This is a genomic window from Kribbella sp. NPDC056861 (assembly GCF_040687575.1).
Lineage (GTDB): Bacteria > Actinomycetota > Actinomycetes > Propionibacteriales > Kribbellaceae > Kribbella.
In genome coordinates this window covers 112,907-228,249 of record NZ_JBFBNQ010000005.1, presented here as the reverse complement: position 1 = coordinate 228,249, position 115,343 = coordinate 112,907, and the positions used below count along the sequence as shown (strand labels likewise).

The 115,343-nt window shown below is 69.1% G+C and carries 96 protein-coding genes (2 of these 96 running past the window's edge); 49 read left to right on the top strand and 47 right to left on the bottom strand.

The window, feature by feature from the left end; genetic code table 11:
• Positions 1-2,224: the 3' portion of a phosphoketolase family protein gene (locus tag AB0P21_RS25420; protein WP_363699675.1), read on the top strand. Its footprint begins 152 nt before the window's first position; the window shows 2,224 of its 2,376 coding nt (coding positions 153-2,376); its start codon lies beyond the left edge, outside the window; the stop codon is at positions 2,222-2,224.
• Positions 2,225-2,233: 9 nt separating this feature from the next.
• Here the strand turns inward: AB0P21_RS25420 and AB0P21_RS25415 are convergent, their stop codons facing one another.
• Positions 2,234-3,214 (bottom strand): iron-containing redox enzyme family protein, encoded by a 981-nt coding sequence (locus AB0P21_RS25415; RefSeq protein WP_363699674.1) that lies wholly within the window; start codon positions 3,212-3,214, stop codon positions 2,234-2,236.
• 81 nt (positions 3,215-3,295) lie between these two features.
• Between AB0P21_RS25415 and AB0P21_RS25410 the strand changes: the two genes are divergently transcribed.
• Positions 3,296-3,502, top strand: a complete 207-nt coding sequence (locus AB0P21_RS25410) for a CDGSH iron-sulfur domain-containing protein (protein ID WP_363699673.1) — start codon at positions 3,296-3,298, stop codon at positions 3,500-3,502.
• Here the strand turns inward: AB0P21_RS25410 and AB0P21_RS25405 are convergent, their stop codons facing one another.
• Positions 3,503-4,468 (bottom strand): TIGR03557 family F420-dependent LLM class oxidoreductase, encoded by a 966-nt coding sequence (locus AB0P21_RS25405; protein ID WP_363699672.1) that lies wholly within the window; start codon positions 4,466-4,468, stop codon positions 3,503-3,505.
• 112 nt (positions 4,469-4,580) lie between these two features.
• Between AB0P21_RS25405 and AB0P21_RS25400 the strand changes: the two genes are divergently transcribed.
• Complete coding sequence (locus tag AB0P21_RS25400) at positions 4,581-4,766, top strand: hypothetical protein (RefSeq protein ID WP_363699671.1); 186 nt, start codon at positions 4,581-4,583, stop codon at positions 4,764-4,766.
• Between the two features lie 158 nt (positions 4,767-4,924).
• The gene (locus tag AB0P21_RS25395; protein WP_363699670.1) at positions 4,925-5,800 is read left to right on the top strand and encodes a serine/threonine-protein kinase; all 876 of its coding nucleotides are present in this window, start codon (positions 4,925-4,927) and stop codon (positions 5,798-5,800) included.
• On the opposite strand, the gene AB0P21_RS25390 is transcribed toward AB0P21_RS25395, so the two are convergent.
• Together AB0P21_RS25390 and AB0P21_RS25385 are read right to left on the bottom strand one after the other, a co-directional pair.
• Positions 5,797-6,369, bottom strand: coding sequence for a GNAT family N-acetyltransferase (locus tag AB0P21_RS25390; protein WP_363699669.1), 573 nt, complete (start codon positions 6,367-6,369; stop codon positions 5,797-5,799). The two genes, AB0P21_RS25395 and AB0P21_RS25390, sit on opposite strands and share 4 nt — an antisense overlap.
• A gap of 18 nt (positions 6,370-6,387) precedes the next feature.
• Complete coding sequence (locus AB0P21_RS25385) at positions 6,388-7,146, bottom strand: alpha/beta hydrolase (RefSeq protein ID WP_363699668.1); 759 nt, start codon at positions 7,144-7,146, stop codon at positions 6,388-6,390.
• A gap of 81 nt (positions 7,147-7,227) precedes the next feature.
• On the opposite strand from AB0P21_RS25385, the gene AB0P21_RS25380 reads away from it, so the two are divergent.
• Positions 7,228-10,458 (top strand): family 78 glycoside hydrolase catalytic domain, encoded by a 3,231-nt coding sequence (locus AB0P21_RS25380; protein ID WP_363699667.1) that lies wholly within the window; start codon positions 7,228-7,230, stop codon positions 10,456-10,458.
• Here the strand turns inward: AB0P21_RS25380 and AB0P21_RS25375 are convergent.
• Positions 10,448-10,852, bottom strand: a complete 405-nt coding sequence (locus tag AB0P21_RS25375) for a VOC family protein (protein WP_363699666.1) — start codon at positions 10,850-10,852, stop codon at positions 10,448-10,450. The two genes, AB0P21_RS25380 and AB0P21_RS25375, sit on opposite strands and share 11 nt — an antisense overlap.
• A gap of 13 nt (positions 10,853-10,865) precedes the next feature.
• Positions 10,866-11,609, bottom strand: coding sequence for an SDR family oxidoreductase (locus AB0P21_RS25370; protein WP_363699665.1), 744 nt, complete (start codon positions 11,607-11,609; stop codon positions 10,866-10,868).
• 82 nt (positions 11,610-11,691) lie between these two features.
• On the opposite strand from AB0P21_RS25370, the gene AB0P21_RS25365 reads away from it, so the two are divergent.
• Complete coding sequence (locus AB0P21_RS25365) at positions 11,692-12,360, top strand: transglycosylase SLT domain-containing protein (RefSeq protein ID WP_363699664.1); 669 nt, start codon at positions 11,692-11,694, stop codon at positions 12,358-12,360.
• A 6-nt stretch (positions 12,361-12,366) separates the two neighbouring features.
• On the opposite strand, the gene AB0P21_RS25360 is transcribed toward AB0P21_RS25365, so the two are convergent.
• Entirely contained in the window at positions 12,367-13,362 is a 996-nt protein-coding gene (locus tag AB0P21_RS25360; protein WP_363699663.1) for a hypothetical protein, read from the bottom strand.
• A 91-nt stretch (positions 13,363-13,453) separates the two neighbouring features.
• Here AB0P21_RS25360 and AB0P21_RS25355 point away from each other — a divergent pair, with 91 nt between their 5' ends.
• Positions 13,454-14,191: a lipoate--protein ligase gene (locus AB0P21_RS25355; protein WP_363699662.1), complete on the top strand. Its 738-nt coding sequence runs from the start codon at positions 13,454-13,456 to the stop codon at positions 14,189-14,191.
• A 4-nt stretch (positions 14,192-14,195) separates the two neighbouring features.
• On the opposite strand, the gene AB0P21_RS25350 is transcribed toward AB0P21_RS25355, so the two are convergent.
• From AB0P21_RS25350 to AB0P21_RS25335, 4 genes are read right to left on the bottom strand one after another with little or no spacing between them, the layout of a single operon-like run.
• A complete protein-coding gene (locus AB0P21_RS25350) occupies positions 14,196-14,531 on the bottom strand; it encodes an STAS domain-containing protein (RefSeq protein WP_363699661.1) in 336 nt (111 codons plus the stop codon).
• Positions 14,524-15,282: a GAF and ANTAR domain-containing protein gene (locus tag AB0P21_RS25345; protein WP_363699660.1), complete on the bottom strand. Its 759-nt coding sequence runs from the start codon at positions 15,280-15,282 to the stop codon at positions 14,524-14,526. The genes AB0P21_RS25350 and AB0P21_RS25345 overlap by 8 nt, the downstream gene beginning before the upstream one ends.
• Positions 15,283-15,337: 55 nt before the next feature.
• Positions 15,338-16,534: a SpoIIE family protein phosphatase gene (locus AB0P21_RS25340; RefSeq protein WP_363699659.1), complete on the bottom strand. Its 1,197-nt coding sequence runs from the start codon at positions 16,532-16,534 to the stop codon at positions 15,338-15,340.
• Positions 16,534-17,334: an alpha/beta hydrolase gene (locus AB0P21_RS25335; RefSeq protein WP_363699658.1), complete on the bottom strand. Its 801-nt coding sequence runs from the start codon at positions 17,332-17,334 to the stop codon at positions 16,534-16,536. The genes AB0P21_RS25340 and AB0P21_RS25335 overlap by 1 nt, the downstream gene beginning before the upstream one ends.
• A gap of 120 nt (positions 17,335-17,454) precedes the next feature.
• On the opposite strand from AB0P21_RS25335, the gene AB0P21_RS25330 reads away from it, so the two are divergent.
• The 3 genes from AB0P21_RS25330 to AB0P21_RS25320 all read left to right on the top strand — a co-directional run bounded on the left by AB0P21_RS25330 (position 17,455) and on the right by AB0P21_RS25320 (position 21,516).
• Positions 17,455-17,805, top strand: a complete 351-nt coding sequence (locus AB0P21_RS25330; protein ID WP_363699657.1) for a hypothetical protein — start codon at positions 17,455-17,457, stop codon at positions 17,803-17,805.
• Positions 17,806-17,848: 43 nt separating this feature from the next.
• Positions 17,849-18,817 (top strand): iron-siderophore ABC transporter substrate-binding protein, encoded by a 969-nt coding sequence (locus AB0P21_RS25325; RefSeq protein WP_363699656.1) that lies wholly within the window; start codon positions 17,849-17,851, stop codon positions 18,815-18,817.
• Between the two features lie 143 nt (positions 18,818-18,960).
• Positions 18,961-21,516, top strand: a complete 2,556-nt coding sequence (locus AB0P21_RS25320) for a X2-like carbohydrate binding domain-containing protein (protein WP_363699655.1) — start codon at positions 18,961-18,963, stop codon at positions 21,514-21,516.
• A 60-nt stretch (positions 21,517-21,576) separates the two neighbouring features.
• Here AB0P21_RS25320 and groL read toward each other — a convergent pair whose 3' ends face one another.
• From groL to AB0P21_RS25275, 9 genes are all read right to left on the bottom strand, one after another.
• A complete protein-coding gene (gene groL, locus AB0P21_RS25315; RefSeq protein ID WP_363699654.1) occupies positions 21,577-23,268 on the bottom strand; it encodes a chaperonin GroEL in 1,692 nt (563 codons plus the stop codon).
• A 53-nt stretch (positions 23,269-23,321) separates the two neighbouring features.
• Positions 23,322-24,347: an NAD(P)-dependent alcohol dehydrogenase gene (locus tag AB0P21_RS25310; protein WP_363699653.1), complete on the bottom strand. Its 1,026-nt coding sequence runs from the start codon at positions 24,345-24,347 to the stop codon at positions 23,322-23,324.
• On the bottom strand, positions 24,344-25,027 hold the full coding sequence (locus tag AB0P21_RS25305; RefSeq protein WP_363699652.1) for an iron-sulfur cluster assembly protein: 684 nt from the start codon (positions 25,025-25,027) through the stop codon (positions 24,344-24,346). The genes AB0P21_RS25310 and AB0P21_RS25305 overlap by 4 nt, the downstream gene beginning before the upstream one ends.
• A gap of 26 nt (positions 25,028-25,053) precedes the next feature.
• Entirely contained in the window at positions 25,054-26,097 is a 1,044-nt protein-coding gene (locus tag AB0P21_RS25300) for an amidohydrolase family protein (protein WP_363699651.1), read from the bottom strand.
• An 18-nt stretch (positions 26,098-26,115) separates the two neighbouring features.
• Complete coding sequence (gene mimD / locus AB0P21_RS25295) at positions 26,116-26,487, bottom strand: propane 2-monooxygenase effector subunit MimD (RefSeq protein ID WP_363699650.1); 372 nt, start codon at positions 26,485-26,487, stop codon at positions 26,116-26,118.
• The gene (locus AB0P21_RS25290) at positions 26,484-27,674 is read right to left on the bottom strand and encodes an aromatic/alkene monooxygenase hydroxylase subunit beta (protein ID WP_363699649.1); all 1,191 of its coding nucleotides are present in this window, start codon (positions 27,672-27,674) and stop codon (positions 26,484-26,486) included. Before AB0P21_RS25290 ends, mimD begins: the two co-directional genes overlap by 4 nt.
• On the bottom strand, positions 27,671-28,735 hold the full coding sequence (locus AB0P21_RS25285; protein ID WP_363699648.1) for a 2Fe-2S iron-sulfur cluster binding domain-containing protein: 1,065 nt from the start codon (positions 28,733-28,735) through the stop codon (positions 27,671-27,673). Before AB0P21_RS25285 ends, AB0P21_RS25290 begins: the two co-directional genes overlap by 4 nt.
• 15 nt (positions 28,736-28,750) lie before the next feature.
• Entirely contained in the window at positions 28,751-30,403 is a 1,653-nt protein-coding gene (locus AB0P21_RS25280) for a hypothetical protein (RefSeq protein WP_363699647.1), read from the bottom strand.
• 187 nt (positions 30,404-30,590) lie between these two features.
• Positions 30,591-30,836, bottom strand: coding sequence for a hypothetical protein (locus tag AB0P21_RS25275; RefSeq protein ID WP_363699646.1), 246 nt, complete (start codon positions 30,834-30,836; stop codon positions 30,591-30,593).
• Between the two features lie 131 nt (positions 30,837-30,967).
• Here AB0P21_RS25275 and AB0P21_RS25270 point away from each other — a divergent pair, with 131 nt between their 5' ends.
• The 3 genes from AB0P21_RS25270 to AB0P21_RS25260 all read left to right on the top strand — a co-directional run bounded on the left by AB0P21_RS25270 (position 30,968) and on the right by AB0P21_RS25260 (position 34,371).
• Entirely contained in the window at positions 30,968-32,758 is a 1,791-nt protein-coding gene (locus tag AB0P21_RS25270) for a GAF domain-containing protein (protein WP_363699645.1), read from the top strand.
• Between the two features lie 63 nt (positions 32,759-32,821).
• Complete coding sequence (locus AB0P21_RS25265; protein WP_363699644.1) at positions 32,822-33,835, top strand: aldo/keto reductase; 1,014 nt, start codon at positions 32,822-32,824, stop codon at positions 33,833-33,835.
• Positions 33,835-34,371 (top strand): hypothetical protein, encoded by a 537-nt coding sequence (locus AB0P21_RS25260; RefSeq protein WP_363699643.1) that lies wholly within the window; start codon positions 33,835-33,837, stop codon positions 34,369-34,371. Before AB0P21_RS25265 ends, AB0P21_RS25260 begins: the two co-directional genes overlap by 1 nt.
• Here the strand turns inward: AB0P21_RS25260 and AB0P21_RS25255 are convergent, their stop codons facing one another.
• Entirely contained in the window at positions 34,372-34,893 is a 522-nt protein-coding gene (locus AB0P21_RS25255) for a TspO/MBR family protein (RefSeq protein ID WP_363699642.1), read from the bottom strand. It abuts the gene before it with no gap.
• Between the two features lie 189 nt (positions 34,894-35,082).
• Here AB0P21_RS25255 and AB0P21_RS25250 point away from each other — a divergent pair, with 189 nt between their 5' ends.
• Genes AB0P21_RS25250 through AB0P21_RS25240 form a run of 3 tightly spaced genes read left to right on the top strand, consistent with a single transcriptional unit; the run spans position 35,083 to position 39,141 of the window.
• The gene (locus tag AB0P21_RS25250) at positions 35,083-35,847 is read left to right on the top strand and encodes a hypothetical protein (RefSeq protein ID WP_363699641.1); all 765 of its coding nucleotides are present in this window, start codon (positions 35,083-35,085) and stop codon (positions 35,845-35,847) included.
• 16 nt (positions 35,848-35,863) lie between these two features.
• A complete protein-coding gene (gene pta, locus AB0P21_RS25245) occupies positions 35,864-37,954 on the top strand; it encodes a phosphate acetyltransferase (RefSeq protein ID WP_363699640.1) in 2,091 nt (696 codons plus the stop codon).
• A complete protein-coding gene (locus AB0P21_RS25240) occupies positions 37,951-39,141 on the top strand; it encodes an acetate kinase (RefSeq protein ID WP_363699639.1) in 1,191 nt (396 codons plus the stop codon). Before pta ends, AB0P21_RS25240 begins: the two co-directional genes overlap by 4 nt.
• Here AB0P21_RS25240 and AB0P21_RS25235 read toward each other — a convergent pair.
• Genes AB0P21_RS25235 through AB0P21_RS25215 form a run of 5 tightly spaced genes read right to left on the bottom strand, consistent with a single transcriptional unit; the run spans position 39,138 to position 44,189 of the window.
• Positions 39,138-39,536 carry a PPOX class F420-dependent oxidoreductase gene (locus AB0P21_RS25235; RefSeq protein WP_363699638.1) on the bottom strand — a complete coding sequence of 133 codons (399 nt, stop codon included), beginning with the start codon at positions 39,534-39,536 and terminating at the stop codon, positions 39,138-39,140. The two genes, AB0P21_RS25240 and AB0P21_RS25235, sit on opposite strands and share 4 nt — an antisense overlap.
• A complete protein-coding gene (locus AB0P21_RS25230; RefSeq protein WP_363699637.1) occupies positions 39,511-41,889 on the bottom strand; it encodes a family 78 glycoside hydrolase catalytic domain in 2,379 nt (792 codons plus the stop codon). Before AB0P21_RS25230 ends, AB0P21_RS25235 begins: the two co-directional genes overlap by 26 nt.
• A complete protein-coding gene (locus AB0P21_RS25225; protein WP_363699636.1) occupies positions 41,889-42,734 on the bottom strand; it encodes a fumarylacetoacetate hydrolase family protein in 846 nt (281 codons plus the stop codon). Before AB0P21_RS25225 ends, AB0P21_RS25230 begins: the two co-directional genes overlap by 1 nt.
• 4 nt (positions 42,735-42,738) lie before the next feature.
• The gene (locus tag AB0P21_RS25220) at positions 42,739-43,611 is read right to left on the bottom strand and encodes a fumarylacetoacetate hydrolase family protein (protein WP_363699635.1); all 873 of its coding nucleotides are present in this window, start codon (positions 43,609-43,611) and stop codon (positions 42,739-42,741) included.
• Positions 43,608-44,189: a carboxymuconolactone decarboxylase family protein gene (locus AB0P21_RS25215; RefSeq protein ID WP_363699634.1), complete on the bottom strand. Its 582-nt coding sequence runs from the start codon at positions 44,187-44,189 to the stop codon at positions 43,608-43,610. Before AB0P21_RS25215 ends, AB0P21_RS25220 begins: the two co-directional genes overlap by 4 nt.
• Before the next feature lie 178 nt (positions 44,190-44,367).
• Here AB0P21_RS25215 and AB0P21_RS25210 point away from each other — a divergent pair, with 178 nt between their 5' ends.
• From AB0P21_RS25210 to AB0P21_RS25195, 4 genes are read left to right on the top strand one after another with little or no spacing between them, the layout of a single operon-like run.
• Positions 44,368-45,123, top strand: a complete 756-nt coding sequence (locus tag AB0P21_RS25210; protein ID WP_363699633.1) for an SDR family oxidoreductase — start codon at positions 44,368-44,370, stop codon at positions 45,121-45,123.
• A gap of 9 nt (positions 45,124-45,132) precedes the next feature.
• Positions 45,133-45,909, top strand: coding sequence for an SDR family oxidoreductase (locus AB0P21_RS25205; protein ID WP_363699632.1), 777 nt, complete (start codon positions 45,133-45,135; stop codon positions 45,907-45,909).
• 45 nt (positions 45,910-45,954) lie between these two features.
• On the top strand, positions 45,955-47,241 hold the full coding sequence (locus AB0P21_RS25200; protein ID WP_363699631.1) for an amidohydrolase family protein: 1,287 nt from the start codon (positions 45,955-45,957) through the stop codon (positions 47,239-47,241).
• Positions 47,238-48,029 (top strand): alpha/beta hydrolase, encoded by a 792-nt coding sequence (locus tag AB0P21_RS25195; protein ID WP_363699630.1) that lies wholly within the window; start codon positions 47,238-47,240, stop codon positions 48,027-48,029. The genes AB0P21_RS25200 and AB0P21_RS25195 overlap by 4 nt, the downstream gene beginning before the upstream one ends.
• Here the strand turns inward: AB0P21_RS25195 and AB0P21_RS25190 are convergent.
• From AB0P21_RS25190 to AB0P21_RS25180, 3 genes are all read right to left on the bottom strand, one after another.
• Entirely contained in the window at positions 48,007-48,954 is a 948-nt protein-coding gene (locus AB0P21_RS25190; protein ID WP_363699629.1) for an alpha/beta hydrolase, read from the bottom strand. The two genes, AB0P21_RS25195 and AB0P21_RS25190, sit on opposite strands and share 23 nt — an antisense overlap.
• Positions 48,938-50,740 (bottom strand): glycoside hydrolase family 3 N-terminal domain-containing protein, encoded by a 1,803-nt coding sequence (locus AB0P21_RS25185; protein ID WP_363699628.1) that lies wholly within the window; start codon positions 50,738-50,740, stop codon positions 48,938-48,940. The genes AB0P21_RS25190 and AB0P21_RS25185 overlap by 17 nt, the downstream gene beginning before the upstream one ends.
• A 70-nt stretch (positions 50,741-50,810) precedes the next feature.
• A complete protein-coding gene (locus tag AB0P21_RS25180; RefSeq protein ID WP_363699627.1) occupies positions 50,811-51,602 on the bottom strand; it encodes an IclR family transcriptional regulator in 792 nt (263 codons plus the stop codon).
• An 87-nt stretch (positions 51,603-51,689) separates the two neighbouring features.
• On the opposite strand from AB0P21_RS25180, the gene AB0P21_RS25175 reads away from it, so the two are divergent.
• The gene (locus tag AB0P21_RS25175; RefSeq protein ID WP_363699626.1) at positions 51,690-53,006 is read left to right on the top strand and encodes an MFS transporter; all 1,317 of its coding nucleotides are present in this window, start codon (positions 51,690-51,692) and stop codon (positions 53,004-53,006) included.
• Positions 53,007-53,195: 189 nt separating this feature from the next.
• Here the strand turns inward: AB0P21_RS25175 and AB0P21_RS25170 are convergent, their stop codons facing one another.
• A complete protein-coding gene (locus tag AB0P21_RS25170) occupies positions 53,196-54,464 on the bottom strand; it encodes a S8 family serine peptidase (protein WP_363699625.1) in 1,269 nt (422 codons plus the stop codon).
• Positions 54,465-54,553: 89 nt separating this feature from the next.
• Between AB0P21_RS25170 and AB0P21_RS25165 the strand changes: the two genes are divergently transcribed.
• The 11 genes from AB0P21_RS25165 to AB0P21_RS25115 all read left to right on the top strand — a co-directional run bounded on the left by AB0P21_RS25165 (position 54,554) and on the right by AB0P21_RS25115 (position 68,647).
• Positions 54,554-57,136, top strand: coding sequence for a CHAT domain-containing protein (locus tag AB0P21_RS25165; RefSeq protein WP_363700223.1), 2,583 nt, complete (start codon positions 54,554-54,556; stop codon positions 57,134-57,136).
• 76 nt (positions 57,137-57,212) lie between these two features.
• Positions 57,213-57,842 carry a sigma-70 family RNA polymerase sigma factor gene (locus AB0P21_RS25160; protein WP_363699624.1) on the top strand — a complete coding sequence of 210 codons (630 nt, stop codon included), beginning with the start codon at positions 57,213-57,215 and terminating at the stop codon, positions 57,840-57,842.
• Positions 57,817-58,272 carry a hypothetical protein gene (locus AB0P21_RS25155; protein WP_363699623.1) on the top strand — a complete coding sequence of 152 codons (456 nt, stop codon included), beginning with the start codon at positions 57,817-57,819 and terminating at the stop codon, positions 58,270-58,272. The genes AB0P21_RS25160 and AB0P21_RS25155 overlap by 26 nt, the downstream gene beginning before the upstream one ends.
• Before the next feature lie 72 nt (positions 58,273-58,344).
• Positions 58,345-59,493 (top strand): hypothetical protein, encoded by a 1,149-nt coding sequence (locus tag AB0P21_RS25150; protein ID WP_363699622.1) that lies wholly within the window; start codon positions 58,345-58,347, stop codon positions 59,491-59,493.
• A 57-nt stretch (positions 59,494-59,550) separates the two neighbouring features.
• Positions 59,551-59,937: a hypothetical protein gene (locus AB0P21_RS25145; protein WP_363699621.1), complete on the top strand. Its 387-nt coding sequence runs from the start codon at positions 59,551-59,553 to the stop codon at positions 59,935-59,937.
• Complete coding sequence (locus AB0P21_RS25140) at positions 59,838-60,488, top strand: hypothetical protein (protein WP_363699620.1); 651 nt, start codon at positions 59,838-59,840, stop codon at positions 60,486-60,488. The genes AB0P21_RS25145 and AB0P21_RS25140 overlap by 100 nt, the downstream gene beginning before the upstream one ends.
• A gap of 100 nt (positions 60,489-60,588) precedes the next feature.
• Positions 60,589-63,138, top strand: coding sequence for a class III lanthionine synthetase LanKC (gene lanKC, locus AB0P21_RS25135; RefSeq protein ID WP_363699619.1), 2,550 nt, complete (start codon positions 60,589-60,591; stop codon positions 63,136-63,138).
• Positions 63,139-63,142: 4 nt separating this feature from the next.
• Positions 63,143-63,277, top strand: a complete 135-nt coding sequence (locus tag AB0P21_RS25130; RefSeq protein WP_363699618.1) for a SapB/AmfS family lanthipeptide — start codon at positions 63,143-63,145, stop codon at positions 63,275-63,277.
• Between the two features lie 62 nt (positions 63,278-63,339).
• Positions 63,340-65,259 (top strand): prolyl oligopeptidase family serine peptidase, encoded by a 1,920-nt coding sequence (locus AB0P21_RS25125; protein ID WP_363699617.1) that lies wholly within the window; start codon positions 63,340-63,342, stop codon positions 65,257-65,259.
• Positions 65,256-66,902, top strand: coding sequence for an ABC transporter ATP-binding protein (locus AB0P21_RS25120; protein ID WP_363699616.1), 1,647 nt, complete (start codon positions 65,256-65,258; stop codon positions 66,900-66,902). Before AB0P21_RS25125 ends, AB0P21_RS25120 begins: the two co-directional genes overlap by 4 nt.
• Complete coding sequence (locus tag AB0P21_RS25115; protein WP_363699615.1) at positions 66,899-68,647, top strand: ABC transporter ATP-binding protein; 1,749 nt, start codon at positions 66,899-66,901, stop codon at positions 68,645-68,647. The genes AB0P21_RS25120 and AB0P21_RS25115 overlap by 4 nt, the downstream gene beginning before the upstream one ends.
• Here AB0P21_RS25115 and AB0P21_RS25110 read toward each other — a convergent pair.
• Entirely contained in the window at positions 68,626-69,234 is a 609-nt protein-coding gene (locus tag AB0P21_RS25110) for a response regulator transcription factor (protein WP_363699614.1), read from the bottom strand. The two genes, AB0P21_RS25115 and AB0P21_RS25110, sit on opposite strands and share 22 nt — an antisense overlap.
• Positions 69,235-69,648: 414 nt before the next feature.
• Between AB0P21_RS25110 and AB0P21_RS25105 the strand changes: the two genes are divergently transcribed.
• From AB0P21_RS25105 to AB0P21_RS25095, 3 genes are all read left to right on the top strand, one after another.
• Entirely contained in the window at positions 69,649-69,876 is a 228-nt protein-coding gene (locus AB0P21_RS25105; RefSeq protein WP_363699613.1) for a hypothetical protein, read from the top strand.
• 209 nt (positions 69,877-70,085) lie between these two features.
• Positions 70,086-71,375, top strand: coding sequence for an MFS transporter (locus tag AB0P21_RS25100; protein WP_363699612.1), 1,290 nt, complete (start codon positions 70,086-70,088; stop codon positions 71,373-71,375).
• Positions 71,376-71,418: 43 nt separating this feature from the next.
• Positions 71,419-73,134 (top strand): sodium:proton antiporter, encoded by a 1,716-nt coding sequence (locus AB0P21_RS25095; protein ID WP_363699611.1) that lies wholly within the window; start codon positions 71,419-71,421, stop codon positions 73,132-73,134.
• Positions 73,135-73,151: 17 nt separating this feature from the next.
• Here AB0P21_RS25095 and AB0P21_RS25090 read toward each other — a convergent pair whose 3' ends face one another.
• Positions 73,152-73,931 (bottom strand): SDR family oxidoreductase, encoded by a 780-nt coding sequence (locus tag AB0P21_RS25090; RefSeq protein WP_363699610.1) that lies wholly within the window; start codon positions 73,929-73,931, stop codon positions 73,152-73,154.
• 86 nt (positions 73,932-74,017) lie between these two features.
• Here AB0P21_RS25090 and AB0P21_RS25085 point away from each other — a divergent pair, with 86 nt between their 5' ends.
• Positions 74,018-74,860, top strand: coding sequence for a helix-turn-helix transcriptional regulator (locus tag AB0P21_RS25085; RefSeq protein ID WP_363699609.1), 843 nt, complete (start codon positions 74,018-74,020; stop codon positions 74,858-74,860).
• Positions 74,861-74,896: 36 nt separating this feature from the next.
• Here AB0P21_RS25085 and AB0P21_RS25080 read toward each other — a convergent pair whose 3' ends face one another.
• Positions 74,897-75,496, bottom strand: a complete 600-nt coding sequence (locus AB0P21_RS25080) for a GNAT family N-acetyltransferase (protein WP_363699607.1) — start codon at positions 75,494-75,496, stop codon at positions 74,897-74,899.
• Positions 75,497-75,566: 70 nt separating this feature from the next.
• On the opposite strand from AB0P21_RS25080, the gene ligA reads away from it, so the two are divergent.
• On the top strand, positions 75,567-77,564 hold the full coding sequence (gene ligA, locus AB0P21_RS25075; protein WP_363699606.1) for an NAD-dependent DNA ligase LigA: 1,998 nt from the start codon (positions 75,567-75,569) through the stop codon (positions 77,562-77,564).
• 363 nt (positions 77,565-77,927) lie between these two features.
• Here ligA and AB0P21_RS25070 read toward each other — a convergent pair whose 3' ends face one another.
• Positions 77,928-80,249 (bottom strand): family 20 glycosylhydrolase, encoded by a 2,322-nt coding sequence (locus AB0P21_RS25070; protein ID WP_363699605.1) that lies wholly within the window; start codon positions 80,247-80,249, stop codon positions 77,928-77,930.
• A 132-nt stretch (positions 80,250-80,381) separates the two neighbouring features.
• Between AB0P21_RS25070 and AB0P21_RS25065 the strand changes: the two genes are divergently transcribed.
• Entirely contained in the window at positions 80,382-81,518 is a 1,137-nt protein-coding gene (locus tag AB0P21_RS25065; protein WP_363699604.1) for an ROK family transcriptional regulator, read from the top strand.
• Positions 81,519-81,550: 32 nt separating this feature from the next.
• Here the strand turns inward: AB0P21_RS25065 and recD are convergent, their stop codons facing one another.
• Genes recD through recC form a run of 3 tightly spaced genes read right to left on the bottom strand, consistent with a single transcriptional unit; the run spans position 81,551 to position 89,918 of the window.
• Positions 81,551-83,317 carry an exodeoxyribonuclease V subunit alpha gene (recD, locus tag AB0P21_RS25060; protein ID WP_363699603.1) on the bottom strand — a complete coding sequence of 589 codons (1,767 nt, stop codon included), beginning with the start codon at positions 83,315-83,317 and terminating at the stop codon, positions 81,551-81,553.
• A complete protein-coding gene (locus tag AB0P21_RS25055; protein ID WP_363699602.1) occupies positions 83,314-86,610 on the bottom strand; it encodes a UvrD-helicase domain-containing protein in 3,297 nt (1,098 codons plus the stop codon). Before AB0P21_RS25055 ends, recD begins: the two co-directional genes overlap by 4 nt.
• A complete protein-coding gene (recC, locus tag AB0P21_RS25050; protein ID WP_363699601.1) occupies positions 86,610-89,918 on the bottom strand; it encodes an exodeoxyribonuclease V subunit gamma in 3,309 nt (1,102 codons plus the stop codon). Before recC ends, AB0P21_RS25055 begins: the two co-directional genes overlap by 1 nt.
• Before the next feature lie 145 nt (positions 89,919-90,063).
• On the opposite strand from recC, the gene AB0P21_RS25045 reads away from it, so the two are divergent.
• Positions 90,064-91,146 (top strand): acyltransferase, encoded by a 1,083-nt coding sequence (locus AB0P21_RS25045; protein WP_363699600.1) that lies wholly within the window; start codon positions 90,064-90,066, stop codon positions 91,144-91,146.
• Here the strand turns inward: AB0P21_RS25045 and AB0P21_RS25040 are convergent.
• On the bottom strand, positions 91,079-92,485 hold the full coding sequence (locus AB0P21_RS25040) for a discoidin domain-containing protein (protein WP_363699599.1): 1,407 nt from the start codon (positions 92,483-92,485) through the stop codon (positions 91,079-91,081). The two genes, AB0P21_RS25045 and AB0P21_RS25040, sit on opposite strands and share 68 nt — an antisense overlap.
• A 90-nt stretch (positions 92,486-92,575) precedes the next feature.
• Positions 92,576-93,148 carry an RNA polymerase sigma factor gene (locus tag AB0P21_RS25035; RefSeq protein WP_363699598.1) on the bottom strand — a complete coding sequence of 191 codons (573 nt, stop codon included), beginning with the start codon at positions 93,146-93,148 and terminating at the stop codon, positions 92,576-92,578.
• A 32-nt stretch (positions 93,149-93,180) separates the two neighbouring features.
• Between AB0P21_RS25035 and AB0P21_RS25030 the strand changes: the two genes are divergently transcribed.
• Complete coding sequence (locus AB0P21_RS25030) at positions 93,181-94,548, top strand: serine/threonine-protein kinase (RefSeq protein WP_363699597.1); 1,368 nt, start codon at positions 93,181-93,183, stop codon at positions 94,546-94,548.
• Positions 94,549-94,596: 48 nt separating this feature from the next.
• Here AB0P21_RS25030 and AB0P21_RS25025 read toward each other — a convergent pair whose 3' ends face one another.
• From AB0P21_RS25025 to AB0P21_RS25010, 4 genes are all read right to left on the bottom strand, one after another.
• Positions 94,597-95,793, bottom strand: a complete 1,197-nt coding sequence (locus AB0P21_RS25025; protein ID WP_363699596.1) for a hypothetical protein — start codon at positions 95,791-95,793, stop codon at positions 94,597-94,599.
• Between the two features lie 145 nt (positions 95,794-95,938).
• Positions 95,939-96,550: a hypothetical protein gene (locus AB0P21_RS25020; protein WP_363699595.1), complete on the bottom strand. Its 612-nt coding sequence runs from the start codon at positions 96,548-96,550 to the stop codon at positions 95,939-95,941.
• A 45-nt stretch (positions 96,551-96,595) separates the two neighbouring features.
• Positions 96,596-97,612, bottom strand: coding sequence for a YihY/virulence factor BrkB family protein (locus AB0P21_RS25015; protein WP_363699594.1), 1,017 nt, complete (start codon positions 97,610-97,612; stop codon positions 96,596-96,598).
• Between the two features lie 95 nt (positions 97,613-97,707).
• On the bottom strand, positions 97,708-98,202 hold the full coding sequence (locus AB0P21_RS25010; RefSeq protein WP_363699593.1) for a pyridoxamine 5'-phosphate oxidase family protein: 495 nt from the start codon (positions 98,200-98,202) through the stop codon (positions 97,708-97,710).
• 160 nt (positions 98,203-98,362) lie between these two features.
• Between AB0P21_RS25010 and AB0P21_RS25005 the strand changes: the two genes are divergently transcribed.
• The 7 genes from AB0P21_RS25005 (at position 98,363) to AB0P21_RS24975 (ending at position 105,687) form a co-directional block, all read left to right on the top strand.
• Complete coding sequence (locus tag AB0P21_RS25005) at positions 98,363-99,013, top strand: GAF and ANTAR domain-containing protein (RefSeq protein ID WP_363699592.1); 651 nt, start codon at positions 98,363-98,365, stop codon at positions 99,011-99,013.
• Positions 99,014-99,137: 124 nt separating this feature from the next.
• Positions 99,138-99,473 (top strand): hypothetical protein, encoded by a 336-nt coding sequence (locus tag AB0P21_RS25000; protein ID WP_363699591.1) that lies wholly within the window; start codon positions 99,138-99,140, stop codon positions 99,471-99,473.
• A 28-nt stretch (positions 99,474-99,501) separates the two neighbouring features.
• Positions 99,502-100,836, top strand: coding sequence for a glycosyltransferase (locus AB0P21_RS24995; RefSeq protein ID WP_363699590.1), 1,335 nt, complete (start codon positions 99,502-99,504; stop codon positions 100,834-100,836).
• On the top strand, positions 100,836-102,251 hold the full coding sequence (locus AB0P21_RS24990; protein WP_363699589.1) for a hypothetical protein: 1,416 nt from the start codon (positions 100,836-100,838) through the stop codon (positions 102,249-102,251). The genes AB0P21_RS24995 and AB0P21_RS24990 overlap by 1 nt, the downstream gene beginning before the upstream one ends.
• Entirely contained in the window at positions 102,248-102,958 is a 711-nt protein-coding gene (locus tag AB0P21_RS24985; protein WP_363699588.1) for a hypothetical protein, read from the top strand. The genes AB0P21_RS24990 and AB0P21_RS24985 overlap by 4 nt, the downstream gene beginning before the upstream one ends.
• Before the next feature lie 3 nt (positions 102,959-102,961).
• The gene (locus tag AB0P21_RS24980; RefSeq protein ID WP_363699587.1) at positions 102,962-104,272 is read left to right on the top strand and encodes a hypothetical protein; all 1,311 of its coding nucleotides are present in this window, start codon (positions 102,962-102,964) and stop codon (positions 104,270-104,272) included.
• Positions 104,273-104,343: 71 nt separating this feature from the next.
• Positions 104,344-105,687, top strand: coding sequence for a TIGR01777 family oxidoreductase (locus AB0P21_RS24975; protein WP_363699586.1), 1,344 nt, complete (start codon positions 104,344-104,346; stop codon positions 105,685-105,687).
• Here AB0P21_RS24975 and AB0P21_RS24970 read toward each other — a convergent pair.
• Both AB0P21_RS24970 and AB0P21_RS24965 read right to left on the bottom strand, forming a co-directional pair.
• Entirely contained in the window at positions 105,678-106,337 is a 660-nt protein-coding gene (locus AB0P21_RS24970) for a response regulator transcription factor (protein WP_363699585.1), read from the bottom strand. The two genes, AB0P21_RS24975 and AB0P21_RS24970, sit on opposite strands and share 10 nt — an antisense overlap.
• Positions 106,334-107,479, bottom strand: coding sequence for a histidine kinase (locus AB0P21_RS24965; protein WP_363699584.1), 1,146 nt, complete (start codon positions 107,477-107,479; stop codon positions 106,334-106,336). Before AB0P21_RS24965 ends, AB0P21_RS24970 begins: the two co-directional genes overlap by 4 nt.
• An 85-nt stretch (positions 107,480-107,564) precedes the next feature.
• Between AB0P21_RS24965 and AB0P21_RS24960 the strand changes: the two genes are divergently transcribed.
• On the top strand, positions 107,565-108,095 hold the full coding sequence (locus AB0P21_RS24960; RefSeq protein ID WP_363699583.1) for a DUF308 domain-containing protein: 531 nt from the start codon (positions 107,565-107,567) through the stop codon (positions 108,093-108,095).
• A gap of 9 nt (positions 108,096-108,104) precedes the next feature.
• Positions 108,105-109,412, top strand: a complete 1,308-nt coding sequence (locus AB0P21_RS24955; RefSeq protein WP_363699582.1) for an aldehyde dehydrogenase family protein — start codon at positions 108,105-108,107, stop codon at positions 109,410-109,412.
• A gap of 2 nt (positions 109,413-109,414) precedes the next feature.
• On the opposite strand, the gene AB0P21_RS24950 is transcribed toward AB0P21_RS24955, so the two are convergent.
• Both AB0P21_RS24950 and AB0P21_RS24945 read right to left on the bottom strand, forming a co-directional pair.
• Positions 109,415-111,646, bottom strand: a complete 2,232-nt coding sequence (locus tag AB0P21_RS24950; RefSeq protein ID WP_363699581.1) for a hypothetical protein — start codon at positions 111,644-111,646, stop codon at positions 109,415-109,417.
• On the bottom strand, positions 111,646-115,343 hold the 3' portion of the coding sequence (locus AB0P21_RS24945; protein ID WP_363699580.1) for a hypothetical protein. Its footprint extends 1,132 nt past the window's final position; 3,698 of the gene's 4,830 nt are visible here — the last part of the coding sequence; its start codon lies off the right edge, out of view — the gene reads right to left on this strand; it ends in the stop codon at positions 111,646-111,648. The genes AB0P21_RS24950 and AB0P21_RS24945 overlap by 1 nt, the downstream gene beginning before the upstream one ends.

Sequence of the window (115,343 nt, the reverse complement as noted above, 5' to 3'; positions counted from 1 at the left end):
GCGGCTGCTCGGGCACTGGGGGACGACCCCAGGGCTGAACCTGCTCTACACCCACCTCAACCGGGTGATCCGGCAGCGTGAGCGCGAGATGATGTACGTGATCGGGCCGGGGCACGGCGGCCCGGCGATCGTGGCGAACAGCTGGCTCGAGGGCAGTTGGTCGGCGACGTACCCGAGCACCGGGCAGGATCTGGCCGGGATGACGAAACTGTTCAAGCAGTTCTCGTTCCCCGGTGGCATCCCGAGTCACGTGGCGCCCGAAGTACCGGGGTCGATCCACGAGGGTGGCGAGCTGGGGTACTCGCTCAGCCACGCGTACGGCGCCGCCTTCGACAACCCGGATCTCGTGGTCGCCTGTGTGGTCGGCGACGGCGAGGCGGAAACGGGGCCGTTGGCAACGTCCTGGCACTCGAACAAGTTCGTCGACCCGCGCCGCGACGGGGCGGTGCTGCCGATCCTGCACCTGAACGGGTACAAGATCGCCAATCCGGCGATCCTGGCCCGGATCGGCGACGAGGAGCTGACCGCGCTGCTGCAGGGCTACGGTCACGACCCCTATCTGGTCGAGGGCTCCGATCCTGCGTCGGTGCATCAGGCCCTGGCTGCCACGATGGACCGCTGCCTGGACCGGATCGACGAGATCCAACTGGAAGCCCGTACTGCGACCGACGGCGTGCCGCCGCGATCGGCGTGGCCGATGATCGTGTTGCGGACGCCGAAGGGCTGGACCGGGCCGCACACGGTGGACGGCGTACCGGTCGAGGACACGTGGCGGGCGCATCAGGTGCCGCTGTCCGGCGTACGGACGAATGAGGAGCACCTTCGGCAGCTGGAGGACTGGCTGCGGAGTTACCGGCCGGACGAGTTGTTCGAGGCCGGCGGTCGGCCGGTGGCCGGAGTGCTGGAGTTGGCGCCGTCGGCGAAGCTGCGGATGGGGTCGAGTCCGCACGCCAACGGTGGGTCGATCACGCGCGAGCTGGAGTTGCCGGCGATCGCGGAGTACGCGGTACCGGTGAAGGCGCCGGGGGCCGAGGACGGTGAGCCGACCAAGGTGCTGGGGGCGTTCCTGCGGGACGTCTTCACCGCCAACGCGGAGCACCGGAACTTCCGGATGGTCGGGCCGGACGAGACCGAGTCGAACCGGTTGTCGGCGGTCTACGACGTCACTGGCAAGGCCTGGAACGCGGGCCGGCGGGACACCGACGAGCATCTCGCGGTCGACGGGCGGGTGCTGGAGATGCTCAGCGAGCACACCTGCCAGGGCTGGCTGGAGGGCTATCTGCTGACCGGGCGGCACGGGCTGTTCTCGTCGTACGAGGCGTTCGTGCACATCGTCGACTCGATGGTGAACCAGCACGCGAAGTGGCTGAAGACGGTGAACCGGCTGGACTGGCGCCGGCCGATCCCGTCGCTGAACTACCTGCTCACCTCGCACGTCTGGCGCCAGGACCACAACGGCTTCTCGCACCAGGATCCCGGCTTCATCGATCACGTGGTGAACAAGAAGGCGGAGGTGGTGCGGGTCTATCTGCCGCCGGACACCAACACCCTGCTCTCCACGATGGACCATTGCCTGCGGACCCGTAACTACGTCAATGTCGTTGTCGCAGGCAAGCAACCGCAGCCGAGCTGGCTGGACTGGGACACGGCGGCGCTGCACTGCGCCCGCGGGATCGGCGTCTGGGACTTCGCCAGCAACGACGACGGCGAGCCGGACGTGGTGATGGCCTGCGCCGGTGACGTGCCGACGCTGGAGACGCTCGCCGCGGTCGACCTGCTGCGCGAACACCTGCCGGAGCTGAAGATCCGGGTGGTGAACGTGGTCGACCTGATGCGGCTGCAGGACGCGACCGAGCACCCGCACGGGCTGACCGATCGGGACTTCGACGCGCTGTTCCCGCCGGAGACGCCGGTGATCTTCGCGTACCACGGGTATCCGTGGCTGATCCACCGGTTGACCTACCGGCGGCACAACCACGCGAACCTGCACGTTCGCGGTTATATCGAGGAGGGGACCACGACCACGCCGTTCGACATGGTCGTGCTCAACAACCTCGACCGGTTCCACCTGGCGATGGACGTGATCGACCGGGTGCCTTCGCTGGGCAGTCACGCGGTGTCGGAGCGGCAGTGGTTCGCCGACCAGCGGACCCGGCACCGCGCCCACGTCACGACGTACGGCGAAGATCTGTCGGAGGTTCGCGACTGGCGCTGGAGCCGGTAGAGCTGGCGGTCAGCTGGCCGTGCGGCTCAACGCCGTGCGGTCGGCTTCCCAGCGGCCCAGGAGTTGCTGGGCGAACAGGTTGTCCAGGCCGAGGGAGCAGGCCGCGCCGAAGAGGATGTCGGCCACTGCTTCGGGGTGGTCGTTCGCGTAGCTGTCGCACAGGTCATGAGCCGCGATCTGCTCGTGCACGGCGTCGGCCTCGACGTGCTCGGTGAAGTAGCGAGCAGCCGCCGGGGTGGCGCCGAGTCGCTCCGCGCCACCGGCGTACCGGCGGTTGGGGAGGGTGGAGGTCATTTCGAGCGCGGCGAGGTGGCCGATCAGGGCGCCGACCCAGCGGCGGTGCAGGGCGAACAGCGACATCGCGTTCGAGATCGCCAGGGTGACGGCCGGGACATCCGGCACGTAGCGGCCGTAGGTGAGGTCCAGGCCGAGCCAGCTCATCGTCGAACGGAAGAGCTCCGCGTGCATCCGCTCGGGCCGGCCGCCGCCGTACTCGTCGGACTGGATCTCGACCAGTGCGGTCTTGGCCGCGCCGTCCAGGCGCGGGATGCCGAAGCTGTGCGGATCGGCTTCCTTGAGCTGGTAGACCGACCGGTTGAGGATGAACTCGCGGAACTCCGCGGTGTCGGCATGGCGCTGCAGGTACGCCGCCAGCGACGGGCCGTCATCGCTGTCGATCAGCTCCTTGAGCAGCTGCGAAGGCTTGCCATCGGCAACAGTCGGGTGGAACTCGCCGGTCAGCCACTCGACCCAGGGCTTCTCCAGCTCGGCGCGGAAGGCCAGCACCTCGAGGTCCCACTCGGCTGCGTCGTCGATGCCGTCGAATCCGCGGTAGTGCAGCTCGTAGCAGCACCACAACGCCAGCTGCAGATCGTCGTCGGCCCACGGCTCGCCGCTGGTGACGACGGGAGGCGGTGAGCCGGCCGAGCGACCGGTGAGGTGGCCGAACAGCCACTGGGTGAGGGGCCCGCGCGATGGGGGTAATTGCATGGTGTCTCTCCTTCGGACCAGGCACCGGTACCCGGCGAATTGATGCCCTAAGCACTTTTCGCCGGTGGGTACCGGTACTCCATGACTGACGCACCAGAACCCGGCGCTGCCACCATTCGCGCCTATCCGGACGGTCCGCTGATCGTCCGTGGCGACTTCGAGCTACGCGACGAACACGGAACGCTGATCACGCCGGCCCGCTCCACCATCGCGCTGTGCCGCTGCGGTCACTCGGCCCTCAAACCGCTGTGTGACGGCACTCACTCCGTTCTCAAGAAGCGTCGCTGACTAGCTGCCCGAGCGGCGCAGCTCGGGCAGCACCTCGTCGCGGTAGAGCTTCATCATGTCGATCGAGTGGGGTCCCATGTTGGCGACGTAGATCTCGTCGAAACCGGCGTCGACGTACGGCTTGAAGGCTTCGAGGTGATCCTCGGCCTTGGGGCCGGCGGCAAGCGATCCGGCGGTCTGCTCCCGGGTGACGAGCTCGCTGGCCTGCTCGAAGTGGCGGGGGGAGGGGAGGACCTGGGCCAGCTCGCCGGGCAGGCCGGCGTTGCGCCAGATCCGGTGCGCCTGGTCGACGCCTTCGTCGGCGGTGGGCGCGTAGCTGACCTTGAAGCCCGCCTGGGTCGGCTTGTCGGAGCCGCCGTTCTTGCGGAAGCGTTCGAGCAGCTCGTGGTCCGGCGTGGTGGTGATGAAGCCGTCGGCGATCCGGGCCGCGACATCGGTCGCCTGCGGGCCGAAGCCGGACATGTAGATCGGCAGCGGGGCGTCCGGGCGGGTGTAGATCCGGGCGGTGTCGACCGTGTAGTGCTTGCCGCGGTGGGACACGAAACCGTCCTCGGTCCACAGCCTGCGCATGATCTCGACGGACTCCTCGAGCATCTCCAGCCGGACGTCGACCGTCGGCCACGCATCGCCGAGGATGTGTTCGTTGAGCGCCTCACCACTGCCGATCCCGAGCCGGAACCGCCCGTTCAGCAGTACCGCGCTGGTCGCCGCCGCCTGCGCGATGACGACCGGGTGGATCCGCACGGTCGGGCAGGTGACCGCGGTCGTCACCGGCAGCTCGCACACCTGCGAGATCGCCCCGATCGTCGACCACACGAACGCGCTCTGGCCCTGCTCGTCGTTCCAGGGGTGGAAGTGGTCGCTGATCCACAACCCGTCGAAGCCGGATTCCTCGGCCAGCCGGGCCTGCTCGATCAGTTGCGCCGGGGAGTACTCCTCGCTGGACAGGAAATAGCCGATCTTCACTGCGCCTCCAAAGCTCGTGTTTGCGGCCCGGTGCCCTGCCGACCCCGGTACTACGCATGACGTCCGGAAGCCGGGGTACTGGATCCGCGTCCATCTACCAGGAGGTACTGCGATGACCACCATTCCCCCGATCGTCCCGACCGGGCCCGGCAGTGACCCGAACGAGAACCCGGATCTGGTCGACCCGGGCCTGGGAAACCCGGACATCGGTGACCGGCCGGGCGACGACAGCCCGCTGTCGATCCCGGAGCCCAGCCCGGACGACGAGGACCCCAACGAGCAGCTCCCGCGCGACTGACTCGGCGAACCCGCACCACGTCGAGTCGCGAGCGCTCAGCCGGATCAGTTGCCGACAGCATGTTGATTTGGTTGCAGCCTCGTCTCGACGCGGGAAGTTTCGTTGCTTGATCGCGCTATCGGGTACCTGGCGACTCACTGAGTCGTCAGGAGGTGGCGATGCGCATCGCGGACCGGTACGAACTCGAGACCGTCATCGGGCACGGCGGGATGGGCGAGGTCTGGCGCGCCACCGACGAGGTGCTGACCCGGCCGGTGGCGGTCAAGCTGCTCAAGCAGGGCACGACGGACGACGAGTCGGCCGAGCGGTTCCACCGCGAGGCGCAGGCTGCGGCGGTGGTGAACAACCCGCACGTGGTCGGCGTCCACGACTTCGGCCCGTACGACGAGAGTTTCTACCTCGTGATGGAGCTGGTGGTCGGGAAGACGCTCGCGGTCGCGCTGCGGCAGGGCGGTCCGTTCAGCCCGCCGCTGGCCGCCAGGATCATCGCTCAGGCGGCGGAAGGGCTGGCGGCCGCGCATCAGCAGGGCGTGGTGCACCGCGACATCAAGCCGAGCAACCTGTTGATGACCGCCGACGGGACGATCAAGGTCGCCGACTTCGGGATCGCCTGCTTCCTCAGCGACGGGCCCGAGGAGCCGGCCAAGAACGGCGGAATCCTCGGCACCAGCTACTACGTCGCGCCGGAGCGGGCGGCTGCTGGTCCGGTCGGCCCAGCAGCCGACATCTACTCGCTCGGCTGCGTGCTCTACCAACTGCTCACCGGTGACCCGCCTTTCGTCGCCGATACCCCCACCGGCGTACTACGGCAGCATCTGGTCGGCGTCCCGGTCCGTCCTGCCCGGCTGGAGCGAGGCTTCCGGCACTACCTGATGCGCATGCTCGCGAAGAGTCCGGCCGACCGGCCCGATGCCGAGGACGTGGCCGCCTGGTGCTGGCAGACCTACCTGGAGGCGCCCACGGACTCCATGCCCCAGCAGCTCCCACCTCATCACGCAGCCGCTCCTGCCCTCACCGAAACCATCGCCGGCTAGCTCAGGTCGAGGCGCATCAGGATCCTGGGATGCCCGGCCAGGACCGACGTGGTGTCGGCGGCCTTGCTGAACCCGGCCCGTTCGAAGTTCTTGCGCAGACCGGCGTAGGCCATCGTCAGGTCGACCTTGGCGTCGCCGTTGTCGAGCGGATAGGCCTCCACCATCGGGGCGCCGTTCTCGCGGGCGAACTCGACCGCGCCGGTGATCAGGCTGTGCGAGATGCCTTGTTTGCGGTGCCCGGGCCGGACCCGGACGCACCACAGCGACCAGACCGGCAGGTCGTCGACGTGCGGGATCTTGCGGTTGGTCGCGAACGACGTGTCCGCCCGCGGCGCGACCGCTGCCCAGCCGACCGGAGTGTCGCCGTCGTAGGCGAGCACCCCCGGTGCCGGATCGGCCTTGCACAGCTCGGCGACGTACTCGCCGCGCTCGGGACCGCGCAGTTCGTTGTTGAGCTTGGACGGAATCCGGTAGCTCAGGCACCAGCAGACATTGGACTTCGGGGCCTTCGGACCCAGGACCGCCCGCACGTCCTCGAAATCCGCCGCCGGTCGCACCTCGATGCTCATCCGCCTACGGTAATGGGATCAACGGACAGTTTCGAAGAACTCCCGGACGACGGCAGGGTCATCGATCCCGTGCGGGTGATGATCGCCGCCCGGCCGGACGACGGCGCGCGCCGGACCGCCGAGTTCGGCGTACCGGGTCAGCAGTACCTCGGAGTTTTCGTGAGCCGGCACTGATCGATCGGCATCTCCGTAGCCGACCAGCAGTGGGATCCCGGCCGTGGCGAGCGGCGCGAGCTTGCTGATCGGGCTCGCGGCAACCACGGCATCCAGGTCATCCGGGGCGAATCCATAGACGCTCAACAGGCGCTGCCACTCGGCCGGAGCACCTGGCGCGTCGCCGAGCCCACCCGGCCAGCTGCGCAGGTCGCAGACCGCGTTGTCGAGATAGATCCCGCTCACGCACTCAGGATGCTGGGCGGCCCAGGAAACCGCATACAGCCCGCCGCGGCTCAGCGCGATCACGCCTGGCCGCGGATCGAAGCCCAACTCGTCGATCACCAGCCGGTACGCCGCCCACCACGCCGCCATTGCCACCGGGTCGCCGAACCGATCCGGTACGCCGACGTAGACCAGATGCCACCCGGCATCCAGCATCGCCCGGTCCGCGTCGTCGAAGGCGCCCAGGAACTCCGCGCGCCAGATCCACGGCACTCCCGCTGCCGCCTCGACTCCGGTGGGCGGAGCGATCACCTGGACCAGGTGGTCGCCGACCTCGCGCGTGTAGCGGGGGTAGCGCTCCTGGTAGGTCCCGTCAGGTGTCAGCGACTCAAGCAGCATGAGGTCACCCTACGAGGCAGCGCTGGCCGCATTCGGTCAAAGGCTTTGGCGGGGTGCGGGCGGCGGTGTGAGGTGGTGGGCATGCCGCTGAAGCCCCGCTCCCTGCCCCGCCTGTTCGGAGGTCTCGTCGTGGCGATCGTGACGAGTGGCCTGCTGTCGACCGCCGTTCCCTCGCCGCAATCTGCCGCTGCGGCGACGGCTGCCGCGCGGCCGAGCGTGCGATACGGCTCGTTGGACGTGGCCGGCTGGGACGACGGGTTGGTCGGTGAGGCGCGGCCACGGTTCTCCTGGGTGATGGAGAACTCCGGCCGCGGCGAGTTCCAGACGGCGTACCGGATCGAGGTGCAGGACGCGCGGAGCGAGGTGGTCTGGGACTCGGGCGAGGTCGCCAGTCGCGAGACCACCCTTCGTCCGTACGGCGGAACCGCCCTGGCCGCCGGCACGGACTACACCTGGCGCGTGCGGGTGCGGAACAAGGACGGCAACCGATCGGGCTGGTCGGAGCCGTCCAAGCTGAGCACCGGGTTGTTCGACCTCAGCGACTGGCACGCGTCGTGGCTGGCGGTGCCTGACCGGCAGCGGGCTCGCACCGAGTTCCCGCTGGCCGGCCCAGTACGGAAGGCGGTCCTCTACCTGGCGGCACAGGGCAGCGTCGTTGCGCGGATCAACGGCAAGCCGGTCTCCGACGAGGTGCTCGGCAGCACCTGGACCGATTGGGGCCAACGCACCCTGTACCGCGGGGTCGACGTCACCAAGCTGGTCAAGACCGGCGCCAACGCTCTCGGCCTGACCGTTACCGCGGGCCACACTCAGGAGGGTGCGCCGACGATCAACGCGATGGCGCAGCTCGACGTGGTCGACAACCGCGGCGTACGACGCACGCTGGTCAGCACCGGCGCAGGTTGGCGTACTGCGCCGAGCCCGCTCACCAGGGTCGATCCGTACCGCGGTGAGAGTGTCGACGCCCGCCTGGAAACCAAGGGCTGGGACAAGCCGGGCTTCAACGATGCCAGCTGGACGGCCGCCAAGGTGACCGCTCCCGTGGTCGGCGCTCCACTGCTGTCGACCGCCTCCAGAGTGGTTGCCAGCGCCAAGGACGACGTCGCCTGCTGCGGCTGGTCGGCCAGCGCGCTGAACGACGGAGTCCTCAGCTCGCAGACCGCCCGGGATCACCCGCAGGGCTACCACTCGACCCTGAGCAGCACGCCGGACGAGCAGAAGTGGGCTCAGCTGGATCTCGGCGCGGAGCACCGGATCGGCTCGGTCGAGCTGTACCCGGCCAGCCCTACCAACGACCCCGAAGGCAGCTTCCCTGGCGCAGGCTTCCCGGTGCGCTATCGGGTCGAGGGCAGCAACGACCCGACCTTCGCGACCTCCGAAGTACTCGTGGACCGGACGGCCGAGGACCAGCCCAACCCCGGTACGTCGCCAGTGGTCCTGCCGGTTCAGGCAACGGCTCGCCACCGCTACGTGCGGGTGATCGCGACCAAGCTCCGCCAGACCAAGAGCAGCTTCGACTTCCGCCTGGCCGAGCTGCTGGTCCGCGGCCGCGCCGACGAACCAGGCTGGGCGCTGACGAAGCTCGAAGCCGACCCCACCCCGCCGATGCGAGTGGTGCAGACGGTGAGCCCGGTGAGCAGCAAGACAGTTGCCCCCGGCGTACAACTCTTCGACTTCGGCCAGAACTACGCCGGTTGGGTGCAGCTCACCGCGTCCGCGCCGACCGGGACCCAGGCCCGCGTGTACGCCGGTGAGGTGCTCGACGCCGCCGGCCGGGTGACGACGGCCAACCTCGACTTCGCGCCGGGGGAGGAACCGCGCCAGGACTACCGGTACACATTCAGCGGAACCGGGACGGAGACCTGGGAACCGCAGTTCGTCTACGCCGGTTTCCGGTACGCCGAGGTCTCCGGCCTGCCTGCGGGTACCGAGCTGACGGTTCGGGCGCGGGTGGTGCACACCGATCTGCAGGGCAAGGCGGAGCTGGACCTCGGCGATCCGGTGCTGCAACGAATCAGCGCCGCGATCCAGCGCACCCAGCTCAACGCGATGCACGGACTGCCCGAGGACACCCCGACGCGGGAGAAGAAGGGCTGGACCGGGGACGCGCTCTCCGGGGTCAGCTCGATCATGACGACTTTTGACGCGGACACCCTGTACCGCAAGTACCTGGGGGACATCCAGACCAGTCTGTCGCCGGCCGGCGGGGTGTCGTCGGTGGTGCCGAGCCGGGGATTCGGGGCGACGTACAAGGTCGATCCGGCCTGGGGTTCGGCTTATCCGGTGATCGTGTGGACGCACTATCTGCAGCAGGGTGATCCGGCCGTGCTGAGGCAGCACTACGACGACCTCGCGCGCTGGGTCGGGTACCTGGCGACCGTTGCCGACGGCGACCACATCGTCGTTCGGCCGGAGACGAGCTGGGGCAACGACTGGCTGTCCATCCAGTCGACGCCGCCGGAGCTGTTCCACACCGGCTACTACCTGCGCAGCGTGCGGATCCTGGCCGACATCTCACGGGCGCTTGATCGAACTGCCGACGCGGCGCGGTACGACGTACTGGCTGCGGCGATCGGGGACGGGTTGAATCGGCGGTTCCTGTCGCGGGACACCGCGTCGTACGCCAACGGGAGTCAGTTCGCGAACGCGTTCCCGTTGCTGCTGGGCGTGGTACCTGCCGAGCTGAAGGACCGGGTGCTGCAGAACCTGATCGGGGATATCCGTGCCAAGGGCAACCACTTGACGTCCGGGTTCGTCGGCACCCAGCCGATCATCCAGACCCTGCACGCCTATGGTCGCGACGACGTCGTCCTCGACCTGGCCGAGCGCGAGGACTACCCGAGCCTCGGCTACATGGTTGCCAACGGCCCGGGCACTATCTGGGAGCGCTGGGACAAGACCCAGGCACCCGAGGGCACCTCGTCGAAGGACCATCCCGCCCTGGGCGGCGGAATGGAGGAGTGGTTCTACCAAGGCCTCGCGGGCATCCAGCCGCTCGAGCCCGGCTACCGCAAGGTCTCCCTCGCGGTGCCGGACCTGCCGGACCACGACCACGCCGCCGCCTCGGTGGAGACCCCACTGGGCACCGTGACCTCCGACTGGACCCGAACCGAATCCAGCCTCACCCACCGCGTCGAGATCCCGGTCGGCGCCACCGCCGAAGTCCGGCTCCCCACCACGAACCCCGCCGCGATCTCGGAGCGCGGACACCCCTTGGACCGGACCGACGGAGTCCAGCAAGTGGTCACCAAGGACGGCCACGTGGTCGTGACGGTCGGCTCGGGAACCTACGACTTCACCGTCACCCGATGACGTGCTGCCAACTCTTGTAGACGAACTCCAGGCTGTAGCCGTCCGGGTCGAGGACGTTGGCGGCGTAGTACCGAGGGTCGTAGTGGAGGCGGGCGCCGGGCGGCCCGTTGTCGATGGCACCCGCGGCGAGCGCCGCGGCGTAGGCGGCTTGCACAGCCGCTTCGCTGTCGGCGACGAAGCCGACATGCGTCGCGCGACTGTCCGCCTCGCCGGGACGCAGCCAGAAGAAGATCTTGCCGTTGGCACCGAAACCCTTGAGGTCCGGGTGACCGGGCGGGCCGTCGGCTCCGTCGTAGTCGACCCGGGTGGTGATACCGAGTGGGGTGAGTGCCGCTGTGTAGAAGGCGATCGAGCGGTCCAGGTCGGGGACCGAGATGAAGACGTGGTCGAGCATGGGGTGCCTTCCGTCAGATGTTGAAGCCGCCGGAGATCTCGATGTTCTGGGCGTTGACCCATTGGGTCTCGAGGGAGAGCAGGGTGGCGATCACCGTAGCGACCTCCTCTGGTTCGCCGACTCGGCCGAGGGCTGTCTGGCCGGCCAGCAGGGTCTCGAACTCGTCGTTGAGTCCGCCGCCCAGCTCGGTGCGAATGGCGCCGGGGGCCACTGAGTTGACCCTGATCCGGCGTTCGCCGAACTCCTGGGCCATGTAGCGGGTGAGGACCTCGAGACCGCCCTTGAAGCTGGCGTACGGAGCGACGCCGAGGGTCGCCACCCGGGTGGTGGCGCTGGTCAGGTTGACGATCTGGCCGCCGTCCGCGAGCAGTGGCAGCAGCGCCTGGGTGAGGAAGAACGGTCCCTTGAGGTGCACGGCGAAGAGGCCGTCGAACTCGGCCTCGGTGACGGTGGCGATCGACTTGAAGAGGCCGTAGCCGGCGTTGTTGACCAACTGGTCGAAGTCGTCGCGGCCCCAGGTCTCGCGCAACGTCGTCCGGACGGTGTCGGCGAAGGCGGGGAAGGTGGAGCTGTCCGCGACGTCCAGCTTCAGCGCGACCGCCTGGCCGCCGTCCGCGGTGATGGTCTTGACGATCGCCTCGGCCGCGGCCGGGTTGTTGTTGTAGGTGAGGATGACGCCGGTACCGCGCTGGGCGCAGGCGAGTGCGGTGGCCGCGCCGATACCGCGGCTGCCGCCGGTGATGATCACGATGCTCATGACTCGAGTCAACGCGGAGCCGGCCAACGGCGGAAGGGTGAGTCTTCCTGGGTGCCGCGCACCCAGCCAGTAGGGTCGTGGGGTGGGCAAGGGTTGGTGGTGGCTCGCGGCCGGCGCCGTCGTGGTCGGTGCGTGGGCGGCGCGCGGAGGCGACTCCGGGCAGAGTGCCGCGCCGGAGAAGAGCGCCTCACCTCGGGTCACGGTGTCGGAGGAGGCGCCGAAACCGACTCCGACTCCGAAGGCCACGCCGAGTGCGGAGGTGTGGTTCGAGGACTACGACCCGGCGCACTTCGCGGTACAGGTGAAAAGGTCGGCGCGGAAGGCGGGGATCAGCCCGCAACTGCTGATGGCGATCCTCTACAACGAGGACTACAAGCCGCACAAGCCCGACTTGGAGCGCTCCTGGCAGCGGTTCAAGCCCGACGCCTCCTTCGGGATCGCCAACATGCATCGCGCGGCCTTCGACCAGACCAAGCGCGGCCGGTTCGCCCGCCGGAGTTGGGAAGAGTTGCCGGACCACCCCGACCTCGCGATCGAGGCGGCGGCCTGGCATCTCCACGACCTCGCGGCCAGGCTGCCCAGCCGCCGGCGCGGCACCTTCACCAAGGACGAACTGCTTGCCCTCGGCTACAACACCGGCGCCGGCAACATGCGCGCCTTCGCCACCGGCGCGAAGCCCGGTCGGCAGGCGCAGTCCTATCTCGATCGGCTGCACGACAACTGGGACAAGTCAGCGACCGCCGTCAAGTAGCCCCGGCTAGCAGTTCAGCGTGCCGGAACGAAGTGCGTGCTTGCTCGTGTTGCCGTCGTCGGCCCACAGCACCGTCCTGCGGCCGCCCGAGCACGTCGACGCAGGCGCGATCGCGAAACCCTCGTTGTTGAGGTTCGCCATCCCGGACGGCCTGCTGTACGTCGCGGTGACCGCGAACTTGCCCTGAGCGTTGAGATCCAGCGTTGTCGACTGGCCGCTGCAACTGTTGTCACACACGGCCCAGAGGTGCCCGGTCCCGGGATCGAACTCGAGATCCATCACCGTCGAGAAGCCGCTCGTGAAGCTCGCCACCCGGGTGTAGCTGTTGCTCGTCTGGTTAAAGGCGTAGGCGTAGACCGTGCCGTTGTCCTCCAGGCCCACGAAGTACAGGCCGGTGCCGTGGCCGGGGTAGCTGCCGGCGGAGTACGCCGCACCGGTCCGCTCGTCCCGGAAACCGTGGGAGGTGAGGAAGCTGTCGGGGATCCAGGAGATGGCTTCCAGACCGTCGTTCGACCCGACGTCGGGCAGGTCGGAGGTGAGGTCCCACTCGCGGGTCGCGGTCAGCGTGGAGGCCGTCGAGGTGGGGTCGAAGCGCAGCACCTTGAGCAGGCTGGTGTCGCCGTCATCGTCGTCGCGCTCTGTGGAGACGACCAGGCCGTCGGGGCTGACGACGATGCCCTCGGCGTCCGGCACGCCCTGGCCGTTGCCGTAGCGCAGCGTCTTGCCGCCACTCGGGTCCGGCTTCCAGAGCGAACCGTTCGGCACCAGCCGGTAGACCTTGCTGGGACCGTTCTGGACCGCCCAGACCACGCTCGCGCTCTGGTACGACAGTCCGCTCAGGTTGGTGCCGAACACGTTGCTGCCATCGGCGGTCGCGACAGCTGATCCGCCTGGCCAACTGGTCGCCGCCGGAGCGCTCCAGCTGGACGGCGTACCGGCCACTGCGAGTCCTGCGACGGCCAGAGCGGTGACGGCGGAGCGTGCTTTGCCAAGCCAGTTCATACGAGTCCTCTTCTCGAAGGCGGTGCCAGTGAGCCTGGCACCTACCGGCGGCCACCGATTGAACACGCGAAGTACATGACACGATGCCTGGGTGCGTTTCTATTCAGGTGCGGCGGCTGACGGGGCGATGGAGCTCGCGCTCGCCCATGCGCTGGTAGGGCGGGCGTCCAGCGGTGAGCTCACCGAGGCGGTGCGGATCTATCGGCCGTCGGCGCCGGTGGTGGTGTTCGGGCGGCGGGACACGCGGTTGCCGGGATTCGAGGCTACCGTGCGGGCGGCTCGGTCGGCAGGGTTCGAAGCAGCTGTGCGGGCCGTCGGCGGCCGGCCGGTTGCCTACACCTCGCAAGCGTTGGTGATCGATCACGTCAAGCACGAGCCGCTGGCGCCGGAGGGGCTGGAGAGCCGGTTCCAGTACTTCGGTGAGCTGTACGCCGGCATCCTGCGGGAATCAGGCGTCGACGCGCGGGTCGGAGCAGTGCCGGGTGAGTACTGCCCGGGCGCGCACAGCGTCAACGCGCGGGGTGTCGTCAAGCTGGTCGGCACCGGACAGCGGGTGGTCCGGAACGCGTGGTTGTTCAGCGCGCTGGTGGTGACCGGCGGCGACGACGTACTCCGCCCGCTGCTGGCCGAGGTCTACGGGCTGCTCGACCTCCCCTTCGACCCGGCGTCGGTCGGGTCACTGGCGACCGAGGTGCCCGGCTTCGACCTGGATGCGTTCGAGGAGCGGGTGGTCGCGGCGTACGGCGTACTGGGGCCGCTCGAGCGATCCGACCTGGAGGACGCGACCACCGAGCTGGCGGCCTCGATCGTGGCCGACCACCAAGCCTGACAGCTCAGGCCTGAGCCGGTACGTCGGGGACAATGTGCAGCAACCGGTGCAGCATGGTCAGCTTGATCGACGTCTCGATCTGCGGGCGGAGGCGAGCCAGGCTCAGCCGCCCGCCCGCTTTCTCGGTCAGTTTGTGCAGCCGCACCAGCGCCCCGAGGCCGGACGAGTCGCAGAACACCAGCTCGGCCAGATCCAGGATCAGCGTGCGCCCGGCCTCGGCCGGCGGCGCCACCGCCTGCTGGAAGGCGGCCGTGGTGCCGAAGTCCAGCTCGCCCGCCACGGTGATCACCACGTCCGCTCCGCGATCCAGCACACCGACCGAGAGCAGCTCGTCAGACACTGCTGGTCCCGCGCAGCCTCCGGGTGCCGACCAGCTCCTGCGCGACGTCGCGGAGCTTGATGTTGTTCTGCTGGGAGTAGCGCTTGAGGATCTCGAACGCGCCGTCGTCGTCCACCGCGAAGCGTTCCATCAGGATGCCCATCGCCTGGCCGACCAGTTTGCGGGCGTCCACCGCGGCCAGCATGGTCTCGCCGGCCCGCGCCGAGGCGACCGCGATCGAGGCGTGCCGGGCCAGGATGTGCGCGATCGCCTCGTCGTCCTGGCTGAACCCGTTCGGCTCGAGGTTGAACAGCGACAGCACGCCGATCAGCTGCTCGCTGACCCACATCGGCACATGCAGCGACGACTGCACCCGGTACTGCGTCAGGTGCGCGGCCCAGCGCGGCCAGCGGGTCTCGGTGGTGACATCGGAGACGAGGACCGTCACCCCTTCGCTGAGTGCGGTCAGCAGCGGGCCCTCACCCAGGTCGGCCTGCAACTGGTAGATCTCGGTGACCAACTCGTCGGTCACCGCGGCGATCTCCCGGCTGCCGCGCACCGTCAGCGTGACACCGGCATACGCGCAGGCCTCGGCCTGCAGGGCGAACTGGACGACCGCCTCGACCGTCTCGTCGATGCCGCCCGCCCGGTGCAGCTCTACCGCGAGGCGCGCGAAGGTAGCTGCTCCTGGCGCCTCTTGGGGATCCACCAGCGTCGAGACGGCCGGCTGGTCCACACTTCGAACGCCGGGGAGTCGAGCTGCGTGTTCCATGCGCCCCATGATGCCCCTCTTTCGGCCGGTGTTCCGGCCGCGGCGCGTAAATAGGTCATAGACCGTTGCCCGGGCGACTTGGCGCTCCGAGGGCGAGCAGGGCGGTGTCGTCGGTGAGGCGAGACCCGAACCCGGCCAAGATGTCGGAGAGTGCCTCGACGAGTGCGGCTGGTGACGTCCCGGCGTAGTGGATGGCAAGCGTTTGCAGGGCTTCTGAGCCGTAGAAGTCGTGCTTGCCGTCGACCCGGGCCTCGGTCAGTCCGTCGGTGTAGAGCAGCAACTGGTCGCCGGGTTCGAGAGTGATGTCGGTGTGCGGGAACCGTGAGTCCGGCAGGATGCCGATCAGCGTGCCGTCGAGGCTGTGCAGGTAGTCGGACCGCCCGTCGGCGCGGATCAGCAGCGGCGGCGGATGACCGCCCGACGCGAACCGTACGGCGATCTGCCCGGTGGCGGGATCGGCGCGCAGGGTCCCGAAGACGGCCGTGCAGTAGCGCGGGTCGCCACCGACGTACCGCTCGTGGAGTACCGCGTTGAGGGTGTTCAGCGCGGTCGCCGGATCGTGCATCGCGGCGGCCCGCAGGGTGTAGCGGGCCACCGACGTGACGGCGGCCGCGGCGGGGCCTTTGCCGCACACGTCGCCGAGGAAGAACGCCCAGCGCTCGTCGTCGATCGCGAAGATGTCGTAGAAGTCGCCGCCGAGCTGATCGGGCGAAGCGGTGTGGTAGTACGCCGCGGTCCGAACGCCCGGCACCTCCGGCATAGTTGCCGGTAGCAAAGATTCCTGGAGGACGGCCAACGCGTCCTGCAGCCGGGCCCGGTCCTGCTCGGCCTGCCGGCGAGCCTGGTCGGCGGCCTGGCGCTCCCTCAGCAGCTCTTCTTCGTACGCGCGCCGGATCTGCGCGTCGAAGACGGTGGTCCGGATCAGCAGCGGCCGGCCGGCGTCGTCGTACTTGATCGCCGAGGAGACCAGGACCGGCATCCGTACGCCGTCGCGCAGCTTGAGCTCGAGGGCGACTCCGCTGACCTCACCTTGCAGCTGGAGCAGGGGAGCGAGATGCGTCTCGTGGTAGAGCTTGCCGCCGATCGTCAGCAGGTCGGTGAACCGCAGTTGGCCGACCACTGCCTCCCGGGTCTGGCCGAGCCAGCCGAGCAGGGTGGCGTTGGCCTTGACGATCGTGCCGTCCAGTGAGGTGGAGAGATGGCCGCAGGCAGCGGTCTCGTAGGCCTCTTCGGCGCTGTCCTCGACAGACATCACAGCTTCGCGAGGAAGCTGGTGATCGCCGCGTTGGTCGCGTCGGGTGCCGACAGATGAGGGCAGTGGCCGGTGGCGTCCAACGTGACGAGGGTCGAGCCCTGGATGGCTGCCTGGACGTAGGCGCCGACCTGGGGCGGCGCGATCACGTCCTGGGTCGACTCGAGGATCAAGGTCGGCACCCGGACCGTGGCCAGGTCCGCGCGCGAGTCGGACAGGAACGTGGTGCGGGCGAAGACGCGAGCCATCGTGGGATCGGTGGCACAGAAGCTGTTGGTCAGCTCCTCGCCGAGCTGCGGGCGGTCCGGCGTACCCATGATCGCGGGGGCGATCGCGGCGGACCAGCCGAGGTAGTTCGACTCCAGGGAGCTGAGCAGCTCGTCGATGTCCTCGGTGCTGAAACCGCCGTGGTAGTCGCCGTCGTTGACGTAACAGGGGGAGGGAGCGACCATCACGAGGGCGCTAATGCGCTCCGGCGCCTTCCGGGCGGCCAGCACGGCGATCATCGCGCTGACCGAGTGCCCGACCAGGACGGCGTCGGTCAGGTCGAGTGCCGCGCAGACCTCGACCACGTCGTCGGCGTACCCGTCGAGGGTGGAGTAGCGCGACTCGTCGAAGGCCGCCAGTTCGGAGCGGCCGGAGCCGACGTAGTCGAACAGGACGACCCGGTGGTCCGCGGTCAGCGCGGGGACGTTCAGCCGCCACATGTTCTGGTCACAGCCGAACCCGTGCGCCAGAACGACCGTGCGCCCGTCCGGATTACCGGTCACGACGACGTTGTTCCTCCGTACGATGTCCACGACACCATCTTCGCAGCCCGCGGCGCCGACACAGGGGAGCGGTGTGCCTGTGCTGCCGCGACCTGGCATGGTGGGTCATGCTGTCGAGTGAGGCGGGACCGATACACGGGGAGGACCCGAGTGAGCGAGACCGAGACCGGGACGGCGGAGCCGCCCGGCGAGATCGTGCTGTCGACGGCCGGTGAGACCGTCACCGTGACGGTGGCGGGCACGATCGACGTCCGGCTGGCCGTGGCCCTGCGCAAGGTTCTGCAGGAGGTCGCGAACCGGCGGCCCAGGACACTGCGCCTGCATCTCCAGGTCTCCGTCGACGGCGCCGAACTGGTGGCCCGGATCGTTCGCGAGACCCAGGCCCGCTACCACTCGGCCCGGCTCCGCTTCCTGGTCGCCACCCCGGATCCCGCGGTACTCCGGCTACTGGCCGGCGCCCGGATCTCGGCCGAGCTGCAGCCGATGCCGTCCGTCGGCTGACGCGCTTGATCCGAGCAAGTTAGGTCAGGCTAGCCTTAGCCGCATGAGATTTCTGCGGACTACGGGTCTGGTCGGTTCGGCGGTCCTGCTGGTGGCGGTGGCGGGATGTGGCGCCGATGGCGGGAAGGACGACGCGGCCGGCGGTACGTTCGCCAAGGTGTCGACCAAGTTCGGGGAGATCTCGATCCCGGCCGAGCCCAAGCGGGTGGTGGCGTTGGGGTGGGGCGACGCGGAGACCGCGCTCGCGCTGGGGGTCGAACCGGTCGGAGTCAGTGACTGGCTGGCGTTCGGCGGCGACGGGCTGGGTCCGTGGGCGACCACGCGGTACCAGCAGGCGCCGGAGAAGATCGGCACGCTGGAGCCCGAGTTCGAGAAGATCGCGGCGCTGAAGCCGGACCTGATCCTGGACACCAAGTCGAGCGGCGACCAGACCCGGTACGACACCCTCAAGGGGATCGCGCCGACGATCGGCGTACCGGCCGGCGGTGACGCGTACAAGGTGTCGTGGGAGAAGCAGACCGAGTTGGTCGCCGCGGCGCTCGGGCGGGTGGACCAGGGCAAGCAGTTGATCGCGGCCACTAAGGACAAGTTCGCCAAGACGATCGCGGCGCATCCGGAGTTCGCCGGCAAAACGGTCACGCTCGGCTCCCGGACCAGCGATGGGTACGGCGCCTACGTCGGTGGCACCGGCCGGGTCGACTTCGTCCAGCGGCTCGGCTTCACCAACAACCCGAGGGTTGAGGCGAAGGCGACCGACGGCTTCTCGATCAAGATCTCGCAGGAGCAGCTCGACCTGCTGGACGCCGATCTGACCGTGATGGCGCCGATCGGGGTGGACGCCTCGACGATCAGCGACGACCCGCTGTTCAAGGCGGTGCCGTCGGTCAAGGCCGGTCGCGTGGTGGTCTTCACCGACAAGACGCTGAGCAGCGCCTTCGCCACGGATTCGATCCTGTCCATCGGCTACGCCCTGGACAAGGTGGTCCCGCTGTTCGCCGCGGCGCTGCGCTGACGAGTTTATTACCGGAGGAAAGTTAATCCTCGCGCACTCTTGACATAACCTCCGGCGGCCTTCAGGGTTCCTATATCGTATCCGATTTGCCCGGTGACCCACCCGGGGGTCGGACGCTGCACCACGTAGAGAGGTCGCCGCTCATGACCAGATCCCTTCGAACCAGGACAGCGCTGCGGGGTGTGATCGCGGCTGTCGTCGTCGCCGCGCTCGGCACCGTCGGTCTGTCCTCCTCATCCTCGGCCGCGCCGGCCCCGGCGCCGGGCACGGCTGAGGCCGCCGCCGGCGTCGCCCCCGGCACCACCGCGGCCGGCACCACCGCGGCCGGCACGGCCGCCCCCGGCACGACCGCGGCGGACGTCGCCGCGGCGCCGGACCCGCTCGCACCCGCGGGCGAGGCCGCGCTCAAGCCTTATATGGGCTGGAGCAGTTACAGCATGCAGGTGTACGCGCCGACCCCCGGCGGCTGGATCACCGCGGCACAGCTGAAGGCCCAGTCGGACGCGATGCACCGCACGCTCCAGCCGTTCGGGTACAAGTACATCAACATCGACGCCGGCTGGAACGGCGGTCTGGACGCCTACGGCCGGCCGGTGCCCAGCAAGACGCTGTACCCGCAGGGCCTGCAGGACGTGATCGACCACATCCACGCGAACGGCCAGAAGGTCGGCCTCTACGGCATCCCCGGCATCTCGGACGCCACCCTGGCCGCCAACTACCCGGTCTTCGGCCACCCCGAGTGCAGCACCGGCGATCTGGCCGTGAAGCCCCACCAGCCTGGTGACTACTGGGGCTTCGGGCACCGGATCGACATGACGAACCCGTGTTCGCAGAAGTACATCGACTCGATCGCGGACCTGTACGCCGCCTGGGGTGTCGACTTCCTGAAGTACGACAGCGTCACCCCGGGCTCGGGCAAGAGCGACCTGTCGATGGACGCCCGGGACGAGGTCAAGGGCTGGTCGCAGGCACTGGCCAGGCACAAGATCTGGTTCGAGCTGTCCTGGGCGCTCGACATCAAGTACGCCGACTACTGGAAGCAGTGGGCGAACGGCTGGCGGGTCGACTGGGACGTCGAGTGCTACTGCCCGAACGAGGCCCTGACGAACTGGCCGAGCATCTCGCGCCTGGTTCCCAGGTCGGCGGACTGGTGGCGCCACGGCGGACCGGGCGGCTGGAACGACCTCGACTCGCTGAATGTCGGCAACGGCACGATGGACGGGCTGACCAAGGACGAGCGCCGGTTCGCGGCCACCCTCTGGGCCGTCTCCGCCGCGCCGTTCTACATCGGCAACGACATGACCAAGCTCGACCCGTACGGCATCGAACTGCTCACCAACCCCGAGGTGATCGCGGTGAACCAGGCCGGCCGGCCCGCGCAGCCGGTCTCGACCAAGACGAACAAGCAGGTCTGGTACTCGCTGAACGCGGACAGCACCTACACCGTCGCCCTGTTCAACCTCGGCAGCACCGAGGCGGACATGACCGTGAACTGGGCGGATCTCGGCCTGACCGGCGCCGCGAACGTGCGGGACCTGTGGGCGAAGAAGAACCTGGGCGAGTTCGGCGCGGGGTACACCGCGGCCACCGTGCCGCCGCACGGCACCCGGCTGTTCAAGGTCTCGCCGGAGCGCAAGGCGCAGGTCCGGGTCAACGACGACGACCTGCGGGTCTCCTACACCGGCGACTGGCAGCGCAACGGCAACCGCGAGGTCGCCGCTGTCTCCGAGCCGCTGAAAGTCACCGTGACGGACTCGGGCGCGGCCGGGAAGAAGGCGGCCGAGAAGGCCACCAACGCCGGCGTCCGGACGCTGGAGCTGAACAACGACGACTCGCAGATCACCTACACCGGATCGTGGAGCCGCAGTACCGGTCGTGGGCTCGGCGACTACCAGGACGACGTCCAGTACTCCGAGAAGAACGATGACGCGTTCTCGCTCACGTTCGTCGGCACCGGTGTCGACTACGTGACCGAGAAGCACCAGTCCCAAGGCGATGTGGACATCTACATCGACGGCGAGCTGAAGCAGACGGTCAGCACCCATCAGGCCGAGGGGCGAAGCGCGCAGCAGGTCGTCTACAGCATCTCGGACCTGCCGAACGGAACGCACACGATCCGCGGCGTGAAGAAGTCCGGCGAGTACATGCTGGTCGACAAGCTCAACGTCCGGCAGATCAGCCTGCTGAACCCCGACACCGCGGGCTTCGACAAATTCCCGTCCGCACAGGCCGATGTCAGCACCGAGATCGCCCGCGAGCCGGGTGAGCTGGCCGGCATCTCGAACGCCGGCAAGGCGCTGGTCAACGGCACCGACTACACGGTGGCCGGCAAGGTCGTGACGATCAAGAAGCAGTACCTCGCGACGCAGCCGGTCGGCACCGTCGCGCTGGACATCAGCTTCCGGGGCGACTACCACGACGACCTCCACGCGACCACCGTCAACGGCGCCGCGATCGACTTCAGCTTCAAGGGCACGGCGGTCGAGTGGCTGACCGCGCTGGGTCCTGACCAGGGCGAAGCCGAGGTCTACCTCGACGGCAAGCTGGTCCGCCGGGTGAACCTGCACAGCGACGCCCGGGTCACCGCCCGGTCGGCGTACGCGGTGAGCGGGCTGAAGGACAACCCGCACACGCTGCGGATCGTGAAGGTCTCCGGCGAGATCCTTCGCCACGACACCATCCGCTACACGATCAGGTAGTAGCAGCAGCAAAGCGGGGCGGCCGATCTGTGGATCGGCCGCCCCGCCGCCGTCCGGTGGTCAGCCGACCGACGGCCCGAGCCCGAGGGACTGCGGCGTACTGGAGTCCGGCGAGGGTTGGTGCAGTCCCTCGTCCAGGGGTCCGAACTCGGTCATCAGTGCGGCGCTGCCACCCCAGGAGGTCTGCTCCTCGGCGATCATCGCGTTGGTGGTGAGCAACAGGCCGGCCACCGACGCGCCGTTCTGCAGCGCCGACCTGGCCACCCGGAGCGGGTCGACGATGCCCATCTCGAGCATGTTGCCGTACCGGCCGTCGAGCGCGTCGAAGCCGTCGTCCGGGCCGAGCTGGCTGACCCGCTCCAGCACCTCCTGGCCGTTGTAGCCGGCGTTCGTCGCGATCAGGTACGCCGGTTCGCGCAGCGCCCGCCGGACGATCTCCACCCCGGTCGCGTAGTCGTCCTTCACCTCGAGGTCGTCCAGCGCCGACGCGGCGTGCAGGATCGCCACCCCGCCACCGGCCACGATCCCTTCGGCCATCGCCGCCCGGGTCGCGGACAGCGCGTCCTCCACCCGGTGCTGGAGCTCCTTCAGCTCGGCGGGTGTCGGCGCGCCGACCGAGATCACCGCGACCTTGCCGGACAGCGCGCCGATCCGCTCGGTCAGCACGTCCTCGTCGACCCCGAAGGTGGCCCGCTGCAGCTCGGCCCGCAGCTGCGCGAGCCGGAACTCGACGTCCTTCTCGTGGCCGGGGGAGGCCACGATCGCGGTCCGGTCGGCGGTCACCCGGACCTGGTCGCAGCGGCCGAGCTTGTCGATACTCATCGTCTCCAGCGTGAAGCCCGAGTGCCGGCTGAGCACCTGGCCGCCGGTGATCGCGGCGACGTCCTCCAGCTTGTGCAGCCGCCGGTCGCCGAACCCGGGCGCCCGGACGCCGACGCATTGGAAGTGCCCGTTGATGTGGTTGTGCACCAGCATGCTGAGCGCGGTGCCCTCGAGGTTCTCGGCGATGATCACCAGCGGTTTCGGATCCCGCATCACCTTCTCCAGCAGCGGCATCAGCTCCTGCACCTTGGTGATCTTCTCGCTGCAGAGCAGGATGTACGGGTCGTCGACGACCGCCTGCAGACTGCCCGGATCGGTCACCATGTACGGCGACAGGTAGCCGTTGTCGAACTCGAAGCCCTCGACGAAGTCGACCCGGATGCCGTGCTCGACCGACTCCTCGACGGTCACGATGCCGCCGTCGCCGACCGAGTGCAGCGCTTTGGCGATCACGGCCCCGACCGTGTCGTCGTCGTTGGCCGAGATCGCCGCCACCCGGGCGAAGTCCAGCTCGGTGGCGACCGGGTAGGCCACCTGCCGCAGCCGCTCGACCAGCTTGGCGACCGCGAGGTCGATGCCGCGTTTGATCAGCACCGGGTTGCCGCCGGAGCCGATCGCCGCCATCCCCTCCCGGACGATCGCGTGCGCCAGCACGGTCGCGGTGGTGGTGCCGTCGCCGACGATGTCGTTGGTCTTGATCGCGGCTTCCTTGACCAGCTGGGCGCCCATGTTCTCGAACTGGTCCTTGAGATGGATCTCCCGGGCGATGGTGACCCCGTCGTTGGTGACCACCGGCGAGCCGGTGATCTTCTCCAGTACGACGTTGCGCCCCTTCGGGCCGAGCGTCGAGCTGACCGCCTCCGACAGCTGCTCCACCCCCGCCAGCATCAGTTCCCGCGCCTGTGCACCGAATCGCAGTTCCTTGGCCATCGTTCCCTCCTCCTTGAGTGCCCGGTCAGGGCGAACGGTGTGTCACGGGTGCGCTAGGGAACCAGGATCGCGCGGCCCCGCACCCGGCCGGCATCGAGATCCGCGACCGCCTCGGCGGCGGCCTCCAACGGGTAGGCCCTGGTGTGCAGGGTGACCTTCCCGGCCTGCGCGAGCGCCATCAGCTCGGCCAGGTCGTTGTACGTGCCGACGATGTTGCCGATCACGTTCCGCTCGGTGGAGATGATGTCCAGGGTGGGGATCCGCAGCTCGCCGCCGTACCCGATCACGAAGTACGAGCCGTTCGCGCGGGTCATCGCGAAGCCGTCCTGTTCGGCGCCCTGCTCGGCCACGAAGTCCAGTACGACGTGCGCGCCGGCGCCGCCGGTCAGCTCCTGGACCGCCTGGATCTGGTTGCCATCAGCAACGACCGTGTGGTCGGCGCCGAGCTGCTCGGCGAGTTTGAGCGCGTCCGGGTTGCGGTCGACCACGATGATGTTGGTGGCGGTCAGCGCGGACAGGCACTGGATGCCGATGTGGCCGAGCCCGCCGGCCCCGATCAGCACGGCGGTCGTCCCCGGATACAACTGGGGGAGGGCTTTGCGCACTGCGTGGTACGCCGTGATGCCCGCGTCGGCGAGCGCCGCGACGTCCTTGGGCTGGGTCGACGGATCGAGCTTCACGCAGGCCCGGGCGGAGGTGAGCAGGTACTCCGCCATCCCGCCGTCGCTGTCCAGGCCGGGGAAGCTGCTGTTCTCGCAGTGCATGTCGTCGCCGGCCCGGCAGGCGTGACAGAGCCCGCAGGTCGGCGTCGGGTGCAGGATCACCGTGTCGCCGACCGCGACGTTGGTGACCGCGGAGCCGATCTCGTGCACCCAGCCGGCGTTCTCGTGCCCGATCGTGTAAGGGAGTGTGGGCTGCATCGCGTCGGCCCACTGTCCTTCGATGATGTGCAGGTCGGTCCGGCACACCCCGGCGCCGCCGATCTTGATGATCACGTCCAGCGGGCCGCTGATCTTCGGCTCGGGGACCTCCTCGACCACTGGTTGCTGGTGGTAGCCGTGCAGCCGGACAGCCTTCATCGTGCCTCCTCCTCACCGGCCCCGGCACCGTCGTACCGGTGCCGCAGCATTCCCCTACAGATCCCGGTGTTGGCCTCGATCCCGGTCTGGGTGAGCCGGGCCAGGCCCAGGTACTTCGGTGCGCCGGCCGCCTCGACCGGCGCACCGGTGCCGGGGTCGACCAGCAGCGGCGCCGCGTCGTCGGAGCGCAGCCCGAGCTCGGCCCGCCGGCGCCGGAGCCGGTCGAGATCGGCAGACGGCGGCACGTCGCCCAGCGTCAGCCGGGTCAGCTCCACCGGATCGGTGCCTGCGGCAACCAATGGCCGGCAGACCTGGTGGGTGCCGGCCAGCATCGCCTTGGAGACGAAGGTGCGGCGCAGGGTGTCCAGCTCGTCGGCCGCCTCGCCGTCGAAGGCGGCGACGAACCCGGCCCGCGCGGCCACCCCGGCGTTGATCTGCGCGGCCGCGAAGTGGTCCTCGAGCGTCACGTCGACACTGCGCACCTCGGGCAGCGCCGCCAGTACGTCGTACGCGTCGGCGACCATCAGGAAGGCGAAGTTGGGCGCGCAGAAGTAGGTCGGCAGCCGGAGCCTGACGACGACGTCCCCGGCTGCCGAGACATGACAGGACGCGACGAAGCCGAGGGTGGTGATCGGCTCGTCCAGCTCCGGATCGCGGACAAGGTCCAGGGCGCTCAGCACCCTGGACCTTTCAGCCACTGCCGTCATTACTGGGAGACCAGCTTCGCGTCGTCCTGCGCGGCCGGCTCCGCTGCCTTGAGCTGCAACTCGTCCGGCACCTTGATGTCGTAGAGCTTGGCGGCGTTCAGGCCGAGGATCTTCTTCTTCCCTTCGACCCCGAGCCGTGGATAGTCGGCGAACTCGGGCAGGTCCGGGAAGTCCCAGTCGACGAAGCCCTCGATCTGCCACTTCGGCTCCCAGATGCCGTAGTCGCTGCCGAACGTCATCTTGTCCTCGCCGACCCAGAACAGCAGCTCGCCCATCACCTTGTTGAAGAAGTGCGGCCGGGCCGCCATCAGACCGCCGATCACCACCGACAGCCCGGCGTACACGTTGGGCTCCTGGGTCGCCATGAAGCAGAAGTCCTCGATCCGCGGCAGCCCGACGTGCTCGACGATGAAGTTGAGCTCGGGGAAGTCGGTCGCGGCGTGGTCGATGTCCGACACGTCGAACGCGTCCTTGTCCAGCGGCCAGATGGTGGGGCCCTTGTGGACGTGCACGTTCCTGATGCCGTACTCCTGCGCCTTCTCCAGGTACCGGTACGCCGCCGGGTCGGTCAGCTTGTAGCCGCGCGAGCCGTTGTTCCACTCGGCGGTGTAGAGCTTGACCCCGATCGACCCGTACCGCTCGATGTTCGCCTTCAGCTCCACCAGGCCGGCGTCGCCGTCGCGGGGGTCGAACCGGGTGTTGAGGACGAACATGCCGGGATGCTTCTCACCGAGGTTCGCGTTCTGCTCGGTGGTGTTGAACCCGGCCGTGTACCACTCCTTCAGGTACGTCGGCTGGAACACCGCGACGTCCACGTAGCCGTCCTCGAAGACGTCCTTCATCAGGTCGTCCTCGGTGTAGCTCATGAACTTCTCGATCGGCCAGTGGGTCTCCTGCGGGGCCAGGCTCTGGTAGGCGTGGAAACACTCGATCCACCCCTTGGCGTACTGCTCGGCCCCCGGCACCCAGTTGTCCGGCCCGGCGTTCCAGTAGTGCATGTGGCTGTCGACCACGAAGTACTTCTCGCCGTTCTTCTCGTACACGGTCGCCTCCTGAGCTGGTCAGCGCGTGGTCAGGTCGAAGCCGATGTACTCGGCGGCGTCCTCGGGATTGGCGAACATGATGGTCCGGTCGTCGAGGTGCACCATCCGGCCGTAGTGGGTGGACATGTTCTCCTCGAACTCGGCCTGGTCGAAGTACCCCGGCTCCTGGCCGAGCGCCTCGGAGATGTCGTCGTAGACGAAGTCCATCCGGCCGACCGCGTCCACCCGGATCATCGACGGCAGGTGCGTCACGGTGACGTTGTCCAGGCCGCTCATCACCTCGGCGACCACCGCGCCGACCTGGTTGTTCATCAAGGTGACGCCGGCCTTGTTCGACGCCGAGCTGTCCGACTTGAACGGACTCTCGGTGGTCGCCTTGAGGGTGCTCACTGGGCCAACTCCTTCGGTTCCTCGAGGCCCAGCGACGCCAGAACTCCGCTGAACCGGCTCTTCACCCGGTCGAGGCCGTCCTCGAACCGTGGCGGTTTGGCATCGGGCTGCGACCACAGCGGCTGCAACGCCCGGGCCGCCGCGATCGCCTGCTGGGTCCAGTCCGCCAGCCAGCCCTGCAGGATCGCCTTGTTGTGGCCGGCGAACTCCTTGTCCGCGGTCAGCAGTTCGAACATCGCCGTGGTGTAGCGCAGGTCGCGTTCGGCGAAGTCGAACTCCGCGGCGCCGATCACGGTCGGGGTGACGAAGTCGCCGTTGCGCGGCGCGGCCTGCTGTACCAGCTGGCTGCGGAACAGCTCGCCGACCAGCGGTTCGAAGACGATGTTCGCGGCGAAGATCGCCTCGGCCCAGTCGTCGATCCCGGTCAGCCGCTCGGCCAGCTCGTGCACGCCCTGCCAGGCGGGGTCGGAGTTCCAGGTCTCCAGGTGCGCGGTGCCGTCGAAGCCGTCGATCTCCTCGGTCAGCGTCAGGTTGTACAGCGCCAGGTCCTGGGCGGCGCGGATCCGGTGCATGCTGTTCACCGAGATCGCGTTGTTGTGCATGTTGGTGGGCGCCCGCCGGTTCGCGTTCGCGTACAGGTACAGGCCCAGCCCGTGGTCGACGTGCATCCAGGCGCCGACGTGGGACTCGACGAAGCGGACCCAGTTCGGGTTCCACTGCTCGAACGCCTTGGCCTGGCGGGCCGAGTCGATGTTCTGGGTGACCTGGCGGACCATGTTGGAGTTGTTCCGGTAGAACGTGAGCTCCCACTCCTCGTTCGGGTCGCGGAACTCGTGCCAGCCGGTGGCCGGCCACTCCTTCACGAACAGCCCGCCGCTGCCCGGTCCGCGCTGTGGTGACGGCTCGTCCGAGCCCCACGCCTTCAGCGCGGTCCAGTCCAGCGGGTAGCCGCCGCGGCCGTCGGCGAAGCCGTACAGCCAGCCCTGGCTCAGGTAGTGCCGTGGGTCCGGCTGGACGTCGACGGTGACGTCCTCGTAGTGGCTCTGCTTGCGCTTCTGTGGCTTGTAGTAGTTGTAGTGCCGCAAGGTCGAGTCCGGGAACTCCCGGGCGCCGGCCTCGGCGTCGGTGAAGACCGGCTTCGGCACACTGCGTTCCGCTCTGGCCTCACTCGCTTCTGTGGTGGTCATCGGCTCTCTGCCTCCAGCACCTTCGAGTCACCGGCGTCGCCGGTCGTGGTGAACTTGTCGTAGTAGATGTGCTTCGTGACTACGCCCAGCCGTTCGAGCATCGGGAGCGCCGCCTCGACCATCGGGGGTGGCCCACAGACGTACGCGTCGGCCCCTTTGAGATTCGGTTCGTGTTTGCGGACCACGTCGGTGATCAGCCCGTTCTCGCCGTCCCACTCGTCCTCGGACAACGCCGGCACGTACCGGAAGCCGGGCAGTGTCTGCTCCAGCGTGCGCAGTTCGTCGACGAAGCAGAGGTCGTGGCGGGTCCGGGCGCCGTAGTAGAAGGTGACCTGGCGCTCGATCCCACGCTCGGCCATCGTCCGCAGCAGCGACAGGATCGGCGCCATCCCGGCGCCGCCGCCGACGAACACGATCCGGGCGCCCGGGTTGTCGCGCAGGGTGAAGACCCCGAACGGCCCGGTCAGCTCCAGTTGGTCCCCGACCTTCAGCCGCTGGTCGAGGAACTCGGAGAACAGCCCGCCGGGGTAGACCCGGATGACGAACTCCAGTTGCCCGCTCTCCCGGCTGGACGTGTTGGCCATCGAGAACGACCGGCTGGCGTCCGTCCCGGGCACCCGGAGGTCGACGTACTGGCCGGGGAAGAACTTCAGCTCGCCGTCGTCCCCGGTCAGCCGCAGCACCAGGTGCCGCAGGTCGTGGGTGACCGGGGTGATCGCGACCACCTCGGCGACCCGCTCCTGGATCGGCAGTCCGGAGCGGATCATCTCCTCGTCGTAGTTGAGGAGCTCGATGGTGAGGTCCTCGTAGGCGTGCGCCCGGCACAACAGCGTGTAGCCCTCGGCCAGTTCGTAGTCCGGCAGCGCGAAGGTCGAGTACCGATCGTGCTCGAGGTCGTCCCCGTCGAGAACGAAGGACTTGCAGGAGGCGCACTGGCCCTCCTTGCAGCCGTGCATGAGCATCACGCCCTGCTCGGCCGCGGCGCGGAGGATCGTCTGATCCTCCGCCACCTCGATCTCGATGCCGACGGGTTCGAACCGTACGACGTGTTTGCCGGTCATGGGCTCGGCCAGGCCTCAGCTGTCGTCCCGTGCGGGCCGTCCGCCCGGACCACCCTTCACGTACCGGGCCGCGAACGCGGTGCGCTCGGCGTCGGACATCTCGTTCAGCAGCACGTTCGGGCTGGCTAGCGGTGGGCACTTGCGCAGGTGGTCCAGCGTCCACATCTTGTCCGGGTTCAGATCGAGATGCGGCTGCGCGACCATCGTCTTGCCGTCGTCGCGGACGAAGCCCATGTCGGAGACCACGTCGGCCCAGTTCCAGCCGTGGTACAGCGTCTCCCACTCGCGGTGGCCGATCAGCTTGCCCATGTTGGGCGTGTTCCGGCCCTGGAAGGTCGGCCGGAACGCGGTCTCGTCGGTCCACTTGCACATCTCGTGGCAATACGTGCGCCACTGGCCGTCGACCTTGCCCATCACCATGTCCTCACGGACCAGGCACGGCACCATGCAGGTCCAGCACCGGTGCGGGTACTCGTAGTCGACGTCCTCGAAGACGATCGGCTTGTGCCCGTTCGGGGTGGCCAGCCGGTTGTAGTTCTCCCACCAGGCGCCGTACTTGTCGTACCAGCCGGGGTACTTGTACTCGAACCACTCGAAGTCCTTGTCGGTCATCGGGTCGATCCGCCAGTAGTTGGCCAGCCAGCCGGTGGCGAAGAACTGGGCCACCTCGTGCACGTAGCCCTTGTTCCAGATCTGGTTCCAGGACTCCTCGATCAGGTCGTGCGGGATCTCCAGCCCGTACTTCTCCAGCGGCACCAGGTAGCTACGGTAGTAGTCGTCGTAGATCCACCGGCGCCACATCTCCGCGTAGCTCTCGCGGTCCTTGCGACGGTCCTTCGTGCCGTACTCGATGAAGGTGCCGATCGCGGCGTCGACGACGCGGTGGTTGTTCCACCACGCGTAGCGCAGGTCGCGGGCCAGCAGCTGGTGGTTGCTCTCGTCGGACAGCGCCATCAGCAAGGTGGCGTAGCCGTTGCTGATGTGCCGCGACTCGTCGGACTGGACCGAGTGGAACACCGTCGGCAGCAGGTAGTCGCCGTTGGCGGCGGCCTCGGCCGGCATCGCGACGAACAACGTGTTGGTGAAGGCGGTCTCGGCCACGATCGTGAGGTAGATACTGGCCGCGGTGATCGCGTCACCGGTGATGAAGCCTTCCGCGAACTGCCGGCCGATGGTGCCGCAGTAGTCGCTCTGGAAGTTGCGCAGGCTGGAGTTGAAGCCCGCCGGGTCGATGTAGTTGTTCATGTACAGGCGCTTGAGGTTCTGCTGGATCGTCGAGTGCCGCACCTCGTCGATCATCTGGATCGCCTGGCCGTTGTGCAGCTCCGGGTTCGGCACGGTGCGGAACAGCAGCGGCATCGCCCGGGCGGCCGAGATCTCCGGCAGCGGGATGATGCTCAGGAACAGCTTCTGCCACTCCAGCCAGCGCTCCTGCACCTGGCGGAACATGTTGCCGCGGATCGCGCCGTCGGAGGCGCCGTAGACGCGGTGGTCCTTTTCCTCCTGCATCGGGAAGTAGGACCGCAGTACCTGCTTGAGCGGGTCCTTCTTCTGCGCCTTCTGGAACGTGTAGTCGGTTCCGTACTGCGAGACTGGCTCGTGGTACGCGGGCTCCCAGGACAGCTCCTGGATCTTCTGGTGGGCCTTCGCCACACTTTGGCGACTCATGGCACTCCTCTGGCTCGCTGTGGCCTCTGGCCGGGCCCCACCCACGGGGCCGTACGACGTGGGCGACCCCACGTCCTGCTTGCCTTTGCAGTACAACGCAGACCGTCAGCGACGGGAGGTCTCAAATTGAGACCCGGCTTGCCGGCCCCTGGATCACCGCTTCTGCTTTGCTTCGTTTCCTTGCTTTTCAGCGGTCTCCGAAGACGGCTTCGCGCAGTACGGCGAGCTCGTCGGCGGCGTCCTGCAGACTGCGTGCGTCACCTGGCACAGCAGGGCGGATACCGAGCGTCTCGAGCAGCGCGGCGGCCGCGGCGCCCGGATCGCCGGCCGAGCCGAGGACCGGATGCAGTCCGGCGTCGGCGAGCTGATGGAAGACCGCGTTCACGATCGTCCACGGGTTGTAGGTCTCTTCGGTGGGAATCTGGTCGTCCATCCGGTGCCCCTCTCCGCTCCTCCCATCAGACGCCCCGGCGGCCGATCCGGCTGTCTCAAATTGAGACAACTTGCTGGGTGCTGGTGGCTACGCTGAAGGGAGCGATGCCACCCTGGACAGGAGGCCTCGTCGTGGAGGAGCTGGAATCCGTGTCGGGCAACAGCCACCGGACCGCCGAGGCCCGGGTCAGTTTCCTGACCTACGACGCATTCCCGGTCGGCGACGTCCGCCGTCCGGTCCTCGCGTCATGGGTGCGGTCGCGCCGGCGCAACCTGCCCGCCGACCGGATCGAGCTGCCGTACGTCGCGGACCCCGATCTCGGCCAGCCACTGGCCCGCAGCGCCGATCCGGTGCTGCTCCGGCTGCACGAGCACCTCGCCGGCCAGCCGATCAGCGTCATCCTGACCGAACGCAACGGCCTGGTACTGCGAAGGCTCACCGCCGACACCCAGCTGGCCGGACACCTGGACCGGGTCCATCTCGCGCCGGGCTTCAGCTACTCCGAGAAGTTCGCCGGCACCAACGGCATCGGTACGGCGCTGGAGCGGGGCGGACCGATGCACGTCTTCGGGCACGAGCACTACGCGGAGGATCTCGAGGACCTGGCCTGTGCCGGGGTGCCGATCAAACACCCGATCAGCGGCAAGATCGTGGGCGCCATCGACCTCACCTGCTGGCGCCGGGACGCCGGGTCGCTGCTGATCGCGCTGGCCAAGACCACTGCCGACCAGATCCGGGCCGCGCTGCTGCGGGACTGCTCGGCGCGGCAGCAGGAGCTCGTCGAGGAGTACCTGCAGGCCGGCCGCCGCAATGCGGACATGGTGCTCGCGTTCGACGGCGACCTGCTGGTGATGAACGCCAACGCGCGGCGCAACCTGGTGGACAGTGACCAGTCGGCCGTTCTCGCCCAGGGTGCGGAGATGCTGGCCGAGGGGCGGTCGGTCGTTGCGCTGGAGTTGCCGAGCGGCAGCCGGGTCCGGATCTCCTGTCGGCCAGTACCAGAAGGCGTTCGGACGACTGCCGCAGTACTGCAGGTCACGCCGCGCACGCCTGGCCTCGGGGTAATGACGGTCAGTGCCAACCGACCGCCACCGAGACCGGAGCTACCAGGCATGGTGGGTCGCAGTGGCCCGTGGCTCGCGTGCTGCCGGGACGTCGACAACGCCTACCGGGCAGGCCAATGGATCGTGCTCAGCGGCGAGGCGGGCAGCGGCAAGATGGCACTTGCCCGAGCCGCTCATCAGCAGAACAACCCGGTCGGCGCGCTCGACCTGCTGGACGCCGGCACCGCTACCGGCGACCTCGCGGCCGATGTCGAGGCCGAGGTGGCCGACGTCAATGTGCAGGCCCTGGTGATCCGGCACGCCGAACGGCTCAGCCCAACTCAGCTCGACGACCTGGCCGGCGCGTTGGACAGCGGACTCGAGCGCCGCCGATCGGATCCACCCTGGGTCGCGTTGACGGTGACCACCGCAGGCTCGACCGAGCCGGATCTGGGGGAGTTGCTGCCGTTGTTCGCCCTCACCGTCGCCGTGCCGCCGTTGCGTCATCACGCCGACGACATTCACGAGCTGGTCCCGTTCTTCCTCGGCCAGCTGAGCCGAGGGGAGTTGCGCTGTTCGCCCGAGGTGTTGCACCAGCTGCTGCGATCGGTCTGGCCGGGCAACACTGCTGAGCTGCACCGGGTGCTGAAGCAGATCGTCCAGCACCGCCGCCGTACCGGGGTGATCGTGCTGGCCGACCTCCCGGCCAACCTGCAGGCGCTCAGTCGCCGCAACCTCAGTCAGCTGGAGGCCCTGGAACGCGACGCCATCATCCGCAGCCTCCTCGACAACAACGGCAACCGCCGGGAGGCCGCCCGGGCGCTGGGGATGTCGCGGGCCACCATCTACCGCAAGATCCACGACTACGGCATCCGCTGACCCTTCGACCGCCTGGTGAGATGCCCCCGTAGGTACTCGCTTATGTCTATAGATTTACTGGACATGAGCGACTACACCGCCGAGCCTGCCCGCTACGAGACGCTGGGCTACCGGCGTACGGGGGCCTCCGGGCTCAAGTTGCCGGCCATCTCCTTAGGGCTGTGGCAGAAGTTCGGCGACGACTACAGCTACGCCACCCAGCGCGAGATCGTGTTGCACGCCTTCGATCTGGGGATCGCGCACTTCGACAACGCCGATCGCTACGGCCCGCCGCATCGCGCCGCGCAGCAGACGTTCGGGCGGATCCTGGCCAAGGACCTCGCGCCGTACCGGGACGAGCTGATCCTGTCGACCAAGGCCGGCAACCCGATCGGCGCGAGCCCGTACCTGCGAGGCGGGTCGCGGAAGTCGCTGCTCACGTCGCTCGACAACAGCCTGCGCGATCTGGGCACCGACTACGTCGACATCTTCTACCACCACCGCCCCGACCCGGAGACGCCGCTCGAGGAGAGCGTCGGCGCCCTGGTGAGCGCGGTCGAGCAGGGCAAGGCGCTCTACGTCGGGATCAGCAACTACCTGCCCGAGCGAGCCGAGGCCGCGGCCAGGTTGCTGCGCGCGGCCGGCGTACCGCTGCTCATCGACCAGACCCGCTACTCGATCTACGACCGCAGCCCCGAGACGAACGGCCTGCTCGACACCGCGGACCGCAACAGCTTCGGCGTGATCGTCTACAGCCCGCTGGCGCAGGGCCTGCTGACCGACAAGTACCTCGAAACCATCCCGGACGGCGCCCGCGCGCAGAACAGCAGCTTCCTCTCGCCCGACGTCATCGACGAGACCTACCGTCGCCGTACCTCGGAGCTGAACAAGCTGGCCGAGTCGCGCGGCCAGTCGCTGGCGCAGCTCGCGTTGCAGTGGGTGCTCCGCAGGCCCGAGGTCACCTCGGCGTTGATCGGCGCCAGCTCGACGACCCAGCTGGACCACAACCTCAAGGCCCTCGACTTCCCGCTGCTGACCCCCGAGGAGCTCACCGTCATCGACAAACACGGCATCCACGGCACCGGCTTGAAGCTCTGATGAGCCGGATCGTGGTCGTCACGTTGGGGGTCGGGCCGCCGGCGGCGATGGAGGCGGTGTCGCTGGCGAAGTCCGTCGAGGCGGTCGCTGCGGCAGAGGCTGCCGGGGTGACGTTCATCCGCCTTCAGGTCGATGGCGGGGTCATTCTCGCGCCCGAGGTTGTGGGGTCGTTCCTCGCCGATCAGTTCCCGTCGGCGTGCTTCTTGGTCGAGCCCGCCGAGGAACTGGATGCGCCGACGGGTGACCTTGTAGCGGTGAGTGAAGCGGCGTCCGTCGGCGCCGATGCTCGGCTGCGCACAGCGCTCGACCGGGTCGGCCGACGCCGCGAGGAGGTAGCGCTGCTGGGCCGGGTCGAGGTGTCAGCTGGCGACGCGACCCGCAAAACCGCACACCGGCTGAACGAGTGGGCCGACCGGGAGAACCTGGACGGCTTCGAGCTGGTCCCCGCCAGAGGCCTGGCCGGATGGAACGCCGTGGTCTGGCAGCTCGTCCCGCTGCTCGACCCCACCGGCTCGCGCTGCGTCCTGACCCCCTGATCAGCGGTTGAGGTACCAAATGGAGGCGTTCAACGCGGTGGCGAAGGTCACCCAGGCCCAATAGGGCAGCAGTAGTGCCGCAGCCACTGGACGGATCCGCCGGAACTCCCAGACCGTCCAGGCGATCGCCAGCCAGAGCACGACGATGTCGATCAGGGCGAGACCACGGAGGCCGGAGCCGAAGAAGAGCGGGGTCCACACCGCGTTCAGCAGCAGCTGTACGCCGTACGGGATGAGCTCGCGGGACCAGCCGACCCGTCGCCAGACCAGCCACCCGCTCACCCCGATCATCACGTAGAGCACTGTCCACACTGGCCCGAACAACCAACTCGGCGGCGCCCACCCAGGCTGCTCCAACTGCTTGTAGGTGTCGGTCGTCCCCTGCACCCCGACCGCACCCACCACCGCGGCCACCGCGACGGCCGCCAAGAACCCGGCCAGTACGACGTATGCCCGACCTGCCCGCGTCTCTGTCGCTGCTCCCGTGCTGTGCATGCCGTGCCGGTACCCCGGCTCATTCATCTCGGCAGGAAGCGGACAGCCGGGTGGGAGGGCAGGCGAAGGAGTGGACCATCGGAGGACTCTGGGAGGGGGCTCATGGTCGCTGTGCGCTGGATGGCTGGGTTGGCCGGTGTGGTGATGATCTGCACGGCGTGCTCTCCGAGTGAAACCCCAGGGGCGCCGCGGCCCACGCCAACGACCGTCAGTCCGGTGACCAGCAGCCCCACTCCGGCTGCCACCACGCCCGGGCCGCTCAGCGTTGCGGAGTACCAGCAAGTGCTCGGGCGGGTCGAGGCGACCGTACGGCGGCAGGTGGCCGGCTTGATGGCGGCTCAGACGGTGACCGCCGCCAACGCGGGCCGGACCAAGGTCGGGCTGGTTCTCGCGCAGCAGAAGACGGTACTCGAGGCCGTGCAGCCGCCACCGCGGCTGGCCGCCGTGCACGCGGATGCGCTGCGCACCCTGTCGGGCTTCATCGGCGGGACGCTGGAGAATGCGGTCGCCACCGGCTGCACCGTCCTCGATCCGCCGGCCAAGTTCCTGTACTCGATCAAGCTCGACGTCTACCAGGCGATCTCGCTGGGCGACGACACGATCGGCAAACGGACCGCCTTCGGCCGGAAGCTGCTGCCCGCGCCGCCCGTGCCGCCACCGGACCGGCGCGGCGTCAACGGGACTGTGGTCCAGCGCCTCGTCCGGGGCGGCTCAGGCGGAGTACGGGTCACCAACGTCGGGGCGACCGATGCGCTCGTCGTGGTGCTCAGCGGGAAGAAGGTGCAGGGGTCCGTCTACGTGCGGGCCAGGTCGAAGGCGAGTCTGCTCGGGCTCCGCGGCGCGATCCTGATCTCGATCCGGACCGGCCGGGACTGGGACGCGGCCGGGCGCGGATTCACCGCGGACTGCGAGGAGACGGCGTTCACCGAACCGCTGGCGAGCGGGTATGTCTGGTCGTTCAAGGTGGGCGAGGACGGGTAGACATAGGGTTCCCCCTATGGGAAGCAGCGTGTACGTCGCATCGGTGGAGGGTTACACCGGGAAGTCGACCGTGGCTCTGGGGGTGCTGCAGCAGTTGTCCAAGCGGGTCGAGCGGGTGTCGGTGTTCCGCCCGATCGTCCGGCCGGACACCGAGCTGTACGGCGGGCGTGACTACGTGCTCGACCTGCTGATCTCGCACGACGCGGTCTCGCTCTCGTACGACGAGTGCGTCGGGGTGACCTACGACGAGGTGCACGCCGACCCCGACGCGGCGCTGGACCGGATCGTGCAGCGGTACCGCGACGTGGCCGAGCTCGGCGATCCCGTGCTGATCGTCGGGAGTGACTACACCGACGTCGGTACGCCGACCGAGTTCTCCTACAACGCGCGGATCGCGGCCAACCTCGGCGTACCGGTGTTGCTGGTGCTGAACGGGGCCGGGCGGAGCGCCGAGGAGCTGGGCACGCTCTCCGAGATCGCCAGTGCCGAGCTGACCGCCAATCACGGGTCGCTGTTCGCGGTGATCGCCAACCGGGTCGCCGCGGAGCGGCTGGAGTCGACGGTGGCCGCGTTGGCGCGGGCCGACGTACCGGCGTACGCGATTCCGGAGGAACCGTTGCTCAGCGCACCGGTTGTCGCCGACCTGATGATAGCGGTCGACGGGAAGGTGCTCAGCGGCGATGTGCGGCTGCTGACCCGGGAGGTCACCGGGCTGGTGGTGGCCGGGATGACGATGCCGAACGTGCTCGACCGGCTGTTCGACGGCGCCGCGGTGATCACGGCGGCGGACCGGCCGGAGGTGGTGGTCGGCGTGCTGATGGCCAACGCCTCGCAGAACTTCCCGCAGATCTCGGCGATCTTCCTGAACGGCGGGTTCGCGCTGCCGGACCAGATTCTGCGGCTGATCGAGGGCGTCGGCAGCACGATGCCGATCATCGAGACGGGTCTGGGCACGCACGCGACCTCCACCGCGCTGACCGCCGTCCGGGGCCGGGTCACCAAGGACTCTCCGCGCAAGGTCGACCTGGCGCTCGCGCTGTTCGACCAGCACGTCGACGGCGCCGCGTTGCTGGACCGGCTCGCGGTGGCGCGCAGCGGCGCGGTCACGCCGCTGATGTTCGAGCACCAGCTGATCGACGAGGCGGTTGCCCACCGCAAGCACATCGTGCTGCCCGAGGGCGAGGAGGAGCGGATCCTGCGGGCCGCCGACGTCGTACTGCGCCGCGGCGTCGCCCAACTCACCCTGCTCGGCGACCCGGTGGTGATCAGCGCGAAGGCAGCGGCCCTGGGCGTCGACATCTCGGCCGCCACGGTCCTCAGCCCGGACGACAAGGAGCTGGGGGAGCGGTTCGCCCAGGAGTACCACCGGCTACGGCAGCACCGCGGTGTCGACCTGGACAAGGCCCGCGAACAGGTCAGGGACGTCTCGTACTTCGGCACCATGATGGTCCAGCTCGGCCTGGCCGACGGCATGGTCTCGGGTGCCGTCCACACCACCGCGCACACGATCCGCCCGGCCCTGGAGGTCGTCAAGACGCTCCCCGGCGTCTCGGTCGTCTCGTCGGTCTTCTTCATGTGCCTGGAGCACCAGGTCCTGGTGTACGGCGACTGCGCGGTCAACCCAGACCCGACCGCCGAGCAGCTGGCCGACATCGCGATCTCCTCGGCCGCGACGGCTGCGGCGTTCGGGATCGAGCCGCGAGTCGCCATGCTGTCGTACTCGACCGGCTCGTCCGGCACCGGCACGGATGTCGAGAAGGTGTCGAAGGCAACCGAACTGGTCCGGCAACGCGCGCCCGAACTGCTGGTCGAAGGCCCGATCCAGTACGACGCCGCCATCGACAGCGCAGTGGCCAGGACCAAGCTGCCCGACTCGGAGGTGGCAGGCCGCGCGACGGTCTTCATCTTCCCCGACCTCAACACGGGCAACAACACCTACAAGGCCGTGCAGCGCTCGGCCAACGCGGTCGCGGTCGGCCCGGTGCTGCAGGGGCTCAAGAAGCCGGTCAACGACCTGTCCCGGGGAGCGACGGTCCGAGACATCATCAACACCGTCGCGATCACCACTGTCCAAGCGCAGCAGGGTGCAGAGCGGAGCGATCGATGAGCGACTACGTCCTGGTCATCAACGCGGGCTCGTCGTCGCTGAAGTACAGCCTGGTCGACGCCGCGACCGGCGAAGCGCCCGCGGTTGGGCTGATCGAGCAGATCGGTGAGGCGAAGGGTCATCACAGCCACAAAGGCCCCGACGGTGAGCTGAGCACCGACCTGAAGGTCGCCAACCACGAGGACGCCTTGCGAGCGGCGCTGGACGCCTTCGCCTCGCACGGGCCCTCCCTGGACGACATCGAGATCGCCGCGATCGGTCACCGGGTCGTGCACGGCGGTTCGCAGTTCGGCGATCCGGCCCTGATCGACGACGACCTGGTTGCCGCGGTCACCGATCTCGTTCCGCTCGCGCCGCTGCACAACCCGGCCAACCTCGAAGGCATCAAGGTCGCCCGGCGGCTCTTCCCCGACCTGCAGCAGGTCGCCGTGTTCGACACGGCCTTCCACCAAACCCTGCCCCCCGCGGCCTACACCTACGCTCTGCCGCTGGACCTGCGCGACGACCACGGCATCCGGCGCTACGGCTTCCACGGTACGTCGTACGCGTTGGTCTCGGCCGAGGCGGCGCGGCTGCTCGGGCGCGACCTGGCCGACGTGAACCTGATCGTGCTGCACCTCGGCAACGGCTGCTCCGCGGCAGCGATCCGGGGCGGCGCATCGGTCGACACCTCGATGGGCATGACGCCGCTGGAGGGGCTCGTGATGGGCACCCGGTCCGGCGATGTCGACCCGGCGATCCATGCTCATCTGGTCCGGGAGCTGGGCCGGAGCGTCGAGGAGATCGACCATCTGCTCAACAAGGAGTCCGGTCTCAAAGGTCTTGCCGGTGGCAACGACTTCCGGGAGCTGTCCAGTCGTCGCGAGGCCGGTGATCCGCAGGCGGAGTTGGCGTTCGACGTCTACTGCCACCGGATCAAGAAGTACATCGGCGCGTACTACGCGGTGCTCGGAACCGTCGACGCGATCGTCTTCACCGCCGGGGTCGGTCAGCACTCCGCACCGGCCCGCGCCGCGTCGCTCACCGGACTCGAAGGCCTGGGAATCCAGCTGGACGCCGATCGCAACACGGCGTCCTCGAACGACGCCCGAGCGATCTCGACCGACGACAGCCGGGTCGCCGTGCTGGTGATCCCCACCAACGAGGAGTGGCAGATCGCCCGCGAGACGATCGACCTGATTGGTTAGGGAGCGCCCAGCTGCATCGTGGTCTTCTCGACCACGATGCTGGTCGCGAACCTCGGCGTACCGGCCGGCTCGACATCCGACCACTCACCGACGTACTTCTCCGCGATCGCACGCTCCAGCGCGAACTCCGGATCCGGCACCAGTTCGCTGACCGTGCCGCGCAGTTCGAGGTAGTGCGTCGGACTGGCCGGATCGACCACGACCAGCGCGATCCGCGAGTCCCGCCGCAGGTTGCGCAGCTTCTGGCGCCCCTCGACCAGGCTGATCCGCACCACCTCGCCGTCCCACAGGAACCACAACGGCGTCACCTGCGGTTCGCCGCGCTTGCCCAACGTCGACACGAAGGCCACCGCCGTCGACGCGAGCAGGTCATGAAAGGCCGCGGGAATCTCCATGCCTCGAAGAGTACGACCCCGACGAGCCACCCGGCTTACGTTTAGAAGACAACGTGTGAGACCCCGGCGGGGCCTGCAACCGCTCACCGTCGGGGAGGTGGATCTCTGCCAAGCATCCAGGCGGCACCTCGACGGTCAGCCGGAACTCGTCGTCGACGAGCCGCCAACTGATCTGGATCGGCCCCTGCGGAGTTTCGTGCTGAGCACTCGCCCAGGTGAGGCCGCCGCCAGGCTGCGGCTTGACGGTGAAGCGGCGATAACCACCCTCGTCCAGCCCTGGCTCCTCGGGCAGCCGGAGGCCAACGACGTGGGTGTAGAGGAACGAGACGACCGCGCCTTTGCTGTAGTGATTCAAAGAGCCATCACTGCCGTCCCAGCGCTCCCAGACGGTTGTCGCACCACGATCGAGCATCTCCAGCCAGGAGGGCACGCCGGTGGAGAGCAGCACCCGATAAGCAGCATCGAGATGCCCGTTGTCAGCCAGCGTCGGCAGTAGAAGGCCAGTGCTCAGGAACCCGGTGCCGACGTGGTGATCCGCCTCGGCGACCAGACCAGCCAGCCGGTCGGCCACCGCCGTACGAAGATCCTCCGGGACGAGCCGGAAGGCCAATGCCCGCACATAGTTGGCCTGCGTCGCCACGGCGATCACACCGTCGGCAGTCAGGTATTCGCTCTGCCAAGCGCCCCTCACGGCCGCAGCCAGTACCTCGTACCGATCGGCGTCCTCGCGACGCCCGAGCAGGTCAGCGACCCGGCTCAACAGGTGAGCCGAGCGGGCCAGGTACGCCGTCGCGACGATCCCGTGGTCAGCCGCCGGATCAGGATTCGGGATCTCGCCCGGTTCGAGCCACTCGCCGAAATGCCCGCCGGTGTCCCACACGAACCGCTCGTACGGCGCCGGCTCGGGCCGGCGGGACACCCGGTCCGGATGACGCCGTACGGCGGCACAGTTGGCGGCGTAGTCGACCCAGCGGACCATCGAGTCGTACTGCCGCTCAAGAACGGCGGGGTCGCCGTACGCCCGCCAAAGCTCCCACGGCACGAAGACCGCCGCGTCGCCCCAGCCGGCGGAGCCTTCCATCGCGTCGAGGAACGGGCTGCCGGAGGGTCCTGCCCCGGCCGGGTTCGGGGTGACGGTCGGCACGCGCCCGTCCGGCCACTGGTCCGCGGCCAGGTCACGCAGCCACTTGCCGGAGAACTCCGAGACGTCGTGGGTGAGCGCCGCAGTGGCGACGTACACTTGCCAGTCGCCGGTGAAGCCGGAGCGCTCGCGCTGCGGACAGTCGGTGGGGATGTCGCAGGCGTTGCCGAGCAGGCTCTGGATCGCCACCTCGTGCAGCGCGTCGAGCCGATGGTCGCTGCACTGGAACGAGCCGGTCGCTTGCAGTTCGGTGTGGACGACCACGGCGGTGATCTCCGGCTGGGTGACCAAGCCCTCGACCTGGACGTAACGGAACCCATGCGTGGTGTGCCGGGGCTCGAAGGCAGCCTGGCCGTCTGAGATGACGACATCTACCTGGCCGGCCGGTAGTGGGCGCTTGGTCGCGAAGTCGAAGGCGCGCAGGTGATCGGTGGTGACGAGACCGGCGGCATCGAGTTGCTCGCCGTGCACCAGAGTCAGTTGGGTCCCGGCCGGGCCGAGGCCGGTCAGTCGCACCCAGCCGTTGAGGTTCTGCCCGAAGTCGGCCACCGTGATGCCGTTGGCCGGGTGGGTGACGGCGACCGGGGTGAGTTCGCGGATTCGGCGTACGGGCGGAGCTGTGGGTAGGACGAGGCGTTGGCGGTCGGCGTACAGGGCGTTGGTGGGGGTGTGTACGGGACGCCAGCCGGGTGCATCGAGCGGGATGGTGCCTGGTGCGGGGAGTCGGAGGTCGACCTGCTGACCGTCCATCAGATCCGCGGCCGTGATCCGGCTCGGCCGCGACCGCCATTCGGGGCCGGTGGCAACCAATAAGCCATCGACGTCACAAGCGAGCAGCGCGGCCACCCGGTCGCCGAAGCCGTCCGCCTTGCGCAGGAAGCCGTGCCGGCCGCGGAACCAGCCGTCGGAGAGCAGGATCTCGAGCGAGTTGGTGCCCGGCCGCAGCATCGCCGTGACGTCGTACGAGTGCACCTGGAGCCGTCGACGGTAGGCGGTGAAACCAGGTGTCAGCTCCTGGTCTCCGACGCGGGTCCCGTTGACGAACAACTCGTAGATGCCGTGCGCGGTGGCCCACACAGTCGCAACGGCGGGAGCCGTGGACAGCGAGAACTCACGCCGCAGCTGGTACGCCGGACGCTCACCGGGCGGCGCGATGACAGGCTCGTCCGGCTCGATCCAGCTCGCCGCGGCCAACCGCGCCTGTGGGTCCATCAATCGCCGGTCCGGGTGAAGGTGGTCCGGAACTCGCCGATGCCCTCGATCCGGCTGACCAGTACGTCGTCGGGGCCGAGGTACCGCGGTGGTGTCATCCGGTTGCCGACGCCGGCCGGGGTGCCGGTGAAGATCAGGTCACCGGGCAGGAGCGGGCAGATCGCGGAGATCCGGGCGATCAACTCGGGCACGCTGAAGATCATCTCCTTGGTCCGGTCCTGCTGCACGACGGTACCGTTCAGCAGCCCGGTCAGCTCCAGATCATCGGGATCGCCGAACTCGTCCAGAGTGACCAGCTCCGGCCCGGTCGGCCCGAACCCCGGGAACGACTTGCCCAGCGAGAACTGCGGCGGCGTACCGAGCAGTTGCACCCGTCGCTCGGACAGGTCCTGGCCGATGGTCAACCCGGCGACGTGGGTCCAGGCGAGGTCGGCCGGAATGCGGTGGCCGCCGAAGCCGATCACCACGACGAGCTCGACCTCCCAGTCGACCCGATCGCCCGGCAGCTCGACCACCGCGGACGGGCCGGTGATGCAGGAGGGGAACTTGGTGAACACCAGCGGATCGGTCGGCGGCTGGTAGCCGGCCTCGGCGGCGTGCGGCGGATAGTTCAGGGCCACCGCGAAGACCTGCGCAGGTCGCGGCACCGGCGGCCCGAAGGCAACCGGCGCCGCGACCCTCGCAGTGGAGAGGTCTGCGCTGTCGGCCCAGTGCACGAAATCTGCCCAGTGGCCGAGCACGTCCAGCGGGTCGGGCCCGAACCGCTCGTTGCTGGCGGCAGCTATGTCGATGATGCCGTCGGCAACAACCAGAACGGCCCGGTCGGCGACGGTGGCCAGACGCATCCGCTCAGACCCACTGGTCGGCGGCCGGCGGTTCGGTGCCGTAGGCCTCGCGCCAGGACACCACCCGGTTCCGGAGTACGCCGAGCTTCTCGATCTCCGCCTCGACCACGTCGCCGGTCTTGAGGTAGTTGGCGAACGGGTCGGCCGTGCTCGCCGCGACCCCGGCCACCGTGCCGGTGGTGATCAGGTCGCCGGCGCTGTAGAGCTGGGGCGAGTGGTAGGCGACCAGTTGGGGGATCGAGACGGCCATCCGGCTGGTGTTCGACTTCTGCCGGACCTGGCCGTTGACCCGCAGCTCCATCGCCAGGTCGTGCGGGTCGCCCACCTCGTCGGCGGTGACGATGTACGGCCCGATCGGGCAGAAGGTGTCGATCGCCTTGGAGAACGAGAAGACGCCCGACTCCATCTCCTTGCGCTGGATGTCGCGCGCGGTGATGTCGTTGAAGACCAGGTAGCCGGCGATGTGCTCGGCGGCCTGGTCGGCGGAGAAGAACTTGCCCGGCTTGCCGATCACCACCGCCAGCTCGAGCTCGTAGTCCAGCTCCTTGGTCAGCTGGCCGGGATAGACGATGTCGTCGTCGGGGCCGATGATCGCGTCCACGTTCTGGAAGAAGACGATGCCCTTGTTCACCGGGTGCGACCAGTTCACCCGGACCAGGTCCTCGTGGTGCTCGCGGAAGTTGCCGGCGGTGTGGAAGAACTTCTTCGGCACGATCGGCGCCCGCAGCCGGACGTCGGCGAGCGGGAAGACCCGGCCGGTCTCGGGCACGTTCTGCTCGCGCTCGAAGTACTCCCGGGTCGAGGCGGTGTCGAGCTCGACCACCTGGTCGTCGGCGATCCGGCCGACCTGGAAGTCATCGAAGGTGACCAGTTTCATCGCTGTCCAGTCTGTCGAGGAGTGAGGACGCGGAAGACCCGCAACTGCAGGGCGAGCGTCGAGTAGTAGCCCACCAGTGCGGTCAGTTCGAAGACCATCCGATTGCCAATGATTGAAACGGCCCGGTCGTACGTCGAGTCTGCGGCGTCGCCGTCACGGACCAGTTCGAGGACCAGCTCGACCGCTGCCCGCTCGCCCTCGTCGGCCAGCCGCGGCACCCGCAGTTCCCGAAGCTCGGCGAGCTCGGAGTCGAGGATCCCCGCGGCGCGTGCGATCGGCTCGTGCGCGTACTGCTCGAAGGCGCAGTCCCACCCCGCGGCGACGACCAGGATCGCCAGCTCCCTGATCCGGTCGGGGAGGCTGGTCCGGTAGCGGATCACCGAGCCGAGCTGCTGGATCGCCTCGCCGACCGGGGGAGCGGTCAGCAGGGCGTTGAAGGGTCCGTTGAGACGGCCCTGGTCGTCGGTGAGCGCGAAGTACTGGGGTCCGGAGGCCCGCGGCCCGTCGGTGATCCGGTCGTAGAGGTCGCGCTGGCCGGGGTCGAGGTCGGCCGGATCGAAGTGCGGAAGCCTGCTCATGGCGTCAGCCCAGCAGGCGATGCCGAGAGCGGGGGCAGGGTTGCCAACCAATGGCACGGCTGCTGTGCCGGTGAGCCGTGCCGCCTACGTTGCGAGAGCCGGGAAACCCCGGACCGCCGAGGCGGCGGCTTCGGACGGTCCGGGCGCGGCCCGGGCAGGCGAGCGGAGGAGACCGACGGTGGATTGGCTGGGGTTGGCCGGACAGAGAGCGCTCGTCGCGGGGGCCGGTGGCATCGGCGCCGAGGCTGCTCTGGGGCTCGCCGCCGCCGGCGCCACGGTCGTTGCTGCTGACATCGATCAGACGGCCCTCCGCGACCTTGAGCAGCGGGCGAACGCCGCTGGTACCGGTCTCAAGACCGTGCTGGCCGATCTGAGCACGGCCGCAGGTTGCCGGGACGCCGTCGAGCGGGCCGACGCGTTGCTCAACGGCCTGGACATCTTCGTTCACGCCGTCGGAGTCAACGACCGGCGACCGATCCTCGACACCCCGGACGAGCTGTGGGAACGGATCCTCGCGATCAACCTGGACAGCGCGTTCTGGACCGGCAAGGCGGCCGGCGCCTTGATGCGCTCAGCAGGCCGCGGCCGGATCGTCTACCTGTCATCGGTGGCAGGCCTGCTCGGGCACGCCGACCACGGTCCGTACGCCGCCAGCAAAGGCGGGATCAACCAGCTCTGCCGCGTGATGGCCCGCGAGTGGGCCCCGCACGGCATCACGGTCAACGCGGTCGCGCCCGGCTACACCGAGACCGACCTGACCCGGCAGTACCTGGACAAGCCCGGCGTCCGGGCCGGACTCACCGCACTTGTCCCCACCGGCCGCCTCGGCACCGTCGCCGACCTGGCCGGCCCGATCCTGTTCCTCTGCTCAGCCCAGTCGACGTTCGTGACAGGCCAGATCCTGTACGTCGACGGCGGCCGCACCCTCGTCTAAGGAGTCCCCGTGACCCATCCGCAGCGATTCACCGGCAAGACAGTCCTGGTCACCGGAGCGGGCACCGGATTCGGCGCGGAGATCGCCGTCCGCGCGGCGCAGGAAGGCGCCGACGTCGCCGTGCACTACCGCAGCTCCCGAGCCGGCGCCGAGCGGACCGCCGAGCGGATCGAGGAGCTCGGCCGCAAGGCGTTCCTGGTGCAGGCCGATATCGCCGAGCGGGCCGAGATCGTCCGGATGGCCGACGAGGTGTGGAGCCACTTCGGCACGGTCGATGCCGTGGTCAACAATGTCGGCGACGTCGCCCGGGAGCAGATGTCGTGGCGCGACATCACCGAGGAGTCGATCGACCACGTGCTCGCGGTGGACATCAAGGGCACCTTGCTGTGCACCCACGAGTTCGGCAGCCGGCTGCTCGACCAGGGCGGCGGCGCGGTCGTGAACATCGGCTCCACCGTGGTGGTCCGCGGCAGCGCCCGCGCCCCGCAGTACGCGGCGGCGAAGTACGGGATCATCGGGCTGACCAAGTCGTACGCGCACGCCTTCGCGCCGACCGTCCGGGTGAACGTCTTCGCGCCGGGCTTCATCGAGACCGAGGCCACGCTGGGCCGGCAGGACTGGCAGTCGGGGCGGGGCGAGCAGCTACGGAGCAACACACCGCTGGGCCGGATCCCGCGGCCGGAGGAGCTGGCCGGCGCGGCACTGTTCCTGGCCACCGAGGACGCGAACCACGTCACCGGCGGCTTTCTGGTCGCGGACGGCGGTTACAACATGGTCGGCGCCTGACCGTTGGGCACACTGGGGTCAGGCTTGGCAGAGACGGGAAGAGCCATGAGTGAAAACGCAGTCAACCGCCGGGTGATCTTCACCGGCGGCCAGATGTTCGACGGCAGCGGGACGCCGAGCGTGCCCGCCGACGTGGTGATCCGGGCGAACCGGATCGAGACCGTGCTGGTCGGCGGCGGGATCGAGCCCGAGCCGGGCGACCAGGTGATCGACTGCCGCGGTACGACGGTGATGCCGGGCCTGGTCGAGTCGCACGCCCATCTCACCTTCCCGTCCGCGGTCGGCCATATCGACCCGTCCTTCAACCCACCGCTCGACGTCTCGTTCTTCCACCACCTGCCGACCCCGGACGAGCACCTGGAGCTGGCCAAACGGAACGCCAAGATCCTGCTCGACCACGGCTTCACCAGCGCGTACTCCGCTGGCTCGCTCACCCCGGTGCCGACCGAGGTCCGCCTCCGCGACGAAATCGCCGCGGGCACCACCCCCGGACCACGGATGCGCGCCGCCTCCTTCGAGCGCGACAACAACCCGGTCCAGATGGGGCCGAACGGTCCGACGCCGAAGGCCACCGGACCGGCTGCCGTCCGCGAGTTCATCGCCGCCCAGGCAGCGCTCGGCTTCGACAGCGTCAAACTGCTGATGAGCAACGACGACGTCTTCTTCGAGGGCGGCTCGATGGTCACGCAGTACAGCCAGGAAGAGGCGGCCGCCGCGGGGGAGCAGGCCCGCGAATCCGGCGTCTGGCTGAACTGCCACGCGCAGAACCCGGAATCGATCAAGCTTGCCGTCCGCAACGGCTTTCGCTCGGTCTACCACTGCTCGTACGCCGACGCGGAGGCGATCGACCTGCTGGAGGAGCACAAGGACGACGTGTTCCTGTCCCCGGCGGTCGGGATCATGTGGGCCAACATCCACGAGGGCGCGGAGTTCGGCATCGACACCGCGGTGGCCGAGAAGATCGGGTCGGTGAAGTCGCTGGACGCCATGTGCGCGCTCTACCCGGAGCTGCGCAAGCGCGGGCTGCGGGTGCTCCCCGGCGGCGACTACGGCTTCCCCAACAACCCGATCGGCCGCAACGCGCGCGACCTCGAACTCTTCGTCCGGCTCTTCGGCTACTCGCCGGCCGAGGCACTCAAAGCGACCACGTACTACGGGGGCCAGGTCCTCGACCTGCCCGTCGGCCTGCTCGCCCCCGGCTATCTCGCCGATCTGCTGGTCGTCCAGGGTGAGCCGACCGAGGACGTCACCGTGCTGCAGGACCCGGCGAACCTGCTGGCGATCATGCAGGACGGCCGGTTCCTCAAGTTGACCGAGCGACTGGCGTCGTGACTCCCGAGACCGTCGTCTACAGCGAGCCGGTTGGCGGCGGCCGGCTGGAGCTCGATCTCTGGTTGCCGACCGGAAATGGGCCCTGGGCAACGATCATCTACCTGCACGGCGGTGGATGGCGCCGGGGATCGCGCCGGGACGTCCTGCCGGTCTTCAGCGAGTCGCCGCTCTACCCGCGACTCGTCGGCGAGGGCTTCGCAGTGGCGGCGGTCGACTATCGGTTGAGTGGCGAAGCGCGGTACCCGGCGCCGCTGGACGACGTACGGGCCGCAGTGCAGTGGGTGCGTGAGCATGATGCTCTCGACGCGGACCGGATCGTGCTGTGGGGTGAGTCGGCCGGGGCGCATCTGGCCCTGCTCGCCGCGCTGGACGGCGGCGACGTGGCGGGTGTGGTCGCCTGGTTCCCGCCGACGGATCTGCTCGGGCTACCCGCTGACCTGGTGGCTGCCGGCGGTGAGGCGGACTTGAGCCCGGACAGCCGGGAGGCGCAGCTCCTCGGCGTTCCCGCGCAGGACGACCCGGAGTTGGCGCGGGCGGCCAGTCCGGTGACCTTCGCTCACCGAGGCGCGCCGCCGGTGCTCCTGCTGCACGGCAGCGCCGACGATCTGGTGCCCCCGGCCCAGAGCATCCGCCTGGCCGAGGCCCTTCGCGGGGCCGGCGGCCAGGTGGAGCTCGAACTCGTCGAAGGTGCGAAACACCTGTGGGTCGGTGCGCCGGATCCGGCTGCCCTGGTGGACCGTTCGCTGGCCTTCGTCCGGACGCTCGTCAGCTGCGAACCGTCTCGCTGATCAGGTCCAGCGCGCGGTTCACCGGTTCGACGGCCGCGGGCAGGTTGAGGAATCCGTGCAGCATCGACGCGATCCCGACATGCCGTACGTCGACGCCCGCGACCGCGAGCTGGGCGGCGAACTCCCGGCCGGACGGTGCGAGATCGTCGTACTCCGCCGTCATGATCAGCGTGCGGGTCAACCCTTCGAGAGCAGCCAGGGCCGGCATCGCATAGCCGTCGGCACGGCTGAGCGGACCGCCCAGGTAGTTCTCGGTGATCTCGAGCATCTCTTCCACGGGGTACTTGAGGATCGGGGGTAGCTCCTCCATCCGCCGGCTGTCCGTCGCCGAGAGCGGCGGCACCTGCGGATGCAGCACGGGGTAGGCGAGCACGACGTTGGCGGGCTGCCAGCCGTCGTCGTCGCGGAGCCGGAGCGTCGCACCGGTGGCGAGCGTGCCGCCGGCGCTGGCTCCGCCGATCGAGATGCGATCCCGGTCGACGCCCAGCTCGTCGGCGTTGTCCCGGGTCCACCGTGCCGCGGCCACGACATCGTCGTGCGGCACCGGGTAGCTCACCCCGCCCACGCAGAGCCGGTAGTCGACGCTCACCACGACCAGGCCGGCCCGGGCCACCAGGTCACGGGCCACCCAGTCGGCCTCCGGCATATCGAGGTCGCCCATCCGGAACGCTCCGCCGTGCATCCAGATCAGACAGTTCCGCCGATCCGCGACGTCGGCGGGGAAGTAGATCCGGATCGGCACCGGGCCGTGCGGGCCGGGGACCGTCTGCTCCCGGGTCTCGGCCAGTGGCGGCGGTCCGCCGACGGTCGGCCGGAAGAACCGGGCGGCTCGCTCGCCGTTCGCCGGGTCGGTGAGCAGCGCTGTGAACGAGTCGATGCCGTCGAGCAACGGGAACTTCGACGCCATCTCAGGATGGATCGGCAACAGGGTCACCCTTCAGGGAAGCAGTCCAGTGATCGGTCTCGAGGTTGTGGCCGAGCGGGAAGACCGGATCCGGCGTACCGCCCGGCAGGTCCTCCGGGTGCGCCTCCACCGCCGCCATCGAGCGGGGAAGCTCGAACGGGAGCCGTCCGCGCGGACGGGCCCGCCCGAACACCACATCCAGTACCGCGCCGTCGGTCGCGCCGAAATCCGCCAGCAATGCGCCGGCTCGCTCGGCCAACTCGGGTATGACGGCGGGCCGGTCGAGGAAGATCTCGATGACGGTCGGCACGGTCGCGCAGAGGTTCAGCAGCTTGTCCCGCTGATCGGCCGGCAGGTCCAGGCGGCCCTGGTGGAAGAAGGCCTCCGGCAACCGATGGGCCGGCTCATAGGGCGCGCCGATCCGGACCAGCGCCACGTCCGCGTCGCCTGGGTGGTCCACCATCTCGGCGTACCGGGCGGCGACGGCAGGATCGATGCCTTCGGTGTAGAGCCGGATTCCGCCGGACAGCGGCAGCAGGTCCGAGGGGTTGCTGAGGGCAACCATTGAGCTGCGCTGGGCGGCAGCGCCGGCCGCGACGAAGTCTGGTCGGCCGACGATGGTGACGGCGGCTTGCTCGTCGACGTACGGGTTCTCGAAGAGGCCGAGCTCGAAGAGCAGACGGAGGACCCGGCCGGCGGACTCGTCGATCCGTTGCTGACTGACCAGGCCGTCGGCGACCAAGCCGGTGATCACCTCCGGGCACCATTCGCCGCCGAACTGGTCGACGCCCGCGTCAAGCAGCAACAGGGCCCGCTCGCTCCGGTCGAGATGCTCGACACCCCAGGCGCGCGCGGGCCAGACGGTGCCGTCGGCAAGCAAGGTGTCGGTGAGCAGGCCGAAGTCGGTGCAGACGAGACCGTCGTACCCCTCGTAGCGGCGGAGCTGCCCGGCCACCACCTCGCGGTCGAAGGCGAAGCCCACCTCCGCGAGACCGGGGACGCCGAGTGGGCGACCGTAGTACGGCATGACTGCGGCGACGCCGGCATCCAGCGACGGCCGGAACTGGCTCCGGTGCAACTCGTACAGGCCGGCCGGGTAGGTCTGGTCCTTGCCCTGGGCAAAGTGTGCGTCCAGGCCACCGGTCTGCGGACCGGCGCCCGGCCAGTGCTTGACCATGCTCGCCACGGAGGTGCTGCTCAGCTTGGGTCCCTGCAGCCCTTCGACGTACGCTCCGGCCAGCCTGCCGACCAGCTCCGGGTCAGCGCCGAAGGTCCCGATCGTGCGGCCCCAGCGGGGTTCGCTGGCCAGGTCTGCCATCGGGTGCAGCGCCATCCTGATCCCGACCGCGGCGTACTCCGCGCTGACGACACGGGCGAAGTCGCGGACGGTTGCTTCATCGCCGAGAGCCCCTAAGCCAAGGGGTTCCGGCCATTGCGAGCAACCGCCGGAAGCAACCGAGGTCAGCGGATTGTGGTTGGCCGAGTGGCGCGGATCGGACGAGACCAGGATCGGGATGCCGAGCCGGGTCTGCGCTGCCAGCTCCTGCAGGCGGTTGTGCCAGCTGGCCAGTGGGCAGGCGGCAACCGGTGCCATCAGGCTCACGCAGCGCAGGTTCAGGTCGCGTATCGCCGCGGTGGTCGGTGCTGTCGGCAACGGTCCGGAGGACTGCTCGGCGAATTCGCCGTTGGGTCCGACGCCGACCGGAGCGTGGAAGAGCAGCCCGGCCTTCTCGGCTGCGGTCATCCGGCCGAGCAGATCCGCGACTCGTTCCGGCACGGGGAGCTGCGGATCCTGGTAGGGCCTCATGGTTCAACAGCTTGTCGGCAGGACCACCGTGCTGACTGGGGTTGTGCCAATCAATGGCAGGGCTGGTTGTCTACGAGCTGGACCGGGCGCCGAGTTCACGGGAGATGCTGCGGGCGGCGGTCTGGACGGCGAGGCCGAGGTGGCGGGGCTGAGCGACCCGCTTGGGGACCAGCACGCCGAGCACGCCCAGCGCGGTGTTGTCCGCGCCGAAGACCGGTGCGGCGACGGAGACGATGGTCTCGGTCTCGTCCTCGCGGCGGAAGATCGCCAGCCGCTCCCGGCGGACCTCGGCGAGCGTGCGGCGCAGTACGTCGGGCTTGATCAGCTTGTTGTCCGGCTCGCTGTAGACGGGCTTCGCGAGCAGTTCTTCCTGAATCTCCTGCGGAGCGAACGCGAGCAGCACCAGGCCGACGCCGGTCGAGTGGAGGGGGAGGCGGCCGCCGATCCGGTACTCCACCGGGGCGGCGTGATGGGAGGACAACCGCTCGATCAGCATCGCCTGCATGCCGTCCCGGACCGCGAGCTGGACGTGCTGCTTGGTGACCTCGGACAGGTCGTGCATGAACGGCAGCGCGGTCTGCCGGAGGCCATGACCACGCGGGGCGAGGGTGGCGACCTCGAGGAGGCGTAGGCCTACGCAGTACCGGCCGGAGTCGTCGCGTTCCAAGGCGCCCCAGCTGACCAGCCGCGTGGCCAGCCGCAGGGTGGAGCTGGTCGGGATCTCGGAGCGGCGGCTGAGCTCGGCCAAGGTCAGCACCCGGTGGTCGGCGTCGAACGCCGCCAGCAAGGAGAAAGCGCGGTCGACGACCGGCTCGCCGTGCAGCGGCCGGCGGCCGCGTTGCCGGACCGGCTCAGCGCTCATGACCGGAACCTTCCATTGATTGGCATTGTCGCCGACCATACCGCGCGCCGCTGTCATTCTTCCCGGCAACGCGAAAGGAGCCCGTCCATGAGTACTTCTTTCTTACCGGATGCCGGCCAGCCCGAGCCGGTGGTGCCGCCGCCGGCCGGTGATGGCGCCCCACCAGGTGGCTGGCCGAACCCCGGCACCGCCTTCCGGCTGCTGCTCGGCCTGGCCGGGATCGGCGCCGCGATGGCGAACCTCGTTCCCGCGGTGCTCACCCTGTCGATCAAGGCCTCGGCGATCGACGAGCCGCGGGCGACCACGATCGTGTCCCTGGTGGTGAGTATCAGCGCGCTCTGCTCGATGATCGCCTTCCCGGCTTTCGGGCGGCTGAGCGACCGGACCACCTCCCGGTGGGGTCGCAGGCGGCCGTTCCTGCTGCTCAGCGCGCTGCTGTTCGCGATCGGCGGCGTCGGTACCGCGGCGGCAACCGGGACCCTTGCTCTGGTGCTGGCAGCCATCGCCACCGCCGTCGGCTTCAGTGCGGCGACGGTTGCGCTGAACGCCTTGGTGGCCGACCAGTTCGAGCCGCTGCGGCGCGGTACGGTGTCGGCCGTTCTCGGTCTGAGTCTTCCGGTCGGAGTCGTGATCGGGCTGTTCCTGGCCCAGCTCGTCTCGCCACATCTCAACGCGATGATCCTGCTGCCGGCCGGCATCGGGGTGATCGGGTGCGTGCTGTTCGCCGTGCTGGTCAAGGACCAGCAGGTGACCGTCGTGGACCGTACGCCGTTCGGCCTGAGCCAGCTGGTCAGCACCTACTGGGTCAGCCCGCTGCGCAGCCCGGACTTCGCCTGGGCCTGGTTCAGCCGCTTCCTGATCTTCTTCGGCGTCGCCGCGATCCAGGCCTATCAGGCGTTCTACCTGATGCGGGTCTTCCACTACACGCCCGACAAGATCGCGGGGGTGGTGTTCCTGTCGACCCTGGTGCTGACCGGCGGCGCGCTGATCTTCGCGCCGATCGCGGGCAAGCTGTCCGACCGGACCGGCCGCCGCAAGCCGTTCGTGATCGCGGCCGCGCTGATCTTCGGCACCGGCCTGCTGCTCGCGGCGATCGCCGACTCGTTCAGCTTCTTCCTGGTGGCAGTAGCTGTGGTCGGCATCGGACAGGGCGTGTACTTCGCGGTCGACATCGCCCTGGTCACCCAGCTGCTGCCCGATCCGGCCAACCCGGCCAAGGACCTCGGCATCATGAACCTGGCCAACAACCTGCCGTCGTCGGTCGTCCCCGCCCTGGCGCCCGCGATCCTGGCGATCGGCGCCAGTGCCGCGTCCCCGCAGAACTTCCCGCTGCTGTTCGTCTGCGGCGCGGTGGCCGGTCTGCTTGGCGCCGCGCTGATCATCCCGATCGCCAAGGTCCGGTGATCCGGTCGAACTCTCCGTGATCGATCAGTGGCACAAAGTTTTCTTGGTGACGGATGTATCAGGGCTGACGTTGGTGGCTCCGACCTGTCGAGGGCCGATGCGGCGGGGGGCCGACACAAGCCCGGGGGGAGGGGCCTGACGCGGTACGTGGCGGAAGAGGGGGAACCACGTACCGCGTCGGCAGCCCGATCAGCTCAAGGCATCCGTCGGCCGGAGCACCGCGCCGACCCCGGGGATCGCCTGGGTGAGGCTGTAGCTCAGCAGCGAGTCGGCGGCCTGCCGGGCGCTCTGGCCGGTGACGGACATCCTGGCCGCGATCAGACCGGCCACCAGCGGCGTCGCGAACGACGTACCGCTCCAGCGAGCCATCCCCTGGAAGGTGCGGATTGTGCCCGTGTTCGGGCGCTCGGTGCACTTGTACTTGCCGTTGAGGTAGGCGTTGACGAGATCCTCGCCGGGCGCGTACACGTCGACCCAGGTGCCGAAGTTGCTGAACGACGCCCGGCTGTTGCCGTCGGCAGCCAATGCTCCCACCGAGACCGCCTCCGGGAACGCCGCGGGCCAGAAGTACTCACGATCGCCGTCGTTCCCGGCCGCGGCGACCAGCACCAGGCCGTTGACCCGGTTCAGCTGGGTCCGGATGAAGACGTCGAGACTGACCGCCGGCAGGTCGAACCGGGTCTTGGTGCCGGCCGACAGGCTGATGATGTCCGGGGACAGGTCCAGTACCTCGGTCAGCTTCTCGGCCAGGTCGACCTCCCACATCGCGCCGGCCCGGTCGAAGTAGGCCTTCACGACCACCTCGGTCTCGGGCGCGATCATTCGCAGTACGCCGGCGATGAAGGTGCCGTGACCGGCGTACGGCTCGATCAGCTGGGTCTGCGGGTCGTACACCTGCTCGGCATCGCCGGTGACACCGTTCAGCCACGGTGCCTGCGGCGCGTCCGTCCAGCCGACGTCCAGCACGACCACCTTGACCCCGCGGCCGGTCGCGTTGCCGTCGCCCTTCGGTGTCGGCTCGGCGTCGGCAGGGACCTCTTCCGGCTCGGTCGCCGGACACGGGCTGACGCTGGGGGAGACGAAGAACAGATGCTCCGGCGTGACGACGCCGACCCCGAGCCGGCGGTCGGCGTACCGGAGGAAGCGCTGGGTGTCGGTGTTGGCCCGCGGAGCCTGGTCGGGCACCTTGCGGGGCAGGTCCAGCCGGGTCACCCCGCCGATTCCGCCGTCGTGCGGGGTGCCGCCGCCGAACAGTTCCAGGACCCGTGGCAGATCCTCGTCCCGGACCACCACCGAGCCGGCCCGGTACAGATAATCCACCCCCGCCGTGCGCCACTCCGGCGGCTGGATCTCCAGCTCCTCGCCGAACGCCTTGACCAGCAGGTCGACCTGGTCGATGAACTTGTCCCGCGGATCCTTCGGATTGCCGTTTTCGTCGGGAACCTTGTCGTCTGACACTAATTTCCTCCCCTGAAGACCACTGGAACCCCGGATGGGCCAGTTAGCCTGTCACTCTGCCGACAACCGGGGATGGTGTCGAGGTGACGATGGCGCCGGACGAGTTGCTGACGCTGGCTTTGTCGCGCCCGCACGACGCGATCACGGGAGCCCAGCGACTGCTCGCGACCGAACCGTCACCGTGGGCTGCGTCGATCGCCCACCAGGCCTATGGGATCGGTCTGCGCCAGTTGGGTGACATCGATGCCGCAATCCGCGAACTTCGGCTCGCCGTCCGGCTGGGAGAGCAGTCCGGCGACCAGCAGCGTGAGCTCGACGCGTCGGCCACGCTCGGCGCGACTCTGGGCCGCGCGGGCCAGGGCAAGCAGGGACTCGCTTTCCTCGACCGCGCAGTCGCGGGCAGCACCGGGGCCTTCGCCGGCCGGGTGCTGATCCGGCGGGCCGACATCCTGCTGGTGCTCGGCCGGCATGAGGAAGCGCTGGAGGATCTTCGCAACGCCGTCAGCCGGCTCCGGAACGCCAACGATCTGGTGTGGGAGGCCCGCTCACGGAACTACCGCGGTTTCGTCTACCTGACGCTGGGCCGGACGCGGCAGGCCGACGCGGACTTCGTCGTGGCCGAGCGGCTGTACGCCGAGGCCGGGCAGGCGTTCGAGTTCGCCGAGGTCCGGCAGAACAGAGGGCTGGTCGCCTTCGCCCAAGGGAATCTGCCGCTCGCGCTGGAGTATCTCGGCGGGGCGGGAGACCGCTTCGAGGCGCTGGGCGTGGCCTGGCCCGATCTGGCGATCGACCGCTGCGGCGTGCTGCTGGCGGCCGGGCTGATCAGTGAGGCGCAGGAGGAGGCTGCCCGGGCGGTCGCCCAGATGGAGAAGGACGGCGGGCAGCCGACGAAGAAGGCCGAGCTGTTGTTCGCGGCGGCCAAGGTCGCGCTGGTCGCAGCTGATCCGGTGACCGCGCGGGAGCGAGCGGAGGAGGCGCGTCGGCTCTTCTCCGCGCAGCGTCGGCCGTGGTGGTCCGCGAGGGCGACGATGGTCCAGCTAGAGGCTCGCTACCAGGCCGGCGAGGGTGGTCCGCAGTTGCTGCGCCGGGTGACCGAGACAGCGACCCGGCTGGATCAGCTCGGCGCCGCGGAGGCGCCCGCTGCTCATCTGCTGGCAGGACGGCTTGCGCTCGCCGAAGGACGCGGGGTGACGGCCGATCGCCAGCTGGAACAAGCGGCTAAGTCGAATCGTGGTGCGCCGCCGCTGGCTCGTGCGCTTTCCCTGCTGGGCAAGGCATTGCGGTCCGAGGCTCGGGGCGACATCAGTGGGATGCTCGCAGCCTGCAGTCGTGGACTCGACGTGCTGGACGAGCATCGGCTGATGATGGGCGCCACCGAGTTACGGGCCAGAGCAACGGCTCATGGTGCCGAGTTGGCGAGACTCGCGCTGCGCGACGCAGTACGGCGTACTGATCCGGAGCGGTTGCTGATCTGCAGCGAGCGCTGGCGTGCCACTGCGTTCGCGGCCGAGGCGACCGGCGCTCCAGGCGACACCCAGCTCGATGCCGACCTGGCGGCCTTGCGGGAAATCGTCCGGCGGGCGGAGCGGCTGTCGCTCGACTCCCCGGCCACTGTTGCGCTCGAGCGCGACCGGCGACGCCTGGAGCAGGCCATCCGGTCACGCACGTTGGAGGCTCGGGGTGCTGGACCGGCCACCCGGACGGAGTTCAACCTCGACCAACTGGTGACGGAGCTCGGCGACACCACGTTGGTCGAGCTGGTCGAGGTCGACGACGTCCTGTCCGCGATCGTCGTGCGCGACGGCCGGATCAGGCTGCACGAGGTTGGGCCGTTGTCGGACGCGTCGTTCGAGGTCGAGCGGGCACGGTTCCGCCTGCGGTGGCTGGCGCGTGGTCGTCCGCTGACTGGGCCAGGGCTGGACGTGATCGGCGAGCGACTCTCCGCGGCGGTGCTCGGCGACGCGGCGGCAGACCTCGGTGACGGGCCGGTGGTCGTCGTACCGCCGGGTCGGTTGCAGGCGTTGCCGTGGCAGCTGCTTCCGCCGCTGGCTGATCGGGCGGTCAGCATCGCGCCGTCGTCGGCGATGTGGATGCGGGCTCGCAGACTGCAGCCGCCGGCAGAGCGGAAGGTCGCGTTGGTGCTCGGACCTGGCCTGACCGCCGGGTATTCCGAGATCCCGCTGCTGGCCGAGCGATATCCGGCCGCCACCGTGCTGAGCGGGGGAGCAGCCACCGCCGACGCCGTACTGCGTGCGCTGGACGGCGCGTGGCTCGCGCACATCGCGGCGCACGGGACGTTCCGGTCGGACAGCCCGCTGTTCTCGTCGCTGCAGCTGGATGACGGTCCGCTCACCGTGTACGACCTCGAGCGGCTGCAGCGGGCGCCGTACCGGATGGTGTTGTCCAGTTGCGATTCCGGGCTGGCGAAGCCGGTCGGCGCCGACGAGTTGCTCGGACTCACCAGCAGCCTGCTGCCGCTGGGGGCCGCCGGGATCCTGGCGAGTGTGGTGCCGGTGAGCGATCAGGCTGCGGTGCCGCTGATGACCGCAGTCCACGACAGGCTGGCGAAGGGCCAGTCGCTGGCCGAGGCGTTGGCCGGTGCGCGGGCCGAAGGCGGCGATGATCCGCTGGCCGTGGCGACCGCTGCATCCTTCGTGGTGCTGGGAGTATGAGGCCGGATGTATCACCAGGCTGATTGCGGGCTCCGTTGTGGTAGGACGTTCCCGCTATCGACGAAGGAGACACGGTATGCGCGATGACCCGACCGTGATCCGGATGGTCGAGGGGGCTCGCGACGGTGACAAGGGAGCTTGGGACGAACTGGTCGAGCGGTACGCGCCGCTGGTCTGGTCCGTGGCCAGGCGGTTCCGGTTGCCGGCCGCGGACGTCGACGACGTCGGCCAGACGGTGTGGTTGCTGCTGATCGAGCGACTGCCCGAGCTGCGGGAGCCGGCCGCGTTGCCGGGCTGGATCGTGACGACCACCCAGCGGGAGTGTCTGCGCCTGATGCGCTTCGGACGGCGTACCGAACCTACGGATCCAGCGGACGTGCCGCCGGATCCGTCGGACGGTGTGCGTCCGGTCGACGAGGAACTGCTCGCCCACGAACGCCATGAGGCGGTCCGGGGCGGGTTCGCGCAACTGACGCCGCGGTGTCAGTCGCTGTTGTCGATGCTGGTGGACGATCCACCGGCGTCGTACACGGAGATCAGTCAGAAACTCAACATGCCGGTCGGAAGTATCGGGCCCAACCGGGCCCGCTGCCTGGGGCGACTGCGACAGACACCGGCGCTCGCCGAGCTGATCGGAACCCAGCAAGACCAGACCGCACAGCCGGAAGGAGGTGGGCAGCGTGGACGTCCAGTGGTGGATCGATGACGATGAACTGCTCGAAGTACTAGACGAGGCAATGAGAACGACCAGGGAGATGCCGGCCGCCTTCGTCGCCGCCGGCAAGGCGGCGTACGCGTGGCGGACGATCGATGCCGAGCTGGCCGCGCTCACCTTCGACTCCAAGTGGGAGGAGCTCGCGCTGACCCGGACCGAGAGTGCGGAGCTGCGCACCCTCACGTTCGCGACCGACGGGCTGACGATCGAGCTGGAGCTGACGCCGCACGAAGTGCTCGGCCAGCTCAGCCCGCCGCAGGCCGGCACCGTCCGGCTGGCGTCCGACGGTGACGCGGTCGGCACCCTGCCGATCGACGACCTCGGCTTCTTCATCGTCCGGCCGGTTCCGCGGCATCCGTTCCGGGTGGTCTGCGAGACGGCTTCGGGCGTCACCGTGCTGACGGGGTGGATCTCGCCCTAGCCGGTGTCACAGATCGCGGCAGCGTCCGGTCTTGTCTGTAGTGGACACACCGAATCTGCCGCGAGGTGACTGATGACAAGTACTGGTCCGCGGGCGACCATCGCGTTCCTCAACATCGCCATGCACGGCCGGGTGAACCCGACCCTGCCGATCGTCGCCGAACTCGTTCGGCGCGGCCACGCCGTCAGCTACCACACCTCGCCGGCGTTCCGGGCCGAGGTGGAGGCCGCCGGGGCGACGGCCCACCTGTACGGCGGTGGCGAGCAGTCGCTGCCCGATCCGCCGACGCCGGTGTCGTTGCTGGAAGGGCTCGCGCGCACCGCAGTACGGGTGATGCCGTCGCTGCTCGAGGATCTGCGCGAGGTCCGGCCGGATCTGATCGTCCACGACTCCGCTTGTCTGTGGGGCCCTGTTGCCGCCCGGGAGCTCGGAGTCCCGGCGGCGTCGTCGTTCACCACCTTCGCCTTCAACGACCTGGCGCCGAGTCCGACCGGGTTGTCCAAGGAGCTGGTGCTCGCCGCGGCGGCACATCCCGCCAACGTCAAGGGCTATGTCCAGGCCCGTTGGGAGCTGCATCGCGGGTACGACGCGCGGCACGTCCCGGTAGTTGACCTAGGCAACATTCGCCAGCCGCTCAACCTGGTCTACACCTCACCGGAGTTCCAGCCCGGCGCGGCGGAGTTCGACGGTTCCTACCGTTTCGTCGGCCCGAGCATCGGCGCCCGGCCGGCCGATCCGGCGTTCCCGCTCAACCGCCTGCGGGACCCGGTGCTGTACGTCAGCGAGGCTGACCATGTCGCTAGTCATCGTGCTGGTGCTGATCGCCGGCCTGTCGGAGGCTGCCGGTCGCGTGCTGCCGCTGGTCTCTCGCCGACCTGGGATGTCGCGACCCGTCGTGGTGGGGCTGTTGCTGACCGGCATGCTGGTCGAGAGTGCCGTCATCGCATCGTGGCCGTGGATCGCCTGGCGACTTGCCGATCTGGTCCCGTCGACTCCTGTCTCCGGCAGCGGCGACTTGGTGTGGACGCCGGCTCTGGTTGCCCCGCTCGTGTTGGCCGGCGTACTCGCGTTTCCGTGGCTCGGGCCGTTGCTGCACTTCCTGCTCCTCGCCGCGGTCGGCGCCGGTCTCGCGGGTCACCTCGCGACGGTTGGCGGATTGGGGTGGTGGATCGCGGTGGCGTACGTCGCTGTCGCGGGTTTCGGTCTCGCGTTCGCTGTTGACGTCGTACGACGCGTGGTGGCGCGGACGCTCTCCATCGGAGTACTGGAGCCGGTCCGATGAACGGCATCCTGGTGTGGTTCGGCGGTCTCGGATTGGTGCTGATCGTGGAGGGTCTGCTGGCCCGGTACGAGCTTCTCGCCTACAGCGTCGGCTGGCGATCCCCGACGACCGACCTGCCTGACGGCCTGCCGTACGCGCGGGGCGCGGCGCCTGATCGACCGCCGGCCGCGTATCTGGTCTACCTGGACGGCATCGGCAAACGCCAGTTCCGCGACACCCGGGACGGCGGCCAGCTGGTGCGGGCCGTGATTGCCGGTGCACCGGAGTTGCGGGTTCTGGGCAGGTGCAGCCGTACTCGCCGCTCGTCGATCCGTTGGCAACCCGGCCGGTCTGGGCGTGGTTGCGGCGGCGAGCCGGGTTGCTGCTGTTCCTGCACAACGTGATGCAGACCTTCGTGGCGGCCGATCGGCGCTACCGGCCGCTCTACAACCGGGCCGTCGGCAACCAGATCGTCGTCCAGCTGCGCTTGGCCGGCTATCAGGCGGACAGCCGGATCCCGGTCGTGCTGCTCAGCTACAGCGGCGGCGCGCAGGTCGCCACCGGGGCTGTCGAAGAGCTTCATCGTCAACTGCGAGCCCCGGTCCTGGTGCTCATGCTCGGCGGATTTCACAACGGCGCCAATGACCTGACCCATGCCGAGCACGTCTACCAGCTCACCAGCGCGAGCGACCGGATCGAGCGGGTCGGTCGATGGATCTTCCCGCAGCGATGGAGATTGCTCTGGCGCAGTGGCTGGAACCGCGCAGTACGGGCCGGCAAGGTCAGCGCGCATCCACTCGACCCGTCGACGCACGTCGGACCGCGAAGCTACATCAGCCCGACCGCGCTGCTACTCGACGGCCGGAGTCACCTCGACCGAACCACCGAGACAGTGATCGAGATCGTCCGCGAGTACCGCGTGGTCACGGCCAGCACGTGGGATACCCAGCCGTAGCGCACGCATTCCTCACGGATCGGTCGTGACGCCAGGCACTACGCCACGCGCCCGAACGGCCACACCATGTGACGACGGACAAATCATGGTGGGAGGCGAGATGGAACAGTACGAGCTCTACTGCCTGGCTGATCGGCTGTTCTACGACACCCCGGCCAACCGCGGCGCGGAGGTGCCGGACTTCGCGGCCTGCGCCCGGGCCGTCCCCAGCGGCTGGGAGCACGTGGCCGGCGAGGTCTGGATGAACTACGCGCCGGCCGGGCTGCGGCTTCCGCAGCAGGGCTGGAAGATCCACGTGTCGGCCGGTCTCGACGATGCCGAGCAGGCGATCGCGGCGATCTGGGAGTACTGCGTACCGCGTGGTCTGGCCTTCAAGTTCCTGCGCAGCAAGCCGGTCGCGGTGATGCTCAACTCGAAGTCCGCCGCCCGCGGCTCCAGCGGCAAGCTGGTCACCATCTACCCGACCGACGAGGCCCAGTTCGAGCTGGTGCTGAAGGAGCTCGACACCCTGCTCGCGGGGATCCGGGGTCCGTACATCCTCAGCGATCTGCGGTACGCCGACGGCCCGCTCTTCGTCCGGTACGGCGCGTTCGTCACCCGCTACTGCCTCTCGGACAGCGGCGAGCGGGTCTACGCCCTCGCCGACGCCGAAGGCCGGCTGGTGCCCGACGTCCGCGGCCCGACGTTCTCGATTCCGTCCTGGGTGACACTGCCGCCCTTCCTGGAACCACACCTGACGGCCCGGAACGCGGTGACCACCAATGAGCTGGCGTACCTGATCGAGAGCGTGATCCAGTTCTCCAACGGCGGTGGCGTGTACCTCGGGCGCCGTCGCGACAGCGAGACCAAGGTCGTCCTGAAGGAAGGACGCCCGCTGGCCGGACTCGACGTCATCGGACGGGATGCGGTGACGAGGGTCGGCCACGAGCGGGACATCCTGCAGCGGCTGGCCGGGCTGGACGTCGTACCGGCGGTGCACGACTACTTCGTGCTCGGCGACCATCACTTCCTGGTCGAGGAGTTCGTCGACTCCAATCCGCTGCAGCGGTTGATCGGCCGGCAGTACCCGCTGACCAGACCGGACTCGACCACCGGCGAGCGAGCGGAGTACGCCGAATGGGCGCTCACGATGCTCGCCGAGGTCGAGCGAGCGGTCGCGGCGCTGCACGAGCGCGGCGTGGTGTTCAACGACATCCACCCCGGCAACGTCCTGGTCGACGGGGACGGCCGGCTGGTCCTGATCGACTTCGAGGTGGCGACGCTGGCCACCGAGCAGGCGCGTTCGGCGCTGGCCCACCCCGGCTACGCGGCCCCAGGTGATCGCCAGGGGGTCGACGTGGACCGCTACGCGCTGGCCTGCCTGGCGCTCGGCCTGTTCGCGCCGCAGTCCACCATGTTGCTGCACTTCCACCCACAGAAGGCGTACCAGCTGGCCGATCTGGTCAGCTCCACCTTCTCGGTGCCGAGGGCAACCTTCGACGCGGCGGTCAGCACGATCGTCGGCGACCGGCTGGTCCAGCAGGACGATCCGCCGATGCCCGGCAGAGCGTCGTGGCCGTTGGTGCGGGAGGCGATCACCACCGCGATCGTGGCCAGCGCTACGCCGGAGCGGAACGATCGGCTGTTCCCGGGAGACATTGCCCAGTTCGAGCCCGGTGGTGGCGTCAATCTCGCCCACGGGGCGGCCGGGGTTCTCTACGCGTTGGCGCGATCGGGGGCCGGCCGCTTCCCGGAGTACGAGGACTGGCTGCGCAAGCACGCGCAGGATCCGGCGATCGGCCCGGGGCTCTACAGCGGACTGCACGGCATCGCCTTGGTGCTGACCGAGCTCGGCTGTCACCAGGACGCCCTCGACATCATCGACCGTTCCCTACAGCAACCTGTAGACGTACAAGAGCTCGGCCTGTACTCCGGCCTGGCCGGGATCGGCCTCAACCTCCTCGAGTACGCCGCCGAGCCGGCCGTCCTGGCGGCCGCGACGCGGGTCATCGACCAGGTCGCGGATCGCCTCGGTGGACCGGACGACGTCGCGGAGCTCAGCGGCGAAGGACGCCCGCGAGCCGGCCTGATGTACGGGTCCTCCGGTCCCGCGCTGCTGTTCCTCCAGGCCTACGAGCGTTCCGGCGACACCGGCCTGCTCGACCTCGCGCGGATCGCTCTCCAGCAGGACCTGCGCCGCTGCTCGACCGACGACCACGGCATGCTGCAGGTCAACCAGGGCTGGCGCACCTTGCCCTATCTCGAAGAGGGATCGGTCGGCATCGCGCTGGTGCTCGACCGTTACCTGCGGCACCGCCCGGACGACGAACTGGCGCCCGCCCTCGAAGCCCTCCGCAGGGTCACCCACTGCGGGTACTTCGTCCAGCCCGGCCTGTTCATGGGACGAGCCGGCCTCCTGCTCGCCGCGACCCAGCTCGACCCGGACGTCAACGATCAGCTGATCGCTGGTCTCGCCTGGCACGCCCTCCCGTACGCCGATGGCCTGGCGTTCCCCGGCAACCAACTGCTTCGCCTGTCGATGGATCTCGCGACCGGCTCGGCCGGCATCCTGCTGGCCCTCGGGGCCGCGCTGCACGAGCAGCCGGTGGCCCTCCCGTTCTTCGGACGCATCCCGTCGTCCGGACCCTTCGAGCCACGGAAGGAGGTGTAGAAAAATGGCACTTCTCGACCTGCAGGGTCTCGACGCCCCGACTGGCGGCGGCGGACACGGCGGTGGCGGCAGCACGCTGACCGTCCTGGGCTGCGCGTCCCAGACTCCGAGCAACATCAGCCTGGTGCTCTGCCACTAGGCCCCTGAGGTCCCGGGCGGGGCGATATCCCGCCCGGGACCGGTCTATGGAAGGGGAGTCCCGTGCCGGGAACGGACCTGAGGTACCCCGACGCCGAGCGGTCGGCCGGCGTCGAGCTGCTGCACGGCCACCAGGTGGCCGATCCGTACCGGTGGCTCGAGGACTCCACTGACCAGCGAACCCAATCATGGCAGACCGCCCAGGACGAGCTGTGGCTCGTGCACGCCGCCGGACTGCCCGGCCGCTACCGCTTCCGCGCTCGGGTGGCCGCCTTGAGCGACGTCGAAACCATCGGTACGCCGACCTGGCGCGGTGACCGGCAGTTCTTCCTGCGGCGGAGTACGGGCCAGGAGCACCCGGTCCTGTGTGTCTCCGAGCAGGTGCTGGTTGACCCGATGCAGCTCGATCCGTCGGGGCTGACCACGCTAGATCGCTGGCAGCCGTCTCCGGACGGGCAACTGGTGGCCTTCCAGGTATCGCAAGGCGCGGAGGATTCCGTTCTCTGGGTGATGGACGTCAGGACGGGCGAGATCGTCGATGGGCCGATCGACCGATGCCGCTACTCGCCGGTGGCTTGGCGGGCGGACAGTCGGACGTTCTACTTCGTCCGCGCGCGCCGTTTGTTCCTGCATCGGCTCGGCGAGACCGAGGACGAGCAGCTGCTGGCCGGCGAGGCGTCGTACGGGTTGGAGATCAGTGGCGACTGGCTGACGATTGCCGATGGCAACGATCATTGGGTGGTCGAGGTGAGCGGTCCGGACTTCGTGCCGGTGCTCGCGCATCGGGGGAGAGCCGCTGCGTTGGCCGTCGGGCCTGATGGGCGGTTGTATCTCGCCACGGCAGGTCGGATCTGTGTTGCCGATCCGCGTAAGCCGGAGTACTGGCAGGAGTTGGTCGGTGAGGATCCGGGTGCGCCGCTCAGCCAGCTCGCAGTACTCGATGGAGTGCTGCTGGTGGGCCGGACCAGGCAGGCGATCAGCGAGCTCACGGCCTACGACTCGCGGACCGGAGAACGCCTCCACGAGGTACTGCTTCCGGGGCCGGGCACTATTGCGGACCTCACCGCTCGCCCCGAAGGCGGGCATGAGGCGTGGTTCAGCTACACCGACAGCGTCACGCCGCCCACCGTCCACCGGTACGACGCACGCACGCGCCAAGTCGCGCCGTGGTCAGCTGCCACAGCAGCCTCGGCGGAGGTCGAGACGCGGCAGCTCACCTACCCCTCCCGAGACGGTACGCCGATCCGCATGGCCGTCCTCGCTCGCGGGAGCAAGCGCGGACCCCGGCCCACGATTCTCTACGGCTACGGCGGATTCGGCCTGTCGCTCACCCCGACCTACTCGTCGTTCGCGCTCGCGTGGGTGGAGGCCGGCGGAGTGTTCGTCACCGCGAACCTGCGCGGCGGCGGCGAACAAGGTGGCGAGTGGCACCAGGCCGGCACTCGCGCGTCGAAGCAGAACGCCATCGACGACTACCTCGCCGCTGCCGAGACGCTGATCGCGGATGGCTGGACGACCCCGGGACAGCTCGCGATGTGTGGCGAGTCGAACGGCGGGCTGCTGGTCGGGGCGGCGCTGACGCAGCGCCCTGAGTTGTTCGCCGCCGCGGTCTGCTCCGCGCCGCTGCTGGACATGGTCCGCTATCAGCACTCCGGGCTCGGCGCTTCCTGGGTGGGGGAGTACGGCTCGGCCGATGATCCGGAGCAGCTCGCCGCGTTGCTCGCGTATTCGCCGTACCACCGGGTGACTGAGGTCGCCTATCCGGCGGTGCTGTTCACCGTCTTCGGCGCTGACTCGCGGGTCGATCCACTGCATGCGCGCAAGATGTGTGCCGCGCTGCAGCACTCGACGACTGGGTCGGGCCCGATCCTGTTGCGGTACGAGAGCGACGCCGGGCACCTGCCGGCGGCGGTGAGCCGGGGCGTCGGGCTGGCTGCGGACATGCTCGCCTTCCTGGCCTTCCACACCGGCCTGACCCCATGACCACCTTCCGCGGAGTACTGCGCCGCGGCCGCGGCTGGCTCCCGCTGATCGGCGCCGCCGCTCTGCTCGGCAGCCTGACGGTCCTCGCGCTGCCGACAGTCCTCGGACGGGCAGTCGACGCAGCATCAGGTGACCCGGGCAAGTGGGTGCTGATCGCCTGCGGATTGATTGCCCTCGGCATCATCTGCGACGTGGTCGAGGTGATCGCCGGTACGGCGTGCGTCGCCGGCACCACCGCCTGGCTGCGGCATCGCCTGGTCGGCCAGGTTCTCGCCTCCGGACCGACCGGAGCACGTCAGTTCGCCACCGGCGACCTCGTCAGCCGGGTGTCGAGCAATGCCACCGACGCCGCCCGCGCCGGGCCCGCGACACTCACCGCGGTGACCGCCACGATTCCCCCGATCGGGAGTCTGGTCCTGCTGACCCTGATCAACCCGTGGCTGGCGGCGGCCTTCCTGGGCAGCGTGCTGCTCGTCATCGTCGTGCTGTTCTTCTTCGCCCGCCGGACCGCCGAGATCAGCCTCGCGTACCAGGAGACCCAAGGCCGGATCGCGGCTGCGCTCACCGAGGCGCTGGCCGGTCTCCGGACGATCACCGCCGCGGGGACGGCCGACCGCGAGCAGCAGCGAGTGCTGCGCCTGCTGCCGCAACTCCACGCCCACGGGATGCGGACCTGGCAGGTGCTGGCTCGCTCGGGAGCGCAAGCCGCCATCGTCGGCCCGCTCGTGCTGATCGCCGTGCTGGCAGTCGGCGGCATCCAGTTGGTCAACCGCCGGATCACACCCGGCGAGTACTTCGCGGCCGCGCAGTACGCCGTGATCGGTGCCGGGCTGGGCAGCCTCACCGCCGTGCTCGGGCAACTTGCCAGAGCACGAGCCGGGATCGCCCGGATCGCTGAAGTCACCGCAGTTCGAGCCGTCCCGTACGGCGCTCTTTCGCTACCGAATGGTCCTGGCCGGCTGATCTTCGACGACGTGACCGTCCGAGCAGGCGACGAGCTACTGCTGGATCACGTCAAGCTGGATCTGCCTGGCGGTGTAGCGATCGCAGTAGTCGGGCCGAGTGGCGCAGGGAAGTCGGTACTGGCGGCTGTTGCTGGTCGGCTGCGCGATCCCGACTCGGGGCAGGTGCGGCTGGACGGAGTACCGCTGACCGGACTGAGCCATGCCGCACTGCGTACTGCGGTCAACTGCGCCTTCGAGCGTCCGGCTCTAGTTGGAATCACCGTGGGCGAGGCGATCGGTGTCGGCTCGGCGCAACCTGCGCAGCTGCTGGCCTCGGCTCGCGCGACGCATGTCCACGAGTTCGTCAGCCGGATGCCCGACGGCTACAGCACGCCGCTGGCCGAGGCGCCGTTGTCGGGTGGTGAGGCGCAGCGGCTCGGCCTGGCCAGAGCGTGGGCCGCGGAGCGGTTGCTGATCCTCGACGACGCCACCTCGAGCCTCGATACCGCGACCGAGCTGCAGATCAGCGAGACGTTGATGGGCGACCAGCAGCGACGTACGCGGTTGATCGTCACCCACCGCGCGGCCACGGCGGCCCGGGCCGACCTGGTCGTCTGGCTCGACCGCGGCCGGGTGCGAGCCGTTGGTTGTCACGACGAGCTGTGGCTCGATGCTCGCTATCGCGAGGCATTCGGATGAGACGCGAGTTGCGGTACGGGCTCGCCGCCGTACGCCGTCGCCCTGCTGCGAAGCTGGCTGCTTGGTCGCTGCCGGAGATCCTGCCGAGTGCTTTCTACGGGTTGGCCGTCGCGCACGCCACCGACGCATTCCTTGGTGGCAGGCGTGACGCCGGGCTGGCCTGGCTGGCGGGATTGATCGCGGCGGCCGTGCTTGGCGCGGTGGGCGCTCGTCAGGTCTATCGGCGGCTCGGTGAGCTGGTCGAGCCGGTGCGCGACGACCTGGTCCGCAAGGTGGTGTCAGGAGCACTGGGGAACGCTCGTGCCGATGGTGCCGTCGCGCGTCTCAACCGGCAGGTGGAGATCGTGCGCGACACGTTCGCCGGGTTGGTACTGGTGATCCGGAGCTTCCTGGTGACAGCTATCGGTGTGGTCACCGGGTTGCTGTCGCTCTCGCCTCTGGTGGCGGCTTTGGTGGTGCCGCTGTTCCTGCTCGGTTTCCTGCTTTCCTTCAGCATTCTCGGGCTGGCCGCTGCCAGGGTTCGTGCCTCGCTCCGAGCTGACGAAGAGTTGGCGACCTCGGCGGGAATGGTCTTCTCGGCGGTCCGCGATGTGACGGCGTCAGGGGCGGAAAGGTTCGCGGGTGAGTTGGTCGGCGTACCGGTCGAGGCTCATGCGGCGGCGGAGCGGTCACTGGCGAAGGTGGCCGCGCTGCGGACGTTGTGCTTCGCCGTCGGCGGGTGGCTGCCGTTGGTGGTGTTGCTTGCCGCGGCACCGTGGCTGGCGACGCGAGGAGTTACGACGGGGACTTTGCTGGGTGGGCTGACCTACGTGCTGCTGGGGCTGCAGCCTGCGCTCAATACGGTGATGTCGGCGCTGGGGGACAGCGGGCTGCGGTATGTCGTGACGTTGGGGCGCATCCTCGATCAGAGCGAGTTACCGGTCTGTCCGGTTGGCGTCTTGAGGCCGGTTGGTCATCAGGTGCGGCTTCGGGAGGTCTCGTTTGCTTATGGGCCGGCGGCGGAGCCGGTGATCCGAGGTCTCGACCTGGGGATCGCGGAAGGCGAGCATCTCGCGGTGGTCGGGCCCAGTGGGATCGGCAAGTCGACGCTGGCGCGGCTCATCTGCGGGTTGCTGCCACCGACCGAGGGCGAGGTCTTGCTGGGTGGCATCTCGCCTTCGGGGCTCCAACCCGCAGAGCTGGCCGCGACCCGGGTGGTTCTTCCTCAAGAGGCTTATGTCTTCAGCGGGAGTGTCCTGGAGAACGTGACCTATCTGCGGCGGGATGCTTCCGCAGTACAGGTGTGCGCGGCGATCGACGCGGTCGGCGCGTACTCGCTGGTCCGGCGGCTCGGGGGGCTCGCGGCCGAGCTCAGGCCGGGTGAGTTGTCGGCGGGGGAGCGGCAGCTGATCGCTTTGGCCCGGGCCTATCTGTCGCCTGCGCCGCTGGCTGTGCTGGACGAGGCGACCTGCTACTTGGATCCGCAGGCCGAGCGGATCGCGGAAGAGGCGTTCGCCGCCCGCCCGGGGAGCCTGATCGTGATCGCGCATCGAGTCAGCTCCGCGCTGCGGGCGGAGCGGATCCTGGTGCTGGACGGGAGTGATGCGGACATCGGTGACCATCAGAGCTTGCTGCGACGCAGTGGCCTGTACGCCGAATTGGTCGGGCACTGGGGACGGGTCGAACCAGAGCAACTGGAGGTGCCGGCGGATCGCAGTACAGCGCGGGCTCTTCTGCCCGGTGATCAGAACCAGCCGGCCTCCTGAGCCTTGCGGATCGCCTCGATCCGGCTTCTGGCCCGGGTCTTCGACAGGATCCGGGACAGGTAGTTCCGGATCGTTCCGGCGCTGAGGCTAAGACTGCGGGCGACCTCCTGCACGGTGGCGCCGGTGTCGATCAGCCGCAAAACCTCGCGTTCGCGTTGGGTCAGCGGACTGCCGCCGGCCCGAAGCGCCGCCAGCGCCAGCTCGACATCGAAGACCGGGCGCCCCTCGGCCACCCCGCGAACGGCCTCGACCAAGTCAGCCGGTGAAACGTCGGTGGCGATTACTCCAACCAAGTGTGACTGCTTGGCTACCGAAAGTGCCAACGGTACGGACGGCGCGTCGTCGCGGTCGATCAGCATCAGCACCGGATGCCCGGAGAGCTGACCGCACAACTCCAGCATGTCGATGTCGCCGGGCAGCAACGGATCGAGGACCACCACCAGCCCCGGGTCCCGGGCGCAGACCGTCAGCACCTCGTCGGCGCGCTCGAACTCCGCGACCACGGCCAGATCAGGTTCCCTGCTGAGCACCGCGGCGAGCGCACCCCGTACCAATTTGCCGCGGTGCCCGATGACGAGCCGGATCACCACTACGCCCCCCTGGCGGTCAATCGTCGGTGTCGAAGGAGTCCCTCGGTGACAGAATGCATCGAGGTCCTGCGGATTCGGTCACCGTTAGTCTCCACGCCCGACAGCGGTCTGTCACCTGCGCGGACTACAACCGCGCGCCGCTTGCGGCAACGATGCCAACCGACCACTCAACTGTGCCTCCCGGTCTCTTGACAATGCCCGGAAGGCCCTTTTCCAGCAGGCGTTTGAAGCGTCGGCATCATCCGCGCCGAAACGGTTGCCTGTGGCAATCAAAACATCAGCGGGAGAGGGTTGCCGGGCCGTCGGCGGAGTTACTGCCGTCACGGAAGGTAGCCGCCGCCTCGGTGGGTCAGGAAATTCGCACCGGCCTCGGCGAGCGCTTATTGGGGCAGGGGCGCATACTGGACAGTGATGGAGCCTTCCCGCGCGACGACGCGTCGTCACCTGTCCACGAGTCCCTTCAAGCCCCGGGTGCCCGCCCCGATCAAGACGTTCGAGGAGGGGGACCGGGTGTCCCACGACAAAGAGGGCATGGGGCGGATCCACGCCGTCGAGGGCCCTCATGCTGTGATCGTCGACCTGGGTGGCGGCAAGCTGCTGCGCGTCCTGTCGCCGTTCGACAAGCTGCACCAGCTCTAACCGCTCGATCACACGGCAGCGCGCGCCGGGCAGCAGAAGCCCGGCCGCGCCGGCCAGAGCGTTGCTCCGCCAGCTGGAACCCGCACGTGGTGCGCGGTACGCCGCTGATGACTCCGTAATTTCCGCTGTCCTCTTGTGTCCGGGGACGGCTGCGCCCTACTCTCCGCATTAAGCTACAACCTGTAGCGTAATGAGGCGGGGTGGGTCGGATGACAACACAGACGCAGGTCGCAAGGACAGCTCCGCCGGCAACCGGGCAGCGACGCCTGATCGGCGCGCTGGTCGGCACGAACGCGGCCGCTTACATCAGCACGGCGGTGCCGCTCAACCTGCTGCTGGTCACCCATCTGACCGGCATCGCAGGGCCGGGCGCGACCTCCGCGTTCAGCCTGGTGACCGGAATCGGCGGGCTGGCCGGCCTGGTCGCGAACCCGCTCGGCGGCCGGATCAGCGACCGTACGGCGGCCCGCTTCGGCCGGCGCCGGACCTGGATCTTCACCGCCGGTCTCGGCGCGGCGATCCTGCTGATGGTGATGGGCTGGACCACCGCGGTGTGGCAGGTGGCGCTGGGGTGGGCCTTGATCACGGCCCTGGTCGGGTTCCAGCTCGCCGCGAGCTCGGCGCTGGCCGCCGACCAGGTGGCTCCCGAGCGGCGGGGGACCGCGTCAGGAGTGGTGGCCTTCGTCGCCCTGGCCGGTCCTGTCGTGGGATTCGCGGTGGTGAGCGCCGTACCGGCTGTCTCGTGGTTGCAGTGGCTCGTGGTCGGCGTGTTGAGCGCGGCCGGCGTACTGATGACCTGTGTGCTGGTCCGGGATCCGCAGCACCGGACTCCGGTGGACGAACCGCGTCTCAGCCTGGCGATCATCCTGCGCTCGTACTGGGTCAGCCCCCGCAAGTATCCCGCCTTCGGGTGGGCCTGGGCGGTGCGCTTCCTGATCACCGCCGCGTGGGCCTCGAACAGCTATCTGGCGTTCGTCTTCACGCAACGCTTCGCCGTACCGACCGCCGACGTACCGGGGAAGATCTTCCTGCTGACGCTGATCGCGATCGCCTGCGTCGCCGTCACTGCCTGGCTGACCGGCTGGCTGTCCGACAAGCTCCGGCGGCAGAAGCCGTTCGTCCTGGCCGGCGGGCTGGTGCTCGCCGCCGGTCTGGTCGTGGTGGCGCTCTCGCCCAGCATCCCGGTCGTGTACGCCGGCGCGGCGATCATGTCGCTCGGCTACGGCACCTTCCTGGCCACCGACTTCGCCTTGTGCCTGCGGATGCTGCCCGATCCCGAATCGGCCGGCAAGGACTTCGCCGTCCTCAACATCGCCGCCATCCTCCCGGTCGCGGCCGTCCCGTTCGTGGCGCCGGCGCTGCTCGCGGTCGGCGGCTTCGCCACCCTGTTCGGCGGCCTCGCGGTACTCGGCGTGGCCGGTGCCCTGTCGGTCGCGCGCCTTCCTGACATCGGCCAGGAAGGCGACCCGCGCTTCGCCGCGATGAACCGCTCCGAGTGAGCTTGCGGCTCGTCGCAGGCACCGCGCTCTAGACTGCCGTCGCGTGGACCATCAGTTCTTGCTAGTGGCCGGTGCCGGGCTCGCGATCATGATCGCCGCGTCGGTGTTCGCGCGGCGTACCGGGGTGGCGGCGCCGTTGCTCCTGGTGGGGCTCGGGATCGGGGCCAGCTATCTGCCGGGCACGCCGACCATCGAGCTCGAGCCGGAGTTGGTGCTGGCGGGGGTGCTGCCACCGTTGCTGTACGCGTCGGCCGTCCAGCTGCCGGTGCTCGACGTCCGGCGTAACCTCGCGCTGATCGCCTGGCAGTCGGTGGTGATGGTGATCGTCTCGGCGCTGGCCATCGGGGCCTTGGTACATGCGCTGTTCCCGGCGATCTCCTTCGCGCTGGCCACCGCGCTCGGTGCGGTGGTGAGCCCGACCGACGCGGTCGCCGCGACGGCGATCGGGCGCCGGATCGGGTTGCCACCCCGGCTGATGACGGTGCTGGAAGGCGAGAGCCTGGTCAACGACGCCTCCGCTCTCGTCGTCCTGCGAACGGCAATCGCCGCGATCGCCGCGTCCTCGGGCTTCAGCCTCGGCGACACGGTCCTCGAGTTCGGCTGGGCGGTGGCCGGGGGAGTCCTGATCGGCGGGCTGGTCGGCTGGCTGACCGTGTTGCTGCGCCGGCGCCTCGACGATCCGGTGCTCAACACAACGATCTCCTTCGCCGTTCCTTTCCTCGCCTACTTCCCGGCCGAGGAGCTGCACGCGTCCGGCGTACTTGCCGTGGTGATCGCGGGGTTGCTGACCGGAGCCCTGGGCAGCAAGCAGTTCAGCGCTCGCGACCGGCAGACCCAGGCCACCACCTGGACGACGATCAGCTTCATCCTGGAGAGCGCCGTCTTTCTTGCCATGGGCTACCAACTCCCCGAGATCGTGGACGCCGCCCGGGCCGAGACCACGGTCGGCGAGCTGACCGGCCTGGTGCTGCTCGTCGTCGGCCTGCTGGTCGTACTGCGGTTCGCCGGGCTGCTCTGGCCGGCCTTGCGCGAGCGATTCGGCCAGCGGGATCGCCACGAGCAGACCCGGGTCAAGCTCGGTCAGTTCGAGGAGAAGCTGGACTCGATGACCCCGGCGGATCAGCGCGAGGAGAACCGGGTCGCCTGGGCACGTCGCCGGCTGGCTCGCGGACATGCGGATGTGGAGTTCGAGGAGCGCGAACCGATCACCGGCCGCGGGTACGTCGTGGTGGGCTGGGCCGGGATGCGGGGCGTCGTCACCGTCGCCGCCGTCCAGACGATCCCGGCCGGTACTCCGCACGTCGACACCGTCGTACTGGCAGCGTTCCTGGTCGCCCTCATCACGCTGGTGCTCTTCGGTCTGACCCTGCCGTTGGTGATCGCCAAGCTGAAGCTCCGCTCCGAGAGCGCGGAGGACAAGCGCGACTCCGTCCAGGCCCTGCTCCGGCGGGTCGGCGAGGACGCGATCGACACCCTCGGCCCGCTGGAGGAGCAGACCGTCGGCGGTGAGCCGCTCGACCCGGAGCTGGTCAGCACGATGAAGGACCGGATCGTGCCCCGGATCGTCGCCGCCAGCGGACAGTTCCGGGACACCAAACCCGACAGCCACGAACAGATCCTGATCGTCCAGCGCCGCTACCTCGACGCGATGCGCGAAGCCCTGGGGACCGAGCGCAGCATCGGCGCCTACAGCTCGGCGACGTACCGCCAGGTCGAAGCGTTGCTCGACACCATCGAACAACGCTTCGTCGCCAACTGAAAACATCTGGGTTGTGATCAGGCGCCCACGCCGCCGTCGACCGGGATGATCGCGCCGATCACCATCGCGGCCCGGTCGCTGAGCAACCAAGCAGCGACCTCGGCGACCTCGCGTGGCTCCGCCATCCGGCCGAGCGGACTCCGCGCGTTGAACGTCTCGATGACTCCCGGCGTCGCGGCCTCCCACTCGTCGATCATCGCGGTCGCCGTACCGCCCGGGGTGATGCCGTTCACCCGGATGCCCTCACCGGCCCAGGTCACCGCCGCCGACTCGGTGATGCTGTTGAGCGCACGCTTCATCGCGCCGTACGCCGGCAGTACCGGGTTGGCGCGCCGGCTGCCGATACTCGACGTGTTGACGATCGCCCCGCCGCCGCCCTGCCGCATCAGCGCGGCCTCGGCCGTCATCGCGGTCCAGTGCGACCGGAAGTTGACCGCGAACTGCTCGTCGATGTCCTCGTCACTCGTACTGTCGAGCGGCCCCGGCTGCTGGATCGCGGCGCCGTTGTTGAAGGCCCCGTCGAGCCGTCCGTGCAGCTCGCCGACCCGCTCCACGGCGGCCCGGATGCTCGCGCGGTCAGCGAGATCCATCGCAACAGCGTCAGCGACTCCTCCGTCGGCGCGAACCTCGGCGACGATCCGATCAAGTGCGTCAGTACTCCGAGCCGCGAGGACGACGGCAGCGCCTTCGCGAGCGAACAGCTTGGCCGCGGCCTCCCCGATTCCCCGGCTGGCACCGGTGATGAACACGACCTTGCCGGTCAGCAGGCCGATGGGTGTGATGTCTGTAGTGGTCATGCCTCCACCCTGGAACGATCTCGACCCGCGGAGGCAGGCACAGCCTGTACCAGGATCCGCCGCCGTCCAGCGTGCACACTGGACGTATGGACAAGCAGGAGCTCGGGGCATTTCTCCGCAGCCGCCGCGAGCGGCTCCGGCCGGAGGACGTCGGTCTCCCGTCCGGCCCGCGCCGCCGGACCCCCGGCCTCCGCCGCGAGGAGGTGGCCGTCCTCGCGCACATCTCCACGGAGTACTACGTACGCCTCGAACAGAGCCGTGCGCCGCGCCCGTCAGGCGAAGTCCTCGCGGGCATCGCAGGCGCGCTGCGGCTCACCGACACCGAGTCGGATCACCTCCATGTCCTCGCGGGCACCGCGCCGACCCGCACCGGACTGCACCGGCGCGACGTCCGACCAAGCATCCTCGCCCTGCTCGAGCGGCTGCCGCAGACGGCCGGCTTCGTCACCTCGGCGGTGTACGAAGTACTCGCCTGGAACGACCTGGCGGCCGCCTTGATGGAGAACTTCGCCGAGTTGACCCCGGAAGACCGCAATCTCGCACGGCGGGCATTCCTCAGCTCACCCGACAAGTCGCTGTACGGGATCTCGGACGCCGCAGAGTTCAAGGACCACGTGGTGATGGGACTTCGCGCCGCTATGACCCGCTACCCGACCGACCCCGCGGTGACCTCGCTCGTCGAGGACCTGCGCGAAGGCAGCGCCGAATTCACGCGGCGCTGGGAGCGGCACGACGTACAGGCTTCGCCGATGCTGACCAAGACCTTCCAGCACCCGGTGGTCGGCGAGATCACCGTCGACTGCGACGCGCTCACCCTCACCGACCGCGACCAGCACCTCGTGCTCTACACCGCACCGGCAGGATCTCCCAGCGCCGAGGCCCTGGCACTCCTCAACGTCCTGGGAGTCGAGACGTTCAAGGCGCTCTGAGGTCCCATCCGTGCGACGGTGTAGCGGGGACTGCGGTCAGCTGGCAGGCACCGTGCGGGTGACGACCCAGCGGTGCGGGGAGATCGGGCGGGTGCGGGTGAAGCCGTGGTTCTCGAAGGCGGACATCGGGCCGGTGTGCAGGAACGAGCCGGAGACCTTGCGGTCGTCCGTCTCCTCGGGGTAGCCCTCGACGGTGCCGCCGCCCAGCCGGGCGATCTCCTCCAGCGCGCCGCCGAGCGCCGCGTTGGCCACCCCGCGGCCGCGCAGGCCCTTGCCGGTGAAGAAGCAGGTGATCCGCCAGTCGGGCAGCGCCACCAGACCCTTGTCGTACAGGCGGCGGCTCTTGATCTCCGGTAGTTCGTCGGCGCTGCCGAACTGGCACCAGCCCAGGCACTCGTCGCCGGCGAAGACCAGTGCGTTGTGCGTGCGGCCCTCGTGGACGCGTTGCTCCTTCTCCGCGCGGTTCTCGGCAGCGGTGCGCCCCTTGCCGAGCTTGACGTGGAAGCCGACGCACCAGCAGCCGCCCCAGACGCCGTTGTTCGCCTCGACCAGCCGCGCGAACGCGGGCCAGGTCTCGTCGGTCAGCGCCCGGACCGAGAGCGCGCCGGTCTCTTTCGTCTTCGTCGAATCGCCCATGGACAGCATCACAACACACGGCACCGACAGTCCGGCGGATTGTCGGAGGGCGCGGGTAAAGTCCTGAGCCGTGGACGTTGGGGAGCGTATTCAGGAACTTGCCGATCAGATCGTCGTACTGCGCGACGCCTACTACCGTGGCTCGCCGTCGGTGGCCGACGCGGAGTACGACGCGATCGAGGACGAGCTGCGGACGCTCATCGGGGCCAATCCAGAGCTGACGCCGGACCCGAACCCGCTGGACCAGGTCGGCGCGCCCGCGGTGCTGCACGCGCCGATCCGGCACTCGCGGCCGATGCTGTCGCTGGAGAAGGCGACCCGGCCGGAGCAGGTCGAGGCGTTCTTCGGGCGGTTCCCCGGTCAGTCGGTCGTGGTGATGCCGAAGCTGGACGGGCTGTCGCTGGCGCTGGTCTACGAGAACGGACGGCTGAGCAAGGCGATCACCCGTGGCGACGGGACGACCGGCGACGACGTCACGCCGCTGGTGCGGGCCCTCGCCGACGGCGTACCGGACCGGCTCGACGTGCAGGGCCGGATCGAGGTTCGCGGTGAGGCGGTGATGTTGCGCTCCACCTTCGCCGCCTACAACGCGAATCATCCGGACAAGCCGCTGATCAACCCGCGGAACGCAGCGGCCGGCACCTTGCGGGCCAAGGACGCGGCCACTGTCGCCGAGCGGCGGCTGCAGTTCCTGGCCTTCGACCTGCTGAGCGACGCCGGCGACACCGATGCCGATCTCGAGCGCGCGCTGCAGACGATGGGCTTCACCGCCGCCGACATGCGGCACTGTGACGACGCGGCCGCGGCGCAGGCGGTGATCAGCACGATCGAGCAGCAGCGCAACGAGCTCGACTACGACCTGGACGGCGCCGTACTGCGGCTGGCCGATCGCGATGCCTTCGCGGCCGCGGGCACCCGGTCCAGCTCGCCGCGGGGTGCGCTGGCGTTCAAGTTCGCCGCGGAGGAGAAGACCACGCTGCTGCTCGACGTGATCTGGGACGTCGGCAAGATCGGCAAGGTCGCGCCGGTCGCGTGGCTGGAGCCCGTCTTCGTCGGCGGTACGACGGTCACCCGCGCCACGTTGGCGAACCAGGAAGTGATCCGCGCCCGTGACATCAAGATCGGCGACACGGTTCTGGTCCGCCGGGCCGGTGACGTGATCCCGTTCGTGGCCGGCGTACTCGACGCCGCCAAGCGCACCGGCGAGGAGCGGGACATCGTGCCGCCGACCGTGTGCCCGTCGTGCGAGCAACCCCTCACCGAGCAGGGCAACAGCCGCGAGCTGTACTGCACCAACGTCTCTTGCCCCGCGCAGACCGTCCGGCGGTTGATCCACTGGGCGTCACGGGCAGCTGCCGACATCGACGCTATTGGTGGAGTCTGGATCGAGCGGCTGGCCGAGGCCGGCATCCTTGAGCACCCCTCGGACTTCTATCGGCTGACGGCCGAGGGACTGCTGGAGTTCGACCGGATCGGCGAGGTCTCGGCCGCGCGGATGATCGAGTCGATCGACGCCAGCCGCCAGGTAGGCCTCCGCCGGGCGCTGATCGGCCTGGCGATCCCGATGGCCTCCGAAGGCACCGCCACCAGAGTCTGCCGGGCCGGCTTCGGCTCCCTGGAAGAGGTCGCAGACGCCGGAGTGGACGGCCTGGTCGCCGTCGAGGACATCGGCCCGAAGGTCGCCGCCTCACTGATCGAACACCTCACCCGCCTACGGCCGGAGCTGGAGCGCCTCCGCGCGGCCGGGGTTTCCCTGGACGTCCGCGAGGAAGACCTACCGCCGGTCGTCGCAGCAGGCGCCCCACTGGCAGGCAAGACAGTGGTCGTCACCGGCGCGATCAGCGACCCCCGCACAGGAGAGAAGGTCGCCCGCCCAGCCTTCCAACGCCTCTGCGAAAAGGCCGGCGCCACCATCGCCTCCTCGGTCTCGGCCAGCACCGACTTCCTGATCACCGGCGCCGACGTCGGCGCCGCCAAACTCACCAAAGCCGAGAAGCTCGGCGTCACCGTCGTCGACCAGTCCGAGATCTGGCAACAACTCCAAGCCGCCGACCTCCTCAACCACTGAACCGGGTGGCAACCGGTTCCAGCTATTGGCGGCGCTTGGTACTGCGGCACGCCGCTTAGCGGATGGGCGCGTGCGCGCGCTGATTGCTCCGGCGACCTCGGGCTGTCCGTCAGGTCCCAGTGCCGAATTCGGCCGACCTGAGGAGCAAGCATGGCCTGTACCTGTCAGTGCGCGTGGTGCAAGGAAGCCCGCGTCAACCAGTTCTCCGACCACCGCTGCTCGCAGCTCCCCAAGTGCCCGGAGACCAAGTGACGGGGCCGCCAACCCGGGGAGTACTTCGTGGTGGTGGATGTCCACCGAGCTCTGACTGCGGACGCAGGAGGTCTCGCCCCGGGAGCGAGCCGAGGCGGGACCTCCTGTCTGTCAGGCGGTTGGCGAGCCGAAGAGCCAGAGTTCGTGGAGGGAGTAGCCGTAGGTGGTGGCGCGTTTGGTGCCTTGCATGCGGACGTAGCGGACGGGGTCGGGGGAGTTCAGGGTGACCTGGTCGTCCTTGCAGGTTGAGGTGGTGACGGTGGCTGCGTCGCGCCAGGTGGTGCCGTCGGGGGAGACCTGGATCCGGTACGCCGTGGCGCAGGCTGCTTCCCAGAAGAGGCGTGCTGACGAGACCCGGGCTGGTTTGGCGAGGGTGAGTTGCAGCCATTCGCCGTCGGTGTAGGCGGAGGCCCAGCGGGTGGTCAGGTCGCCGTCGTTGACGTTGCGGGCGGCCAGACGGTCGAGATCAGCCTCGACCGACGACGCCGAAGCGACGGCGGTGAACGAGAGATGCTGCGATCCCGGGGGAGCGGCAGGCACGGTGCGTACTGCGACCTGGGTCCGCGAGTTGATCACGACGCCTCGGTGCGACGCCGACACCTCCACCGTGGCAGGCGTCGTACCGGCAGCTGCTGAGCCGGCCGCGGTCAGGCGCCAGCTCCAGACGGTTGAGTTGCCTGGGGCAAGGACTGTGGCGCCGCGAGTAGTGACGGTGCTGGTGACCCCGGGAGCTGTCAGGGACAACTTCGGCGCCACGCTGGTCAGCTTGGTCGCGCCGCGGTTCGTCACCGTCGCGCTGACGACGACGGACTCACCCGCGGGGAGCGGCCCGAGGCGATTAACCGAAAGCCCGATCCGCGGATCACCGGCGGTCGGCAGCGTGCTGGTGATCAGCTCGTTCCCAGGACCGTTGCCCAGAGCCCCTACTCGGCCCATGAACGCGTCGTAGTCGAGCCCGGTCTCCGCGCCGCGCCACATCTTCTGCGCCAGTACGCCGAACGCCGGCTCGATCAGACGATGGACGTCCAGCGCGCCGTAGTCCGCGTGCACCAGGTCGTTCCAGACCGCGGACATCGCGCCGCGCAGCAACGGCTCACCAGGGCTCACGCTTTCCTGCCCAGGAAAGACGTTCGGCTGCCAGTTGTCGAACAGCCACCGGCCGTCGAGCCCGCTGCCGTGGTAGTAGTTCGCGAACGGTACGACGTACAGCAGTGCGTCGTTGGTGTTGATCACCGGATACCCGTCGGCGATCGCCTGCTTCGGCCCGTACCAGCCGTTGTTCCACGAGTTGATCGTCACGTCGCGGTCGTAGCCGGTGGCGCCACCCGACATCACCGTGAGGCTGCCCCACGCCGACGGGCTCTTGCCCAGCTTGCGGACCTCGGCGGTGATGTCGTTGAAGTACTGCCGGTACTGCGCCGCGTACTCGCGCGGGTACTCGTCGGCCCCGACGTGCACGGCCGGCCCGCGGAACCACGGCGTGAATTCGGCGAAGACCTCCTTCATGAACTCGGTGGTCGCGGGCTTGGTCAGATCCAGGTGGTCGGAGTTGCCGCCGTTCAGGCCGAGCCGGGGATCGAACTTGATGAACGCCCGAGCATGCGCCGGCGCGTCGATCTCCGGCACGATAGTGACGTGGTGGTCGGCGGCCACGGTCTCCAGCCGATCCCAGTCGGCGCGGGTGAAGGCCCCGTCTTTCGCGGCCAGCCCGGCGAACCGCGGGTTGTCCGACGCGAGCCGGAAGGCGGACTGCGCCTTCGACCAGTCGCCGCCCGGCGCGCTGATCTCGTTGTCGTTCAGGTGCAACTGGAACGTGTTGAGCTTGAACCAGCTCATGTATCGCAGCGTGTCCCGCAGGTACTTCTGGTCGAACCAGCGCCGCCCGACATCGAGCATGAAGCCGCGGACGGCGTAGTTCGGCCAGTCCACCGCACTACCGACCGGCAGTGTTGCCTCGCCAGGACTCTCCCGGACCAGCATCTGCAGCAGACTGCGAGTGGCCCAGAAAGCGCCGGTGGGGGTGCGGCTCACGATGTCGACACCCTCGGCGACGTCGAGCCGGTACCCCTCCTTGGCGGCGACCGCGGTGTCCGGACCGACCTGCGCGGCCGGGTCGATCCGCAGTACGACGTCGCTGGCCCGCGGGATCGCCACGACCACAATCGGGACCTTCCAGCCGACGATCTCGCCGAGGTCGCTGCCGAACTGATCCGCGACGCTCTTCAGTGCGGCATCACCCGGCGCAACGGCGACCCTGGTGCCGGGGCGCACGCTCAGGCGACCGTTGCCACCGGTCCATTGTTGGAGCGACGGGACCACCGCGGGCGCGGGGTTGACCGTGTCGACGGGCTCGGCCGTGGCAGCCGGCAGGCCGGTCGCGGTCACCGCCAACACCGCCCCGAGCACCAGGAAACACCTTCGGAAACGACGCATCGCTCACTCCTTCAACCGGGCGGACTGATTGTTGGTGCGCAAAACTGCTCATTGGCAGCAAGTTGACGCATACTATCTAAGACCGTTTAACTAATGTCCAGAGCAGAACTCTTGCGAGGAGATCGGATCTTGGTGTTCCAGCAGGTGGCGTCACCGCGGCGAAGGGTGCCCGAGCGGACCAAGGCGCGCACGCAGGACAACCGCGTCCACAACCGGTCGCTGGTGCTCGCGACGCTGTACCACCAGGGGGCGATGACCAGGTCCGAGCTCACTCGCACGTCCGGGCTGACCGCGCCGACCGTCTCCGCGCTGGTCGGCGAACTCGTCGCCGACGGTCTGGTCGCGGAGTCGGGTCCACGCGAGGGGCCGAGGCTGGGGAAGCCGGCCAACCTGCTGCGCATCGACGACGGCGGCGTCAGCCTGGTGGTGCTCGATCTCTCGCACAGCGACCGGTTCCTCGGTGCTGTGCTCGATCTGCGCGGCAAGGTCGTGCATCGTGCCGAGATCTCTCTCGGTACGGCGCTGGGCAGCGAGGCCTTCGAGCTAGTATTCAGCCTCGCCGACGAGCTGATGGCCGCGGCGCCGCGCAGAGTGCTCGGCATCGGAGTCGGCACCCCGGGCATCGTGGACGACCTGGGAACGATCCGGCAGGCGGCTCATCTGCGCTGGATCGACCTACCCCTCGCTGAACAGCTCGGCAACCGGTACGCCGTCCCCGCGTACGTCGGCAACGACATCAACCTGGCGGCGCTCGGGGTGCTCAGGTTTCGGCAGACCGAGGCGCGCAACCTGATGGTCGTCTCGATCGAGCACGGCGTCGGCGCCGGGCTGGTGGTCGGCGGCGAACTGGTCGAGGGGGAGCAGTTCGCCGCGGGCGAGATCGGGCACGTCACCGTCGACGACGAGGGAGAACTCTGCGTCTGCGGCCGCCGAGGCTGCCTCGACCTACACATCGCAGCCGGACCGCTGCGCCAGCGCCTAGAAAGCACCACCGAGGGCAGTCAGGAAGTTCTTGCGGCGGCTGGGCGCTCGCTAGGGCTGGTACTCGCGCCGATCATCAGCGTTCTCAACCTCGACGAAGTGGTACTCACCGGACCTGCCGACCTGATCGACGGACCCTTCCTGGAGACAGCGATCACCACCGCGCGAGCCCGCACGCTCTCACCGATCAGCTCGTCGATTCAGCTCAGATCCCTGGCCGGCGACGACGACCTGATCCTGCTCGGCGGCGCCTGCCTGGTGCTGTCCCGGCAACTCGGCATCTGGTGAAGCCCCGACCCAGACTGCGGACCTCCAACAGATCACTCGCCGGTCAGCCGCTGGCGGAGACCGGTGGCTCGCAGCGCTCGGCGGCCGAGGGCTGAGCGGATGTCGGCTTCGGTGCCGATCACCCGGACGCGTTCCTGGGCTCGGGTGACGGCGGTGTAGAAGAGTTCGCGGGTGAGCAGGCGGGACTCCTCGCCCGGCATCAGCACGGTGACCTCGGTGGCCTGGCTGCCTTGGGCTTTGTGGATCGTCATGGCGTGCAGGGTCTCGATGTTGCCGAGACGCGTCGGGGCGAAGTCGAGGCGGCCGCGGGAGTTGTCGATGCAGACGCGGAGTGAGCCATCCGGGCGTCGGATCGTCACGCCCACGTCGCCGTTGTAGATGCCGAGCGCATAGTCGTTGGCCGTGACCAGCACCGGGCGGCCGACGTACCAGGTGTCCCAGAGCGGGTCGTCGGTTGCTTCGGTGATCCAGCGTTCGACGGTTCTGTTCCAGTGGCTGACGCCCCACGGGCCCTCGCGGTGGGCGCAAAGGAGGCGGTGGCGGTCGAGCGCGGCCAAGGCGGCATCGGTGTCGCCGGCCTCGGCTGCTTCGCGGATCGCGAGTGCGTCGGGGAGCAGCGCGGAGCGCAGGGTCTCGCGGGAGTCGTCGTCCTCGAGGAACTGCACGCGGTCGCCGCCGCGTCGCAGTACGGCGAGGACGTCTTCCGGCCGGTCGTCGCGGACAGCCAGCGCCAGGTCGCCGATCTCGGTGCCGAACCGGTGCGAGGTGCGCAGCTCGGCGGCGGCGATGTGTCCACCGGCGACCAGACCTTCCACCAGATCAGCCAGTACTGCGCCCGCCTCGATCGACGCCAGCTGATCGGGGTCGCCGACCAAGATCAGCCGAGCCTCCGGCCGGACGGCCTCCAGCAGCCGCGCCATCATCGTCAGCGACACCATCGAGGTCTCGTCGACGACGATGATGTCGTGCGGCAGCCGGTTGGTCCGGTCGTGGCGGAAGCGGGTTGACGAGTCCGGCCGCCCACCCAGCAACATGTGCAGCGTCCGGGCATGGAAGTCGCCCAGTCGCTCGGTGTCCTCCGCGTTGAGGCGCTCGTTCATCTCGCGCCGCACTGCTTCTTCGAGGCGTCCTGCGGCCTTGCCGGTCGGCGCGGTCAGCGCGATCCAGGGCCGACGATCGCCAGCGAGCTCCGCCTGTTCCGCAAGCAGGGCGAGCAAGCCGGCGACGGTCGTGGTCTTGCCGGTGCCCGGCCCACCCGTCAGTACGGTCGTCCACTGCCGGGCCGCGGTCTCCGCCGCGGTCCGCTGCTCGGTGTACGAATCACCGGGAAAGAGCCGGGTCAAGCCCGCCCGCAGGGCCTTCTCGTTGGCGATCTCCGGGTCTTTCCGGTCGGCCCGAAGCCGAAGATCCTGCTCGACCTGTGCCTCTTCCCGCCAGTAGCGATCGAAGTACAGGCGGGTGTCCTCGAGCCGGAGCGGATGCGGGTCGGCGAGCAGGGGACTGGCCTCCACCGCCGCGAGCCAGCCGTGCAGCTCGGGCCAAGGCAACTCGGCGCCGTCCTCGCCGACCTCGTCGCGCACCTCGGTGAGATCGAGGCAGATGGATCCGGCACGCACCGCGCGCGCCACCAGAGCGCAGGCCAGCGTCACCGATTCGTTGCCCTCAGCAAGTAGCCTGCTGAGCCGGGTGGCGACGTGCACGTCGGCGGCCAGGATTACACCGGCCTGGTTGAAGTCGCGCAGGATCCCGGTGGCGCCGAGCGCGAGGGTCGAGTCGAACTCGTCGATCGTCGCGGTCATGACGCCCTTCCGTCGAGCAGTTCGGACAGCGCCAGCACGAGCGACGTCGGCATCGGCCAGCTGAACACCCCGGCTGGGTGCCCGTCCACGAGCGGCGTCTCCGGCCCGCACATACCTCGCAGATAGAGATAAACGACTCCGCCGAGATGGACCGCGGGATCGTACGACGGCAGCCGCCACCGCAGATACCGATGCAGCACCACCGAGTAGAGCATCGCCTGCAACGGGTAGTCGGAGTGCAGCATCGCCGCCCCCAACTGCTCCGGCCCGTACTCCGCCGACGTGGCAGGTTGTTCCGGGTCGCCGAGCCGGTTGGTCTTGTAGTCGACCACCACGAACCGATGGGTCTCGCCGTGCGGGACCCGCAGTACGACGTCGATCGAGCCGGACAGGTAGCCCCGCAGACTCTGGCGCCCGAGCAGCGGCTGCTCGAGCCGATCGGCGTACGCCAGCAGCGGGTCGTCGGCCGGCAGATGCTTGCGCAGCAGCGGCGCCACCTGGTCGAGCCGTACGTCGGTCGCCGCCGCGTGATCGCCACCGGCCAACGGGATCTCGAAGTCGAGTTCGCGCAACCGGTCGGCCCGACCGAGATCGCGCAGGGTCAGCCCGGGAACGAGTGGGCCGAGCGGCGTGCTGTGCATCGGCAGCATCGCCGTCGCCAGCGCATCAGCCGTCACGTCCACTCGCCAGAAGCGCAGCTGCTCGCGAACGTGCGCGGTCAGTTCGGCGTGCAGATCAGGCGCGAGCGGATCTGCCTCTTCGAGCACGGCATGCACCAACGACCCGAACGTGGCCCCGGCCGGCAGCCCGTCCATCGGCGACGGCAACGCATCAGCCGGCGCCGCCTCGAGCGTCGGTACCGAGTCCACGGACTCGTCCTCGAGCTGACTCTCCTCGTGCTCGCTGACCACACCACTCACTTGCTGGTCGGCGGCCCGGATCAACCCCGAGTACGACGTACGCCGCCACGCCAGGTCGACCTCGCGATCGAACGTCCCGACCGATAACCCACCGGGCAACTCCTCACCGGGTGGCTCGACATGCTCGGCGATCAGCGACTCCTCGATCACCGGCCCGCCGGCCTGCTGCCAACGCCGCAACCAGATCAGCACCTCGTCGTCGGACGAGGATCGATCCAGGGTGTCAGGCACGAACGGCTCGCCTTGCTTACGGCCGCGCAGCAGCCGGGAGATGCCGCCGTTGACCTCGTCCCAGGACGGCGCCCACCAAGCCACCACCTGAGACTGGGCACGGGTCAGTGCGACGTAGGTGAGCCGGATGTCGTCGCCTGCCTCCTCGGCCCGCCACTGCTTCTGGTTGGCCCGGTGGCCGCGGTGGTTCTTGCCGCCGAGGTCGAGACATCGGTCGCCGATGTGGTGGAAGAGGATCAGCTCGGTGTCCTCGACGACGTGCCGGTTGAACGCGAACGGCAGATACACCACGGGGTACTGCAGGCCCTTGCTGACCCAGACGGTCATGATCTGGACAGCCGCGGCGTCGCTGTCGAGCCGCCGGGTCCGTTCCGTCGTGCGTCCCCGGCCGGCGCACTCCGCGCGCAACCAGTCGAGCAGGGCGGGCAAGCCGAACCCTTCCCGGTGCGCGGTCTCGTGCAGCAACTCGGCCAGGTGCGCGAGGTCGGTCATGTCGCGCTCGCCGCCGCGCCAGGCCAGCACGCGCTCGGTCATGCCGTTGACCTGCGCGGCCTCGAAGACCGCGGCCACTCCATTGGTCCGCAGCCGGTCCGCCCAGAACCGCAGGGTCAGGCCGGTCCGGTCGGTGAGCTCCTCGCCACCGGCATGCAGAGTCGCCGCGGTCTCACCGAAGAACATCGTGGTCGCCGCCGCTCGCACCAGACCGGAGCGATGCGGCTGCTCGAAAGCCTCCAGCAAGCGCAGCCAGTCGTTGGCGGCCTGCGAGGCGAAGATGTCGAGGTCGCCGGAGTAGACGGCAGGGATACCGGCCTTGGCCAGCTCCTCGCGGCAGACGCGAGCGTCCTTGTGCGTCTCGACGATCACCGCCACGTCACCCGCGCGCACCGGCCGACCGGCGTACGTCGCGTCGGAGGCAAGCAGCCGGCCGATGTCGACGGCTAGGTCGCGAGCGATGTGGTCGCGGAGATCCTCCATCGGGATGCTCTTGCGGCTGGGTGAGCCGAACTGCTCCCGGCGCGCGACCCGCAGCCGGAACGGCGCATCCGAGGGTGCGCCGACGAGCCGACTTCCCTGGTGATGACCGTCGACCGGGTGAACCACGATGTTCTCGTGGCCGAGCCGGGCGCCGCCGAGCACGACCTGGAGACAATCGACCAGCGGCTGGTCACTACGCCAGTTCTTCCCGAGCGTGCGCCGCTGACCAGCGGTCTGCGCGGCGGTCAGGTACGTCGCGATGTCGCCGCCGCGGAACGCATAGATGGCTTGCTTGGGATCGCCGATCAGCACCAGGGTGCTGTTCCCGTTGAACGCCTTGTCGATCACCTGCCACTGGACCGGATCGGTGTCCTGGAACTCGTCGACCATCACCACCGACCAGCGTCGCTGCATCCGCCGCCGAGCCGGGGCATCCGGCTCCTTCAGCGCGATCGCCAGCCGGGTCAGCAGATCGTCGTAGCCGAGAATGCCGAGTCGCCGTTTGCGGCGCTCCAGCTCAGCCAGCACGGCCTTGGCGAACTCGACCCGGACGCCTTCGAGAGATCCCTCGGCGTACTGCTCGGGCACCAGCCGGGTGTGCGGATTGGCGACCGCCTTGAGGGCGATCTCCAGCGCAGTACCGCGGGTGATCGGCGGCTTGTCCGCTGAGCTGCCGAAGAGCTTGAGATAGAGGTCGTCGACCACCTCGGTGACCAGCTCGCGCAGGTCGTCGACCAGCGTGACGCCGGCGTCGGTGTCACCGGCGACGCCGAGCGAACGCAGTACGAGCTGGCAGAACTGGTGGGTGGTGGCGATGGTGGCGGCGTCGAAGTTGGCGAGCGCGTCTCGCAGCCGCGAGTGCCGTACTGCGATCTCGAGCTCGCTGCCCCGGACCAGATGCCCCAGCAGACCCTCGTCGGCACGCCACTCGTCAGGATCGGCTAGGGCCAGCTCGGCTTCGAGCAGTTGGGAGCGCACACGTTCCCGCAGTTCCTGGCTGGCCGCGCGGCCGAAGGTGATCAGCAGCATCTGGTCGAGCGTGGCCCGGCCCTCGGCCACGAACCGGGTGACCAGCCCGGCCAGAGCATAGGTCTTGCCCGTCCCCGCGCTGGCCTCCAGCACGGTGGTCCCGGTCGGCAGTTCGCCGAGAAGATCGAACGGCTCCATCACGTCGCCCCCTGCTCGAAGCGAAGCATCGGATCCCAGACTCTCGCGGCGTACGCGCCGAGGCGGGTCGGCTCGCCGGGGCGTTCCTCACCGGGCAGCGCCGGGTCCAGCAGGACGTCGAGCCGGGTGTGCGGACCCCAGACCCGGACGTGCGCCTGGTCGGCGTTCTCGCCGTCGAAGTTGGCCGGTCGCCAGCGTCGGCCGGCGGCGATCATCGGCTCGTCCGCGGTACGCCGTGCCTGGCACCAGGCGAACGAGGTCTTGAGCGGCAGCGGCAGCGGCTCGCGCCGGCCGGCGTCGTAGATCGCGGCCAGATCGGCGAGCAGATCGCGGGCTTCGGGCCCGACCGGCCCGAACCGCCGGGTCGCCGGGCTGTTGCGTCCGCGGCCGATCGCCAGTGCGGTCCAGATGTGGTCGTCGTCATGAGCGGACAGGGCCAGCAACTGGATCCAGGCCTCCAGCAACTGCTTGGCGTCGAGCCGGGAGAAGCTGACCGAGACCAGCCGGAAGCCGTACACGCTTGGCACGGTCCCGGTGAGCCGCCGGCCACCCCCGAGATCGACATCGATATCGAACGCCCGCGAAGCCACCTGCCGGTGCGGATGCGCCGCGATCGCGAGCTGCTTGGCCTCATCCCGTACGCCGGTGGCGGTCCGCCAGCCCAGCCGGCCGGGTGGCAGCGTGCCACGACGCCACTCGGCCTGGACGGCATCGGCCGGATTCACCCCCGACAGCATGTCGCGGAGCATCCGGTCGCCGACCGACCACTTCTCCAGGTTGTCGATCTCCACCGGCATCACGTCCGACACGCCGTCGACCTCCCACGGCAGGGTCAGGTCGAGCGCCCGGAAGTAGCCCTTCACCGGATGGCGGAAGAACGCCAGCAGATCGGCCAGCGCGAGGTCCTCGGTCCCGGTCGCCGCCAGCTGCCCGGCCAGGAACTCGGGTCGCGAAGGCCTGAATCCGGCAGCAGCTCGCGCCGCGACCAGAGCTGTGGGGTCGAAGGTGAACGGTTCCGGAGCGCCGAGCCGGCCGGCTTCCAGGTTCTTCCGGTCGAAGGGCTGGAGGGGGTGCCGGATCAAGACGGTGTCCCGGACCTCGGCCTCGGTGGTGCGATCGAGCACGTCCAACAGCTCACCCAGCGGTACTGCGGGAGGCCGCGGCTGCCCGGAGTACTCGTTGGCGCCGGTGTAGGTGATCACCAGCCGCTCGGTGGTGGCGAGAATCGCGTCGAGCAGGAGCTGGCGATCCTCACTGCGGACATCGCGCTCACCGGTGATCGGCGTCCTGGCCAGTACGTCGTCCCCGTCGGCCAGACCGAACCGCGGGAAGATGCCGTCGTCGAGTCCCAGCAGGCAGACCACCCGGTGGGGAACCGACCGCATCGGCACCATCGTGCAGACGGTCAGCGTGCCGGTCCGGAAGCTGGCACGGCTGGGCCGCCCGGCCAGATGGCTGGACAGCAGCGCCCGGACGTCGGGCAGTCGCAGCGCGGTCCCGGCCAGCGGGCCTGCGTCTGCAGCGACCTCGGCGAACTCGCGGTGCACCTGACCGATCTGCCAGTTGTCGTCGGGGACAACCTTGGTCAGCTGGTCGATCCCGGTCCGCAACGCGTCCAGCCAGTCCGCCAGCGGGCGGGTGCCGTCCAGCCGATCAGTTGCCATGAGCAACCGATCGGCGAACTCGGCGAACCGGCCGGCCAGCTCGATCCGGGTGCTGCCGACGTCGTCGAGCGGCAGCGTGGTGGTGATCCAGGCGTGCGAGTCGGCCGACATCGTGACACCGGCCAGGATCCGGTCGAGACCGAAGCGCCAGGTGTTCTGCGGATACTCGGCCAGGCCGAACGTCTCGCGGTGTTCCTGGTCGAAACCCCACCGGACGCCCGACTCGCGGACCCAGGCCGTGATGGTGTCCAGGTCGTCGTCGGTGAACCGGAACCGGCGCCGGACCGGGTCGGTCTGGGCCAGGTCGAGGATCTGGCTCGCGGTGGCCCGGCTGCCGGCGATGTCGAGCAGGCGGGAGGCGACCCCGAGCAGCGGGTTGGTCTGGGTGAGTGACCGGTCGGCCAGTTGCACGCGCAGTTGATGCGCCGGGTGGCCGTCGTTGGTGACCTCGCCGAGGCCGAAGCGGGCGCTGATCAGCGGCGCATATGTCTCGATGTCGGGACACATGACGAGGATGTCGCGTGGCTCCAGAGTGGGGTCGGCCTGGAGCAGGCCCAGCAGGACCTCACGCAGTACGTCGACCTGGCGGGCGGTGCCGTGACAGGCGTGCACCTGGACGCTGCGGTCGTCGGCAGCCAGGTGCCGGCCCATAGATGCAAGGGCGTTGCCGCGCAGGTCTTGCTGCAGCCAGCCGAGAAGCGACTCGGGTGCCGTCGGGGGAGCTAGATGCTCATCGATGATCGGCGCGGTGGCCAGGGCGAGTTGCAGCTCGCGACTGTCCCGGCCGAGGGTGGCCAGCAGCGGGTGGTCGGCTGCTTGGTGGCTGGTGTCGGCGGCGCGGTCGCCGGTCGTAGTACCGAGTGTGTTGAGGCGCTCCCACAGTGCGTTGCTGGGGTGGGGGAGCCACAGGTGTACATCGCGATGCTCGGCCAGCGCGGACAGCAACTCGACCTCGGTGGTCGGCAGCCGGGTGTGGCCGAACAGGGAGAGCCGGTTCGGCAGGTCGAGGGATTCGGGCTGGTCGCGAAGCTGGGCGAGCGTGTCCGTGTGGCGGGTGTGCGGGGGCGGGGCGTCGATCCGGTCGGCCAGTCGGCGCCAGAGCTCGGGCTGCCAGGCCAGGTCGCCGTCGATCGGCTCGCCGCGACCGTCGGTGGTGCGGCCATCGCTCCAGTCCGCGAGGACGGCGGGACGCTGGACGGCGTACGAGGCGAAGAGCCGGGCCAGTCGCTCCGCGACGGCGTACCGGCGGCCTTGGCGCAGCTCGGCCTCGGCGCCGGTGTCGAAATGACCGAGGTGGCGGGCGACCGGCTCGCACCAGGTCTCGTCGAGGGAGCTGTCCAGTACGGCGAGCAGCGGCCAGGCCATCGCGTCCGCGGCCCACGGGTCGCTCTCGGTGATGCCCAGAACAGTGGACACCAGTGAGCGCGGTGTCGTGAAACGCACCCCGGCGCACACACCGTCGCCACGTCCCGAGGCTGCACCCAGCCGGTGCGCGAGGCGCTGTGACAGCCAGCGCTCGACACCCTTCGCGGGCACCACGACCAGCTCCTCCGCGAACGGGTCGGCCATCGGCGCCGCGAGCAGGTCACCCAGCCCGTCGGCGAGCACGTCTGTGCGTTCGGCGCGGTGCAGGTGCAGGCTCACCGGAGCAGCATGCCATGGGCCGCCGACAAGCCTGGAAGGGCACCGCAGGGTGTAGCCGGCCGGTCCGCACTCAGACCAGGGGATGACACCGTCTCCCGTCCCGAGGGTGATTGCCGCAGGCATGGAATTCCCTAGGTTTTGAAGCATGTTGACACCAGAACGCGGCCGGATCGCCTGGGCGGATGTTGCCAAGGGCATCTGTATTCTGCTGGTCGTGCTCTGGCACGTGCTGATGAAGCACTATCTGCAGATCGACTGGCACATCGGCGGGCGGGCGCGCGGTCTGTGGGGGACCCTCGGCGAGCAGTTGCTGCCGCTGCGGATGCCGTTGTTCTTCGCCGTGTCAGGGTTTTTCGCCGTCCGCGCGGTGCAGCGGCCGTGGCCCGTGCTGCTCCGCACCAAGGTGGCGAAGTTCTACTACCTCTATGCCCTCTGGCTGGTGGTGCACACCGTCGTGCTGTCCTTCGTGCCGGACTTCGGCACCGAACGCGCGAACAGTCCGCTGAAGTTCCTGGCCCAGCTGACGATCACGCCGTCGAACCTGTGGTACCTGGCCGCTCTCGCGCTCTACTTCGTGATCGCGAAAGCGGCCGACCGGGTGCCGACGGCGATCGTCCTCGGCCTGGCCTTCCTGCTCTCGGCCACCGCCTCGGCCGGGCTTCTCGACGTACCGGGCAACCGGGCCGGGGTCTACCAGAACCTGGTCTTCTTCCTCGTCGGTCTGCACGGAAAGCGCTTGATCGAAGATCTGGCCGCCCGGGCGAGCTGGCGGCGACTGCTCCTGATGGGAATCCCGTACGCCGTACTGCTGGCTGTGATTCACGTGTTCGACGCGAAGACGTGGTTCGGCCTCTGGCCGGTGGTGAGTGGGGTGGCAATCGTCCTGGGCGTGACGGCGGCCGGGTTGGTGACGCGGTGGCATCGGCTTTCCGACGCGCTGGCGAGTGTTGGCCGCCGCACGCTGCCGATCTATGTGCTGCACATGCCGTTGCTGGCGCTGACTCACGCAGTACTGATCGGGCCGTTGTCATCAGCCAGTCCGACGGCTCAGTGGATCGTGGCGATCGCTGAGCCTGTCGTCCTGACCGCGTTCGTGGTGACGCTGTGCCTGCTTCTGTACCGCTTCCTGCCCAAGGCGCTCTTCGACCTGCCCTGGGAAGTCAGCGGCAGGGCAGTGTCCCGGCGCGGAGCGCGTGACCGCCGTTGTTACCGTCGTCGGCCCAGATGACCTGCTTGCGCCCGGCCGCGCAGGCGGACTGTGGGGTGATCGCGAAGCCCTCGTTGTTGTAGTCGGGGAGTCCGGTGGGCCGGTCGTAGGTGGCGGCGACGGTGAACTTGCCGGCCACGATCGACAGCGTCGTACTGCGGTTCTGGCAGGTGTCGTCGCAGGTCGACCACAGCAGGCCGGTCTCCGGCTCGAACTCGAGGTCCATGATCGACGCCTGGCCACCGGCGAAGGCGGCGACGCGGGTGAAGGTTCCGCCGGACTGGTTCAGCGCGTAGGCGTAGACCATGCCGTTGGCCTCGAGCCCGACGAAGTACAGGCCGGTGCCGTGGTTGGCGTACGACGCCGGGTTGTAGGCGGCGTTGGTGCGGTCGTCGCGGAGACCCTTCGCGGTCAGGAAGGAGTCCGGGATCCAGGAGATGGCTTCGGGGCCGCTGTTGTTGTCCACCGACGGCAGGTCGCTGGTGAGGTTCCACTCGGCGGTCGCGTTCTGGGTCTTCGCCGTGGACTTCGGGTCGTAGCGCAGCACCTTGGTCAGGCTGATGCCACTGTTGTCGCCGTCGCGCTCGGTTGCCACCAGCAGGCCGTCCGGGGTGTGCACGACAGCTTCGGCGTCGGGGTCACCGCTGCCGTTCTTGTAGTTCAATGTCCGCGCGCCGATGGGGTCCGGCTTCCAGAGCGCTCCGTCGCGCACGAGCCGGTACAGCGTGCTGGGTCCGTTTCGCACCGCCCACAAGGTGTCGGCGTTCTCGAACGAGAGCCCGCTGAGGTTGTCGCCGAACACATTGCTGCCGTCGGCAACAGTCACCGCGGCGCCACCGGGCCAGGTGACCGGGGTGGTTGGCGTCTGCGGATCGCCGCCGCCGGAGCCGTAGGCCTGCAGCTCCCAGAACGAGTAGCCGTAGCTAGTGGCGCGGGTGACGCCGACGAACCGGAGGTACCGACCGCTGGCAGTGAAGCCGGTCAGGTCGTCGGTCTTGCCGTCGCCGTTGTTCACCGCGACGACAGTGCTGTAGGCGATCCCGTCGTCCGAGATCTCCAGCCTGTACTTCGTCGCGTACGCGGCTTCCCACTCCAGCTTGATCCGGCGCACCGTGGTCACGCTGCCGAGGTCGACCCGAAGCCACTGCTGGTCGGATCCCTCCGCGCTGGCCCACCGGGTCGTGCCGGAGCCGTCGACGGCCTTGGCGCCGCTGAACGAACTGCTCTCTGAGCTGGAGGTCGTGACCGGTTTTCCCTGCGACAGCAGGATATCCGCGGCTGTGGCCGGAGCGAGTAGCACGGCAGAGGAGACAACCGCCAGCACGACGGCGGACAGGGTGGTTCGGCGGAGCAGGGACACGGGGCGATCCTTCCGGCCTGAACTAATAGGAAACTTTCCTAACAGAATCAGACTGTAGCGATCGGGCCCTGGACAGGCAACCGCTGAAGGTCAGTCCTGACGCGGGAGCAGCTGGGCCTTGAGCGAGACTCGGGCCCGGCTGATCCGCGACTTGACGGTGCCGACCGGGATGCCGACCTGGTCGGCGATCTCGTCGTAGCTGAGCTCGTAGACGTCGCGCAGTACCACTGGGGTGACCGTCTCGGGCAGGTCGAGCTCCAGTTGCTCCAGCGCGTCCAGCAGATCGAGTCGGGTGCCGGCCACAACGCTGGTGGTGCGCGGATCGGGCCGGTCGTACCGCGCGGGCCGATCGTCGTCCTGCCAGGCGTCGGGGTTCTCGACGGCGCGGCGCTTCAGCCGGCGGTAGGTCTCGCGAGCGGCGTTCGACGCGACCACGTGCACCCAGGTGGTGAACCGGCTCCGGCCGGAGAAGGTGCCGACCTTGGTGGCGATCGCCAGCAGCGCGTCCTGGCAGGCGTCCTCGGCGTCGGCGCGATGTGGCAGCACCCGCTGGCAGATCCGCAACACCTGCGGCTGGACCTGCCGGATCAGCTCGTCCAGCGCGGTCGGGTCCTGGGGCGCGCGCCGCGCCAGTTCGTCGAGCGCGTCCGCGTCGTTCGTCATCCAGGCACCATGGGACCGAGCATAATGACGGCATGGTTCAGCCCTCGCACTTCGGCCGCTACGTCGTGATCCGGAGGCTGGGCAGTGGTGGTTTCGCCGCCGTCTGGCTGGTCCGGGACGAGGAGCTGGACGCCGAGGTGGCGGTCAAGGTGCTGGCCGAGCACTGGGTCGACGATCTCGATGTCCGGCGCCGGTTCGTCGAGGAAGGGCGCTTCCTGCGCAAGGTCGAGTCGCCGTACGTGGTCGGCGTGCACGACATCGGCACCACGGACGACGACCGGCCGTTCCTGGTGCTCACGTACGCCGACCGCGGCACGCTGGCCGACCGGATCGAGGCAGGCCCGCTGTCGCTGGCCGACACGGTGGACGTGATCGAGAACGTCAGCGCCGGCCTGCAGGAGCTGCATGACCGCGGCGTGCTGCACCGTGACGTCAAGCCGGAGAACGTGCTCTTCCGCAGTACGCCGACCGGAGAGCGGGCGATGCTCGGCGACCTGGGGCTGGGCAAGTCGCTCGAGGCGGTGTCACGCGTCACGATGCCGGGCGGTACTCCGGCCTACGTCGCGCCCGAGCAGGTGCGCGGCGACGTACTCGATCCGCGCGCCGATCTCTACGCGCTGGCCGCGGTCACCTATGCCGCACTGGCCGGGCGGCCGCCGTACGGCGCGAAGACACTGGCCGCGGTGCTGGCCGTGGACGGTCCGCCGGCCTCTTTGCGGACAGTCCGCGACGACCTGCCCGCCGAGGTGGAGACGGTCATCCTGCGCGGGCTGAGCCAGGATCGTGAACAGCGCTGGCCCGATGCCCGCTCGTACGCCGAAGCGCTGCGGGCCGCCTCGCAGGCGAGCATCCCAGAAGCCGCCACCGGTCGGTCCTCCGCCAGGCCGTGGATCGCAGCGACGATCGTGGCCGCGCTGCTCGGGAGCACCGCCGGTTATCTGGGCTGGCAGTACGGCGTCAACCGCCAGTGGGTGCGGGTCGTTGACCAGCAGCAGGTCCTGTCGGTCGAGCTTCCTCGCGACTGGACGCAGAACCGGGCCGGTAGTGGCTGGCAGCCGCAGGGGGCCACCGCCTCGCTGCCCGGACTGCTGGTGAGCGACAACAACAACGACTGGGCCAAGGCCGGGTCGACGGTGTCCGGTGTGTTCGCGGGTGTGCTGCCGCCGGGACAGTTGCCGGATGCCAACAATCTTCCTGGACCTTCGGGGTGCACGGTGTCGCCCGAGGCGATCACCAAGGACTCCACGGCAACAGTGAGATACCTCGGCTGCCCGGCCGGCATGACGACGTACGAGCGGGTGAAGCAGTTCCAGGGGCAGTTGGTCCGGATCCAGGTGCGGGCCAAGGACGCCGCGCAGGCCGAGAAGGTGCTCGACTCGGTGGACTACAAGCCCAAGTAGACAAGGCGATGCGGCCCCTCGATCAGAGGAGCCGCATCGCCAGCTCGGTCAGTGGCCGAGCTGGTACGGCCGGTTGTTCTCGTCGCCGGTGCCGTTCTTCAACGGTGCGGCCAGCTCGCAGTTGCCGGTCCTGGGGGCGCACCGGGCGAGGGCGGTCTTACCGCCTTGCTCGGCGAGCACCAGGATGTGGTCGGCGTCCTCCAGCGTGGTGGAGATGATCGCGACCGCGGAACCTCCCGACCACTCGCGGACGGCCTTGCCGGTCTTCACGTCGAGAGCGGCGAACAGTCCGTCGCCGTAGCCGTCCCGGTAGGCCGGCCCGCCGAGCGCGAAGTCGCCCTTGGCGCGCAGTTCGTCGACCGCGTAGGTGCAGGTCTGCCAGCGCTTCTTGGCCGAGGCCAGCTCGATCAGGGCGGTGCAGCTGCCGTCGTCGGCCACCGAGACGATCGACGCGGCCAACTTGAGGTCGGAAGACACCGCGGACGGGGACGGCACGGCGTTGATCGGCGTCGGTGCCGCATCACCGGCAGTCCAGCGGTAGAGGGTCTGCTTCGAGGTCTTGGACAACGCGCTGAAGTAGACCTCACTGCCCTGGACCGCGTGGATGATCGGCCCGTGCTCACCCGCGCGTTGCAGCGAGTACTTCTCGCCGCTGGGATCGCGCCAGGTCAGCGTGAAGCGCGGCAGTTCGGTGCCCTCGGCATTGGTCGGCTGGACGGCGTACGCGCTGGTGGTGCGGTCGGCCGAGGCGAGCACCGACGACACATCGTTGACGGTCTCACCGCGCGAGCCCCCGCTCCAGGTGGTGAGTACGGCGCGGCCGTCGTCCTTCGGGCTGTGCAGCACGAGTGCGCTGTCAGCACCCGACCGGACCACATCCCAGACCGGGCCATCGGCGGCCGGCAGGGTGAAGTTGGTCTTGCCGAGGTGGACGGTCCGGCCGTCGACGTACGCCGTGGCCGGTGCCGCGCCCTGCCTCAGCTTGGTGAGGTCGAGCTTCAGCTTGACCGGTCCGCTCGGCGCGCTCGGTGTGGTCGAGGCGGTCGGGGTGGTCCCGGGCGGCCGGCTCGGCGTCGTGGACGGTGTGGTGCCGGCCGGCTTGCTGACGCTGTCCATCGGCCGGACGCCGTCACCGGATGCCGAGGCGAGCGTCGGGGTCTGCTGCGCGGCGACCAGTGCGCCCGCCACCACCGCGGCGAGCGAGACGCCCGCCACCAGACCGGCCAGTTTGATGTTCCGCTTCATGATGCCCTCCGGAATGAGTCCTCAGTGTGTCGTACCGAAGGGCTTTGATGGTCAGCCGACACGTTCGGTTCACGAGGCCGCGAAACTGGCCGGCCTTCGGTCCGGGAGGACTCGATTCAGGGGCGGTACGACGAGCCCGCGGCGGTCAGTCGCAGGTGTCGCAGACGCCGTTGGCCGGGGTCTGCAGGTTGCACTTGGGGCACTTGTTGATCGGGCGCTCGGCGATCGCGGCCTTGCGGGCCCGGGCGCGGGCGGCGCCGAGCTTCGGCGGGATCATCGGGCTGCCACCGCCGGCCGGCAGGCCGACGGCCTCGAACTGGCGGTAGATCGCGAGCCGCTCGTGCGAGGCGTGCACGTCGGCGTCCGGGGGAGTGGTGCCGGTGGCGGCGCCGACGATGGCGGCGTAGCCCTCGAAGACGCTCTCGTCGGGGTTCACGCACAGGGCCGACAGCATCGGCTCGCCGCGGCGCAGGCTCTCGGCGGAGACCTCGGCGAGCACGCCGCCGATCCACTGCCGGGTCGGCTGCTTGGTGCGCAGTCCGGTCAGCTCCTGGACGCCGGCGGCGATGTCCTTGTGCTGGACCAGCGACTGGTACTTCTTGGCGGCGGTGACGAGCATCTCCCGCGCGGCCCCCGCCCACTCGATCCGGGCGGCGGCGACGCCGACGTCGGACACCTCACGCCAAGCGCGTTCCTCACCCTCCGCGGCTACGTCCGGCAGTTCGTGGTCTGATGCGGCGACATCGAAAATGGGCACACCAAGACCCTAACCGGGGCACGTCCATTCAGCGAAAACGCCGCCTCACGACGGGTCGGTCCCAGGCGCCGGAGCGGGGTCGGCCGGCTGGTGCGGATCGAAGGTGACCTCGATCGTCTCGGCCGCCTTGTGGCGCTGCGCCTGGGCGTACATCGCGTAGGCCCGGTGGTCGGCCGGGGTCAGGTCGGTGGCCGAGTCGGTGAACAGGGCCAGCAGCGAGCGGGGGTACAGCCGGTGCGCGATCACCGAGTTCAGCTCGGCGCCGATCACGGCGATCACCGACGCGGCGTAGATCAGCCCGATCAGGCCCAGGGTCAGCGCGAAGACGCCGTTCACCTCGCTGGCCTTGGCGAGGACGTCGTTGACGTAGATCCCGCCCAGCCGTTCGAGCAGGTGCCAGCCGATCGCGGTGAAGAGCGCCCCCGGGACGATCTTGCGGAAGGCCGGCCGGGGCTTCACGCCCGGGCGCAGGCACAGGGTCAGCATGGCGGTCAGCACCAGCACCGAGCCGACCGAGAAGAGCCAGCCCAGCTTGTCGGAGACCAGACCGGACAGCCACGCCTGGCTGCCGACCAGAACGGTCAGGGTGGCGAAGCTGAGCACGGTCAGACCGGCCAGTGACAGCAGCGCGCCGGACCGCAGCCGGCCCTTGAACGGGTTGGGCCGCCGGTTGCGGGGAACGCCCCAGGTCACGTTGACGGCGTTCTGGACCGCTTGGCCGAGCCCGATCAGGCCGTACACCGCGGCGAGCGTTCCGACGATCACCGCCGCCGTGCTGCCCTGTAGCCCCTGCGGTGTGGCCAGCTGGGTGCCGACGATCGGGAACTCCTTGAGCGCCGACTCCAGCACCGCCTTCTGCAACCCCTCGTTGCCCTGCAGCACGAAGCCGAGCACGGACGAGGAGATCAGCAGCATCGGGAAGATCGCCGCGAAGGCGTAGTACGTGACGATCACGGCGAGGTAGCTGCCCTGGTCGTCGAAGAACTTGTAGACCACGGCGAGCGGGAACCCGAGCCGCCGGCGCCGCCGTTGCGCAGCGTCCAGCCGCCCCAAGGTGCTCACGCCCCCACCGTACGATCACCGTCCCCGGATCCCGGCAGCGCCGCCCCGAGCGCGGCGCCGCCGATCGGACCCGGCGGCGGTCGGAGCTTCCGGTCTCAGAGCTCCACGGTCTCGTTGGTGGACGGGAACTTGTCGGGATCGCCGGTCGCCGCGGCCCGCGCCGCGCCGATCAGCCGGACGACCTTGCTGCTCGGCGCCTCCCAGTACTCCGCGGTGTCGGCGTGCACCTTGATCAGCACCAGCCCCGGGGTGTCGACACCGTCGGGGAACCAGACCTTCAGCGGCGCCGACCACAGCTCCTCGGCCTTGGCCCGGTCGTGCACCAGCTCCGCGGTGCCGGAGATCGAGGTCCACTCGCTGCTCTTCTCGTTCGAGAAGCTCACGTTGACCTGCGGGTTCGCCTGGATCTCCCGCGCCTTGGCGGAGTCGTCGGAGGCGAAGAACCACAGGTCGCCGTCGAATTCGACCTCCTGCAGTCCCATCGGCCGGGAGACGTGCTTGCCCTCGGCCGTCATCGTCGTCAGCATGCTGATCCGCGCGCGCTCGACCAGCTGGGCGACGTGGCTGGTCGGGGTGTCCGTGTCCGGCATTTCTGTACTCCTCAGATTGGTGATCGAACCGCCCGGTACCCGGCCACGGAGCCCTGACGCGGCAAAACTTATGCAAGGGCGGCCGGATGCATAAGTTCCTGCACACTGTTGAAGTCTGGACAAAGGCGCTTGGGGCAGTGGTGCGACCGGGGGGATTCCTGTGGAGGTACGTGTGGATCCGGTGGTGACCGCTGGGCTGTTCGCCCAGCTGGCCAGGGACCTTCATCAGCAAGAGGGCGGCAAGATCGCCGAGCGGGTGCAGCAGTTCGCGCTGGACCTCTTCGGCTGCAGCCAGGTGAACCTGTTCGAGATCACCGCCGCACGCGGACTCGCTTCGGAGCCGGCTCAGGCCGCCCTGGCGAGCCGGGACGTCGTCGTCGTACCGGACACGCTGACCGAGGACCGCTGGCCCGTCTGGGCCGAGGCGACAGCGAAGGCCGGTCTGCGGAGTGCGCTGATCCTGCCCTTGTTCGGCGACCGGTCCGAGCTCGGGATCCTGGAGCTGTCCAGCGTCCATCCGTACCAGTTCGAGGCGGCCGATGTGCTGACCGCTCTCGCTCTGGCCGGGCATGCATCCCTCGCGATGCAGGCGTCGCGGCTGGAGGCGACGCTGCACCAGGCGATCGCGTCGCACCAGCTGTCGGGGCAGGCCACGGGCATGCTGATGGAGCGCTACGGCATCGACGCCGGCCAGGCGTTCGCCGTACTGCGGCGCTACTCGCAGGACAACAACATCAAGCTGCGGGACGTCTCCCGTCAGCTGCTCGACACCGGTCAGCTGCCGGGTGGGAAGAACACCAGCGTGGCCTGATCGGCGGGAACCGGAGTGCAGAGGTTGGCGTCTGACCGGACGCCGTTGTCCGGTAGGTCACAGGGCGATGGCGATCTATTCAGGACAGCTGTCAATGGAACCTCTGCATGGGAGTCTTTCCGCCATGAATTCGGAGATGGTCGCGGCCGAAGCCGGTCGCCACATGCTCAGTACGTACAGGCACGGTTGGGACGGGCAGGGCCAGGCAGTCCGCGGCGCGGTCGGCTTTCTCGAGCAGGCTGCCAACTCGCGCGAGTCGCTCCAGGAAGTCGACGACGCCCGCTCTGTCACCTTGACGGGTAACGAAGTACTGGTCGCTGCCGGGTTGCTGCGGGAGTTCTCCGCGCGGCTGCGGCACGAGTCCGCCCACGGCCTGATCAGCCCGGATGCCGAGCAGCTCGCTGCCGTGTCCGACGAGCTGGTCGAGCGTCTCTACACCGCCGCCGGCCTGCGCGGCTGACCGAGAACCACCGGAGGAATCCACAGCCATGTCCAATCCCTTCGAGGGACTTCCGAACACCGGTCGCCCGTTGCGGGTCCTCGCTCTCGCCGACAAGTGGTACGGCGGTGGGCCGTTCGCGGTGAACCGCGAGGTCGCCCAGTCGCTGGCCAAGATGGGGCACGAGGTCACGGCCCGGGTCACCACGCCGACCGAGCCGCATCCGCTGGTCGACATCCAGGTGCTGAAGCCCGTGCCGGGCATCTCCGACACCCGCGCGCAGTTGCTGCGGGCAGACGGTCTACCGCCTGACGTCGATGTGATCCTCGGCCACGGCCGGTTCTCCGGCGGCGCAGCGGGCTACCTGCGGGACAACTTCTACCCGAACGCCAAAGTTGTCCACTTCATGCACGTGACGGCCGACGAGATGGACCGCGGCCGCGGCAACCCGCAACAGTCCAACGAGCACACCATCACCGAGCGGGCCATTGTCGAGCGGGCCGACCTGGTGGTCGGCGTCGGGCCGCTGCTGACCGAGGAAGGCCGCCGGCTGGCCCGGATGTGCGAGAAGCCTCCGCCGGTCGTCGAGCTGAAGCCCGGCATGGTGATGGAGTCCCCGGCGGTGCACGACCCGAACCAGCGGATGAAGAACCTGCTGGTCTTCACCCGCACCGACGACCCGCTCAAGGGCGCGGACATCGCGGCCCGGGCAGCGGCCGAGCTGCGGGCGCGCGGCCACCAGGTGCAGTTGACGATGCTCGGCGCGCGGTCGGCCGAAGTACCGGAGCAGGAGCGGGCGCTGTCCGACATCGCCGGCTTCCCGGTCCGGGTTCGCGGCTACACCAAGGACCTCAGTGTGATGGCGGCCGAGATCCGCGGCGCCGACCTGGCGATGCACACGGCTCGCTGGGGTGACTACGAGCTGGCGCCGCTGGAGGTGGCCGGCTATCGGGTGCCGGTCATCGTCGGCAACCACACCGGCGTCGGGATGGACCTCAGCGATCCGAACAGCGTGCCGCAGGGCATCGGGGACGCCGCGGTGGTGAACACGACCGGGCTGTCGCAGGACCAGTACCACCTGGCGTTCGCGGACAAGGCGGAGTGGCACCTGAACAACCCGGAGGAGTCCAAGGCGTCGGCGAACCGGCTCGGCGACTACTTCGAGCAGAACCGGAGCTGGGATCACGGCACGGCCGGCCTGGTGAAGGAGATGGCGAGTCACGGGCTGCTGCCGGAGCCGGAACCGGGTCAGCCGATCAAGGGGCCGGAAGACCTCAGTCGCTTCCTGACCACTGGCGGCGCGGTCGACCCGTCGCGCGGTACCGGCGCCCGGGCGAACCCGGCCAGCGTGACGCCGATCAGCCGGCCGAAGCTGGAGCGTTGATGGCGGGCAGGCCGTGGGTGCTGGTCGACATCGACGGAGTACTGAATCCGGAGCAGAACCAGGCCGCGCGTGGCTTCACGCCGTACCGGTTGAAGGGTGAGGACTACCTGGTCTGGCTGCATCGCGACCATGGCCGGATGCTCAACGACCTGGACCGGGAAGGTCTGGTCGAGCTGCGTTGGGGCACCACCTGGAACGACGCGGCCAACCGGATGGTCGGTCCGGCGATCGGCCTCGACCGGCGATGGGACGTCGTCACCATCGACCGGGCCGCGGCCGGGCCGGTCCGCTTCGGCCACAACTGGAAGGCGGTCAGCGTCCAGGAAGGCGCCGGGGATCAGGCGTTCGCGTGGCTCGACGACGCGATCACCGAGCCGGATCGGCTGTGGGCGGAGGACCGGGTGCTCGATCAGGGCATCCCTACTCTGCTGATGCCGATCGACCGGAATGTCGGTCTGCAGCCCGAGCACCTCGCCGAGGTTCGGTACTGGGCGCAGAGCATCACCAAGCCGTCGCCGATCAGCGCCGACCAGCTGCTTCGCCGTACGCCGGACCTCGCGTCCGACCCGCACGCGGTGGCCCGCGCGGAGTGGCTGTCCCGCACTGTCGCGGCCCTGCCGGACACGGTTGCCCGCAGCAACGGAACGCCGCTGAGCCGGTCCGAGCTGGCTTTGTCGGTCTGGGATCGCACGGCGCACGCCGTCACCGCGGAGTACGCGGCGGGGGAGAGCGCGCAGAAGCCGGTCGACGACTTCGTCCGCCAATCCGTACGCCGGTACGTCCGCGGCCAAGGTGATGCCGCCATGGCCTGGGCCGACCGCGCCGCCCTGCGGGCATCGACCCCGCATCTCGGTCACGTCCGGCCCACCGGTCCGCACGAGCACCGTCTGGTGTTGCCTGCCAACCCGAGCCGCGAGCACGGCTACCAGGTGCAGGCGCTGATCGACTCGGCCGCTGCCTCGATCGGCACGAACCCTGACTGGCAGCGGGTGCAGAAGTCCGTCCAGGTCGGCACGGACGGACCGACGATGCTGGTCAATCTCCGGGCCGACCGCAAGACCACCTCGACCGGGCTGACACTTGCCTTCGGCAACGCTGGTGCCGTCGAGCGGCCGTACGAGGATCTGCTGCGCGGCGGCCCGGACGCGACGTTGCAGGCGGTGCTGACGGCAACGGACTATGAGATCGAACCAGCCCAGTTCGAGCCCGCCGAGCTTGAGCCGGCCGGCCAGCAGCAGGCTGCGGCGCAGGAGATGCGGCTGTCGCCGTTGACGGATCCGGCGCTGCTGCCGCCTGGCGCAGCCCGGCCGGGCGGCGTGACGGCTACGGTGCCTCCAGGGCAGGGCGGGCGAGCTGAAACCAGTCGCTGGGCGGGGAGCGTCGGCCAGCAGAACACGACGAGGACGATGGAATGACTTTCGACCAGCCTGAGCGCAAGAGCCTGGCGCAGCAGTCGGTGGACGACTGGGAAGCGCTGCGTGGTGTGGGGGAGCTGTTCCCGGGGACTGCGCTGGGAGACAGTGCCGAGCAGTTGCCGGCCTGGCCGGAGAACCTGCAGGGCACGCCGGTGGTACTCGCCGCGGACGCCGCTGACGTCGTACTGCGGATTGCGGCGGCCACCGCGAAGGACCTTGCGCTGGTTATCACGGACGATGTGGCGGCTGCACGCGCAGTACTGGATGAGCGGGGTCGGCAGGATGTGCAGGTTGCCGCCGATGCTGCGGAGCTTCTTGTAGGTATGGAAGGTCCGGTGCGCTGGATCGGTGCGACTGCTGACACTCGGGCTCTGGTGTCGCTGCTTGACACAGAGATCGCTGGGCGGCTGCGGGCTACTCAACTGCAGGTCGACGGGGGAGCGGCGCCGCTGGTGCAGGCTGCCGCTGCCGGGCGCTTGAAGCTCGATCTGGTCAGCCCTAACCCAGAGGACGGCGAGCTTGGCCCGGGTGTTGTCGTCGCGGCCGCGCTGGCGCTGCCGTTCGTCGACTTCCGGCAGGTCCCAGTAGGTGCGGACGGCCTCGGCCGGTTCCAGCCGCAGCAGGGCGGTGTCGTCCTGTGGTGGGGCGTGAGCACCGAGGCTGGGGCGTTGCAGGCTTGGCTGAACCGCGTCGACGGTGGCAGGTGACAGGTGGCCATCGAACAAGAGCTTCCGCCGCTGGCGACGATCTGCGACGCGTACGGGCTGAAGGACAAGGCCGATCGGGACGCGGTCGAGCGGATCTACCACGCCTTCCGTGCGCACCACGCGCGGTTCGTCACCTCGATCGCGCGGGACATGCTGCGCGATCTGCGGCAGGAGGTCGCAGCCAATCCACACACGCGGGTGGTGTTTCTCGGCCGCGACGGCTACAGCCTGGCGGTGGCGGCCCGGACCCTCGATCCGGAGTTCTTCGCCGCGCACTGCCATGACGCCGTACTGTCGCGGGCGGTGGCCGAGGCCGCAGTACAGGATCTCGAGCAGAACGGTGGGAAGTCGTTCCCGCAGATCTCGGGGTACCGCGAGAACACGGCGAGCGTGTCGGCCGAGGACGTGGCCGGGTCGTACCAGCAGTTGACTCGCTATCTGCGTGGCGCCGGAGTACCGGTGGGGACGCCGAACAGCCGGGTCGTGTTGATGGACAGTTGCCTGAAGGGGACCGTGCAGGAGTTGCTGTCGGCGGCCTATCCGGAGACGTCCTTCGAGGGTCGCTACATGTTCTACGACGGCATCGCGTCGGACCCGCACCCAGGGACGAAGCGGGGTTATGTGCTGCATCGTGACGACGGTGTCGGGGGCGGCATGAAGGAGTTGCCACGCGATCCGTCGCTGACCTTCGCCAGTCTGGCTGCGATCCGGACGATCGAGAACTCGTTGCAAGGGCCGTTGAGCAGCCCGAAGGCGCTCGACGAGTCGGGTCCGGTGCAGCGCCGTCTCACCGAGGAGCCGGATCGGACCTTCGGGTGCAATCCGGTGCTGGTGGATCCGCCTTACCTGAACCCCGTCGTTCGGGAGGCGTGCAAGGTGGCCGGTCTGCGAGCGGTGATGGATGCAGCGTCCGACGTACGGGATGGGGCTGTCCTGGACACCGCGGCCGTGCAGCAGCAGTTCACCAACGATGTCCGGGCCTGGCTGACCCATGCGCCGGGACAGGATCCGGAGCTGAAGGTGCTGCTGGACAGCTTCGTGCACCGTGACGACCACCGGATGGTTCGCGAGGTCGACAAGATGCTGCACGCGAGCACGCTGTCCCCGGAGGTCCACCAGCAGGTGTGGCAGAGCTTCGACGTCGCCAAGTCGCTGCCGGAGAAGCAAGCCGTGCTGGTGAGTGTCCAGGCGATGGCTCAGCAGAGCAGACCGGCCCAGCCCGGTACCGGTGTGACGACCACGGCCGCCGCGCCACAACGGGGGCTCGGGGCAACGGGTTTGCGGCGGACCGGGGAGGGCTCCGAGGTCGGCTGAGCGCGTCGAAACTGTGCGGAACTTATGCATGAGGGATGCTGGAGAGGTCCGAACCGAGGAGATGTGTGTCCATGGGCCTGACCAGCAGCAGTGTGATCGAAGCATCCCGCGACGAGGTGTTCTCCTGGTTCCAGCGGCCGGGGGCGATCGTGCGGCTCACCCCGCCCTGGATGCCGGTCCACATCAAGCGTGAGGCGACCGATCTCGCGGGCGGTACCGCCGTCCTGGGTTTCCCGCTCGGCCTGAACTGGGTGGCCCGGCACAGTGGCGCGGTGGTGCCCGAGCAGTTCGTCGACGAGCTGGACTCCGCGCCGCTGAAGTGGCTGATCCACTGGCGGCACACGCACGACTTCGAAGTGGTCCCGCCGAACCACACCCGGGTGATCGACAAGATCGACAGCAACGTGCCCGCTGTCATGCTGCGCTCGATGCTGGCCTACCGGCATCGGCAGCTGGCCGACGATCTTGCCGCCCGCGAGCGGGCGCTCGAAGGCGGGATGACTCCGCTCACGGTCGCGATGACCGGCAGCCATGGTCTGATCGGTACTGCGCTCGCGGCCTTGCTGACGACCAACGGCCACCGGGTGATCCGCCTGGTGCGTGGTCAGGCTGACGGCCCGGACGAGCGTCATTGGGATGTCGCCGCTCCTGACGAGGAGCTCCTGCAAGGCGTCGACGCAGTGATTCACCTCGCCGGCGCGTCCATCGTCGGCCGGTTCACTCCCGAGCACCGCAAGGCGGTCCGCGAGTCGCGGATCGGCCCGACCAGGCAATTGGCGGAGCTCGCGGCGAAGACAGCTGACGGCCCCAAGGTCTTCGTCTCCGCGTCGGCGATCGGCTTCTACGGCCCGGACCGCGGCGACGAACCGCTGGCCGAGGGAAGCGACCGAGGCGACGGCTTCCTGGCCTCCCTGGTCGAGAACTGGGAGAACGCGGCCGAGCCAGCAGCAGAGGCCGGCCTCCGGGTCGTCAACGTCCGCACCGGCCTGGTGCAGACGCCGGCCGGCGGCATCCTGCAACTGCAGTACCCGCTCTTCGCCGCCGGACTGGGTGGCCCGCTCGGCGACGGCCGCCAATGGCAGTCCTGGATCGGAATCGACGACCTGGCCGACATCTACCACCGCTGCCTGTACGACGCCGAGCTCACCGGCCCGATCAACGCGGTCGCGCCGACACCGGTCCGGAACGACGATTACTCGACGACGCTCGCCCGGGTGCTGCATCGCCCGGCGCTGCTCCGGGTCCCCTCGCTCGGACCGCGGCTGATCCTTGGCAAGCAAGCCACCGAGGAGTTCGCGCTGGCGTCCCAGCGAGTGCTTCCGCAGCGACTGACCGAGCTGGGTCACACCTTCCGGCACCCGGACCTCGAGCCCGCCCTCCGCCACCTTCTCGGCCGCACTGAGACTCAGGGGTAGAGGCCTGCCCGGAAGGTGAAGGAGACGAGCTGAGCCCGGTCGCGGGCGCCGACCTTGGTCATGGCTCGTACTGCGTGGGTTTTCACGGTGAGCGGCGAGACGAACAGCTGAGCCGCGATCTCGTCGTTGGCGAGACCGCTGGCGACCAGGATGACGATGTCCTTCTCGCGTGGGGTCAGGGCGCGGAAGCGCTGGAGCAGTTCCTGGTCGACGATCGGCGGCGGTTTGTCGGTCATGTGACCGATCAGGGCGGCGGTGGCAGCCGCGGACAGCGTTCCGCCGCCGGCGACCACCTCGGCGATGCCCGCGACGAGTTCGTCCGGGCTGACGGTCTTGCTCAGGAAGCCGTTGGCGCCGGCCCGCAGCGCGGCGAGGACGATCTCGTCCTGGTCGAAGGTGGTCAGCACGATCACCCGGACCTGCTCGGCCGGGTGCTCGGCCCGGATCCGGCGGGTCGCCTCGACGCCGTCGATCCCGGGCATCCGGATGTCCATCAGGATCAGGTCGACCGGGTGCTCGCGCAGGAACGGGACGACCTGCAGTCCGTCCGAGAGGTCGGCCACCACGACCAGGCTGGGGTCGAGCCCGAGCATCGCCCGGATACCGGCCCGCATGTCGTCCTGGTCGTCGACGATCAGCACGCGGGTCATCGGACCTCGGCTCCCTGCGGGCTGAACTCCGCGCTGACACGGAAGCTCCCGTCGCTGTGGTCGATCGTCAGCCGGCCACCGGAGGACTCGACCCGCTCACGCATCCCGATCAGTCCGAGCCGGGTCCCCGCGTCGCGGGTCGACGGACGGATGCGGTTCTGCACGATGAGGAAGACCCTGCCGTCGCGCTCGTGGATCTCCACGGTGGCCGTTCCTTCGCCGTACCGGTGGGCGTTTGTGAGTGCCTCCTGGACGACGCGGTAGACCGTCACGCCGACGCTCGGCTCGACGGAGTTCGCGGCGACGTCGATCGAGGCCTGTACGTCGAGTCCGATGCTCTCGAATGAGGCGATCAACCCCTCCAAGCCGCTGAGCGCAGGCGTTGGCCGAAGTGCTTCCCCCTCGGAACTGACATCGCCGCGGCGCAGGAGGGCGAGGATGCGCTGCGTTTCGACGATCACTGTCCGGGCGCTGGACCTGGCCGAGACGAGAGCCTCCCGCGCCGACTCGGCGCCTTGGGGCAGCCCGATCTCCGCGACGCCGAGGTGCACGCTGAGCATCGCGACCTGGTGTCCCATCACGTCGTGCAGGTCGCGGGCGATCCGGAGCCGCTCCTCGGTCACCCGCCGGGTGGCTTCGATCTCGCGGGTGGCGATGGCGCTCTCGGCACGTTCCTCCAGGGTCAGCCAGTGCTCCCGGTAGATCCGCAGTGCGGCTCCGGTCGCACCTCCGGCGATGGCCGAGAAGAGCGCGGCGACTCCCACCACTCCGCCGCCGCGAAATCCGCCGACCGTCATGTAGGCGCCCAGGAAGGACGCGGCCACGATCCCGGTCGCGACCAGCGGCTGCTTTCCGCGGAAGGTGACCGAGACCAGCACCAGGATCCCGATCATCCACAGCGACAGCGGGTCGTGGCCCACCGCCGTGACGGCGAAGGACGCTGCGCTGGTCACGACCAGACCCGCCCACGGCTGCCACCAGGACAGGACCACACCAGCACCAGCGAGCAGTACTGCGAAAGCCGTCGGCCAGCCGGACTCGCGGAGTACCACTGCCAGGAGCTGGCCGATAAAGACGAGCGCGGCCACCGCGTAGGCGACCAGATGCACCAGTTCGGGGCGACGGATCCAGAGAGGTGCCATGACTTGATTGTCGTGCACAGTTGGCGTGCCGAAGTACTTCGTTCGTAGTACGCGGGGTGTCCGTCGAGCGTCAAGACTCGGGGACATGACGCAAAAGACGCTCTACCTGATCCGCGCCGCCTTCTCGCTCGTCTGGGTGGCCCTAATCTCCGTGACCTCCAACTCGCTCGTTGCCACCGACAACCTGACGGTGATCGCGGCGGTTCTGCTCGTCATCTACCCGCTGTGGGACGTCGCCGCGACGCTGCTCGAGCGGCGGCAGGACAGTACCGGCACCATCAATGTTGCCTTGGGCATCGTCGCGACCGTCGGGATGCTCGCCGCGGCCTTCTCCACCGTCGGCAAGGCGCTGCTCGTCTTCGGTGTCTGGGCCTCGCTGTCGGGTGCGATCCAGCTCGTGGTGGCGATCCGCCGCCGGCGTACGGTCGGCGCTCAGTGGCCGATGATCATCAGCGGTGGATTGTCGGTCCTTGCCGGCGGCACCTTCGTCTCGATGTCCAGCTCCGCGACAGCCGGCCTGTCCACGCTCGCGGGCTATTCGGCCTTCGGTGCTTTCTGGTTCCTGGTCGCGGCCGTCGCCCTCACCCTCCGGGGACGGCGTGTGACCGTGTCATAGCATCGGGTCATGGTCATCACCGACATCTCCCAGCTCGTCTCCGACCTCCGCGTGACCTTCGACTCCCGCGTCACCCGGCCGGTGGAGTGGCGTCGGCAGCAGTTGATCGCACTGAAGACCATGCTGCTGGAGCAGGACAAGGACTTCGTCGACGCCCTGTACGCCGACCTCGGCAAACCCGCCGAGGAGGCGCGCGGCACCGAACTGCTGTTCGTCGTCAACGAGATCGACCACACCCTCGAGCACCTGGACGCCTGGCTGGCGCCCGAGCCCGCGCCGCTGCCGGACAAGCTGCTGCCGGGCACCGCGCAGGTGATCCGCGAGCCACTCGGGGTCGCGCTGGTGATCGGGCCGTGGAACTACCCGCTGCACCTCGCGCTCGCCCCGCTGGTCGGGATCCTTGCCGCGGGCAACGTCGGGGTGGTGAAGCCGAGCGAGTTGTCGCCGACCGTCTCCGCGGCGATCGCCCGGCACGTTCCGGCGTACCTGGACCCGTCGGCGGTGGCCGTGGTCGAGGGTGGCATCCCGGAGACCACCGAACTGCTGGCGCAGCGCTTCGACCACATCTTCTACACCGGCAACGGCCAGGTCGGGCGGATCGTGATGACGGCCGCCGCGAAGAACCTGACCCCGGTGGCGCTCGAGCTGGGCGGCAAGAGCCCGGTGATCGTGGACACGGACGTCGATCCGGTGCTGGTCGCCGAGCGGCTGGTCCGGGCCAAGTTCCTGAACGCCGGCCAGACCTGCGTCGCGCCCGACTACGTTCTCGCGATCGGCTACTCCGGTCCGCTGGAGACGGCGTTGGCCGACGAGGTACGGCGGAAGTTCGGCGACGACCCGGCGGCGAGTGAGGACTACGGCCGGATCGTCAACGAGCGGCACTTCGACCGGTTGTCCGGGCTGCTCGCCAGCGGCCGGGTGGTGGTTGGCGGCGAGACCGACAAGGGATCGAAGTACATCGCCCCGACGGTCCTCACCGACGTCGCACCGGACTCGCCGGTGATGGGGGAGGAGATCTTCGGCCCGATCCTGCCGATCCTGACGGTGCCGTCGCTCGACGCGGCGCTCGCGTTCGTCCGCGACCGGGACAAGCCGCTCGCGCTGTACGCCTTCACCGACTCCGACGAGGTGAAGCACCGGATCCTCACCGAGACCTCGTCGGGCGCGGTCGGTTTCGGTCACCCGGTGGTGCACCTGACCGCGACCGATCTCCCGTTCGGCGGCGTCGGCGAGAGCGGGATGGGCCGGTACCACGGCAAGTACTCGATCGACACCTTCAGTCACCTGAAGGCGGTTCTCGATCGTCCGCTCGGCTGACCTCAGTCGGGCCAGGGCGGGGTCTCGGCCGAGTAGGTGAGCACCAGCAGTACGTCGTGCAGGTGACCGGTCGCGATCGCGTCCTCCAGCGCTTGGGCGTCGGCCGCGGCCGGAGTCCGGAGGTTGACCGTCCAGTCCCCGTACGGCGTGGGCGGGTGGCCGCCGGCGGCCATGGCGGTGAGCGGGAGCCACGGAGCGCCGTTGCCGCGACGGGTGCTGATGGTGCCGTCGATGGCCCGGGTCGCGCCACCCGTGGCCGTCGTACCGTCTGGTGAGGTGCGGGTCAGGGACGGCACGGCGAGGTTCTTCAGGACGGGAGCGTCGCCGGCCAACTGCAGGCTGACCTGGTCGAGCCGGACGGAGTCCAGGTTGGCCGGCAGGTCGTCGCGGGAGACGGACAGGTGCAGCAGACCGCGGTCCGGTTCGGCGAGCAGGTCGGGGTTGAAGAGGTCGTACCAGGCGTCCGGGAAGTCGTTGCGGAGGCTGAAGGCGATCTCCGAACGCACCCGCGGCGACAGCGACTGGATCACCGCGCGGCCGTAGTCGTAGTTGTGCAGCGCGGTGTAGTCGATGGTCACCAGGACGTCGGACAGCCGGCCGAAGTCGAACCGGTTCGATGCCCTGGGCAACCGTAGCTCCCAGGTCGCGTCCACGCCGTTGCCCTCGAACGGCAGGTACATCGTCTCGGCGGTCTGCTCGCCCTCGAACACCCCGGTGCCGCCGATCGGGATGCTGAGGGCGACGGTCTCCGGGTCGCGCCGGATCGTCACCGGCTGGAACGGCTCCGGCCCGACCACGACCCGGGAGATCCCGGTGCTGGACAGCGTCGCCTTGATCCCGTCGACCGGCGGCACCAGCGCGATCACCGAGGTCCGGACCCGGCGGATCAGCCGCAGGTACTGCCCGGGGAAGTCGCGGTCGAAGAGCTCGGTCGGGGTCGAAAACACCAGCACTCCGGTCTCCCGGAAGTTCTGGAAGTCCGCCGGGGCGAGTTGGGCCAGCGACAGCGTCTTGGAGACCGCGAGCTTGCGCCGGTCGGTGTCGAACGCGTACTGGTCGAGCTGGTAGAGATCGGCCAGCAGGCGGGCCGAGCCGGTCAGACCACGCCGGTCATCGGTGTCCGAGCTGACCGAGGACGACGACGGCACGGTCCAGTAGTCCGAGCGGATCGTCACCGGCGGCTGTTCCTGCCGCTCGAAGGCGAGCTGGGCACGGGCGACGTTGAGCATCGCCGCGGCCTGCTGCAGCAGCGACCGGTAGACGTCGCCGAGGACGCCACTCATCCAGTCCCACAGCTCGAACCCGGTGAAGCGGTTGGCCAGGTACTCCAAGGTGTCGCGGGCCTGGCTGTCCTGGGTGGCCGCGATTGTCTGCTCCTGCTCGACGATCACCACCCGGTCCTGCGCGAGACTCTGCTCGGCAGCGCCGATCTGCAGATCCTGGGCGCTCAGCGCGGCCTGCAGCCGCCACTCGTCCATCCGGCGCTCCTGGCTGGCCAGCAGGCTGTTCTTCGCGATACTGGCCTGGATCCCGGCATTGAGTACGCCGGCCGTGGCGCCTGCCGTGGCGAACAGGCCGACCGCGACGGCTCCGGCGGCAGCCGCTGCCGCGCCGAACTGAGCCGTGGCCGCAGTGGTGATCGCCTGAGCCGTTTGGGCGCTCGCACTCGCGATGGCTTCGACGCGCTGCGCGTTGGCGGCGTCGTCGTACAGGTCCATCATTGCTTGCTCGTAGTCGTTCTGGCCGTTGGCGATCCAGGCCTGGTAGGTCTGTTGCTGCACGAGGGTCCGCTGGATCTGCAGGTCGGCCAGCTTGACGCCGTCGTTGGCCTCGGCGACCCGCAGGCTCTGCAGCCGCACCTGCGCTGTTGCGAGGGTGAGTTCCTGCCTTGCCTTCAGCAGGGTGTAGCCGGCCTCGTCGCGCCGCTCCGTCGCGTTGAGGTACTGCACCTCGATCTGAGCGGCCTGCTGGACAAGCTCCTTCGCCCGCGCGATCAGTACGGCGTACCGGTACGCCGTCGGCGGTACTGCGCGGGCAGTGGGCACAGTGAGCTGCCCATTGGTGGCCACCGGCATGCCTGTCGTGGTGTCGGTCGCAGCCGCGTAGGCGGGCACCTCGCGCAGGATGCCGGCCAGGTTGCGTCCAGCTCGCAGCTTGCGCAGCCCGAGCTCCGCATGGGCCCGCAGTGTCCCGACAGCCGGGTTCGGCGGGATGCAGAACTGCAGCGGCGGCATCACAGCGCACCAACCTTGACGACAGCGCCGAGCGAGCCGGCCAGCCGGACCGCCTTCTCCACGGCTGGGTCAGTCAGCAGCGCCGTGTACGCCGTTGCTCGGCGCGCCGCCGATTCCAGTACTACGCCACCCGCTGTCGGAGGTGGCGCTGCCGAGTTGAGGACTTTCTCCTTGTACTGCAGCAGTTCCGGCATGACAGTGGCCCATTCCATCGTGCCCGCCTTCGCGAGTTCGAGCAGCTTGAGGAGCTTCTGGGGATCGAGATACGTGCCAGGGGCCGGGAAGGCTGCCCCTTGGCTGAGCTCTTCGGCGATCGAGCCGAGAGCCGCTGCGACCTCGGGCGGCACCGACTCGCCGGGCGTGATCTGCAGGACCCCGATCAACGCATCGCAGGTCGGCAGCTCCTGACGGAACTCCGGTACGTCGCACAGCCCGAGGGCGCTGTCGTAGAGCAGTCTGGCGCGCACCAAGGACTCGCTGGTGTCAGTGCCGAACTCGCTGTCCGCATAGGCGTTGAGGCAGCCGATGATGGCCGCGATCGCGTACCGCGCTGTTGCGGCTCGGCGGGATCGTGCGACGGCGTGCGGGTTGAGGGGATCGAGCAACCAGCCTTCGGGCTGGCGTAGTACCGAGGTTGCGGGCAGGGCGGCGTCCAGCGCCAGGCCGTGGTCGATGTAGCGATCGGGGAGCGGGGTCCGGTAGTCGTAGACCGTGGCGAACAGGTCGAGCGCCGCGACGTACTCGCCTGTTGCCTGCAAGCCGAGAGCGAGCTGCTGCGGCACCAGGCGGTAGGCCTCTCGCAGGTAGCACAGGAGACTCTCCGAGGCGGCCGCGTTGTTCTGGTAGACGCCACGGATGGCTGCCCGCCGCGCTTGCAGCTCGAACACGGTCTGCTTGGTCCGGATCGAGGTGACTGATCCCAGCACCGGTACGACGTCGTACTTCTGGTTGCCGATCAGCCGGTCGCCTTGTAGTCGGCACAGATGGGCGTACCAGTGGCCGCCGTCGCCAGGAGTGACGAAGAAGGACAGAGCGGCCGCACCGGAGTGCCTGGCCAGTCCCGGAACTCCTGGTGCGAGGTAAACGACTCCCGGGGTCACCGACCCGCTGTAGGTGTAGCTGCGGTACATCGTGCTGCCGTCCTGTTCGGTGAACACGACGACCGAGGACGAGCCGGCCGGAATGGCGCCGATGACCCGGTCGGGCAGTTCTCCGACCGAGGCCGCGTAGCCGCCCGCGCGCTGTGGGTAGATCCGGATCGAGTTGGCATGGGCATAGACCAGCCAGTTGTTGCCGCCGGTCCGTAGCGCCGCATAGAGCGAGGTGATCGTCTCGTTGTTGGCGATACCGCCGTTGCCCATCACGCGGGGGACGACCTCGCAGGCGGCCCAGTCGCCGGCCACCTGGGCAAAGCCGTCGGTCCCGGTGTTCAGTGCTCGCAGGTAAGCCTGGCCGGACGACATGACCCGGAGGGCAAGACGTGGCGCCTCGTCGGTCCGGTCGGACTGGACAGGGACTACGGTCATCCGGTCGATGCCTTCGGCAACGCCACCGGCACCTGGCGGCAGCCCACCCACCTTGACGGTGCCGGACTCGCAGAAGTCGTCGCGCCCGTACCGATCGAGGTCGAACCGAGCCCGGACCAGCGATGGCACTCCCGCGACCGACGCGACCAGGAACAGATTGAGGTGGTGCTGGTCGAGGGTCGGATTCACCCAGGGCAGCGCGCCGACAATGCTGGTGACCTTCGGCGCCGCGCTGCTGGTCTCCTTGGAAGCAAGCGGTACTTCGGTCCAGAACGACTGGGCATAGCCACCCGCGCCGGTCTCCAACTGGTCGAAGCTGCACCAGTACACCCGCCCGGACGGTGCCCGGCCGAACAGGAACTCCAGCGCCCGCTGAATCGGTACTCCGCTAGGCCCCATCACCCGCGCCGCGACCCGGCAGCTGGCTTCGATCCTCAGCCCCGACACATCGGCGAGGTAGTTGCCGTAGTCAACGGCCAACGCCTCGGCCTGCTCCGGGGTGATCCGCCGCGTCGGCCGGGTCTGGGCAACGAGCTCCGCGAAAGCCGGGGTCTGCCGCGGCGCGAGTGACGGCAGCAGCAGGTTGTCCGGGTAGAGCCGGACGAACACCGCAGAGCGCCAGGTCGCATACGAGCCGATCCACTGCCACTCGGCGTCGAACTGCATTGCGTCCAGCTCGAGCCGCTCGCTCGGGAGCTTGACCCAGGGGGTCCAGGCGCCCGCCGCGAACTGCCGGGACCAGAGAGCTGCACCGAACCGATCCCGCCGTACGCCGTAGACGTCGATGACCCCCGGCGCTGGGCTACAGGCCATCGGCGCACCCTCCAACTGCGGATCAGTGGCGGCCAGGCCGGCATCCACGTCTTCCCACGGCAGCCAAGCGCCGTCGCGGACCAGGCGCTGCAGCCGGCCGCCCAGGTTCTGGAAGGCTTCCAGTCGATCGGTCGCGATCAGTGCTGGGTCGCTGCTGAGGATGCCGGTCAGGTTCTCGCTCTGCCAGGCGGCACCGTCCCACCAGCGGTGCAACGGCTTGAACAGGTCGGCGCCGGATCGGGCGAGCACCAGGTCGACTGTCTCTGGCGTGAGGGAGGCAGCGGCAGGGACCCGCTGCGAGGTGACCCCGACGTCTTCCGGGGCCGACCAGGTGGTCCCGTCCCAGCTGCGCCGCAGTACTTGCAGGTCGCCGATCCGGAGTACGTAGGCATCGAGAGCGTCCGGGCCTCTAGCGGTCAGGCCTGGGCCGCCGGTGAGCTGCGGTCCGCCGGTGACTTGCTGCCAGGGCTCCCAGCCGGACTCGTAGCGGCGTACCCAGAGGGTGCGGTCGCCACCGACCACTGCGACGTCCAGGCCGTCACCTCGAAGAGCAACGGCCAGGCCGGACGGCGGGAGGAACCCAGCCCCCGGCAGTGCGCCGCTGTTGTGCCAGCTGCGCCAGATGCCGTCCCACACCCGGTGCCAGAGGATGCCGTCGTCGTCGAGTGCCAGTAGATGGGTGCGGCCGTCCGGTGTCGCCACTGCTCGGACAGATGACCTATTGGTCAAAGCTCCAGGGTCATCCAGCGGCAATTGCCCGGTGCGTAGCCGGAACAGCAACTCCTGCAGGGTTTCGATGGCTTGCGCGACTCTGGTGGTCCGGTGCGTGCCGGCCGTCCGCAGGTCCAGCAGCAGTCGTCGGGTGAGCCAGTCTGCGCGCTCGGCCAGTGACTCGCCCTCAGCGTCGGATGCCTCCACCAGGTGGTCACGCAGCAGCGGCAGAGTGCTCTCCTCGGCGCTGTTGCGGCTTGCGTTCACCCCAGCCGTGACAGCGGCTTCCTGATCAAGCCGAGCCTCCAGTACTTCGGACCACGCGCGACGGGCATCCCGCGTGGACAACCACGGCGCGATGGTGAGACTCACAGCCGTCACAGGCACAGCACTGTCGTCCGCGACCAGCCGGAAGTAGTCCGGGGAGAGCGTGATGCCCGCAGCCTGCTCGGTTGCTCTCCACTCGGCGAAGTCGCGCTGCTTGCCTGCCACCAGCACCGTGTCGATCACCGCGTCCCACTCCGGCACCAGGATCGGCTGCCCGGCCAGCGCGAGTCGCACGATCGGGATCAGGAAGCCGAAGGCCGCCGAGGTCAGCCCGAGCGGAGCAAGCCGCGGGCCGATCCTTTCGCCGAGTCGCTGCGCGT

Bases quoted from the DNA above. Each gene is read 5' to 3' on its own strand.
- AB0P21_RS25415 (WP_363699674.1), bottom strand. From the start codon at position 3,214: ATGCAATTACCCCCATCGCGCGGGCCCCTCACCCAGTGGCTGTTCGGC.
- AB0P21_RS25410 (WP_363699673.1), top strand. From the start codon at position 3,296: ATGACTGACGCACCAGAACCCGGCGCTGCCACCATTCGCGCCTATCCG.
- AB0P21_RS25400 (WP_363699671.1), top strand. From the start codon at position 4,581: ATGACCACCATTCCCCCGATCGTCCCGACCGGGCCCGGCAGTGACCCG.
- AB0P21_RS25395 (WP_363699670.1), top strand. From the start codon at position 4,925: ATGCGCATCGCGGACCGGTACGAACTCGAGACCGTCATCGGGCACGGC.
- AB0P21_RS25390 (WP_363699669.1), bottom strand. From the start codon at position 6,369: ATGAGCATCGAGGTGCGACCGGCGGCGGATTTCGAGGACGTGCGGGCG.
- AB0P21_RS25385 (WP_363699668.1), bottom strand. From the start codon at position 7,146: ATGCTGCTTGAGTCGCTGACACCTGACGGGACCTACCAGGAGCGCTAC.
- AB0P21_RS25380 (WP_363699667.1), top strand. From the start codon at position 7,228: ATGCCGCTGAAGCCCCGCTCCCTGCCCCGCCTGTTCGGAGGTCTCGTC.
- AB0P21_RS25375 (WP_363699666.1), bottom strand. From the start codon at position 10,852: ATGCTCGACCACGTCTTCATCTCGGTCCCCGACCTGGACCGCTCGATC.
- AB0P21_RS25370 (WP_363699665.1), bottom strand. From the start codon at position 11,609: ATGAGCATCGTGATCATCACCGGCGGCAGCCGCGGTATCGGCGCGGCC.
- AB0P21_RS25360 (WP_363699663.1), bottom strand. From the start codon at position 13,362: ATGAACTGGCTTGGCAAAGCACGCTCCGCCGTCACCGCTCTGGCCGTC.
- AB0P21_RS25345 (WP_363699660.1), bottom strand. From the start codon at position 15,282: ATGGAACACGCAGCTCGACTCCCCGGCGTTCGAAGTGTGGACCAGCCG.
- AB0P21_RS25340 (WP_363699659.1), bottom strand. From the start codon at position 16,534: ATGTCTGTCGAGGACAGCGCCGAAGAGGCCTACGAGACCGCTGCCTGC.
- AB0P21_RS25325 (WP_363699656.1), top strand. From the start codon at position 17,849: ATGAGATTTCTGCGGACTACGGGTCTGGTCGGTTCGGCGGTCCTGCTG.
- AB0P21_RS25320 (WP_363699655.1), top strand. From the start codon at position 18,961: ATGACCAGATCCCTTCGAACCAGGACAGCGCTGCGGGGTGTGATCGCG.
- groL (WP_363699654.1), bottom strand. From the start codon at position 23,268: ATGGCCAAGGAACTGCGATTCGGTGCACAGGCGCGGGAACTGATGCTG.
- AB0P21_RS25310 (WP_363699653.1), bottom strand. From the start codon at position 24,347: ATGAAGGCTGTCCGGCTGCACGGCTACCACCAGCAACCAGTGGTCGAG.
- AB0P21_RS25290 (WP_363699649.1), bottom strand. From the start codon at position 27,674: ATGACCACCACAGAAGCGAGTGAGGCCAGAGCGGAACGCAGTGTGCCG.
- AB0P21_RS25285 (WP_363699648.1), bottom strand. From the start codon at position 28,735: ATGACCGGCAAACACGTCGTACGGTTCGAACCCGTCGGCATCGAGATC.
- AB0P21_RS25280 (WP_363699647.1), bottom strand. From the start codon at position 30,403: ATGAGTCGCCAAAGTGTGGCGAAGGCCCACCAGAAGATCCAGGAGCTG.
- AB0P21_RS25275 (WP_363699646.1), bottom strand. From the start codon at position 30,836: ATGGACGACCAGATTCCCACCGAAGAGACCTACAACCCGTGGACGATC.
- AB0P21_RS25265 (WP_363699644.1), top strand. From the start codon at position 32,822: ATGAGCGACTACACCGCCGAGCCTGCCCGCTACGAGACGCTGGGCTAC.
- AB0P21_RS25260 (WP_363699643.1), top strand. From the start codon at position 33,835: ATGAGCCGGATCGTGGTCGTCACGTTGGGGGTCGGGCCGCCGGCGGCG.
- AB0P21_RS25255 (WP_363699642.1), bottom strand. From the start codon at position 34,893: ATGAATGAGCCGGGGTACCGGCACGGCATGCACAGCACGGGAGCAGCG.
- pta (WP_363699640.1), top strand. From the start codon at position 35,864: ATGGGAAGCAGCGTGTACGTCGCATCGGTGGAGGGTTACACCGGGAAG.
- AB0P21_RS25240 (WP_363699639.1), top strand. From the start codon at position 37,951: ATGAGCGACTACGTCCTGGTCATCAACGCGGGCTCGTCGTCGCTGAAG.
- AB0P21_RS25235 (WP_363699638.1), bottom strand. From the start codon at position 39,536: ATGGAGATTCCCGCGGCCTTTCATGACCTGCTCGCGTCGACGGCGGTG.
- AB0P21_RS25230 (WP_363699637.1), bottom strand. From the start codon at position 41,889: ATGGACCCACAGGCGCGGTTGGCCGCGGCGAGCTGGATCGAGCCGGAC.
- AB0P21_RS25225 (WP_363699636.1), bottom strand. From the start codon at position 42,734: ATGCGTCTGGCCACCGTCGCCGACCGGGCCGTTCTGGTTGTTGCCGAC.
- AB0P21_RS25220 (WP_363699635.1), bottom strand. From the start codon at position 43,611: ATGAAACTGGTCACCTTCGATGACTTCCAGGTCGGCCGGATCGCCGAC.
- AB0P21_RS25215 (WP_363699634.1), bottom strand. From the start codon at position 44,189: ATGAGCAGGCTTCCGCACTTCGATCCGGCCGACCTCGACCCCGGCCAG.
- AB0P21_RS25200 (WP_363699631.1), top strand. From the start codon at position 45,955: ATGAGTGAAAACGCAGTCAACCGCCGGGTGATCTTCACCGGCGGCCAG.
- AB0P21_RS25185 (WP_363699628.1), bottom strand. From the start codon at position 50,740: ATGAGGCCCTACCAGGATCCGCAGCTCCCCGTGCCGGAACGAGTCGCG.
- AB0P21_RS25180 (WP_363699627.1), bottom strand. From the start codon at position 51,602: ATGAGCGCTGAGCCGGTCCGGCAACGCGGCCGCCGGCCGCTGCACGGC.
- AB0P21_RS25175 (WP_363699626.1), top strand. From the start codon at position 51,690: ATGAGTACTTCTTTCTTACCGGATGCCGGCCAGCCCGAGCCGGTGGTG.
- AB0P21_RS25165 (WP_363700223.1), top strand. From the start codon at position 54,554: ATGGCGCCGGACGAGTTGCTGACGCTGGCTTTGTCGCGCCCGCACGAC.
- AB0P21_RS25160 (WP_363699624.1), top strand. From the start codon at position 57,213: ATGCGCGATGACCCGACCGTGATCCGGATGGTCGAGGGGGCTCGCGAC.
- AB0P21_RS25150 (WP_363699622.1), top strand. From the start codon at position 58,345: ATGACAAGTACTGGTCCGCGGGCGACCATCGCGTTCCTCAACATCGCC.
- AB0P21_RS25145 (WP_363699621.1), top strand. From the start codon at position 59,551: ATGAACGGCATCCTGGTGTGGTTCGGCGGTCTCGGATTGGTGCTGATC.
- lanKC (WP_363699619.1), top strand. From the start codon at position 60,589: ATGGAACAGTACGAGCTCTACTGCCTGGCTGATCGGCTGTTCTACGAC.
- AB0P21_RS25130 (WP_363699618.1), top strand. From the start codon at position 63,143: ATGGCACTTCTCGACCTGCAGGGTCTCGACGCCCCGACTGGCGGCGGC.
- AB0P21_RS25120 (WP_363699616.1), top strand. From the start codon at position 65,256: ATGACCACCTTCCGCGGAGTACTGCGCCGCGGCCGCGGCTGGCTCCCG.
- AB0P21_RS25115 (WP_363699615.1), top strand. From the start codon at position 66,899: ATGAGACGCGAGTTGCGGTACGGGCTCGCCGCCGTACGCCGTCGCCCT.
- AB0P21_RS25105 (WP_363699613.1), top strand. From the start codon at position 69,649: ATGGAGCCTTCCCGCGCGACGACGCGTCGTCACCTGTCCACGAGTCCC.
- AB0P21_RS25100 (WP_363699612.1), top strand. From the start codon at position 70,086: ATGACAACACAGACGCAGGTCGCAAGGACAGCTCCGCCGGCAACCGGG.
- AB0P21_RS25090 (WP_363699610.1), bottom strand. From the start codon at position 73,931: ATGACCACTACAGACATCACACCCATCGGCCTGCTGACCGGCAAGGTC.
- AB0P21_RS25085 (WP_363699609.1), top strand. From the start codon at position 74,018: ATGGACAAGCAGGAGCTCGGGGCATTTCTCCGCAGCCGCCGCGAGCGG.
- AB0P21_RS25080 (WP_363699607.1), bottom strand. From the start codon at position 75,496: ATGGGCGATTCGACGAAGACGAAAGAGACCGGCGCGCTCTCGGTCCGG.
- AB0P21_RS25070 (WP_363699605.1), bottom strand. From the start codon at position 80,249: ATGCGTCGTTTCCGAAGGTGTTTCCTGGTGCTCGGGGCGGTGTTGGCG.
- recD (WP_363699603.1), bottom strand. From the start codon at position 83,317: ATGACCGCGACGATCGACGAGTTCGACTCGACCCTCGCGCTCGGCGCC.
- AB0P21_RS25055 (WP_363699602.1), bottom strand. From the start codon at position 86,610: ATGGAGCCGTTCGATCTTCTCGGCGAACTGCCGACCGGGACCACCGTG.
- AB0P21_RS25045 (WP_363699600.1), top strand. From the start codon at position 90,064: ATGTTGACACCAGAACGCGGCCGGATCGCCTGGGCGGATGTTGCCAAG.
- AB0P21_RS25035 (WP_363699598.1), bottom strand. From the start codon at position 93,148: ATGACGAACGACGCGGACGCGCTCGACGAACTGGCGCGGCGCGCGCCC.
- AB0P21_RS25030 (WP_363699597.1), top strand. From the start codon at position 93,181: ATGGTTCAGCCCTCGCACTTCGGCCGCTACGTCGTGATCCGGAGGCTG.
- AB0P21_RS25025 (WP_363699596.1), bottom strand. From the start codon at position 95,793: ATGAAGCGGAACATCAAACTGGCCGGTCTGGTGGCGGGCGTCTCGCTC.
- AB0P21_RS25010 (WP_363699593.1), bottom strand. From the start codon at position 98,202: ATGCCGGACACGGACACCCCGACCAGCCACGTCGCCCAGCTGGTCGAG.
- AB0P21_RS25000 (WP_363699591.1), top strand. From the start codon at position 99,138: ATGAATTCGGAGATGGTCGCGGCCGAAGCCGGTCGCCACATGCTCAGT.
- AB0P21_RS24995 (WP_363699590.1), top strand. From the start codon at position 99,502: ATGTCCAATCCCTTCGAGGGACTTCCGAACACCGGTCGCCCGTTGCGG.
- AB0P21_RS24990 (WP_363699589.1), top strand. From the start codon at position 100,836: ATGGCGGGCAGGCCGTGGGTGCTGGTCGACATCGACGGAGTACTGAAT.
- AB0P21_RS24985 (WP_363699588.1), top strand. From the start codon at position 102,248: ATGACTTTCGACCAGCCTGAGCGCAAGAGCCTGGCGCAGCAGTCGGTG.
- AB0P21_RS24975 (WP_363699586.1), top strand. From the start codon at position 104,344: ATGGGCCTGACCAGCAGCAGTGTGATCGAAGCATCCCGCGACGAGGTG.
- AB0P21_RS24970 (WP_363699585.1), bottom strand. From the start codon at position 106,337: ATGACCCGCGTGCTGATCGTCGACGACCAGGACGACATGCGGGCCGGT.
- AB0P21_RS24965 (WP_363699584.1), bottom strand. From the start codon at position 107,479: ATGGCACCTCTCTGGATCCGTCGCCCCGAACTGGTGCATCTGGTCGCC.
- AB0P21_RS24960 (WP_363699583.1), top strand. From the start codon at position 107,565: ATGACGCAAAAGACGCTCTACCTGATCCGCGCCGCCTTCTCGCTCGTC.
- AB0P21_RS24955 (WP_363699582.1), top strand. From the start codon at position 108,105: ATGGTCATCACCGACATCTCCCAGCTCGTCTCCGACCTCCGCGTGACC.
- AB0P21_RS24950 (WP_363699581.1), bottom strand. From the start codon at position 111,646: ATGCCGCCGCTGCAGTTCTGCATCCCGCCGAACCCGGCTGTCGGGACA.